The 90,685-nt window shown below is 64.2% G+C and carries 93 protein-coding genes, 1 tRNA gene and 1 pseudogene (1 of these 95 only partly in view); 56 read left to right on the top strand and 39 right to left on the bottom strand.

Annotation, left to right across the window (positions count from 1 at the left end):
• Positions 1-210: hypothetical protein (locus ACTG4K_RS09885; protein WP_439114020.1), on the bottom strand; the 210-nt coding region annotated here is incomplete at its 3' end.
• 156 nt (positions 211-366) lie between these two features.
• Between ACTG4K_RS09885 and ACTG4K_RS09880 the strand changes: the two are divergent.
• The 9 genes and pseudogenes from ACTG4K_RS09880 to galE all read left to right on the top strand — a co-directional run.
• Positions 367-999: pseudogene (locus tag ACTG4K_RS09880) on the top strand (UDP binding domain-containing protein); the annotation flags it as partial.
• A gap of 192 nt (positions 1,000-1,191) precedes the next feature.
• Entirely contained in the window at positions 1,192-2,439 is a 1,248-nt protein-coding gene (locus ACTG4K_RS09875; protein ID WP_439114019.1) for a glycosyltransferase family 2 protein, read from the top strand.
• A gap of 20 nt (positions 2,440-2,459) precedes the next feature.
• The gene (locus tag ACTG4K_RS09870; protein WP_439114018.1) at positions 2,460-3,032 is read left to right on the top strand and encodes a class I SAM-dependent methyltransferase; all 573 of its coding nucleotides are present in this window, start codon (positions 2,460-2,462) and stop codon (positions 3,030-3,032) included.
• A gap of 27 nt (positions 3,033-3,059) precedes the next feature.
• A complete protein-coding gene (locus tag ACTG4K_RS09865) occupies positions 3,060-4,499 on the top strand; it encodes a glycosyltransferase (RefSeq protein ID WP_439114017.1) in 1,440 nt (479 codons plus the stop codon).
• The gene (locus ACTG4K_RS09860) at positions 4,493-6,745 is read left to right on the top strand and encodes a capsular polysaccharide biosynthesis protein (protein WP_439114016.1); all 2,253 of its coding nucleotides are present in this window, start codon (positions 4,493-4,495) and stop codon (positions 6,743-6,745) included. Before ACTG4K_RS09865 ends, ACTG4K_RS09860 begins: the two co-directional genes overlap by 7 nt.
• Positions 6,746-6,824: 79 nt before the next feature.
• On the top strand, positions 6,825-8,111 hold the full coding sequence (locus tag ACTG4K_RS09855) for a capsule biosynthesis protein (protein ID WP_439114015.1): 1,287 nt from the start codon (positions 6,825-6,827) through the stop codon (positions 8,109-8,111).
• Positions 8,112-8,270: 159 nt separating this feature from the next.
• Positions 8,271-8,453, top strand: coding sequence for a hypothetical protein (locus ACTG4K_RS09850; protein WP_439114014.1), 183 nt, complete (start codon positions 8,271-8,273; stop codon positions 8,451-8,453).
• Between the two features lie 35 nt (positions 8,454-8,488).
• Positions 8,489-9,166: a hypothetical protein gene (locus ACTG4K_RS09845; protein WP_439114013.1), complete on the top strand. Its 678-nt coding sequence runs from the start codon at positions 8,489-8,491 to the stop codon at positions 9,164-9,166.
• 190 nt (positions 9,167-9,356) lie between these two features.
• Positions 9,357-10,391: a UDP-glucose 4-epimerase GalE gene (gene galE, locus ACTG4K_RS09840; protein ID WP_439114012.1), complete on the top strand. Its 1,035-nt coding sequence runs from the start codon at positions 9,357-9,359 to the stop codon at positions 10,389-10,391.
• 163 nt (positions 10,392-10,554) lie between these two features.
• On the opposite strand, the gene ACTG4K_RS09835 is transcribed toward galE, so the two are convergent.
• Together ACTG4K_RS09835 and xdhC are read right to left on the bottom strand one after the other, a co-directional pair.
• A complete protein-coding gene (locus ACTG4K_RS09835; RefSeq protein WP_439114011.1) occupies positions 10,555-11,751 on the bottom strand; it encodes a urate hydroxylase PuuD in 1,197 nt (398 codons plus the stop codon).
• Positions 11,752-11,947: 196 nt separating this feature from the next.
• Positions 11,948-12,772 carry a xanthine dehydrogenase accessory protein XdhC gene (xdhC, locus tag ACTG4K_RS09830; RefSeq protein ID WP_439114010.1) on the bottom strand — a complete coding sequence of 275 codons (825 nt, stop codon included), beginning with the start codon at positions 12,770-12,772 and terminating at the stop codon, positions 11,948-11,950.
• 206 nt (positions 12,773-12,978) lie between these two features.
• On the opposite strand from xdhC, the gene ACTG4K_RS09825 reads away from it, so the two are divergent.
• The gene (locus ACTG4K_RS09825) at positions 12,979-13,542 is read left to right on the top strand and encodes a hypothetical protein (protein WP_439114039.1); all 564 of its coding nucleotides are present in this window, start codon (positions 12,979-12,981) and stop codon (positions 13,540-13,542) included.
• 243 nt (positions 13,543-13,785) lie between these two features.
• Here the strand turns inward: ACTG4K_RS09825 and uraH are convergent, their stop codons facing one another.
• Entirely contained in the window at positions 13,786-14,139 is a 354-nt protein-coding gene (gene uraH / locus ACTG4K_RS09820; protein WP_439114009.1) for a hydroxyisourate hydrolase, read from the bottom strand.
• Between the two features lie 71 nt (positions 14,140-14,210).
• Here uraH and ACTG4K_RS09815 point away from each other — a divergent pair, with 71 nt between their 5' ends.
• The 12 genes from ACTG4K_RS09815 to ACTG4K_RS09760 all read left to right on the top strand — a co-directional run bounded on the left by ACTG4K_RS09815 (position 14,211) and on the right by ACTG4K_RS09760 (position 29,555).
• Entirely contained in the window at positions 14,211-14,900 is a 690-nt protein-coding gene (locus tag ACTG4K_RS09815; protein ID WP_439114008.1) for a GntR family transcriptional regulator, read from the top strand.
• Positions 14,901-15,032: 132 nt separating this feature from the next.
• Positions 15,033-15,983: an allantoinase PuuE gene (gene puuE / locus ACTG4K_RS09810; protein WP_439114007.1), complete on the top strand. Its 951-nt coding sequence runs from the start codon at positions 15,033-15,035 to the stop codon at positions 15,981-15,983.
• Positions 15,984-16,013: 30 nt separating this feature from the next.
• On the top strand, positions 16,014-17,792 hold the full coding sequence (gene uraD, locus ACTG4K_RS09805; protein ID WP_439114006.1) for a 2-oxo-4-hydroxy-4-carboxy-5-ureidoimidazoline decarboxylase: 1,779 nt from the start codon (positions 16,014-16,016) through the stop codon (positions 17,790-17,792).
• Between the two features lie 66 nt (positions 17,793-17,858).
• A complete protein-coding gene (locus ACTG4K_RS09800; protein ID WP_439114005.1) occupies positions 17,859-19,109 on the top strand; it encodes a M20 family metallopeptidase in 1,251 nt (416 codons plus the stop codon).
• Between the two features lie 102 nt (positions 19,110-19,211).
• On the top strand, positions 19,212-21,497 hold the full coding sequence (locus ACTG4K_RS09795; RefSeq protein WP_439114004.1) for an NADP-dependent malic enzyme: 2,286 nt from the start codon (positions 19,212-19,214) through the stop codon (positions 21,495-21,497).
• Positions 21,498-21,726: 229 nt separating this feature from the next.
• Entirely contained in the window at positions 21,727-23,208 is a 1,482-nt protein-coding gene (locus tag ACTG4K_RS09790) for a nucleobase:cation symporter-2 family protein (protein WP_439114003.1), read from the top strand.
• Positions 23,209-23,552: 344 nt separating this feature from the next.
• Positions 23,553-24,584, top strand: coding sequence for an ABC transporter substrate-binding protein (locus ACTG4K_RS09785; protein WP_439114002.1), 1,032 nt, complete (start codon positions 23,553-23,555; stop codon positions 24,582-24,584).
• A gap of 77 nt (positions 24,585-24,661) precedes the next feature.
• On the top strand, positions 24,662-25,507 hold the full coding sequence (locus tag ACTG4K_RS09780; RefSeq protein ID WP_439114001.1) for an ABC transporter ATP-binding protein: 846 nt from the start codon (positions 24,662-24,664) through the stop codon (positions 25,505-25,507).
• A gap of 12 nt (positions 25,508-25,519) precedes the next feature.
• On the top strand, positions 25,520-26,284 hold the full coding sequence (locus tag ACTG4K_RS09775; RefSeq protein WP_439114000.1) for an ABC transporter permease: 765 nt from the start codon (positions 25,520-25,522) through the stop codon (positions 26,282-26,284).
• Between the two features lie 118 nt (positions 26,285-26,402).
• Positions 26,403-26,879 (top strand): nucleoside deaminase, encoded by a 477-nt coding sequence (locus tag ACTG4K_RS09770; RefSeq protein WP_439113999.1) that lies wholly within the window; start codon positions 26,403-26,405, stop codon positions 26,877-26,879.
• A 7-nt stretch (positions 26,880-26,886) separates the two neighbouring features.
• Entirely contained in the window at positions 26,887-27,717 is an 831-nt protein-coding gene (locus tag ACTG4K_RS09765) for an urease accessory protein UreD (protein ID WP_439113998.1), read from the top strand.
• A gap of 137 nt (positions 27,718-27,854) precedes the next feature.
• Positions 27,855-29,555 carry a response regulator gene (locus ACTG4K_RS09760; protein ID WP_439113997.1) on the top strand — a complete coding sequence of 567 codons (1,701 nt, stop codon included), beginning with the start codon at positions 27,855-27,857 and terminating at the stop codon, positions 29,553-29,555.
• Positions 29,556-29,577: 22 nt separating this feature from the next.
• On the opposite strand, the gene urtE is transcribed toward ACTG4K_RS09760, so the two are convergent.
• From urtE to ACTG4K_RS09725, 7 genes are all read right to left on the bottom strand, one after another.
• Positions 29,578-30,276, bottom strand: a complete 699-nt coding sequence (gene urtE / locus ACTG4K_RS09755) for an urea ABC transporter ATP-binding subunit UrtE (RefSeq protein WP_439113996.1) — start codon at positions 30,274-30,276, stop codon at positions 29,578-29,580.
• A gap of 618 nt (positions 30,277-30,894) precedes the next feature.
• The gene (urtD, locus tag ACTG4K_RS09750) at positions 30,895-31,770 is read right to left on the bottom strand and encodes an urea ABC transporter ATP-binding protein UrtD (RefSeq protein WP_439113995.1); all 876 of its coding nucleotides are present in this window, start codon (positions 31,768-31,770) and stop codon (positions 30,895-30,897) included.
• Positions 31,767-32,888, bottom strand: coding sequence for an urea ABC transporter permease subunit UrtC (gene urtC / locus ACTG4K_RS09745; protein WP_439113994.1), 1,122 nt, complete (start codon positions 32,886-32,888; stop codon positions 31,767-31,769). The genes urtD and urtC overlap by 4 nt, the downstream gene beginning before the upstream one ends.
• Before the next feature lie 5 nt (positions 32,889-32,893).
• Positions 32,894-34,501: an urea ABC transporter permease subunit UrtB gene (gene urtB / locus ACTG4K_RS09740; protein ID WP_439113993.1), complete on the bottom strand. Its 1,608-nt coding sequence runs from the start codon at positions 34,499-34,501 to the stop codon at positions 32,894-32,896.
• A gap of 91 nt (positions 34,502-34,592) precedes the next feature.
• Complete coding sequence (urtA, locus tag ACTG4K_RS09735; RefSeq protein ID WP_439114038.1) at positions 34,593-35,855, bottom strand: urea ABC transporter substrate-binding protein; 1,263 nt, start codon at positions 35,853-35,855, stop codon at positions 34,593-34,595.
• A 300-nt stretch (positions 35,856-36,155) separates the two neighbouring features.
• The gene (locus ACTG4K_RS09730) at positions 36,156-37,172 is read right to left on the bottom strand and encodes a response regulator (RefSeq protein ID WP_439113992.1); all 1,017 of its coding nucleotides are present in this window, start codon (positions 37,170-37,172) and stop codon (positions 36,156-36,158) included.
• Positions 37,169-40,717, bottom strand: a complete 3,549-nt coding sequence (locus ACTG4K_RS09725; RefSeq protein WP_439113991.1) for a hybrid sensor histidine kinase/response regulator — start codon at positions 40,715-40,717, stop codon at positions 37,169-37,171. The genes ACTG4K_RS09730 and ACTG4K_RS09725 overlap by 4 nt, the downstream gene beginning before the upstream one ends.
• 146 nt (positions 40,718-40,863) lie before the next feature.
• Between ACTG4K_RS09725 and ACTG4K_RS09720 the strand changes: the two genes are divergently transcribed.
• The 11 genes from ACTG4K_RS09720 to ACTG4K_RS09670 all read left to right on the top strand — a co-directional run bounded on the left by ACTG4K_RS09720 (position 40,864) and on the right by ACTG4K_RS09670 (position 47,557).
• Positions 40,864-41,730 (top strand): SHOCT domain-containing protein, encoded by an 867-nt coding sequence (locus ACTG4K_RS09720; RefSeq protein WP_439113990.1) that lies wholly within the window; start codon positions 40,864-40,866, stop codon positions 41,728-41,730.
• Between the two features lie 74 nt (positions 41,731-41,804).
• Positions 41,805-42,107, top strand: coding sequence for an urease subunit gamma (locus ACTG4K_RS09715; RefSeq protein ID WP_439113989.1), 303 nt, complete (start codon positions 41,805-41,807; stop codon positions 42,105-42,107).
• Between the two features lie 146 nt (positions 42,108-42,253).
• A complete protein-coding gene (locus ACTG4K_RS09710) occupies positions 42,254-42,427 on the top strand; it encodes a hypothetical protein (RefSeq protein ID WP_439113988.1) in 174 nt (57 codons plus the stop codon).
• Positions 42,424-42,729, top strand: a complete 306-nt coding sequence (locus ACTG4K_RS09705; RefSeq protein WP_439113987.1) for an urease subunit beta — start codon at positions 42,424-42,426, stop codon at positions 42,727-42,729. Before ACTG4K_RS09710 ends, ACTG4K_RS09705 begins: the two co-directional genes overlap by 4 nt.
• Positions 42,729-44,447: an urease subunit alpha gene (gene ureC, locus ACTG4K_RS09700; protein WP_439113986.1), complete on the top strand. Its 1,719-nt coding sequence runs from the start codon at positions 42,729-42,731 to the stop codon at positions 44,445-44,447. Before ACTG4K_RS09705 ends, ureC begins: the two co-directional genes overlap by 1 nt.
• 21 nt (positions 44,448-44,468) lie before the next feature.
• Positions 44,469-45,050: an urease accessory protein UreE gene (gene ureE, locus ACTG4K_RS09695; RefSeq protein WP_439113985.1), complete on the top strand. Its 582-nt coding sequence runs from the start codon at positions 44,469-44,471 to the stop codon at positions 45,048-45,050.
• Positions 45,037-45,753: an urease accessory protein UreF gene (locus ACTG4K_RS09690; protein ID WP_439113984.1), complete on the top strand. Its 717-nt coding sequence runs from the start codon at positions 45,037-45,039 to the stop codon at positions 45,751-45,753. Before ureE ends, ACTG4K_RS09690 begins: the two co-directional genes overlap by 14 nt.
• Before the next feature lie 19 nt (positions 45,754-45,772).
• Positions 45,773-46,453 (top strand): urease accessory protein UreG, encoded by a 681-nt coding sequence (gene ureG, locus ACTG4K_RS09685; protein ID WP_439113983.1) that lies wholly within the window; start codon positions 45,773-45,775, stop codon positions 46,451-46,453.
• A gap of 49 nt (positions 46,454-46,502) precedes the next feature.
• A tRNA-Ser gene (locus tag ACTG4K_RS09680) sits at positions 46,503-46,590 on the top strand.
• Between the two features lie 94 nt (positions 46,591-46,684).
• A complete protein-coding gene (locus tag ACTG4K_RS09675; RefSeq protein WP_439113982.1) occupies positions 46,685-47,164 on the top strand; it encodes a hypothetical protein in 480 nt (159 codons plus the stop codon).
• 51 nt (positions 47,165-47,215) lie between these two features.
• Positions 47,216-47,557, top strand: a complete 342-nt coding sequence (locus ACTG4K_RS09670) for a single-stranded DNA-binding protein (RefSeq protein WP_439113981.1) — start codon at positions 47,216-47,218, stop codon at positions 47,555-47,557.
• 333 nt (positions 47,558-47,890) lie between these two features.
• On the opposite strand, the gene ACTG4K_RS09665 is transcribed toward ACTG4K_RS09670, so the two are convergent.
• Both ACTG4K_RS09665 and ACTG4K_RS09660 read right to left on the bottom strand, forming a co-directional pair.
• The gene (locus tag ACTG4K_RS09665) at positions 47,891-48,421 is read right to left on the bottom strand and encodes a flavodoxin family protein (RefSeq protein WP_439113980.1); all 531 of its coding nucleotides are present in this window, start codon (positions 48,419-48,421) and stop codon (positions 47,891-47,893) included.
• Between the two features lie 63 nt (positions 48,422-48,484).
• Positions 48,485-48,733 (bottom strand): lipoyl domain-containing protein, encoded by a 249-nt coding sequence (locus ACTG4K_RS09660; RefSeq protein ID WP_439113979.1) that lies wholly within the window; start codon positions 48,731-48,733, stop codon positions 48,485-48,487.
• A gap of 224 nt (positions 48,734-48,957) precedes the next feature.
• Between ACTG4K_RS09660 and ACTG4K_RS09655 the strand changes: the two genes are divergently transcribed.
• The 6 genes from ACTG4K_RS09655 to ACTG4K_RS09630 all read left to right on the top strand — a co-directional run bounded on the left by ACTG4K_RS09655 (position 48,958) and on the right by ACTG4K_RS09630 (position 54,988).
• On the top strand, positions 48,958-49,326 hold the full coding sequence (locus ACTG4K_RS09655; RefSeq protein ID WP_439113978.1) for a glutaredoxin: 369 nt from the start codon (positions 48,958-48,960) through the stop codon (positions 49,324-49,326).
• Positions 49,323-49,691, top strand: a complete 369-nt coding sequence (locus ACTG4K_RS09650; RefSeq protein ID WP_439113977.1) for a hypothetical protein — start codon at positions 49,323-49,325, stop codon at positions 49,689-49,691. Before ACTG4K_RS09655 ends, ACTG4K_RS09650 begins: the two co-directional genes overlap by 4 nt.
• Positions 49,692-49,972: 281 nt before the next feature.
• A complete protein-coding gene (locus tag ACTG4K_RS09645; RefSeq protein ID WP_439113976.1) occupies positions 49,973-51,142 on the top strand; it encodes a hypothetical protein in 1,170 nt (389 codons plus the stop codon).
• Entirely contained in the window at positions 51,139-51,519 is a 381-nt protein-coding gene (locus ACTG4K_RS09640; RefSeq protein ID WP_439113975.1) for a response regulator, read from the top strand. The genes ACTG4K_RS09645 and ACTG4K_RS09640 overlap by 4 nt, the downstream gene beginning before the upstream one ends.
• A gap of 71 nt (positions 51,520-51,590) precedes the next feature.
• On the top strand, positions 51,591-52,403 hold the full coding sequence (locus ACTG4K_RS09635) for a phosphate/phosphite/phosphonate ABC transporter substrate-binding protein (protein ID WP_439113974.1): 813 nt from the start codon (positions 51,591-51,593) through the stop codon (positions 52,401-52,403).
• Positions 52,404-52,471: 68 nt separating this feature from the next.
• Positions 52,472-54,988 carry a PAS domain S-box protein gene (locus tag ACTG4K_RS09630; protein ID WP_439113973.1) on the top strand — a complete coding sequence of 839 codons (2,517 nt, stop codon included), beginning with the start codon at positions 52,472-52,474 and terminating at the stop codon, positions 54,986-54,988.
• A gap of 43 nt (positions 54,989-55,031) precedes the next feature.
• On the opposite strand, the gene hemW is transcribed toward ACTG4K_RS09630, so the two are convergent.
• The 5 genes from hemW to ACTG4K_RS09605 all read right to left on the bottom strand — a co-directional run bounded on the left by hemW (position 55,032) and on the right by ACTG4K_RS09605 (position 59,730).
• Positions 55,032-56,288 carry a radical SAM family heme chaperone HemW gene (gene hemW, locus ACTG4K_RS09625; RefSeq protein ID WP_439114037.1) on the bottom strand — a complete coding sequence of 419 codons (1,257 nt, stop codon included), beginning with the start codon at positions 56,286-56,288 and terminating at the stop codon, positions 55,032-55,034.
• 20 nt (positions 56,289-56,308) lie between these two features.
• Positions 56,309-56,929, bottom strand: coding sequence for an RdgB/HAM1 family non-canonical purine NTP pyrophosphatase (gene rdgB / locus ACTG4K_RS09620; protein WP_439113972.1), 621 nt, complete (start codon positions 56,927-56,929; stop codon positions 56,309-56,311).
• A gap of 22 nt (positions 56,930-56,951) precedes the next feature.
• A complete protein-coding gene (gene rph, locus ACTG4K_RS09615; protein ID WP_439113971.1) occupies positions 56,952-57,683 on the bottom strand; it encodes a ribonuclease PH in 732 nt (243 codons plus the stop codon).
• Positions 57,684-57,829: 146 nt separating this feature from the next.
• Positions 57,830-58,729, bottom strand: a complete 900-nt coding sequence (locus ACTG4K_RS09610; protein WP_439113970.1) for a PP2C family protein-serine/threonine phosphatase — start codon at positions 58,727-58,729, stop codon at positions 57,830-57,832.
• On the bottom strand, positions 58,726-59,730 hold the full coding sequence (locus ACTG4K_RS09605; RefSeq protein ID WP_439113969.1) for a serine/threonine protein kinase: 1,005 nt from the start codon (positions 59,728-59,730) through the stop codon (positions 58,726-58,728). The genes ACTG4K_RS09610 and ACTG4K_RS09605 overlap by 4 nt, the downstream gene beginning before the upstream one ends.
• A 61-nt stretch (positions 59,731-59,791) precedes the next feature.
• Here ACTG4K_RS09605 and ACTG4K_RS09600 point away from each other — a divergent pair, with 61 nt between their 5' ends.
• The 4 genes from ACTG4K_RS09600 (at position 59,792) to ACTG4K_RS09585 (ending at position 64,060) form a co-directional block, all read left to right on the top strand.
• On the top strand, positions 59,792-60,748 hold the full coding sequence (locus tag ACTG4K_RS09600) for a YicC family protein (protein ID WP_439113968.1): 957 nt from the start codon (positions 59,792-59,794) through the stop codon (positions 60,746-60,748).
• 63 nt (positions 60,749-60,811) lie between these two features.
• Positions 60,812-61,432 carry a guanylate kinase gene (gene gmk / locus ACTG4K_RS09595; protein WP_304835173.1) on the top strand — a complete coding sequence of 207 codons (621 nt, stop codon included), beginning with the start codon at positions 60,812-60,814 and terminating at the stop codon, positions 61,430-61,432.
• Between the two features lie 29 nt (positions 61,433-61,461).
• Entirely contained in the window at positions 61,462-61,665 is a 204-nt protein-coding gene (gene rpoZ, locus ACTG4K_RS09590; protein WP_069047262.1) for a DNA-directed RNA polymerase subunit omega, read from the top strand.
• Between the two features lie 145 nt (positions 61,666-61,810).
• Positions 61,811-64,060 carry a RelA/SpoT family protein gene (locus tag ACTG4K_RS09585; protein ID WP_439113967.1) on the top strand — a complete coding sequence of 750 codons (2,250 nt, stop codon included), beginning with the start codon at positions 61,811-61,813 and terminating at the stop codon, positions 64,058-64,060.
• Between the two features lie 13 nt (positions 64,061-64,073).
• Here ACTG4K_RS09585 and greB read toward each other — a convergent pair whose 3' ends face one another.
• From greB to rpsP, 5 genes are all read right to left on the bottom strand, one after another.
• Positions 64,074-64,637 (bottom strand): transcription elongation factor GreB, encoded by a 564-nt coding sequence (gene greB, locus ACTG4K_RS09580; protein ID WP_439113966.1) that lies wholly within the window; start codon positions 64,635-64,637, stop codon positions 64,074-64,076.
• 164 nt (positions 64,638-64,801) lie between these two features.
• Positions 64,802-65,158 carry a 50S ribosomal protein L19 gene (rplS, locus tag ACTG4K_RS09575; RefSeq protein ID WP_439113965.1) on the bottom strand — a complete coding sequence of 119 codons (357 nt, stop codon included), beginning with the start codon at positions 65,156-65,158 and terminating at the stop codon, positions 64,802-64,804.
• 145 nt (positions 65,159-65,303) lie between these two features.
• Positions 65,304-66,092, bottom strand: coding sequence for a tRNA (guanosine(37)-N1)-methyltransferase TrmD (gene trmD / locus ACTG4K_RS09570; protein WP_439113964.1), 789 nt, complete (start codon positions 66,090-66,092; stop codon positions 65,304-65,306).
• A 136-nt stretch (positions 66,093-66,228) separates the two neighbouring features.
• Entirely contained in the window at positions 66,229-66,828 is a 600-nt protein-coding gene (rimM, locus tag ACTG4K_RS09565; protein WP_439113963.1) for a ribosome maturation factor RimM, read from the bottom strand.
• Positions 66,829-66,847: 19 nt separating this feature from the next.
• Complete coding sequence (rpsP, locus tag ACTG4K_RS09560) at positions 66,848-67,114, bottom strand: 30S ribosomal protein S16 (protein WP_439113962.1); 267 nt, start codon at positions 67,112-67,114, stop codon at positions 66,848-66,850.
• 225 nt (positions 67,115-67,339) lie between these two features.
• Here rpsP and ACTG4K_RS09555 point away from each other — a divergent pair, with 225 nt between their 5' ends.
• Together ACTG4K_RS09555 and ACTG4K_RS09550 are read left to right on the top strand one after the other, a co-directional pair.
• Positions 67,340-67,870 carry a GNAT family N-acetyltransferase gene (locus ACTG4K_RS09555; protein WP_439113961.1) on the top strand — a complete coding sequence of 177 codons (531 nt, stop codon included), beginning with the start codon at positions 67,340-67,342 and terminating at the stop codon, positions 67,868-67,870.
• A complete protein-coding gene (locus tag ACTG4K_RS09550) occupies positions 67,867-68,325 on the top strand; it encodes an NINE protein (protein ID WP_439113960.1) in 459 nt (152 codons plus the stop codon). Before ACTG4K_RS09555 ends, ACTG4K_RS09550 begins: the two co-directional genes overlap by 4 nt.
• A 42-nt stretch (positions 68,326-68,367) precedes the next feature.
• Here ACTG4K_RS09550 and ACTG4K_RS09545 read toward each other — a convergent pair whose 3' ends face one another.
• The 6 genes from ACTG4K_RS09545 to ACTG4K_RS09520 all read right to left on the bottom strand — a co-directional run bounded on the left by ACTG4K_RS09545 (position 68,368) and on the right by ACTG4K_RS09520 (position 72,680).
• Positions 68,368-69,366 (bottom strand): AEC family transporter, encoded by a 999-nt coding sequence (locus ACTG4K_RS09545; RefSeq protein WP_439113959.1) that lies wholly within the window; start codon positions 69,364-69,366, stop codon positions 68,368-68,370.
• A gap of 34 nt (positions 69,367-69,400) precedes the next feature.
• Positions 69,401-69,970 carry a DUF3299 domain-containing protein gene (locus ACTG4K_RS09540; RefSeq protein WP_439113958.1) on the bottom strand — a complete coding sequence of 190 codons (570 nt, stop codon included), beginning with the start codon at positions 69,968-69,970 and terminating at the stop codon, positions 69,401-69,403.
• 76 nt (positions 69,971-70,046) lie between these two features.
• Positions 70,047-70,289, bottom strand: a complete 243-nt coding sequence (locus ACTG4K_RS09535; protein WP_439113957.1) for a hypothetical protein — start codon at positions 70,287-70,289, stop codon at positions 70,047-70,049.
• 14 nt (positions 70,290-70,303) lie between these two features.
• A complete protein-coding gene (locus ACTG4K_RS09530; RefSeq protein ID WP_439113956.1) occupies positions 70,304-71,515 on the bottom strand; it encodes an FtsX-like permease family protein in 1,212 nt (403 codons plus the stop codon).
• Complete coding sequence (locus tag ACTG4K_RS09525) at positions 71,512-72,171, bottom strand: ABC transporter ATP-binding protein (protein ID WP_439114036.1); 660 nt, start codon at positions 72,169-72,171, stop codon at positions 71,512-71,514. Before ACTG4K_RS09525 ends, ACTG4K_RS09530 begins: the two co-directional genes overlap by 4 nt.
• The gene (locus ACTG4K_RS09520; protein ID WP_439113955.1) at positions 72,168-72,680 is read right to left on the bottom strand and encodes a Fur family transcriptional regulator; all 513 of its coding nucleotides are present in this window, start codon (positions 72,678-72,680) and stop codon (positions 72,168-72,170) included. The genes ACTG4K_RS09525 and ACTG4K_RS09520 overlap by 4 nt, the downstream gene beginning before the upstream one ends.
• A gap of 86 nt (positions 72,681-72,766) precedes the next feature.
• Between ACTG4K_RS09520 and ACTG4K_RS09515 the strand changes: the two genes are divergently transcribed.
• From ACTG4K_RS09515 to ACTG4K_RS09495, 5 genes are all read left to right on the top strand, one after another.
• Complete coding sequence (locus ACTG4K_RS09515) at positions 72,767-72,937, top strand: hypothetical protein (protein WP_439113954.1); 171 nt, start codon at positions 72,767-72,769, stop codon at positions 72,935-72,937.
• A gap of 10 nt (positions 72,938-72,947) precedes the next feature.
• Positions 72,948-73,811 carry a zinc ABC transporter ATP-binding protein AztA gene (aztA, locus tag ACTG4K_RS09510; RefSeq protein ID WP_439113953.1) on the top strand — a complete coding sequence of 288 codons (864 nt, stop codon included), beginning with the start codon at positions 72,948-72,950 and terminating at the stop codon, positions 73,809-73,811.
• Complete coding sequence (locus ACTG4K_RS09505) at positions 73,808-74,716, top strand: metal ABC transporter permease (protein WP_439113952.1); 909 nt, start codon at positions 73,808-73,810, stop codon at positions 74,714-74,716. The genes aztA and ACTG4K_RS09505 overlap by 4 nt, the downstream gene beginning before the upstream one ends.
• A gap of 69 nt (positions 74,717-74,785) precedes the next feature.
• Entirely contained in the window at positions 74,786-75,727 is a 942-nt protein-coding gene (locus tag ACTG4K_RS09500; RefSeq protein ID WP_439113951.1) for a metal ABC transporter substrate-binding protein, read from the top strand.
• A gap of 113 nt (positions 75,728-75,840) precedes the next feature.
• Positions 75,841-76,215 carry a DUF1636 family protein gene (locus tag ACTG4K_RS09495; RefSeq protein ID WP_439113950.1) on the top strand — a complete coding sequence of 125 codons (375 nt, stop codon included), beginning with the start codon at positions 75,841-75,843 and terminating at the stop codon, positions 76,213-76,215.
• A 25-nt stretch (positions 76,216-76,240) separates the two neighbouring features.
• Here ACTG4K_RS09495 and msrA read toward each other — a convergent pair whose 3' ends face one another.
• Positions 76,241-76,777, bottom strand: a complete 537-nt coding sequence (msrA, locus tag ACTG4K_RS09490; RefSeq protein ID WP_439113949.1) for a peptide-methionine (S)-S-oxide reductase MsrA — start codon at positions 76,775-76,777, stop codon at positions 76,241-76,243.
• A gap of 125 nt (positions 76,778-76,902) precedes the next feature.
• Between msrA and ACTG4K_RS09485 the strand changes: the two genes are divergently transcribed.
• Entirely contained in the window at positions 76,903-77,172 is a 270-nt protein-coding gene (locus ACTG4K_RS09485; protein WP_439113948.1) for a hypothetical protein, read from the top strand.
• Complete coding sequence (locus ACTG4K_RS09480; protein ID WP_439113947.1) at positions 77,169-77,675, top strand: TA system VapC family ribonuclease toxin; 507 nt, start codon at positions 77,169-77,171, stop codon at positions 77,673-77,675. Before ACTG4K_RS09485 ends, ACTG4K_RS09480 begins: the two co-directional genes overlap by 4 nt.
• 119 nt (positions 77,676-77,794) lie before the next feature.
• Here ACTG4K_RS09480 and ACTG4K_RS09475 read toward each other — a convergent pair whose 3' ends face one another.
• Positions 77,795-78,694, bottom strand: a complete 900-nt coding sequence (locus ACTG4K_RS09475) for a LysR family transcriptional regulator (RefSeq protein WP_439113946.1) — start codon at positions 78,692-78,694, stop codon at positions 77,795-77,797.
• A gap of 106 nt (positions 78,695-78,800) precedes the next feature.
• On the opposite strand from ACTG4K_RS09475, the gene ACTG4K_RS09470 reads away from it, so the two are divergent.
• Complete coding sequence (locus ACTG4K_RS09470; protein WP_439113945.1) at positions 78,801-79,988, top strand: acyl-CoA dehydrogenase; 1,188 nt, start codon at positions 78,801-78,803, stop codon at positions 79,986-79,988.
• A gap of 400 nt (positions 79,989-80,388) precedes the next feature.
• Here the strand turns inward: ACTG4K_RS09470 and fahA are convergent, their stop codons facing one another.
• Genes fahA through ACTG4K_RS09455 form a run of 3 tightly spaced genes read right to left on the bottom strand, consistent with a single transcriptional unit; the run spans position 80,389 to position 83,637 of the window.
• Positions 80,389-81,705, bottom strand: a complete 1,317-nt coding sequence (fahA, locus tag ACTG4K_RS09465) for a fumarylacetoacetase (protein ID WP_439113944.1) — start codon at positions 81,703-81,705, stop codon at positions 80,389-80,391.
• Between the two features lie 22 nt (positions 81,706-81,727).
• A complete protein-coding gene (locus tag ACTG4K_RS09460) occupies positions 81,728-81,931 on the bottom strand; it encodes a DUF2783 domain-containing protein (RefSeq protein ID WP_439113943.1) in 204 nt (67 codons plus the stop codon).
• A 14-nt stretch (positions 81,932-81,945) separates the two neighbouring features.
• The gene (locus tag ACTG4K_RS09455; RefSeq protein ID WP_439113942.1) at positions 81,946-83,637 is read right to left on the bottom strand and encodes an FAD-dependent monooxygenase; all 1,692 of its coding nucleotides are present in this window, start codon (positions 83,635-83,637) and stop codon (positions 81,946-81,948) included.
• Positions 83,638-83,828: 191 nt separating this feature from the next.
• Here ACTG4K_RS09455 and ACTG4K_RS09450 point away from each other — a divergent pair, with 191 nt between their 5' ends.
• The 3 genes from ACTG4K_RS09450 (at position 83,829) to ACTG4K_RS09440 (ending at position 86,147) form a co-directional block, all read left to right on the top strand.
• Complete coding sequence (locus ACTG4K_RS09450) at positions 83,829-84,314, top strand: MarR family winged helix-turn-helix transcriptional regulator (protein WP_439113941.1); 486 nt, start codon at positions 83,829-83,831, stop codon at positions 84,312-84,314.
• A 73-nt stretch (positions 84,315-84,387) separates the two neighbouring features.
• Complete coding sequence (locus ACTG4K_RS09445) at positions 84,388-85,383, top strand: ABC transporter ATP-binding protein (protein ID WP_439113940.1); 996 nt, start codon at positions 84,388-84,390, stop codon at positions 85,381-85,383.
• Entirely contained in the window at positions 85,380-86,147 is a 768-nt protein-coding gene (locus tag ACTG4K_RS09440) for an ABC transporter permease (RefSeq protein WP_439113939.1), read from the top strand. The genes ACTG4K_RS09445 and ACTG4K_RS09440 overlap by 4 nt, the downstream gene beginning before the upstream one ends.
• A gap of 31 nt (positions 86,148-86,178) precedes the next feature.
• Here the strand turns inward: ACTG4K_RS09440 and ACTG4K_RS09435 are convergent, their stop codons facing one another.
• From ACTG4K_RS09435 to gcl, 5 genes are all read right to left on the bottom strand, one after another.
• Positions 86,179-86,796: an SOUL family heme-binding protein gene (locus ACTG4K_RS09435; RefSeq protein ID WP_439113938.1), complete on the bottom strand. Its 618-nt coding sequence runs from the start codon at positions 86,794-86,796 to the stop codon at positions 86,179-86,181.
• Positions 86,797-86,918: 122 nt separating this feature from the next.
• Positions 86,919-88,241 carry a glycerate kinase type-2 family protein gene (locus tag ACTG4K_RS09430; protein ID WP_439113937.1) on the bottom strand — a complete coding sequence of 441 codons (1,323 nt, stop codon included), beginning with the start codon at positions 88,239-88,241 and terminating at the stop codon, positions 86,919-86,921.
• A 106-nt stretch (positions 88,242-88,347) separates the two neighbouring features.
• A complete protein-coding gene (glxR, locus tag ACTG4K_RS09425; protein ID WP_439113936.1) occupies positions 88,348-89,253 on the bottom strand; it encodes a 2-hydroxy-3-oxopropionate reductase in 906 nt (301 codons plus the stop codon).
• 24 nt (positions 89,254-89,277) lie between these two features.
• Positions 89,278-90,075 carry a hydroxypyruvate isomerase gene (gene hyi / locus ACTG4K_RS09420; RefSeq protein ID WP_439113935.1) on the bottom strand — a complete coding sequence of 266 codons (798 nt, stop codon included), beginning with the start codon at positions 90,073-90,075 and terminating at the stop codon, positions 89,278-89,280.
• Positions 90,076-90,218: 143 nt separating this feature from the next.
• Positions 90,219-90,685 carry the end of a glyoxylate carboligase gene (gcl, locus tag ACTG4K_RS09415; protein ID WP_439113934.1) on the bottom strand. Its footprint extends 1,324 nt past the window's final position, so the window shows 467 of its 1,791 coding nt (coding positions 1,325-1,791); the start codon falls outside the window, past its right edge; it ends in the stop codon at positions 90,219-90,221.

The following is a 90,685-nucleotide window of genomic DNA, read 5'->3' as shown; positions in this document are numbered from 1 at the left end:
CATGACGGAGGGGCGGGTGTGGTTTCCGGGGAAGGTGTGGGTGCGGATGGATTGCCGCACTTCGCTCGCCATGACGGAGGGGCGGGTGTGGTTTCCGGGGAAGGTGTGGGTGCGGATGGGTTGCCGCGCTTCGCTCGCCATGACGGAGGGGCGGGTGTGGTTTCCGGGGAAGGTGTGGGTGCGGATGGATTGCCGCGCTTCGCTCGCCATGACGGGGGGGCGGGTGCGGTTTCTGGGGAAGGTGTGGGAGCGGATGGATTGCCGCGCTTCGCTCGCCATGACGGGAGTGAGGCCAATGACGGCGGCAGCAACGAAACGGCTGCAGCGGCTGTGGTGTTTGCCAACATGCTGCGCAGCGCTTCGCTAAAGCCAGACGTGCAGGTGCTGCTGACGCACAACACGGAGGCCGAAGCCATCAAACTGTTTGCCAACACGTTTTTGGCCATGCGGGTGGCTTATTTCAACGAGCTGGACACCTACGCCGCTGTGCATGGGCTAGACACGCGGCAGATTATTGACGGTGTGTGCCTGGACCCTCGGGTGGGCAACCACTACAACAACCCGAGCTTTGGCTACGGCGGCTATTGCCTGCCCAAAGACACCAAGCAGATGCTGGCCAACTACGCCGATGTGCCGCAAAACCTGATGCGCGCCATTGTGGAAGCGAACGCAACGCGCAAAGACTTTGTGGCCGACGAGGTGTTGCGCCGCAACCCGAAGGTGGTGGGCATTTACCGGCTGATCATGAAGGCGGGCAGCGACAACTTTCGGGCCAGTTCGGTGCAGGGCATCATGAAGCGCCTGAAGGCCAAGGGGGTTGACGTGATCGTGTACGAGCCGGTGTTGAAAGAGCCGGCGTTTTTTAGGTCGCGGGTGGTGAACGACCTGGCGGCTTTCAAGGCGCAGGCGAGCGTGATTGTGGCCAACCGGCTGACGGACGACCTGGCCGATGTGGTGGACAAGGTGTACACCCGGGATTTGTTTGGCGGCGACGCCTGACGGGGCTTGTGGCTTGGGCCGGGTGGGGTTTGGGGGGGGTGAAGGATGATGGGTGTTGGGCCTCCAGCTGGTGCCCGCCGCTCACCCCTTGCCTCAACGGACGGCCCTCACCCCAGCCCTCTCCCGCTTGCGGGAGAGGGGGTAAGAGATACGCAGATAAGCAGTCGGTTTGTTTTTTTTTGAGTTTTCAGCATGAACGCACCCAGCATTTTCAGCATTGCCAACCAGTATTTTGTGAGCCAGGCCTATGAAAAGGCCTATGTGCTTTACGACATGCTGGCCAAGCTGTACCCGGCGTTTGAGCCTTACAAAACCAACCGCGAGGTGATAAAGCCGCTGCTGGCGGGCAACAAGATTGCCGTGCCGCGCAAGCTGGTTTACCGCGCGTTGCACGCGGCCCACTTTTTGGCGGCAGACGGGCACCAGGCGCAGGCGGTGTGGAGCCTGGGGGTGGCGCAAGAAAGCCCTGAAGCGTTGATGGGCCAGGCCAATGCCACGGCCCAAAAAGCGTCGGCCGAATGGCTGCAGGCGGTGAACGGGTATTTGGCGGGCCACGGGGTGGCGCAGCTGGCGGTGGCCCCGCCGCCAGAAGCACACGGCGAAACCCATGGCCTGGTGTTGCACCAGCTGCAGCCGGCCAGCCCGGCGCCGGGCGCAGCGTGCCCGGCGGGCTCGGGGCCGCTGGTCACGGTCATGATGTCTTGCTACAACGCTGAAAAAACGCTGGCTTATGCGGTGCGTTCGGTGCTGGCGCAAACGCATGGCAACTTTGAGCTGTACATCGTGAACGACAACAGCACCGACGGCTCGGCCGCGCTGGCCGAACAGCTGGCGGCGCTGGACCCGCGCATAAAAACCCTGCACAACGCGAGCAACCAGGGCACTTATGTTTCACGCAACACGGTGTTTGCGCAGTGCAAGGGGCGCTATTTCACCACCCTGGACGCCGACGACCTGGCCCTGCCCGACCGCCTGGCCCGCCAGGTGGCGGCACTGGAAGCCAACCCGGCATGGGTGGGCACGCTGGGCAACTGGGTGCGCATGACGCCAAGTGGCGACTTTGTGTTTAAAAACTGGACGGCTTCTTACCTGCACGAAGCGGTGGCCACGCTGATGCTGCGGCGTGAAGTGGTTTTGGAGACGATTGGCTACTGGGACAGCGTGCGCTATGCCGCAGACACGGAGTTTCACCACCGGCTGATGAAGCACTTTGGGGCCGAGGCTGTACACAAAATGGAACAGCCGCTGTGTTTTGCGCTGTACCACCCAGACAGCCTGACCATGAACAAGCAAACGGGGATTTCAGAAGAAACGGGTTTGTCTGAGTCGCGCCGGGCTTACCGCGAAGCCTGGAAGCACTGGCACAAAGTGAACAAGAAAACACGGATGGAGTTTCCAGCGCGCTACCGCCCGTTTGACGCACCGCTGGAAATGCAATAACCCAACCAAATACCCATTTCATGAGCAACAACGCCTATTGGCTCAAGCGCCAAAACAGCATTTACATCTTCAGCATCAAGCAAATCGTGCGGGTGCTGGGTGAGCACGCCAAGTCCATCGTGGACGTGGGTTCCAACGGTTGCCCTTACCTCGACTGGTTTGACTGGATTCCCGAGCGCTGTTCGCTGGACTTGCGCAAGCCCTACGAAGCCAAGGGCGTAACGTCCATCAAGGCCGACTTTTTAAAGCACAACTTTGAGAAAAAGTTTGACGTGTTGACCTGCTTGCAGGTGGTGGAACACGTGCCCGATGCAGGCGCGTTTTGCAAGAAGCTGCTGCAAACAGCCAACGTGTTGATTGTTTCGGTGCCCTACCAATGGAAGGCGGGGCAAACCAAGGGGCACATTCACGACCCGATCAACCTGGAAAAGATGAACGGATGGTTTGGCCGCGAGCCCAATTACCACATCATCATTCAAGAGGTGGAGTCGTCTGCAAGGCGGCTGGTGTGCGTGTACGACCCGCGCTCGACGCTGAAATGGCGCAGCGTGAAGGGCTTTGAAGCCGCTGCGCTGGCAAACGCTTCGGCATAAGGGGGCTGGGGCAGCGTGCGAGGCAGTTTGGGTTTTTACAGGTATTTGGCGCAGTCGCGGTTTGCAGAGGCGCTGGCCCAGCTGCACCCTGAAGCATGGCCGCGCACCGGCTGGCAGCAGGCCGCTTGCTACCGCCTGGGCATGTATGCCACGGTGGCGCAAAGTGCCTGGGACGGCAAGCACTTGCAGGGCGGCATGGGGGTGGCGGTTTCGCTGGCGGGGTGTGGGCGGCACGACGAGGCCACCGACGTGGTGCGCCGCCTGCTGCTGCGCCACGGGCCGGGGCATTACCAAACGGTGCTGGCTGACGCGCTGGCGCCTTTTATGCCGGCCCTGGCGCTGCCGCTGGTGAACCACGGGCACGCGCCGCAGGCGCTGCGCGCCGCGCTGCTGCTGCGCACGGGCGCCAAAGACGAGGCCGCCCACCGCATTGAAGCCGCGCTGGCGGCCCACCAAGAGCGCCCCAGCCCCGAGCTGCATTTGCTGGCCACCAACGCGCTAGAGGGTTCGCCAGCGCAAGAGCTGGCGCGCATGAACGCTTTTTTGGCGCGCTTTTCACTGCCGGCGCTGGCGCTGCGCAACCCCGACCTTCCACCCGGCACCACCAACCTGGTGGCGGCCGAGGCGCCAGCGGTGGCAGACGGACCGCTGGTGAGCGTGGTGATGACGGCTTACAACACGGCTGGGCGCATAGGCGCGGCGCTGGCGGGGCTGCTGGCGCAAAGCTGGCGCAACCTGGAGGTGGTGGTGGTGGACGACTGCAGCACCGACGGCACGGCCGACGTGGTACGCGCGCTGGCCGAGCAGGACCCGCGGGTGAAATACCTGCGCCTGGCGTGCAATGCGGGCACCTATGTGGCCAAGACGGTGGGGCTGCACCGGGCGGCGGGTGGGTTTGTCACATGCCACGACTCGGACGACTGGTCGCACCCGCTGCGCATTGAACGGCAAATGCGCCCGCTGCTGGAAAACCGGCGCCTGGTGGCCAGCACCTCGCAGTGGGTGCGCATTGAAGACGACGGCACGTATTACGCGCGGCCGGTACACCCGCTTTCGCGGCTCAACCCGGCTTCGCCGCTGTTTCGGCGCCAAGAGGTGCTGGCCCGCGCGGGCCTGTGGGACGCGGTGCGCACCGGGGCCGACAGCGAGTTTCACAGCCGGCTGCGGCTGGTGTTTGGGCGGCAGGCGGTTTACCGGCTGGCGCAGCCGCTGGCCTTTGGCGCGCACCGCGCCGACTCGCTGATGAACGCCGCCGACACGGGCTACAGCGTGGCGGGCCTTTCGCCGCAGCGGCTGGCTTACTGGGAAGGCTGGACGCGCTGGCACATTGGCGAACTGCACGCAGGCCGCAAACCCATGATGCCAGCCATGGGCGCGCAAAGCGGCCACGCAGCCGAAGGCTTGCCCGGCACGCGGGTGCCGCAAGAAGCGGTGCGGGCTTGCCTTGAAGCGGCGGGCCTGTGCTGAAAGCCCAGCCCACGGGCGGGGTCACCGAGCTGCTTTGCACGTCAGACGCGGTGCATGGTCTGCATGGCCTGGGCGCCATGCTGCAGGCGCGGGTGCTGCGGGCAAGCCGGCTGGCCGCTTGGGTGCGGCAGCCCACCCGCGCAGGCCAGGCGGTGGTGGCCTGGGGCCGCAAACCCAGCGCCACCCACGCCGAAGCGATAGCCACCCGCCAAGGCTTGCCGCTGCTGCGCCTTGAAGACGGCTTTTTGCGGTCGTTTGGCACCGGGCAGCACTTCGCCCCGCTTTCGCTGGTGGTGGACAAAGTGGGCATTTACTACGACAGCACCCGGCCCAGCGCGCTAGAGGCTTTGCTGGCGTCTGGTGTGGATGTGTTGGACGGCTTGGCAGACGACGTGGCTCGGGCCAAGGCGCTGCTGCTGGCGCACAGGCTGAGCAAGTACAACCATGCGCAGCACTGGGTGGGGGAGCTGGCTGAGTGGCTGGGTGAAGAGCCCCCATCCCTGCCTTCCCCCAAAGGGGGAAGGAGTGAAGCCGGGGAGCGTGGTGTGCAGCGTGTGCTGGTGGTTGACCAGACGGCTGGCGACCTGAGCGTGGCGCTGGGCGGAGCCAACGCAGACACGTTTGCCGCCATGCTGGCAGCGGCCCGCGCTGAAAACCCGCAGGCCACGGTGTATGTGAAGACCCACCCGGAGGTGACTTCGGGGCGCAAGGGCGGTTACCTGACGGCTGTGCAAGATACCGATGCTGGCGGTGAGGCCCATGGGCCGCGCACGGTGGTGCTGCGCCAGGCCATCAACCCGCTGAGCCTTATTAAGCAGATGGACCGGGTGTATGTGGTCACCTCCACCATGGGGTTTGAAGCCTTGCTGGCAGGCAAACGGGTCACCTGTTTTGGCTTGCCGTGGTACGCCGGCTGGGGCGCCACCGACGACCGACAAAGCTGCCCCCGGCGCAACCGGCTGCGCACGGTGGACGAGCTGTTTGCTGCGGCCTACTTTCACTACACCCGCTACCTGAACCCGGCCACACACGAGCGCGGGAACATTTTTGATGTGATGGACTGGCTGGTGCGGCAGCGGAACATGGCAGGGCTGGCCAGTGGACAGCAAAACACCCACACGCCAAAGAGCGAAGCAGCGCCGAAACCCACGGGGCGGGTGGTGTGTGTGGGTTTTGCGTTGTGGCGGCGCTACAACCTGGCGCCGCTGCTGTCGCTGTTTCCTGAGCGGGTGCATTTTGTGCGGCATGCGCGGGCGGCTGCCCGACTGGGCTTGGGCGCTGGCGACGCGCTGGTGTGCTGGGGTGGCTTGGCGCCTGCGGGTGTGCAGGCGCTGGCGCAACACACCGGCGCGCAGTTGCTGCGCATGGAAGACGGCTTTGTGCGGGGCGTGGGGCTGGGCTCGGACCTGATACGGCCGCTCTCGCTGGTGCTGGACGGCCGGGGCATTTACTTCAACCCGTCGCAGCCTTCAGACCTGGAACACCTGCTGAGCACGGCGCAGTTCACCCCCGACGAGCTGGCCCGGGCGCAGCGGGTGCGTGAAACGGTGGTGGCCCACGGCATCACCAAATACAACCTGGAGCCCCGGGAGCCTGTGGCTTGGCACACGCAGGGGCGCCAGGTGGTGCTGGTGCCCGGGCAGGTGGAAGACGATGCGTCTGTTCGGCTGGGCTGCACGGGGGTGAAAACCAACCTGGGTTTGCTGCAGGCCGCGCGCAGAGCCTGCCCTGAAGCTTTCATTGTGTACAAGCCGCACCCGGACGTGGTGAGTGGCAACCGGCGGGGTACGCTGGCCCTGGCTGCTGCACGGGCGTGGGCGGACCATGTGGAGACCGGGCACTCGGTGGTGAGCTGCATTGAGGCTTGCGACGAGCTGCACACCATGACGTCGCTGGCGGGGTTTGACGCTTTGCTGCGCGGCAAGCGGGTGGTGGTGTATGGCCAGCCGTTTTACGCGGGCTGGGGGCTGACGCAAGACGTGGCTGGCGCACCGGCGCTTTTAAACAGACGCAGGCAAGCCCTGAGCCTGGACGAGCTGGTGGCCGGGGCGCTGCTGCGCTACCCGCTGTACTGGGACTGGGCATTGCGCGGCTACACCACCTGCGAGGCGGTGTTGCACCAAGTGGTCAAAACGCGCACAGCGCTGGAGCGCAGCGGGGAACTGCAGCTTTTACGCAACGGATGGCTGCGCCGGCAGTGTCGAAAACTGGGTGTGCTGGCCAGGGCGGTGTGGAACAGCCTGTGACACTTATTTTTCACACTTGTGGGGGTCGGCCTGTTGATCAGTTCCTATTGATGCAGCGCAACAGGCAAAATTGCGTTTCATGATTTCGATGGGTTTTCAGTCTTTCAAGGGTAAACGGGTCTTGCTGCTGCAAGGCCCGGTTGGGCCGTTTTTTGCCCATCTGGCCGCCGACTTGACCGAAGCCGGGGCCACGGTTCACAAGGTGAACTTTCACGCGGGTGATGTGTTTTTTTACCCGCGCAACGCCATCGCGTTCAACCGGCCCATGGCCGAATGGCCCCAGTTTTTTGCCGACCTGCTGGACCAGCTGCACATTGACACGGTGCTGCTGTTTGGCGACTGCCGCACCATTCACTCACAGGCACACGCGGTGGCTTTCAGCCGCGGGCTCGAGGTGGGTGTGTTTGAAGAGGGTTACTTGCGACCAAGGCACATCACGCTGGAACGGCATGGGGTCAACGGCCATTCGGAGCTGCCGCGCTCGCCGCTGTATTACCTGAACCAGCCCGAAACGCCCGATGTGCCCGAACAAGACGTGGGCAACACGTTTTGGCCCATGGTGTGGTGGGGGTTTTGGTATTTTCTGGCCGGTGCGCTGGGCCGGCCCTGGTTTGCGCACTACCAGCACCACCGCAAGCTGACCTGGCTGGAGGCCTGGCCGTGGGTGCTTTCGGCCGGGCGCAAGCGCTGGTACCAGTGGCAAGAACGCAAGGCCTTGCCCGAGCTGCTCAGCCGCTGGAGCGGGCGGTTTTTCATTGTGCCGCTGCAGGTGCACAACGACGCGCAGATCAAGGTGCACTCCAAATTTGACGGCGTGCCCGATTTCATTGAACAAACGATGCGGTCGTTTGCAGCGCATGCGCCGCAAGACACGGCGCTGGTCATCAAGCACCACCCGCTGGACCGGGGCTACACCCATTACCAAAGCGCGATTGCGCAGTGGGCCACCGCGCTGGGCTTGCAGGGCCGCTGCTGGTATGTGCACGACCAGCACCTGCCCACCCTGCTCAACCATGCGCGGGGCGTGGTGGTGATCAACAGCACGGTGGGCTTGCAGGCGCTGCGCCACGGCACGCCCACCAAGGCGGTGGGCGAGGCGGTCTACAACATGCAGGGCTTGTGCTTTCAAGGCACGCTGGACGATTTTTGGGTGGTGGCCCCAACCAAAAAGCCCAATGCGGCTTTGCTGCGGCGCTTTGTGCGGTATTTGAAAAACGTGAACCAGATCAACGGCAGCTTTTACCGCCAGCTGCCCGGCACCGGCTTCAAGAGCGGTGTGGCCTGGCCGGTGCGCGAGCGCTTCAGCGTGCCTGCAGAGCTGGGTGAATCGGTGCCGGTGGCGCTTGAGGTGAAGGCCAAGGCCTGAAGAGCCCTTTCTGCAACATTTCACGGCGGGTTGAGATGGCAGGGTTAACCGTGTCGCAAGCCTCTGTCTTGTTACATCAGGGGTTCAACATGACGATCACCGCCAAACTCTTGATTAGCGGGCGCAGCCAGGCCATGCAGGCTGCCTGCGAAGCTCGGTTTGCAAGCCCAAGAATTGCGCATTAAGCAAATTGGGCATGCGCTCTGGCTTCAACCGCAAACCGTGCCTGGCGCCAACATGGGCGAATGGCTGCAAGACTTTTGCGCCAGTACCGTACCCCTGCCACCCGACTTTTTGGCAGACCAGCAAGATGCACCGCCGCAAGACCGGGACTGGAGCTGAGCACAACCCATGCGACGCACACTGAACACCAAACTGTGCAGCTGTATCTTGCGCCGCCAGACGAAAACCGGCGGGGTGGCGACATTGACCTGCTGATAGAAACCCAGTTGAGCGATCCGGCCCGTATTGCAGCAGGACACACGCGCGTTTTTTGTCACTCGTGTACGAGCGTAGACACGGAAATTGTGCAGATTGACCGGGTCTTTCACACGGGCGCAGACCCCATGGAGCGCATGGCCGCCCGCGCACTCTTTGCAGGCGATGTGGTTCCAGGCGCGCCGCATGTCTTGGTGGACAACGTCACCAACTTGGGGGGTACTCTGGCAAAATTGTCCCATTACAGACAGGTGTACGGCGGTGTGGTCAAAGGTGTGGTGGTGCTCGTGAACGCGGGCCGCAACCCGGCCTTGGTACCCGAACAGCGCTACATCCGGTTGATCAAGGAGAGATTCCATGACGAGTTCACAGAGGTCTTCGGCATTGACGCCGGCGCGCTCACAGCCAACGAAGCCAAGTACCTGGCTGACTTCAAATCAATTGACGCCATCAGGAATAGACTTGCTAAGGCAAAGCAAGAAATCGATCGCCGACTTCGTGCAAAGGGAATTGCCCCGGCGGTTGAAGCAACACCACCTGGGACACCCGGAGCAACCTCCAGCGATAGCGTAGGCCCGGCTGAGCCGGGCAATACGTTTGGTCAACGCCCTCTTTAACCGCACCGTTGCTGTAGAGCCCGGTGCGGTTTTCTTATAAGGCGCGGGCATCCTCTGGCAGAAAAGTAACGCCAGGCGGGTGGTCGGCACCTAAAGATCCAGCCCTGAGAAGTCTTCATTTCCGTTCGCCCTGAGCCTGTCGAAGGGCACGCTCCTAGCCACCCAAAAAGCCCAACCCCAAACAATCTCCATGAAAATTTTGCTTACCGGCGGTGCCGGCTACATTGGCAGCCACACGTTTGTGGCGCTGCGCGCGGCGGGGTTTGAGCCCGTCATTTTGGACAACTTTGCCAACAGCCACCCTGCGGTGCTGGAGCGGCTGGAGCGCATTACCGGCCAGCCGGTGCTGCTGGAGCGCGGCGACGTGCTGGACACGCCTTGGGTAGAAGCGGTGCTGCGCCGCCATCAGCCACTGGGCGTGGTGCACTTTGCGGGTGACAAGGCGGTGGGCGAAAGCGTGGCGCAGCCGCTGAAGTACTTTCACAACAACATAGGCGGCGCGGTGAGCTTGCTGCGCGCCATGGCGGCGGTGCACGCCGACGGCACAGCGCCGGCCGCGCCCACGCTGGTTTTTTCAAGCAGCGCCACGGTGTATGGCGACCCGGCTTCGGTGCCCATTACGGAAGACTTTCCGCGCAGCCACACCAACCCGTATGGCCACAGCAAGCTGGTGATTGAAGACATGCTGACGGCGCTGCGCACGGCCAGCCCGGTGTGGCGGGTGGGGGTGTTGCGCTATTTCAACCCGGTGGGCGCACACCCCAGCGGGCTCATCGGCGAAGACCCGGCCGGCATACCCAACAACCTCATGCCCTATGTGGCGCAGGTGGCGGTGGGCCAGCGGCCGAGCCTGAACGTGTACGGCAACGATTACGCCACGCCCGACGGCACCGGGGTGCGCGACTACATCCATGTGCAAGACCTGGCCGCTGGCCATGTGGCGGCGCTGCAGGCGCTGCTGGGCCAGGGCCAAAGCTTCACGGTGAACCTGGGCACGGGCCGGGGCAACAGCGTGCTGGAGGTGGTGAAGGCGTTTGAAGCCGCCAGCGGGCGCCCGGTGCCCTATGCGTTTGCCCCGCGCCGCGCGGGCGACGTGGCGCAGTGCTATGCAAACGCGACACTGGCCAAGCAGCTGCTGGGCTGGGAAGCACGCCACACGCTGGCCGAGATGTGTGCAGACGCCTGGCGCTGGCAGAGCGGCAACCCGAACGGCTACCGGGGGTGAGCGGGGGGTTGTGACTTCTGGATTGGGGGCGTGTAGTTCTGGCCCTGTGAAGCTTGAAAGCCCCCTCCCCCCGACCCTCGGCCGCTAAAGGCTGAGGAAGTGGGAGAAGAGGCAAACGGCGCCTGGTCAATGGGCCATGCCCCTAGGGCTCCCCGGGTGGGGTTCAATCCACCTTCGCGCCGCCCTTGAACCACTGCGCAAACAGGGCGCGCTCTTCCTCGGTGAGGCCGGTGGCGTTGTTCATGGGCATGAGCTTGGTGACCACGACTTGTTGGTACACGGTCTGGGCGTGTTGTTTCACGGCCTCGGGGGAGTCGAGCCGCACGTTTTTGGACGCAAGCGCCTCGCCGTGGCACATGACGCAGCGCTGTTCAATGATGGGCTTGAGCTGGGCGTAGCTCACGGTGTCGGGCACGGCCACGGCTTGCACGGGGGCGGGCCGCAGCCACACGATGAGCGCCAGCAACACGAACACACCCACCGCCGCATAAGGCCAGGGGTGGCTGTTGCGGCCGAGCTTGAAGCCGTGGCGCAGCACAAAAAACTGGCGAATGGCGGCGCCGGCGAACATCATGCCAATGAGGATGGCCCAGTTGTGTTCGTGGCTGTAGGTGAAGCTGTAGTGGTTGCTCAGCATGGAGAACAGCACGGGCAGCGTGAAGTAGGTGTTGTGCACGCTGCGCTGTTTGCCGCGCTTGCCGTGAATGGGGTCCACCGGGCGGCCGGCCTTGATGTCGGCCACCACGGTGCGCTGGCCGGGGATGATCCAGAAGAACACGTTGGCGCTCATGGCGGTGGCGATCATGGCGCCCACAATGAGGAAGGCGGCGCGCCCGGCAAACATTTGTGTGGCAGCGTAGGCGGCTATGCACACCAGCACCAGCACCAGTGCGCCCACCTTGGCGTCACCGTTTTTGCTTTGGCCCAGGGTGCGGCAAATGGCGTCGTACAAGAGCCAGAACACCACCAAAAAGGCGAGCGCGGCAGCAATGGCGCCGGCAGGGCTCCAGGCCATGACGTTGGGGTCGATCAAATAGACGCTGGGGCTCCAGAGGTAGGAGATGAAGAACAGCGCAAAGCCGGAGAGCCAGGTGGAATAGCTTTCCCAGTAAAACCAGTGCAGGTGACCGGGCAGCTTGGGCGGGGCGCCCGCGAATTTGACGGGGTGGTAGAAGCCGCCGCCGTGTACGGCCCAAAGCTCGCCGCTGACACCGTCTTTTTTGAGTTGTTCGTCTTCAGGCGGCGTGAGGCTGCTGTCGAGGAAGACGAAGTAGAACGAAGAGCCGATCCAGGCGATGGCGACGATGACGTGCAACCAGCGCAGCAGCAGGTTGGCCCAATCCAGCAGATATGTTTCCATGGCACCTCAACACAACGGGAAGCCCGTCAGGGTTTGCGACTCACCACCGCGGGCGCTCTGAGTCGGCTGAGGGCCGCGATTGAGTGTGTGGCAACACACCCGCTCCGCTGCGACCAGTATGGCCAAAGTGTATACAATTTCTGCAAACACTTGACACCGGGCAAACCCGAATAGGCCTGCGCTGGCACCCCACCGCTCAAACGGGCCCTGCGGCGGTGTGAAGCAACAACTGCGCCACCACAGACGCGGCGATGACGGCGGGCGCTTTGTCGGTGATGCCGGGCAAGCCAATGGGGCATGTGACGTGGGCCAGCTCTGCTTGGGTAAAGCCGCGCGCCTGCAAGCGGTGGCCAAAAGTGGCCCATTTGGTGCGGCTGCCAATGAGGCCCACAAACGGCAGGTCGCCGCGCTCGCGCTGGCGCTGCAGGCAGGCGGCCACCACGTCCAGGTCTTCGGCGTGCGAAAAGCTCATGACCAGCACCCGCGAGCCGGGCGCCAGGTGGCGCACGGCGGCGTGCACGGGGTCGGAATGCTCGGTGCTCACCTGGGGCGGTGTGTCAGGGGCAAACACGTCGTCGCGGCTGTCGACCCAGTGCACGGCAAACGGCAGCGGTGCCAGTGCCTTCACGATGGCATGCCCCACGTGCCCGCCACCAAACAGGGCCAGCGCAGCGAGGCGCGGTTGCAGCTGTTCACGTAGCCGGTCCGCATCCGCAGCGCCAACGGGTTCAAACCGCAGTTCGAGCGCGCCACCGCAGCACTGGCCAAGCCGGGGGCCCAGCACGGTGCGCTGCGTCCAGGGCACGCGGGCGCTGGACGCTTCAGCCAGGTGCTTGCGGGCTTGGCGCAGCGCGTCCCATTCAAGATGACCACCGCCGATGGTGCCAACGGTTGCGTGGGCAAACACGGCCATCCACGCGCCCTCTTCGCGCGGCACCGAGCCCTGGGTGTGCTGCACCATCACCAGCACCGCAGGCTCGCGGTGCAGCTGGGCCAGAAACGCGTTCAAGGAGTGCGCCATGGGACGGATGGAGGGGTTGGGTGTGGCAAAGACGCCAAGAAATGTGTGTAAAAACGTAAACGCGGTAAGAGCGACCAGTATCGGGGCGGCTTTGCGAATGGGGTTTCAGGAATCACAATACACTCGATTCGGTTATCGATATGGCCGCCCCAAAGCATCTGACCTGGGGCCTTTGCAGCGCAACAAAGGGACACCCCATGAGAGACATGCCCCCCGCTCCTCAACCGGCTTTGGCCAGCGCACCCCACATTCAGACCCCACCCCGCAGCCAGCGCTGGGCTTGGCTGGGCGTTGCAACGGCGGCCCTGTTGGCGGCTTGCGCCACGCCGCTGCCACCCGCACCAGCGCCCGCGCCACCTCCCCCGCCGGCACCCGCGCCCGCACCACCGCCGCCCGCAGCGGTGGTGCCCGCCCCCTCGCTGATTTCGCACGCCTCTACGGCCCGCGACTACCGCCAGGACGGCGCGAAGCACATCTACAAGCACAACGGCCACCGCATCCACAAGGGCCAGTTGCCACCACTGATGCACGCGGTGGGCGTGTTGCAGGTGGACCTGGACGGCCGGGGCAACGTGCGCAAACTCAACTGGATGCGCGCGCCCTCGCACGCACCCGACGTGATGCGCGAGATTGAGCGCACGGTGCATGCAGCGGCGCCGTTTCCAGCGCCGGTGCGCCTGGGCGCGGTGACCTACACCGACGTGTGGCTGTGGGACAAGAGCGGCAATTTCCAGCTGGACACCCTCACCGAGGGCCAACGCCTGCGCTGAACGCTCCAGCCACCCCATGCAAAAAGCCCGCTGACAAGCGGGCTTTTTCGTATGGACCAGCGCCCTCTGTGCCCTATTTCTCGACCGCTTGTGGGCGGGTTGGGGTGAGGTTTGGGGTGAGGGTTCTTCCAACGCCGATCCGGTGCAACGGGCCCCACCCAGGATGCGGTGGAACCGGCTTTGCCGGGCCACTTGCATCGCCCCTCAGGGGTGACGCGAAGCGGCGCGGGGAAAACAAAAAGCTCAGCTGCCCCGGTAAGTGGAATAGCTCCACGGACTGACCAGCAAGGGCACATGGTAGTGCTCGTGGGTGTGGGCCACACCAAAGTCGAGTGCCACGCGATTCAAAAAGTTGGGTTCGGGTAGGGTTACGCCGCGGCTGGCGAAATAGCCTTTCACGTCAAACACCAGGCGGTAGGTGCCGGCTTTCAAGCTGGCGTTGTCGTACAGCGGACCGTCTGGGTTGCGGCCGTCGCTGTTGAGTGTGAAGCGCTTCACCAGCGTGGCCGCATCGCCTTCGGTGGTGTAGAGCTCAACCGCCATGCCCGCCGCAGGGCAGCCGTGCATGGTGTCCAGAACGTGTGTACTCAATCCCATGGGGTTCTTTCAAAAGTGGATAGTCGACCGAAAGTGTATACACTTTTTGTTTTTCTGGATATGATGAATCCATGGAAACCTCAAACAATGCGCCCAGCACCACGTCCAGCACGCACCACATTGTTGAGTCGCTGACCCGCGCCATCGTGGAACACCGGTTGCACCCAGGCACCAAACTGGCCGAGCAGAAACTGGCCGACCATTTTGGTGTGTCGCGCACGCTGGTGCGACAGGCGCTGTTTCAGCTGTCGCAAAACCGGTTGATCCGCCTGGAGCCGGCACGGGGCGCTTTTGTGGCGGCGCCGTCGGTAGAAGAGGCCAAGCAGGTGTTTGCGGTGCGCCGCATGCTGGAAGCCGAAATGACGCGGGCTTTTGTGCTGGTGGTAACGCCCAGCAAGATCAAGGCGCTGCGCGAGCATGTGGCGCAAGAAAAGCTGGCCGTGACCAACCAGGACGTGCCCGGGCGCACCGAGCTGCTGGGCGACTTTCATGTGCGCATGGCCGAGCTGATGGGCAACCAGGTGCTGGCGGAGTTGCTGCGAGAGCTGATCTCGCGCTGCGCCCTCATCACGCTCATGTACCAGAGCGCGCACGCGGCCGAGCATTCCAACGAAGAGCACGCCGACATTGTGAAGGCGCTGGCCGCCAAGGACGAGGCGCTGGCCGTGCGGCTGATGAACGAGCACCTGATGCATGTGGAAGAAAACCTGACCTTTGACCGCAAGGTGCCCACCAACGACATTTCCATGGCCTTGTCATAGAAAACCCCCATCGCTTGCTCGCTTCGCGTAGCCGCTGCGCCCCTCAAGGGGCAACACCCGCGGCCTGGAAAAGCCAGTTCCGCGGTGTTCCCGGTCAACACCCCTCCTCGTCCGTCACCTGTTGTATTGCCCATGACCATTTACGACGCTACCGCCCCCTACCCCCGCGACCTGATGGGCTACGGCCGCGACGCACCGCATGCGCGCTGGCCGGGAGGTGCCCGCGTGGCGGTGCAGTTTGTGCTGAACTACGAAGAAGGCGGCGAAAACTCGGTGTTGCATGGCGACGCGGGTTCGGAGCAGTTTTTGTCCGAGATGTTCAACCCGCCGGCCTTTGCTGACCGCCACATCAGCATGGAAGGCATTTACGAATACGGCTCACGGGCGGGGGTATGGCGTATCTTGCGCGAGTTTGAAAAGCGCGGCCTGCCGCTCACGGTGTTTGGCGTGGCCAGCGCGCTGGAAAAGCATGCCGACGTGACGGCCGCCTTTCGAGCGCTGGGCTTTGACATCGCCTGCCACGGCCTGAAGTGGATCCATTACCAAAACATCGACGAGGCCACCGAGCGCGCCCACATGGCCGAGGCCATGGCCATCATTGAGCGCCTGACGGGTGAGCGTGCCCTGGGCTGGTACACCGGGCGCGACAGCCCCAACACGCGCCGCCTGGTGGCCGACTTTGGCGGCTTTGAATACGACAGCGACTACTACGGCGACGACCTGCCGTTCTGGATGAAAGTGCGCAAGACCGATGGCAGCGACGCACACCAGCTGATCGTGCCCTACACGCTGGACTGCAACGACATGCGCTTTGCGCTGCCCCAGGGCTATTCGCACGCCGGCCCGTTCTTTCAGTACCTGAAAGACACGTTTGACGCGCTGTACGCCGAGGGCGACCCGAACGGGCTGGACCGCCCCAAGATGATGAGTGTGGGCATGCACTGCCGCCTGCTGGGGCGCCCGGGCCGCATCACCGCGCTGCAGCGTTTTCTGGACCACATACAGGCACACGACCAGGTGTGGGTGGCGCGCCGCCTGGACATTGCGCGGCATTGGACAGCCACCCACCCGGTCAGTCTCTGAATTTACCCACCTTCAAACCGAACACGCGCCATGCCCATCACCCTGGACCAAATCAATACCGCTGCACCGGCCGACGCCGCGCACATGCTGGACGGCCTGTACGAGCATTCGCCCTGGATTGCCGAACAGGCGCTGCTGCAGCGGCCTTTCGCCTCGCCCGCCGCGCTGAAACACGCCATGGTGCGGGTGCTGAACGCAGCGGGCACCGAGCCACAGCTGGCGCTCATTCGCGCCCACCCGGAGCTGGCGGGCAAGGCCATGGTGAGCAACACGCTGACGGCCGAGTCCACCAACGAGCAGACCAAGGCGGGCCTGACGAACTGCACGCCCGAAGAATTTGCACACATCCAGCAGCTCAACGCCGACTACAACGCCCGCTTCGGCTTCCCGTTCATCCTGGCGGTGCGCGGGCCGCGCGGCACGGGCTTGAGCAAGCGCGACATCATCAGCACCTTTGAACGCCGCCTGCACAACCCGGTGGACTTTGAGCGCGCCGAGTGCCTGCGCAACATCCACCGCATTGCCGAGATTCGGTTGAACGACAAGCTGGGCCTGGAGCCCGCGCTGGGCAACCAGGTGTGGGACTGGCACGAAGACCTGGCGCGCCACAGCGACCCAGGGTTTGCAGAAAACGGCCAGTTGACCGTGACCTACCTGACCGACGCGCACCGCGCCTGCGCCGCCGAGCTGCAGCGCGGCATGGTGGCTTGCGGGTTTGACGAGGTGCACATTGACGCGGTGGGCAATGTGGTGGGCCGCTACCACGGCACAGCACCCGATGCACCCGCCCTGCTCACGGGCAGCCACTTTGACACCGTGCGCAACGGCGGCAAATACGATGGACGGCTGGGCATTTTTGTACCCATGGCCTGCGTGCAACAGCTGCACCGGGCTGGGCGGCGCCTGCCGTTTGCCATCGAAGTGGTGGGTTTTGCCGAAGAGGAAGGCCAGCGCTACAAAGCCACGTTCCTGGGATCGGGCGCGCTCACCGGGCACTTCAACCCCGCCTGGCTCGACCAGCAAGATGCCGACGGCACCACCATGCGCGCCGCCATGCAACACGCCGGCCTGCCGGGCACGCTGGAAGCCATTGGCGCACTGCAGCGCGACCCGGCCCGATACCTCGGCTTTGTTGAAGTGCACATTGAACAGGGCCCGGTGCTCAACGAGCTGGACCTGCCGCTGGGGGTGGTGACCTCCATCAACGCCAGCGTGCGCTACCAGTGCGAGGTGGTGGGCATGGCCTGCCACGCCGGCACCACCCCCATGGACCGCCGCCGCGACGCCGCCTGCGCCGTGGCCGAGTTGGCCCTGTACGCCGAGCAACGCGCCGGAACCGATGGCGACTCGGTGGCCACGGTGGGCATGTTGCAGGTGCCCGGTGGCTCCATCAACGTGGTGCCTGGCCGTTGCCTGTTTTCGCTGGACCTGCGTGCGCCCAGCAACGCGCAACGCGACGCACTGGAGCGCGATATCCTGGCGCAACTGGACGCCATTTGCGAGCGCCGAGGCGTGCGCCACAGCCGCGAGGAAACCATGCGCGCTGCCGCCGCACCCAGCGCCCCGGCCTGGCAAGTCCGCTGGGAAGCCGCCGTGAGCGCGCTGGGCGTACCGCTGCACCGCATGCCCAGCGGTGCCGGCCACGACGCCATGAAACTGCACGAGGTGATGCCGCAAGCCATGCTGTTTGTGCGCGGCCTCAACAGCGGCATCAGCCACAACCCGCTGGAAGCCACCACCAGCGAGGACATGGAACTGTGCGTGCGGGCTTTCTCGCACCTGCTGGAACAACTCGCCGCCGGCCACTGAGCCTCTTTTCACCGTTCGGGCCGAGCCTGGCAAAACCCCTTCCAACCACCACCCACCCGCCACACCATGACCACCACCTACGAACAACTCGACCAATGGATTGACGCGCACTTTGACGAAGAAGTGGCGTTTTTGCAGGAACTGGTGCGCGTGCCCACCGACACGCCGCCCGGCAACAACGCACCGCACGCCGAGCGCACGGCCGAGCTGTTGGGCGCCATGGGCCTGACCGCCGAGAAGCACGCCGTGCCCGAGGCCGACGTGAAAGCCGCCGGGCTGGAAACCATCACCAACCTGATCGTGCGCCGCCCCTACGGCCCCGGCAAAACCATTGCCTTGAACGCGCACGGCGACGTGGTGCCGCCCGGTGAGGGCTGGACCCACGACCCCTACGGCGGCGAGATCGTGGACGGCAAGATCTACGGCCGCGCCACAGCGGTGAGCAAGTGCGACATTGCCAACTTCACCTTCGCCATTCGGGCGCTCGAATCGCTGGGGGCGCCACTCCAAGGCGGGGTCGAACTGCACGTGACTTACGACGAGGAGTACGGCGGCGAAGTGGGCCCCGACTGGCTGCTGAAAAAGGGCCTGACCAAGCCCGACCTGATGATCGCGGCCGGCTTCAGCTACCAGGTGGTGGTGGCGCACAACGGCTGCCTGCAACTGGAAGTGACGGTGCACGGCGACATGGCCCACGCGGCCATTCCCGACAGCGGCACCGACGCGCTGCAGGGCGCGGTGCACATCTTGAACGCGCTGTATGCGCTCAATGCCGACTACCTGAAGGTGACATCCAATGTCGAAGGCATCACCCACCCCTACCTCAACGTGGGCCAGATCAGCGGTGGCACCAACACCAACGTGATCCCCGGCAAAGTGGTGCTCAAGGTGGACCGCCGCATGATCCCGGAGGAAGACCCAGCCGAAGTGGAAGCCAGCCTGCGCCAAACCATTGCAGAGGCCGCCGCCAGCTTCCGTCCACCCCGTGGTGGCAGCGCCATCAACGTGGAGGTCAAACGCATCTTGCTGGCCCGCGCCCTGAAGCCGCTGCCCGGCAACAAGCCGCTGGTCGAGGCGATCCAGAAGCACGGCCACGCGGTGTTTGGCGAAACCATTCCGGCCGTGGGCACACCGCTGTACACCGATGTGCGCATTTACGGCGAACACGGCATTCCCGGCGTGATCTACGGCGCCGGCCCGCGCACGGTGCGCGAGTCCAACGCCAAACGCGCCGACGAAAACCTGGACCTGCAAGACCTGCGGCGGGCGACCAAGGTGGTGGCGCGCACGCTGTTGGACTTGCTGAACCCCGCCTGATCGGCAGACGCAAAGCCCACGCGCTGCCACTGCCGGATGGGCCTGTGCAAGGCTCGGCGGCGTTGGTGCCGTGTCAAAATGAATTCCCCAAGGAGACACAACATGACACCCGCCGAACAAGCTTTGCGCGATGCCGCGCTTGACTACCACCGCTCGCCCAACAAGGGCAAGATTTCTGTCAACCCGACCAAGCCGCTGTCCAACCAGCGCGACCTGTCGCTGGCCTATTCGCCGGGGGTGGCTTACCCCTGCCTGGCCATTGAAAAAGACCCGACGCTGGCAGCCGAATACACCAGCCGGGGCAACCTGGTGGGCGTGATCACCAACGGCACAGCGGTGCTGGGGCTGGGCGACATTGGCCCGCTGGCGAGCAAGCCGGTGATGGAGGGCAAGGGCTGCCTGTTCAAGAAGTTTGCGGGCATTGACGTGTTCGACATTGAGCTCGACGAGCGCGACCCGGACAAGCTGGTGGAGATCATTGCCGCGCTGGAACCCACGCTGGGCGGGATCAACCTGGAAGACATCAAGGCGCCCGAGTGCTTCTACATTGAGAAGAAGCTGCGTGAGCGCATGGGTATTCCGGTGTTCCACGACGACCAGCACGGCACCGCCATCATTTCAGCGGCGGCCCTGCTGAACGGCCTGGAGTTGGTGAACAAGCCGATTAGCGAGGTGAAGCTGGCCGTGTCGGGCGCAGGCGCCGCAGCCCTGGCTTGCCTGGATGTGATGGTGGGCCTGGGCATGGCACCGGCCAACATTTTTGTGTGCGATTCCAAGGGCGTGATTTACGAGGGCCGCCCCGGTGGTTACGACGAGTCCAAAGCCCGCTACGCCCAGCAAACCGACAAGCGCACGCTGGCCGACGCGGTGAACGGTGCCGACGTGTTCCTGGGCTGCTCGGCCCCTGGCGTGATGACGGCGGAGATGGTGAAAACCATGGCGCCCAAGCCCATTATTTTGGCGCTGGCCAACCCCGAGCCCGAGATTCGGCCCGAGCTGGCCAAGGCGGTGCGGCCCGACTGCATCATTGCCACTGGCCGCAGCGACTACCCGAACCAGGTCAACAATGTGCTGTGCTTTCCGTACATCTTCCGGGGTGCCCTGGACTGCGGCGCCACCAAGATCACGGAAGAAATGAAGCTGGCCTGCGTGCGCCAGATTGCCGACCTGGCCAAGAGCGAAACCAGCGACGAGGTGGCCAGCGCCTACGCCGGGCAAGACCTGGTGTTTGGCCCGGACTATTTGATTCCCAAGCCGTTTGACTCGCGCCTGATTCTGCGCATTGCACCCGCCGTGGCGCAGGCTGCAGCCGACTCGGGCGTGGCCACGCGCCCCATCACCGACATGGATGCGTACAAGCAAACGCTGTCGCGTTTTGTGTACCAGACCGGCATCTTGATGCAGCCGATCTTCAACGCCGCCAAGGCCGTGCCGCCCGCCAGCAAACGCGTAGCGTATGCCGACGGTGAGGACGAGCGCGCGCTGCGTGCGGCACAAATGGCGATCGACGAGCAGGTGGCCCGCCCGATCTTGATCGGCCGCCCGTCGGTGATTGCCGCGCGCATTGAAAAGGCTGGCCTGCGCATGCGCCTGGGGGTGGACGTGGAAAACGTGAACCCCGAAGACGACCCACGCTTTCGCCAGTATTGGGAGCACTACCACAAGCTCATGGGCCGCAACGGCGCCACGCCCGAGGTGGCCAAGGCCGCTGTACGCCGCTCCAACACCATCATCGGCTCGCTCATGGTGTCGCTGGGCGAGGCCGACGCGCTCATCTGCGGCCTGGTGGGCAGCTACATGACGCACCTGGAGCGCATCGACAGCATCTTGGGCAAGAAGGCGGGTGTGAACAACTACGCCGCCGTGAACGCACTCATGACCGACCGCGGCGCCCTGTTCATCGCCGACACCTATGTGAACGAAGACCCCAGCGCCGAGCAGCTGGCCGAAATTGCCTGGATGGCCGCGCAGGAAGTGCAGCGCTTCGGGCTGCCGCCCAAGGTGGCGTTTTTGTCGCACTCCAGCTACGGGTCGAGCAAGCGCGCGTCGGCCAAAAAAATGCGCTCTGCCCGCGACATGTTTGCCGCCCAGCACCCGGAAATTGAATGCGACGGCGAACTGCATGGCGACGCTGCGCTGGAGGAAGAGATTCGCAGCAGCTACCTGGCCGAAACCACGCTCAGCGGCTCGGCCAACCTGCTGATCTGCCCCAACCTGGACTCGGCCAATATTTTGTACAACGTGCTCAAGACCACCACCAGCGGCGGCGTGACGGTAGGCCCGGTGCTGATGGGCGCGGCCGCCACCGCCTACATCCTCACACCTGCGGCCACGGTGCGCCGCGTGCTGAACATGACGGCACTGGCCGCTGCGAACGCGCTGCGTTGAGTCGCTTCAGACTCGCACCACAAGGGACGCTGCGGCGTCCCTTTTTTTCGCCTTTTTGCTACCCGCACCGGCCAACAAAATCGGGCCGTTGCCGGGTTTCTCCCTATGCGCACCGCATTCAATCGTACACATAATGTGTATACAGTTTTGCACACGAAGCTGCGGCAACCTGCGCGGCTACCGGCAAACACTGCCCATCCATTCGCTTCGTCGCTTGAGGAGATTTCCCATGACAACAACCGTTCATCCCGTGGACGAGGTTCTGCCAACAGGCAAGCTCACGGCCCTGGGCCTGCAGCATGTGCTGGTGATGTATGCGGGCGCCGTTGCGGTGCCGCTGATCGTGGGCCGCGCGCTCAAGCTCAGCCCCGAGCAGGTGGCCATGCTGATTTCGGCCGACCTGTTTTGCTGTGGCATCGTCACGCTGATCCAGTCGCTCGGCGCCACGCAGTGGTTCGGCATCAAGCTGCCCGTGATGATGGGCGTGACGTTTGCGTCCGTGGCCCCCATGGTGGCCATGGCCAACAACAACCCCGGCACACAAGGCGCGGGCCTCATCTTCGGCGCCATCATCGGTGCGGGGGTGATCTCGATACTCATTGCACCCATCGTCAGCCGCATGCTGCGGTTCTTCCCGCCGGTGGTCACCGGCACCATCATTGCGGTCATTGGTATCAGCCTCATGCGGGTGGGTATCAATTGGATCTTCGGCAACCCCTTCGGCCCCACCGCCCCCAGCATTCCCAGCCCAGAGCACCTGGCCTGGCTGGAAGCCGCCAAGCAGGCATCGGCCAGTGGCGCGGTGCCACCGGTGCCCCAGGGCATGAACATTGTGGGCACGGTGCCCAACCCCAAATACGCCCAGCTGTCGCACATCGGCATTGCCGCCATCGTGCTGGCGTCCATCCTGCTCATCGCCAAGTACGCCAAGGGCTTCATTGCCAACATCTCGGTGTTGCTGGGCATCATCGTGGGCGGCGTGGTGGCCACTGCGGCGGGTCTGATGAATTTCGACAAAGTGGCCAAGGCCGGCTGGTTTGACCTGGTGCTGCCGTTCGAGATCGCGGCCCCCATCTTTGACCCCATCCTGATCTTGACCATGACCCTGGTGATGATCGTGGTGATGATCGAGTCCACCGGCATGTTCCTCGCGCTGGGCGACCTGACCGGCAAAAAGATCGACCAGAAAATGTTGACCGCCGGCCTGCGCACCGATGGCCTGGGCACGCTGATCGGCGGAATCTTCAACACCTTCCCCTACACCAGCTTCTCGCAAAACGTGGGTCTGGTCGGGGTGACCGGCGTGAAGAGCCGCTTCGTCTGTGTGGCCGGCGGCGTGATCCTGATCGTGCTGGGCTTGCTGCCCAAGATGGCGGCGCTGGTCGAGTCGCTGCCCACGTTTGTGCTGGGCGGCGCGGGGCTGGTGATGTTTGGCATGGTGGCCGCCACCGGCATTCGCATCCTGGCCGGCGTGGACTACAAGGGCAACCGCAACAACCTGTTCATCGTGGCCATCTCCATCGGCATGGGCATGATTCCGCTGATTGCACCCAAATACCTGCAGTGGATGCCACACGCCATTCACCCGCTGATCGAGTCGGGCATCTTGCTGGCGTCCATCAGCGCCGTGCTGCTCAACCTGTATTTCAACGGCGGCAAGGGCGACGCATCGGCTGCGGTTGAAGCCGCCAAGCAAGCCGACGCACACTGAGCGGCCACCATCTGGCGCGACAAGCAGGCCCCGATGGGGCCTGTTTTTTTGCACCCCACCCCGCGTGGGCCTTTTTGTGCGTGGTGCATGCCTGCGCAGCGTGGTGCGCCGATTGCACCTTATTGGTGCATCCAACCAATCCAACGCACCATCTAGGGTTAGCCATGATGACGACCAGGGAGCGCCGAAGAACAATGTGTATACACATTCTGTGCTCAAACTGAAAGCGTGCACCGCAGCCAACACCGGCGCAAAGGAAAAGCTGGCACCGATATTGCTGTGTTTTTGTACCCTCGAAACCGCCACTCCGGCACACCCTCCCCACTCAGCCCACTGGAGACTCTATGAACAAGCGCCACTTCTTGCAAACCACCGCCGCCCTGGCCGCCGCCGCCGCTTTTGGTGGTGCCCACGCGCAAACCGCCTTGAAGTTTCAGCTCGACTGGCGTTTTGAGGGCCCAGCGGCCCTGTTCCTGCAGCCTGCGGCCAAGGGTTACTTCAAGGCTGCCGGGCTGGACGTGACCATTGACTCGGGCAACGGCTCGGGCGGCACGGTGACACGCGTGGCGTCAGGCACCTACGACCTGGGCTTTGCCGACATGGCCGCGCTGATGGAGTTTCACGCCAACAACCCGGACGCACCCAACAAGCCGGTGGCCGTGATGATGGTCTACAACAACACGCCCGCCGCTGTGCTGGCCTTGAAGAAGAGCGGCATCACCAAGCCGGCCGACCTGAGCGGCAAGAAGCTGGGCGCACCGGTGTTTGACGCGGGCCGCAAAGCGTTCCCCATTTTCCAGAAGTCGAACAACGTCAGCAACGTGGCCTGGACCTCCATGGACCCACCGCTGCGCGAAACCATGCTGGTGCGCGGCGACATCGACGCCATCACCGGCTTTTCGTTCACCTCGCTGCTGAACCTGGAAGCGCGTGGCATCAAGGCCGAAGACGTGGTGATCTTGCCCTACGCCGACTACGGCGTGAAGCTGTACGGCAACGCCATCATCGCCAGCCCCAAGCTGATCAAGGAAAACCCAGCCGCGGTGAAAGCTTTCCTGAGCGCCTTTGCCAAAGGCGCCAAAGAAGTGATGCTGAACCCGGTGGCGGGCATCGAAACGGTGAAGGCACGCGACGGCATCATCAACGTGGCCCTGGAAACCCGCCGCCTGCAGCTGGCCATTGACTCCGTGGTGGCCAGCCCCGACGCGCGCAAGGAAGGCTTCGGTCAAGTCAACCCCGGTCGCCTGTCGCTGATGGCCTCGCAGGTGTCTGACGCCTACGCCACCAAGACGCGTATCAACCCAGCCGCGATCTGGGACGGCTCCATGCTGCCGTCGGCGGCTGAGCTCAACGTGTTGCCGCCCGCAAAAAAATAACGCTGGGAACGCACATTTCTTCTGGCCTGGGCCAGCTGCCCTACGGTGGGAGCTGGCCTTTTTTCAGGACCTTTTCCATGCACGACACACCCACCACGCCAGACGCCAGCAACAAGCCTTTTGTCGACTTCGACCAGGTCTGGCTGGCCTACAACGACGAACTGCTGGCCAAAAACAACTTTGCGGTTGAAGACATCAACCTCAAGGTCAAACAGGGCGAGTTCATTGCCATCGTGGGGCCTTCGGGCTGCGGCAAGTCCACCTTCATGAAGCTCACCACCGGGCTGAAGATGCCGAGCATGGGCAAGATCACCATCGACGGCCAGCCGGTAACGGGTCCGCTGAAAATTTCGGGCATGGCTTTTCAGGCACCTTCGCTGCTGCCCTGGCGCACCACGCTGGACAACGTGTTGCTGCCGCTGGAAATCGTCGAACCCTTCCGCAGCCAGTTCAAAGACCGGCGCAAGGAATTTGAAGAGCGCGCCAAAAAGCTGCTCGCCAGCGTGGGGCTGGGCGGCATGGAAAAGAAGTTTCCCTGGGAACTCTCGGGCGGCATGCAGCAGCGCGCCAGCATTTGCCGCGCGCTGATCCACGAGCCCAAGATGCTGCTGCTGGACGAGCCGTTTGGCGCACTCGACGCGTTCACCCGCGAAGAGCTGTGGTGCACGCTGCGCGATCTGTGGGAAGCGCAGCGCTTCAATGTGATTCTGGTCACGCACGACTTGCGCGAAAGCGTGTTTCTGGCCGACACGGTGTATTGCATGAGCCGCAGCCCAGGGCGTTTTGTGGTGAAGCGCGAGATCGACATTCCGCGCACCCGCGACCTGGAAGTGACCTACACGCCGCATTTCACCGACATCGTCCATGAGCTCAGAGGACACATTGGAGCCATGCGAAAAGCCGGCGCAGCGATCAACCAGTAAGGCAGAGCAATCATGAACAAAAAACAAGTCGAGCGCTGGTCGCCCTTTCTGCTGTTGATAGCGATCGTCGTGATCTGGGAAATCATCACCCGCGGATTTGGTGTTTCGGAATTCATCTTCCCCAGCCCGTCACGCATCTGGGAACAGACGCTGGAGCACAAAACCACCATCCTGGGCCACGCCTGGCGCACCTACTGGGTGACGATGGCGGGCTTTGGCATTGCCATTGTGGTGGGCGTGCTGCTGGGCTTTCTCATTGGCAGTTCGCGCCTGGCCTACGCGGCGGTGTACCCGCTCATGACGGCGTTCAACGCGCTGCCCAAAGCCGCGTTTGTGCCCATCCTGGTGGTGTGGTTCGGCATTGGCGTGGGCCCGGCCATCTTGACGGCTTTTCTCATCAGCTTCTTCCCCATCATGGTGAACATTGCCACCGGCCTGGCCACGCTGGAGCCCGAGCTGGAAGACGTGTTGCGCGTGCTGGGCGCGAAGCGCTGGGACGTGCTGACCAAGGTCGGCCTGCCGCGTTCCATGCCCTACTTCTTCGGCTCGCTCAAGGTGGCCATCACGCTGGCGTTTGTGGGCACCACGGTGTCTGAAATGACCGCGTCCAACGAAGGCATTGGCTACCTGCTGATTTCGGCCGGCAGTTCCATGCAAATGGGCCTGGCCTTCAGCGGTTTGCTGGTTGTGGGCGCCATGGCCATGGCCATGTACGAGCTGTTCAGCCTGGTGGAAAAACACACCACGGGCTGGGCGCACCGCGGGAGTCAAAACTGAACCCCTGCGCGCCTGACGGCGCGTCCTCCTGAAAGGGGACGGCACTGGCGGCCCTGCCATGCCGGTGCCGCGGTGCCCCTGGTCTGTTCCCCCTCAAGTCACTGCGCCTGCTTGCCACATGAACCACGAACAAGTTTTACGCCATCTGCGGCGAGCCAACGAGGTGGCGGTGCGTGCTGCGAGCATGGGTCGGCACCCGTTCGGGGCTTTGCTGGTGGCGCCCGATGGCGAGACGGTGCTGGCTGAGCAGGGCAACATCAACACGGTGAACCACGCCGAGTCCACGCTGGCGCGCACAGCGGCCGACAACTGGCCCGGGGCCTACCTGGCGCGCTGCACGTTGGTCACCACGTTTGAACCGTGTGCCATGTGCACCGGCACGGTGTACTGGGCCAACATCGGGCGCATTGTGTATGGCGCCAGCGAAGCCGCCTTGCTGGCGCTCACGGGCAGCCACGACGAGAACCCCACGCTGTCGCTGCCGTGCCGTGAGGTGCTGGCGCGGGGGCAGAAAGCCATCGACGTGGTGGGACCGGTACTGGCGCTGGAAGCCGAGCTGATGGCGCCGCACCAAGGCTTTTGGGCTTCTCGCTGAGCACCCTATGCCCTGGCACGCCCAACTCCAACTCCACTACCGCCTCGAAGCCCAGCGCACCGTGCTGCACCACCAGCACAACGGCCCGCTGCGCATCCTGAAATGCCTGTACCCCGAGGGCGATGCCATTTGCCACAACGTCATCATTCACCCGCCGGGCGGGCTGGTGGGAGGCGATGTACTGGATGTCTCGTTGCGTGTTGAGGCCGGCGCCCACGCGCTGGTGAGCACCCCCGGCGCTACCCGGTTTTATGCCTCCGACAGCGCCGTGGCCACGCAGCAGGTACACCTTGCACTGGAGGCCGGCGCCCGCCTGGAATGGCTGCCGCTGGAAGCCATTGCCTACCCCGGCTGCCTGGCACAAAACACCGTGCAAGCCACCCTGGGCGCAGGGGCCGAGTGGCTGGGCTGGGACGTCACCGCGCTCGGCTTGCCCAGCGCGGGCCAGCCGTTTGATGCCGGCCGCTTCAGCCAACGCCTGGAGATTCTCGGCCTGTGGCTGGAACAAGCCCAGCTGGACGCCAGCGACACCCGCCTGCTCAATGCCCCTGTGGGCCTGAACGGCCAACGGTGCCTGGGCACCATGTGGCTGGCCTGCGGCACCGCCCTCACCCGCGAGCGCCGAGAACAGTTGCTGGACGTGGTGCGCAGCGTGCTCGCCACCGCACCGGCCCAGGTGCAGGCTGGCGCGACCTGCCCCAACCCCAACATGCTGGTGCTGCGCGCCTTGGCACCGCTGGTGGAACCGCTGATGGCGCTGTTCCAACAGGTTTGGGCCGAACTCCGGCCCGCCGCCTGGGGCCTCACCAGCACGCCGCCACGCATCTGGCGCGTTTGAGGCAGCGCCTCTGCGGCACTGGCACGAAATAGCCGGTGCTTTGTCCCGTTGTTTGCGGGTTTGGTGGGCACCCGGGGTGCGCAAAATGGATGGATCCACACGGAACCCAACCGACTCCGCCCTCCACCCGCACGCGCATGATCGACTCCACCACCGACCTCAGTGGCGCCCGCGCGTTGGTGATCGACGGCAGCCCACAGTCGCGCTCAACCCTGGTGGCCCAGTTGCGGCAGTTCGGCATGGGCACGGTGGCGCAGTGCCCCCGGCTGGCGGACGCCCGGCGCAAGCTGGAAATCGGCACCTTTGACGTGGTGCTTTGCGAACACTATTTCGAGCGCGAAATGATTTCGGGTCAGGACCTGCTGGACGACTTGCGGCGCAACCACCTGCTGCCGTTCTACACCGTGTTCATCCTCATTTCGTCCGAAGCCACCTACGGCATGGTGGCCGAGGCGGCCGAGTCGGCGCTGGATGCTTATGTGATCCGGCCCTTCAAGGCATCGGCGCTGGCAGAGCGCATTTTTTTGGCCCGCTTGCGCAAGCGCACCCTGCAAGACATCTTCACCGCCATCGACGCCCAAAACTACGAACGGGCCACCCAGCTGTGCCAGGAGCGCTTTGAGTCGCGCCAGCCCTACTGGCTGTATGCCGCGCGCATTGGCGCCGAATTGCTGCTGCGCGCCGGGCGCGTGGCCGAAGCCCAGACGCTCTACGAAGCGGTGGTGGAAGCCAGAACCCTGCCCTGGGCCAGGCTGGGCGTGGCCCGCACCCAGCTGGACGCCGGCTACCCCCTGCGCGCCGCCACCACGCTGGAAGCCCTGATACAGGCCGACCCTGGCTACGCCGACGCCTACGACCTGATGGGGCGCGCACAGTTTGAGCAAGGCCACTTTGACAACGCACTGGCCACCTTCACCATGGCCGCCAAGCTCACGCCGTCGTCCGTCAAGCGCTTGCTGCGTCAGGGCATGATGGCCTACTACGCAGGCGAGCGGGACAAGGGTATTGAGACACTGGACCGCGCGGCCCGCATCGGCCTGGACTCGAAGCTTTTTGACCCGCAAGCGCTGGTGCTGCTGGCCTTTGCCCGGCTGACCAACGACGACCAGCGCGGCCTGCTGCGTTGCGCCGAACAACTGACCCGGCTGCGCGACCGCGAGAGGGGCAGCGAGCGCTTGCAGCGCCTGCTGGATGTGGTGACAACCATCCAGCTGCTGCAGGAATACCAGACCGCCCGCGTGCTGGAAGACGTGCGGCGCATGGCCAAAACAATCAGCGAGCCCAGCTTCGACTTCGAAGCCGCCAGCAACCTGCTGGCGCTGATGACCGAGCTGGCCAACCGGTCCATACAACTCTACGAGGTGGACGCGGCGGTGGACACCATGGGTCTGCGCTTTTGCACCAGCAAGGCCCTGGCCGAGTTGCTGGCCTGCGCCGCCGTGGGCCGCACCGAGTTTGCCAACCGCATTCGCGCGGCCCACGCCCAGGTGCTCAAGCTGTCAGAGCAGGCCATGGCACACAGCCTAAAAGGCAACCCCCGCGAGACCATGGCGATGCTGCTGGACAGCGCACAGGCCACCCTGAACGGCAAGCTCATTGAGTCCGCCTTTCAGGTGCTGCAGCGCCACGGCGAGCGCATGGAAGACCAGCCCGCCCTGGCCGAGCAAGTGCAGGCCATGCGCGACCTGTACCGCACCACCGAAGTGAACGTGGGCCTGGGCGACCAGACGACCGGCGCCGCCTCATCCACCGGCGTGGCCCTGCCAGCCGGCTACAAGCCCCCGAAAACCGAGGGCTTGCTGTCGCGCCAGGGTGCGCCCGTCGACGCGCAGAACTGAGCTGCGCACGCGCGGCTGCGTTTCAAATAGCCACCAGCTGGCGCACGCCTTTGGCCTGCATTTCACGGCCAGGCCCGCTGGCCACCACTTCACCGCGCTCCATCACCACGTACTGGTCGGCCAGCGCTTCGGCAAAGTCGTAGTACTGCTCCACCAGCACGATGCCCATGTTGCCCCGGTCGGCCAGCATGCGGATGACCTTGCCAATGTCTTTGATGATGTTGGGCTGAATGCCTTCGGTGGGCTCGTCCAGGATCAGCAACTTGGGGCCAGCGGCCAGCGCGCGCGCGATAGCCAACTGCTGCTGCTGCCCACCCGACAGGTCGCCACCACGGCGGCCCAGCATCTGCTTGAGCACCGGGAACAGCTCAAACAATTCGGCCGGAATGGGGGTTCCGCCCTTCTTGTAGGCCAGGCCCATCTGCAGGTTTTCTTCCACGGTGAGGCGGCCGAAAATCTCGCGCCCCTGCGGCACAAAGCCCACGCCCATGCGGGCGCGTTCGTACGGTGTGGCCTTGTCGATGGCCACACCGTCGAGCGTGATGCTGCCGCTCTTGATGGGCACCAGACCCATGAGCGATTTGAGCAAGGTGGTTTTGCCCACGCCGTTGCGGCCCAGCACGACGGTGACCTTACCGAGTTCGGCCGTCAGGTTGACGTTGCGCAGGATGTGGCTGCCACCGTAGTACTGGTTGACGTCTTTGACTTCGAGGAGGCTCATGGTCTTCTCCGGCTAATGGGTTTGGCCGGGTCTAGGCCCGGCGGCCAACTCACTTTTCTTTGCTTCGCCAAAGAAAAGTAAGCAAAAGAAAAGCGAGCCGGATGCGCTGTCTCTCCGCTGCGCTGCGGGCACGCTGCGTTGCTCGGTCCGGGCGGGGTCGGGCTGAACTCGCTTCGCTCAGACAACGCCCGCCCTGTTCCGCCCAGTCCTGCGCTACTCGCCAGAGCATGACGGCGGGGGAAAGATGCGGGTGCATTGCCTTCGGTTGCAGGGCTGGCGTTGCCCTCACCCCTGGGATCTCCCAAAGGGAAAGGGAGAGAGGCACGCTCGCCGGAGGGGAAGCCCGTTCCCGTTCCCGCTCCCGCTCCCGCTCCCGCATCCATGCTGTGCCGTGTGGCCGGGCTGAGCAGCGCAGGGGCGAACGGATCAGGGCGGGCGTTGTCTGAGCCGAAGGCGAGTTCAGCCCGACCCCGCTCGGACCGAGCAGCGCAAGGCACCGCGCAGCGGCCCGGACTTCGGCTCGCCTTTTCTTTGCTTACTTTCTTTTGGCGAAGCAAAAGAAAGTGAGTCGGCCGCCGGGCCGAGACCCGGCCAAACCAAGCCGCCGGAGAAAAACAGTCAGCGACCAAGATAAACCTCAATCACCCGTTCATCCGCCTGCACCTCATCCAAGGTGCCCTCAGCCAACACAGCACCATCACACAACACCGTCACCTTCTCAGAAATAGCGCGAATGAAGCTCATGTCGTGCTCCACCACCATCAAAGAGTGTTTGCCTTTCAGCGACAAAAACAGCTCAGCGGTGCGCGCAGTCTCCTCATCCGTCATGCCTGCAACAGGCTCGTCCAGCAACAGCAGCTTGGGCTCTTGCATCAGCAACATGCCAATTTCCAGCCATTGCTTCTGGCCGTGGCTCAGCAGGCCAGCTTGTCGCCCGGCGCTGTCCAGCAGATGGATGGTTTGCAGCACCTCGCCCAGGCGGTCTTTTTCTTCACCGGTGAGCCTGAACACCATGCTGTGGCGCACGCGCTTGTCGGTGGCCAGCGCCAGTTCCAGGTTTTCAAACACGCTGAGTTGCTCGAACACCGTGGGTTTCTGGAACTTGCGGCCGATGCCTAACGCGGCAATTTCGGCTTCGCGGTAGCGCAGCAAATCAATGGTGCTGCCAAAAAACACCTGGCCTGAATCGGGCTTGGTCTTGCCGGTGATGATGTCCATCATCGTGGTCTTGCCGGCGCCGTTGGGGCCGATGATGCAGCGCAGTTCGCCGGGGGCAATGTCCAGGCTCAGGCCGTTGATGGCCTTGAAGCCATCAAAGCTCACATGCACGTCTTCCAGGTACAGGATGCGCCCGTGGGTGGTGTCCACGGCGCCGGGCGTGTGCACGCGGCCGTAACCGGCGCTGCGGCCCCCCGACTCGGTCTGTCCGGGTACCACCAACGCAGCGACTTTTTCGTAGCGCTGCGCGCCTTCTTCCATCAGGTCGGGCGTCATGCGCGCGCTCCCTTGAGTTTGCGAACCAGCCCCACCACACCCTGTGGCATGTAGAGCGTGACCACAATGAACAGCGCTCCCAAAAAATACAGCCAGTATTCGGGGAAGCTCACGGTGAGCCAGCTCTTGGCCCCGTTGACGATAAAGGCGCCGATGATGGGGCCGATGAGCGTGGCGCGCCCGCCCACAGCGGCCCAGATCGCAATTTCAATGCTGGCGGCAGTGCTCATTTCACCGGGGTTGATGATGCCCACCTGCGGCACATACAGCGCGCCGGCCACACCGCACATCACCGCCGAAATGGTCCAGATGGTGAGCTTGTAGGGCAGCGGGTTGTAGCCACAAAACATGACGCGGCTTTCAGCGTCGCGCACCGCCTGCAGCACCCGGCCGAACTTGCTGTTGACCAGCCAGCGCGCCCAGAGAAAGAAGCCCAGCAGCGTGAGCCCGGTCAGCACAAACAGCGTCATGCGCATGTTTTGCGTGGCCAGCGGCATGCCCAGGATGCGCTTGAAGTCGGTGAAGCCGTTGTTGCCACCCAGACCGGTTTCGTTGCGAAAGAACAGCAGCAGCGCAGCGAAGGTGAGCGCCTGCGTGATGATAGAAAAATACACGCCCTTGATGCGCGAGCGAAAGGCAAAGTAACCGAACACGAAGGCCACGATGCCTGGCACCAGCAGGATCAGCAGCAGCGTGGCGATGAAGCTGTCAGACAAGGCCCAATGCCACGGCAGTTCTTTCCAGTCCAGAAACACCATGAAGTCGGGCAACTCGCTTTTGTAGTTGCCGTCGGTGCCGATCTGGCGCATGAGGTACATGCCCATCACATAGCCGCCCAGCGCGAAAAACAGGCCGTGACCCAGGCTCAAGATGCCGGTGTAGCCCCAGATCAAATCCATGGCCAGCGCGCAGATGGCGTAACACATGATCTTGCCCAGCAGGCCAACCATGTAGTCGCTCAGGTGGAAGGCGCTGTCGGCTGGGACCAGCAGGTTGAGCGCGGGTGCGACGGCGCACACGACCAGCAGCGCGACCAATGCGCCGCTCCAGCCGGTGCGTGTGAGCAAGGGGCCGGCTTGCGGCAGGGCGACGGGTGAAGAAATGGCTTGTGTCGTCATGGTGTTCAGGCTTCCGCACCGCGGCCTTTCATCGCAAAAATCCCCTGCGGCCTTTTCTGGATGAAGACGATGATGAAAACCAGCACCGCAATTTTGGCCAGCACCGCGCCGGCCCAGCCTTCAAGGAACTTGTTGAGAATGCCCAGGCCCAGCGCGGCGTACACCGTGCCCGCGATCTGCCCCACGCCGCCGAGCACCACCACCATGAACGAATCCACGATGTAGCTCTGGCCGAGGTCGGGGCCGACGTTGCCGATCTGGCTCAGCGCGCAGCCCGCCAGGCCCGCAATGCCCGAACCCAGTGCGAACGCGTAGGTGTCGATGCGCGCGGTGTTCACGCCCATGCACGACGCAATGGGCCGGTTCTGGGTGACGCCGCGCACGAACAGACCCAGCCGGGTCTTGGTGATCATCAGCGTCACGCCCACCAGCACCAACACGGCAAAGCCGATGATGATGATGCGGTTCCAGGGCAGCGTGAGGTTGCCCATGAGCGTGATGCTGCCGCTCATCCAGCCCGGGTTTTCCACGCCCACGTTCTGCGCGCCAAACAGTGTGCGCACCCCTTGCATCAGCACCAGCGAAATGCCCCAGGTGGCCAGCAGCGTTTCCAGCGGGCGGCCATACAAAAAACGAATCACGGTGCGCTCCATGGCCGCGCCCACCAGCGCCGAGGTGATGAACGCGATCGGCATGGCCACCAGCAGGTACCAGTCAAACAGGCCGGGCAGCGACTCGCGAAAAAACGACTGCACCAGCCAGGTGGCGTAAGCGCCAATCATGATCAGCTCGCCGTGCGCCATGTTGATGACGCCCATGAGGCCGTAGGTGATGGCCAGCCCCAGCGCGGCCAGCAGCAAGATGCTGCCCAGGCTGATGCCGGTGAAGGCTTGCGCCAGCGCGTTGCTGACGGCCAGCGAGCGCTCCAGCGCAGCCAGCGAAGCCTTCAGCGCCGTCTTCACCGCCGGGCTATCTTCGGTTTCCAGACGCTGCACCAGCAGCGGGCGCACGATGGCCTGGCGCGCTTCTCCCAGCTTTTCTGCGGCGGCCAGGCGCTGCGCTTCGTCGTCGCTGGCCAGCCGCACGGCGGCCTGCGCCAGCTCCAGCATCTGGCGTGCCTGCGGGTCCAGCTCAGCGGCCAGCGCTTTGTCAATCAGCGGCAGCTGGGCCGCATCGGGTTCGTCGAACGCATTGCGCTGCAGGCTCTTGGCGGCCTCGCGCTGGCGCGCTGGCGGCGCACCAAACAGGTCCATGCCCGCGAGCGCCGTTTCCATGGCGCTGCGCAGGCGGTTGTTGATCATCACGTCTTCGGCGGTTTCCGGCAGGCTGACCAGCACTTCGCCGGTCACCGCGTCTACCGCGCCATCACCCTGCACGATGAGCACACGCTCGCCGTCTACACGCAGGTTTTCATCGGCCATGGCCTTGATAAGGGCCGTGGCTTTTTCGTCGGGCTCGGTGGCCAGGCGGTTCAGAGTGGCGATGCGGTCGCCGGTGTCGCCCGCCACCAGGGCGAGCGCATCGGCGGGCGCAAGGGCTTGAGCTGGCAGGCTGCACAGCAGCCACAGCGCGCACAGCGTTCGCATCAACCAGACATTCGGGGAGGCACGCATGGGGCCGTCTTTCAAAATAACCGGGGCATTCGGGTGAAGGTGCGGGCGCGGCCCCATGGCTGCGCCCGCACAAGTCAAACGCAGACAGACATCACTTCACCATGGGCACGTTTTTCTTGCCCTTGTTTTCCGCGATGTAGTCGCTCCACGGATCGGCCACCACAGGGCCGGGCGTCTTCCACACCACGTTGAACTGGCCGTCGGCCTTCACCTCGCCAATGAACACCGGCTTGTGCAGGTGGTGGTTTTCCTTGTCCATGGTGCTGGTGAAACCACCCGGCGCCTTGAAGGTCTGGCCGGCCATGGCGGCGATCACCTTGTCGGTGTCGGTGCTACCGGCTTTCTTGACTGCTTGCGCCCACATGTGGATGCCGATGTAGGTGGCTTCCATCGGGTCGTTGGTCAGCGGCTTGTCTTTGTGGCCGGGGATGTTCTTGGCCTTGGCGTAGTCGCTCCACTGCTTGATGAACGCCGCGTTGGTCGGGTTCTTGATGCTCATGAAGTAATTCCAGGCGGCCAGGTGGCCCACCAGCGGCTTGGTGTCCACACCGCGCAGCTCTTCTTCACCCACCGAGAAGGCCACCACCGGCACGTCTTTGGCGCTCAGGCCGGCGTTGCCCAGCTCTTTGTAGAACGGCACGTTGGAATCGCCGTTGATGGTGGAGACCACCGCCGCTTTCTTGCCAGCCGCTGCAAACTTCTTGATGTTGGCGATGATGGTCTGGTAGTCGGCATGGCCGAAGGGGGTGTATTCCTCCATGATGTCGGCGTCGGCCACACCCTTGCTCTTGAGGAAAGCACGCAAGATCTTGTTGGTGGTGCGGGGGTACACGTAGTCGGTGCCCAGCAGCACCCAGCGCTTGGCACTGCCGCCGTCTTTGCTCATCAGGTATTCCACAGCGGGAATGGCCTGCTGGTTGGGCGCAGCGCCGGTGTAAAACACGTTTTTGCTCAGCTCTTCGCCTTCGTACTGCACCGGGTAGAACAACAGGTTGTTTTTCTCTTCAAACACCGGCAGTACCGACTTGCGCGACACCGACGTCCAGCAGCCGAACACAGCGGCCACCTTGTCCTGGTCGATCAGCTGCTTGGCCTTTTCGGCAAACAGCGGCCAGTTCGACGCCGGGTCCACCACCACGGGCTCGATCTTCTTGCCCAGCACACCACCCTTGGCGTTGATCTCGTCGATGGCCATCAGGGCCACATCTTTGAGCACGGTTTCTGAAATGGCCATCGTGCCCGACAGGCTGTGCAGCACACCGACCTTGATGGTGCTTTGCGCGTGGGCCGGCAGGCCAAAAGCGCCCAGGGCGGCAGCCACAGACAGGGCTTTGAGGGTGAATCGACGTTGCATCATGGCGCTTCTCCAGGGGTTCTAAAAAACATCCAGTTGAGGGGGTGACTCTGGCCGCCGAACCCCGTTTCGGGCGGTTCACAGCGGACAACTGGATGCTAGGGAGAACCCTGATCGGCGTCTGTACGCCGGGTGGCGTATGCGGGGGCGTATGCCGCCGCCAAAGCACCAGGGGCTGACCAACGGCCAGCGCCTTTGGAAAGATGTCCTGGTCGCGGACCGGCTTGCTGATGAACAAAATCGCCCGCATCGTGCGGTGTGTCGCTCGCGCACGAGAAGGGTAAGCGTCCAGCCGTCCAGTCACCCCCGCGGCTGCAGCAGCGGCACCCGGTTGATGGCCATGGCAGCGGCGGCGGTACGGGTTTCCACACCGAGCTTGGCGTAAATGCGTTCCAGGTGCTTCTTCACGGTGGCGGGGCTGGAGCCCAGGATGTCGCCGATGTCGCGGTTGATCTTGCCTTTGGCCACCCAATACAACACCTCGGCTTCGCGGGCGGTGAGCGCAAAGGCTTGGGCCATGGCTTCGAGCACGCTGGCGTCGGAGGTTTCTTGCATGACGATGAGCCAGTCGCCGCCCTCGCCGGGGGTTTCGCTGGCTTCGCCGTCTTGGTCGCCCACTTGCTGGTGCAGGCGAAAGGTGAGGCGGCGCGGGCCGTTTTCCAGGGTCAGGCGGGGGGGTTCGCGCTGGGCTTGCGCTTCGCCCAGGTGGCGGCGCAGCCACTGCACCACGGCGGGCGGCGTCTGCGGGGCTTCGGTGCCGCAGTAGCGCTGCAGCAGGTCGCGCGCCAGTGGGGTTTGCCACATCAGGCGCCCGTCGCGTTCGCGCACGGTGATGGTGGCGTAGCCAAAGGCATCAAGCGCGTTGCGCGCCTGGCTGCGCTCCACCGCGCCCTGGCGCACATGGCGTGCGGTGCGCAGGTGCACGCCCATGCGGGCCATCACCTCGCGCGGCTTGATGGGCTTGGTCACGTAGTCGGCGCCGCCGGCGTCGAGCGCGGCCACGAGGTGCTCGGTCTCGGTCAGACCGGTCATGAAGATGATGGGGATGTGGGCCGTGGCGGGTTGGGCCTTGAGGCGGCGGGCCACCTCGAAGCCGTCCAGGCCGGGCATGACGGCGTCGAGCAACACCACGTCGGGCAGGGCCTGGGTGGCGCGGCGAATGGCGGCCTCGCCGTCGAGCGCCACCAGCACGGTGTAGCCGGCTTCGTCCAGCGCGTCGTGCAGCGGCGCCACGTTGTCGGGCACGTCGTCCACGATGAGGACCACCAGGGCGTCGCTCAGGGTGGTGGGGTGTTCGGTGCGCGGGCGGGGGTTCATGGTGCAGGCATCTGTTTGGCGGTGGCGCTGTGGTCCAGCAGGCGCTGTTCGATCACTTCAAAGCGAAACTCGCGCGCCAGGGTGCGCAGGCTTTGGGCGAAGTCGGCCTGTTCGGGGCGCTGGCGCGCCCAGTCGTCGAGCCAGGTGACGATGCCTTTGTAGTAGCCCAGGCGCACCAGCTCCAACAAAGGCGCCAGTTCGGTGGGCGTGCTGCTGGTAGGCGCCGGGGTCGCCACCGCAGCCGGTGAAGCGGGTTCGGCGCTGAGCCACTGCAGGGACAGTCGCTGACCGAGCCAGGCCAGCAGGTCTTCGCGCCGCACGGGTTTCACAAAAAAGTCTTGCGCCCGGTGACCCAGATCGTTGTCGAGCCCTTTGTCAAACGCATTGGCCGACACGATGGCCAGCGGCACACCACCCCAGCCCAGCGCGCGCAGGCGGCGCACGGTTTCCCAGCCGTCGATGCCGGGCATGGCGAGGTCCATAAAGATGGCGTGGGGTGCCGTTGGATCAGCGGGTTGCAGGCCGTCGAGCAGGCGCAAGGCGTCGAGCCCGCTGGTGGCAAGCATCACGTCAAAACCCAGCGGAGCCAGCCAGCGCTGCAGCAGTTCGCGGTCGGCCTCTTCGTTGTCCACCACCAGCAAGCGCAGCCGCTCGCCGGTGTAGCCGGTCACGGCCGGTGCATGGGCAGCGCGTTGCAGCGCCACACCATGCAGTTCGGGCAAAAACAGCCGCACCGTGAACACGGTACCCACGCCAGGCGTGCTGCGCACGGTCATCTCGCCGCCCATGAGGTCGGTGAGCATTTTGGCAATGGTCAGGCCCAGACCGGTGCCGGCGCTGGGTGCCACGGCAGCGGCTTCGCCCTGGGCCCGGGCAAAGGGCTCAAACACGCGCTCCAGGTCGGCGGCGGCCATGCCGGGGCCGGTGTCGTGCACATCAAACTGCGCCATTTCCCGCGCATGCACCACGCGCAGCCGCACCTGGCCCACGCGGGTGAATTTGACGGCATTGCCCAGCAGGTTGATGAGGATCTGGCGCAGGCGTTTTTCATCGGCGCGCACGGCGTCGGGCAAGCGGCTGCCGCTCTCAAACGTGAACTGCAAGCCTTTGGCTGCGGCCTGCAGTTCAAACATGCTGGCCACTTCGCGCAGGGTGTCGGCAAAGGCCATGGGTTTCACGTCAAGCGCGAGCTTGCCGGACTCGATGCGTGCGATGTCGAGCGTGCCTTCTATGAGCGAGAGCAGGTGCTCGCCGCCCCGGTGGATGACGCGGATAGCCTGCGCGCGGTGGGGCGCCATGCCCGTGTCTTCCTGCAACAGTTGGGCATAGCCCAGGATGCTGTTGAGCGGTGTGCGCAGCTCGTGGCTGATGGTGCTGATGTAGCGAGTCTTGGCCTGGTTGGCCTGTTCGGCGGCACGTCGGGCCTGCTGCAAGGCTTCGTCGGTCTTGCGGTGCGAGTCGATTTCTTGCATGAGCAAGCGGGTTTGCCGGTTGGACTCTTCTTGCGCCACTTCGCGGCTTTTGTGCGCCAGCACCAGCCACCAGGCCACGGTGCCGGCAATGAGCATGAGCACAGCGTACACATGCAAAAAACCAGAGCGCAAAGCGGCATCGAGCAAGCCCGCATCGGCCACGGCCTGCAGCCCCTGGCCCAGGCCCTGCGCCTGCTGCTGATACAGCAAGCCCAACACCGCAGCCAACACCGGCGCCATCACCAGCATGATGAGCAGGTAGTGGGCCAGGCCCGCTTCCAGGTAGGGCCACACCCGCTGCGGCAGCACCGTGCGCAAAGCGCCCTGCCACTGCACCGACAGCCGCGCATGGGGTTTGCAGAGGTCGCCACAGCGGGCATCCAGCGTGCAGCAGAGCGAACAAATGTGACCCTGGTAGGCAGGGCAGTGCGCCATGTCGGGCGCTTCGTATTCGCGCTCACAAATGACGCAGCGCTGGAGGGCGGCAGCGGCAGGGACCGTGGCAGCCGAAGCAAGGGCCGTGGGCGCAGCGCCAGCGCATCTCTGTCTTGCTCCCTCTGCCTCTGGGAGCGGGCAGGGGTGAGGGCAGGCGCCACAAGCCCCATCCGAACCCGAAGTCCGGGCCAAGTAATACCGCCCACCTGTGGCCCAAGCCAGCAGCGGCGAAGCCACCAGCGCCGTGACCATGGCAATCACCGCTGAAAAGGCCTGCGCGCCCGCGCCCATGAGGCCCATGTGGGCCACGATGGACAGCGCCGAGGCCAGCCCCATGGCACCCACGCCCACGGGGTTGATGTCGTACAAATAAGCGCGCTTGAACTCAATGCCCTTGGGGCTCCAGCCCATCGGTTTGTTGATCACGAGGTCGGCCACCACGGCCATGATCCAGGCGATGGCGATGTTGCTGTACAGGCCCAGCACCTCGCCCAAGGCACGGAACACGTTCATCTCCATCAGCATGAAGGCAATGAGCGTGTTGAACACCACCCACACCACGCGCCCGGGGTGGCTGTGGGTGAGACGCGAAAAGAAGTTGCTCCAGGCCAGCGAGCCGGCGTAGGCGTTGGTCACGTTGATCTTGAGCTGCGACACCACCACAAACAGCGCCGTGGCCGCCACCGCCCAGCCATAGTGAGGCAACACGTATTCGTAAGCCGCCAGGTACATCTGGTTGGGGTCCACCGCGCGCTCGGGCGGCACCATGTGGCTGATGGCCAGGTAGGCCAAGAGCGCACCGCCGAGCATTTTCAGCACACCCAGCACCACCCAGCCCGGCCCGCCGGCGAGCACACCGGCCCACCAGCGCAGCGGTTGGCCGGGTGCTTGTGCGGGCATGAAACGCAGGTAGTCGGCCTGCTCGCCCATTTGGGTGATGAGCGCAATGCCCACCGTGAGTGCTGCACCAAACAGGTGCCAATCAAACGCGGCGCCGGCACCCGATTCACCACCGTAGTGCATCACGTTGGCAAACGCACCAGGGTCGAGCATCCACACCGCCACAAAAGGCACCACCATCATCACCAGCCACAGCGGCTGTGTCCACATCTGGAAGCGGCTGATGACCGACACGCCGTGCGTGACCAGCGGAATCACCACCACGGCGCAAATCAGATAGCCCCAGGCGGGCGGTACGCCCAGCGCGAGTTCCAGCGCGTAAGCCATCACCGCCGCTTCCAGCGCAAAAAAGATGAAGGTAAACGAGGCGTAAATGAGCGATGTGATGGTGGAGCCGATGTAGCCAAAACCCGCACCGCGGGTGAGCAAGTCCATGTCTACCCCGTAGCGCGCGGCGTACACGCTGATGGGCAGGCCTGCCATGAAGATGATGAGCCCGGTGGCCAAAATGGCCCAGAACGCGTTGATGAAGCCGTATTGCACCAGCAAGGTGGCGCCCAGCGCTTCCAAAATGAGAAACGAGGCCGCACCGAACGCGGTGTTGGCCACGCGCCATTCGCTCCATTTGCGAAAGCGCTGCGGCGTATAGCGCAGCGCGTAGTCTTCCATGGTTTCGCTGCCCACCCAGTGGTTGTAGTCGCGGCGCACGCGGGTGATGCGCTGCGGTGCATCGCCCATGGGGTCTACTTTATGGAATTGAACGGGCTCGGGCTTCACCCGCCAACTTGTGCAGCATTCGTGCCACGGGGGATTGAACCTCTGCGAAACTTGCTCGCTGTGTTTCGAATCTTCACGCCCTACGCCCCAAGTCAGGACAACCCAGCATGCGCCAACTCTCCCCCTCGGGTCAGCAGACCCTCAACGACATCGCCCAACGCCACGGCTTCAGCTTCGACGCCATCCTGTCCATGCTGGAGTCTGTGGTCCACGGCAACGGCAGCATGGCCCAGTTCAACCACCCCGAATTCAGCGGATCGGGCCAGTGGATGCGCGGCGGCATGACGATGGTGTCGGACATGTTCAACAACCACCTGAAAGGCCGGGTGGACAACCTGTGCAGCGAACTCGCCAACCTGATCGCCAACCAGCCCGACTTGCTGCGCAGCGGCAGCTTTCAAAGCCAGCGCCAAGGCAGCGGCAACGACCCCTGGAACCAGCAGACCCAGACCACCATGGCAGGCGACGACCTGCACAGCCCGGGCGAAACCGCCTGGGGCCAGAACGGCCAGTCTGACAGCCTGTTCGTGCCGCCCGCCCCCGGCACCAGCGGCGACTGGTGGCCCGCCGACCTGCGCTGGCCCAACAGCACCGGCGCCCAAAACAACGTGCGCTACGCCTACTTTGCGCAGGCTCGGCGACTGGCCATTGAGGTGCACGGTTCCGTCACGGTATACGACACACTGGACCACCAGATTGGCGGCTTTTCCCAGCAACAGTCGGGCGGGGGAAGCCTGTCTTTTTCGAGCCAGTACGGCCTGCTGGATGTGGCCAGCCTGCCCGTGGTGACGCGCGATGGCATGGCCGCGCCAGCCCCTGCGCCGGGTCAAGGCGCCACGCCCTACCCGCCCACCGAGCCGGGTTCGCCCGACATTTTTGCCGCCATCGAGCGCCTGGCCGGCCTGCACGCCAAGGGAGTGTTGACCGACGCCGAATACAGCAGCAAAAAGGCCGAGTTGCTGGCCCGCCTGTGACGCCTTGGGCCTGATGGGGGGCGCAAGGGCACGGAATTTGCTGAGCACATGCACCCTTGAATACCCGACAAGCCATGGAACTCACCCCTCGCGAAAAAGACAAGCTGCTGATCTTCACCGCCGCCTTGCTGGCCGAGCGGCGCCGCGCCCGAGGCCTGAAGCTGAACTACCCTGAGTCTGTGGCGCTGATTTCAGCCGCTGTGATGGAAGGCGCCCGCGACGGCAAAACCGTGGCCCAGCTGATGAGCGAGGGCCGCACCGTGCTGACGCGCGACGACGTGATGGACGGCATTGCCGAGATGATTCCCGACATCCAGGTCGAAGCCACCTTCCCGGACGGCACCAAACTGGTGACCGTGCACCAGCCGATACCGTGACACCCCCCGCGCCGCAAGGCTTGACCCACCCCCGCCGCGCTGCGCGCGACCCCCTCAAGGGGGCGATGCGAGTGGCCCGGCAAAGCCGGTTTCACCGCATCCTGGGTTAACGCCCCCTTCTCCGATCCAATTTTTGGAACACCCGAATGAAATCCCGCTCACTGCTCGCTCTCGTGTCTTCCCTCGTTGCTCTCCCCGCCCTCGCCCACGACGGTCACGGCCTGTTCGGTTCGCACTGGCATGCCACCGATGCGCTGGGTTTTGTGGGGGTGGGCTTATTGATCGCGCTGGCCGTGTGGCTGTCGAAAGGCGGCAAATGAACCCGGGTGAACTGCTGGTGGAGCCGGGCGAGCACGCGCTCAACCCCGGGCGGCGCACGCTCACGCTGGTGGTGCAGAACACGGCCGACCGACCGATCCAGGTGGGCTCGCACTACCACTTTGCCGAGACCAATGGCGCGCTCGGCTTTGATCGCGCGGCGGCACAGGGCATGCGCCTGAACATCGCCAGCGGCACGGCCGTGCGCTTCGAGCCGGGGCAACAACGCACCGTGGAGCTGGTGGACTATGCGGGCGAGCGCGTGGTGATCGGCTTTCGCGGCCTGACCCAAGGAGCCGTGTGATGGCCCACATTTCTCGCAGCGCCTACGCCGACATGTACGGCCCCACCGTGGGCGACCGTGTGCGCCTGGCCGACACCGGCCTGATCGTCGAGGTGGAGCAAGACTTCACGCTACGCGCCGGTGGCTACGGCGAAGAAGCCAAGTTTGGCGGCGGCAAGACCATTCGCGACGGCATGGCACAAAGCCAGCGCACCCGCGAACAAGGCGCGGTGGACACGGTGCTGACCAACGCCCTCATCATCGACCACTGGGGCATCGTCAAGGCCGACATTGGCCTCAAGGGCGGGCACATCGTGGCCATCGGCAAGTCGGGCAACCCCGACACCATGCCGGGCGTGGACATCATCATTGGCCCCGGCACCGAAATCATCAGCTGCGAGGGCAGCATCGTCACCGCCGGTGGCATCGACAGCCACATCCACTTCATCTGCCCGCAGCAGGTGGACGAAGCCCTGGCATCCGGCATCACCACCATGCTCGGCGGCGGCACGGGACCTGCCACCGGCACCTTTGCCACCACCTGCACGCCGGGCCCCTGGCACATTGAACGCATGCTGCAAGCCGCCGACGGCCTGCCCATGAACCTGGGCTTTCTGGGCAAGGGCAACGCCAGCCGGCCCGAACCGCTGCGCGAGCAGATCAACGCCGGCGTGATCGGCCTGAAGCTGCACGAAGACTGGGGCACCACACCCAGCGCCATCAGCAACTGCCTAGACGTGGCCGAAGAAACCGACACCCAGGTGGCCATCCACAGCGACACGCTCAACGAGTCGGGCTTTGTGGAGGACACCATTGCCGCCACCAAAGGCCGCACGCTGTGCGCCTTCCACACCGAAGGCGCGGGCGGCGGCCACGCGCCCGACATTTTGCGGGTGGTGGGTGAGGCCAACTTCCTGCCGTCCAGCACCAACCCCACCATGCCCTACACGGTGAACACGCTCGACGAGCATGTGGACATGCTCATGGTGTGCCACCACCTGGACGCGTCCATCCCCGAAGATCTGGCCTTTGCCGAAAGCCGCATCCGCCGCGAAACCATTGCCGCCGAAGACATCCTGCACGACATGGGCGCCATCAGCATCATGAGCAGCGACAGCCAGGCCATGGGCCGGGTGGGCGAGGTGATTCTGCGCACCTGGCAGTCGGCGGACAAGATGAAAAGCCAGCGCGGTTCGTTGACAGAAGACAGCAGCCGCAACGACAACTTCCGCGTCAAGCGCTACATCGCCAAATACACCATCAACCCGGCCATTGCGCACGGCATGGCGCACACCATCGGCTCGCTGGAAGTGGGCAAATGGGCCGACCTGGTGGTGTGGAAGCCCGCGTTCTTTGGCGTCAAGCCTGCGCTGGTCTTGAAGGGCGGCAGCATCGCGCTGGCCGCCATGGGCGACCCCAACGCCTCCATACCGACCCCCCAGCCCGTGCACTACCGGCCCATGTTTGGCGCCCTGGGCGGCGCCTTGGCCAAGGGCAGCCTCACCTTTGTGTCGCAGGCCGGTTTGGCCGCCGGCATTGGCGCGCGCTTTGGCCTGCAAAAAAACCTGGTCGCCGTGAAAGGCTGCCGCAGCGTCACCAAGTCCAGCATGGTGCACAACAGCGCCCTGCCCCACATGGAGATTGACCCCCAGCGCTACACCGTGCGGGCCGACGGCGTGCTGCTCACCTGCGAGCCTGCCAGCAGGCTCTCGCTGGCCCAACGGTACTTTCTTTTTTAATTGATTTAGGCCCGTCTTTTCATGCTTCAAGCATCCAAACTCATTCCCCAAGGCGAAGGCCTGGCCCCCGTGTTGCTGCGCCGCGCTGCCCACCTGGAGCTGGACTGGGATGTGCGCCAGAAAAGCCGTTTTGACGCCACCGCCTCTGACGAGCGCCACGTGGGTGTGTTTTTGCCACGGGGCACCGTGGTGCGTGGGGGCGACGTGCTGGTGACGCAAGACGGCTCGCTGCTGCGCGTGGTGGCCGCCCCGCAAGCGGTGCTGAAAATCACCCCCTGCGCCAGCCACGGCAGCCCGTTTGACCTGACCCGCGCCGCCTACCACCTGGGCAACCGGCATGTGCCCATTGAACTCCAGCCCGACCACCTGAAGATCGAACCCGACCACGTGCTGGCCGATATGCTGCGCGCCATGCACCTCACGGTTGTGGAAGTGCGCGAACCCTTCGAGCCCGAGGGCGGCGCCTACACACACCACGCTGGCGGGCATGCGCACCACCACGGGCACGGGCACTTGGATGAGCACCCGCACGAGGCGGCCACTGCAGCCGCTCACGAACACGGCCACGGCCTCAGCCACCCCTGCGGCCATGCACACGGCTGAGCCCGCGGGCACAGCGCGCCCCGCCTCGGGCCTGCTGCACATTTTGTGGCTGGCCTCGCCCACGCTGCCTGTAGGCGGTTTTTCGTATTCCGAAGGCCTGGAGGCCGCCGTGGAAGCCGGCCTGGTAAGCCACGAAGCCAGCGCCGCGCAGTGGCTCATGGACCAACTGCACCTGGGCTTGGCCCGCACCGACCTGGCTGTGGTGGCCCAAGCCCTTCCCGCCTGGCAGCGGGGCGACCTAGCGCGCATCACCGAACTGAATCAGTGGGTGTTGCACACCCGCGAAACCCACGAATTCCGGTTGCAAACCGAACAAATGGGCCGCTCACTGTTGGAATGGGCGCGCAACCTGGGTGCGCTGGGCGACGGCGTTTTTGAGCAGTTGCAAAGCGCCGCCCTGAACCCGCCCACCTACCCCGTGGCCATGGCCTGCGCGGCCGCGCAGAGCCATGCCAACCAGCGCGACAGCCTGCTGGGCTACGCCTTTGGCTGGGCTGAAAACATGGTGCAGGCGGCCATCAAGTCGGTGCCGCTGGGCCAAAGCGCGGGCCAGCGCATGCTGGCGCGGCTGGCGCAAGAAATACCCGCAGCGGTCGACCACGCCATCGCCCTGCCCGACCACGCCCGCCAGGCATTCACGCCCATGCTGGCCATTTTGTCGGCCCGCCACGAGACCCAGTATTCGCGCCTGTTCCGTTCTTGACCTGCCCCACATACACCCGATGACCGCTCTGCACCACATTCCCCACCGCACCAAACACCTGCCCCCCCTGCGCGTGGGCATCGGCGGCCCGGTGGGCTCCGGAAAAACCACCCTGCTGGAGATGCTCTGCAAAGCCATGCGCGAGCGCTACGACCTGATCGCCATCACCAACGACATCTACACCAAAGAAGACCAGCGCCTTCTCACCGTGAGCGGCGCGCTCTCGGCCGACCGCATCATGGGCGTGGAAACTGGCGGCTGCCCGCACACCGCCATCCGCGAAGACTGCTCCATCAACCTCGAAGCCATTGACCGCATGTTGGGCGAACACCCCAACGCGGACATCGTGTTTGTGGAGAGCGGTGGCGACAACCTGGCCGCTACCTTCAGCCCCGAACTGAGCGACCTCACCATTTACGTGATCGACGTGGCCGCAGGCGAAAAGATCCCGCGCAAGGGCGGGCCCGGCATCACCAAGAGCGACCTGTTCGTCATCAACAAAACCGACCTGGCCCCCCACGTGGGCGCCGACCTGGAAGTGATGAAAGCCGACACCGCCCGCATGCGCCCGGACAGCGCGCGCCGCCCCTGGGTGATGACCAACCTGAAAACACAGGCCGGCGTGGCCGAGGTGGTGCGCTTCATTGAAACCCGGGGCATGCTGAGCGCCACAGCCCAGACAGAAGCCAGCGCGCTGTAACAGGGCCGGCTCCATCAGGCTAAAATACGTGCCTTGTGCAGCCGCATCCGGAGACTTGGGTGAGCGGTTTAAACCAGCAGTCTTGAAAACTGCCGACCCGCAAGGGTCCGTGAGTTCGAATCTCACAGTCTCCGCCACCTGCACAGGCAACCAGCGGCTTCCAAGCCGCTTTTTTGTTGCCGCTGCACCCAACACAGCTTGCGCTCAGCCAGCCCCATACGCTCAGCCTCCATGACCACCGACACCCCCGACGAGCCCATTCACGAAGCCCGCTTGTGGAGCGACGGCGCCTGGACGGCGCGCGTGATCAACAACGATGACGACGACGGCTGGGCCGTGGCGATGTACCTGGATGGCGAGGCTGAGCCGGCGCTGGTGGGGCCCTGGACCATGGGGCGCGACAAGAAAAACCCCAAACCGCTGGACACCGCCGCGTTCAACACGCTGGTGAAAACGGCCAAGGAGGTGATCCGCCGCTCTGAGCAGCAGCGCCACGCAGAGCTGAACAAGAACGTGACCGTGACGGTGAACGGCAGCCGTGTGCGGGTGGCGCTGGCCATCGTGCCCGACGAAGAAGGCGCCACCGCCAGCCTGACGGCGTTGGACGCGTTCGATGAAGCACTCGGCCACGTACCGGTGCCGCCCAGCTTCAAGCTGACGCTGGACAGCGCGCAAGCCTGGGTGGCTTCCGGCTACGAGCGGCCGCGCTGAAACGCCACAGCACGACCGTTGGCCCCAACCTACCCCACCGAAAGCACCGACATGATTGATGGTTTGATTGCAGGCCGCCTGATGGGCGACGCCTCGCGGCGCACAGACAAGATGGGGCGCGGGTACACCGTGGCCCGGGTGCTGGCGCGCAACAAGGCGGACGAGGAGTTCATCGTCAATGTGATCGCGTTTGGCGATGCCGCCTGCGCAGCGCTGCTGGCGCTGGCCGATGGCGATGCGCTGAGCCTGACGGGCTCACTCACGCCCAAGGTGTGGACAGACAAACAGGGCATTACCCGCCCCAGCCTGGACTTGGTGGCCACGCAGGTGCTGACGGCCTTTGACGTGAGCCGCAAGCAAGCAGCCCTGGGCGCGGGCGACCAACTCGACTGAGCCCATGGACACCGCGCGCAGGGCGACACCACCGTTCATCTGGCGCCGTTGACATGGTGGTTTTTTGCCAACGCAGCACCGCCATTGAGCACGCTCAATGGCCACCCTCCCGGCAGCCGCATCATGAAAACAAGCGGTGGCAATGGAATGTGAGTCCCGTCGCCAACGGTCAGTTGGGGATTCCCCGCGAGGGGGGTTACCGTGGTGTTCCTGACACCGTGGGGGGATGAAGGCACCCTCAGACCGGCATGGCCCTCACAGGCCATGCCGGGGGCCTTCACCGGGACCCGTCATCCATCGCGGTTGACGGGCTTTTTTTTGATTTGGTGGCTTTCAGCCGAGCGGCGTGGCGGTGTCTGGACTGCGATCGGGGCCGTCCTGCAGCAGCGTCCAGCGCTTGAGCTCACCCACAAAGCGGGTCACCGCCAGGGCATGCTGGCGCCGTTCCACCTGCTGCTGTGTCAGGGCAAGCCGCGCTACCAGCGGGTGGCCCCACAGCAGTTCCATGTGGTCCATCACCCGGTTGTGACCCGAACCGCCGTAGGTACAAAAAACGGCCAACTGTTCGCAGCTGCGTCCATACCGGCGCAAAAAACTGCGCACCGGGCTGGACATGTTCCAGAACCATACCGGTGTGCCCACGATGACGAGGTCGTAGTCCTGCGGGCGGCATGGGTCCAACTCAATCGGTGGCTGGGCACCGAGCAGCGCCTCCAGCGCGCTGCGCACATACCCGGAGATGCCGGTGCGCAGGGTGGGCTCGTGAATACACGCCAGATCGGCCCGGCAGCGCCGCGCAATCTGCTGCGCCAGGAAGGCCGTGTGTCCACTGCGGGAAAAATAAACCACCAAGATGCGCTTCATGAAATGCCTCCTTGCCCCACCACACCACACCAATACACCACCCCAGCCAGCGCCTTAAGCCTGTCAAAGCGGCACCAGGTACGCCAGCACGGCACTGTGCCCAATGGGCTCGCCCTGGCCCACCAAGATCTGCTCCATCACGCCCGCGTGCGGGGCGGTAATGTCCAGCGTCTGGTGCAGCAAGCGAGCCTGCGCCAGCAGCTGCCCGGCGCTCACCTGCTCGCCCTCAGACACCACCCAGCGGTGCAGCCAGGCCTGGTCACCGGCCTCTACCGACTCCCACAGCCGGGGGTCCAACACCACTGCGTGCATAACCACTCCTGTAGATGCAGCGCCAGCGCACCGCCTTGAAACACCACATTCCCATCGCTTGTTGGCCATTGTGTCTGCGCCACCGGTGTTGCAAGGCGCCGTGCGGCATGCCCCGTTGAGCCTGCTCAAGCCATGCCCATGAAACCCCGGGCCGTGCGCCGCCGCAGCCCCACCCAGGGTTTTCGCTCAGGCACTACAGTTCAATATTCACCCTTGGAGACCCCATGACCCGCCCTGTGCTCGACGAGACCCACCTGCACCCCGCCATCCGCCAGTACGTGGCGGGCCTGCACAGCGATGTGATCCAACAGGTCCAGACCGCCATCAACACCTATCCGGTGGTGGTGGTTGGCATGCGCGCCAACCCCTTTGTCGGCAAGGCCCGCAAAGCCCTGACAGCGGCCGGGGTGGCGCACGAATACCTGGCGTTCGGCGGCTACGCCTCGCAATGGCGGCGGCGCAACGCCCTGAAAATGTGGACTGGCTGGCCCACATTTCCCATGGTGTTTGTGAGCGGCATGCTCTTGGGCGGGGCCCAAGAGCTGCAACAGCGCATCGCCTCTGGCGAACTCAAAGGCCTGCTGGCGCCATGAACCGCGCCGCCAACAAGCCACCCCAAGCCGAGCTTTGGCGCTGCGACGTGGGCAGCGCCAACGTGGCGGTGGTTGACATTCCGGGCGCCCTGGAACGGCGCCGCACCTTTGACATTGACGTGACCCTGGTGGTGCGGGTGCCCGCCGAGGCTGCCGAGCCATGGCACGCGCTGCGCGTGGAACTCGACGGAAAACAACAATGGCAACGCCGTATTGCCAGCCACAGCCCAGGCCACACCGACGGCCTGGACTACCACTGCCGCGTCCAGCTGGAAACCGGGCGCTCGCTGCGCATCCGCGCCGCAGCGGCGGCGGGCGGGTCCAGCGTGCAGCAACTCTGCATTGAGGCGCGGGAAGATCTGTAAGTTGCCCGGTCACTGCGTTCGGTCCCCCGCACCCAGTGCCTGCAAAGCGACCGGCCGCTCGGCAGACAGTTTTTTTGCGCATTTAATATTTTTATTGTTTAAAAGCAAAAAACAGCCTGGATTGGCCGCTTAAAAATGGCCACAAGAGCGCTTTTGAACGCATTTTCAGAGCCTGACGATCAGATTCCATCATCCAGGCATCTAAAGCTCGCGGACCAACTGCCGATACACGTTGCACATAGGACGACCGGGTGTTTCCCCGGTCGGTATTGGTTTGCAACATGCAGAAAGCTTCACCTCCCGCGAGCAACCCTTTGCTGGTCCTGCTGGACCTGATCAACAGCCCCCTGCTGCTGTTCAGCGACGACGGCCACGTGGTCTTTGCCAACCAGACAGCCAAACAGCTGGAGAGCCGACCCGCATTGGTGCTGGGCAGCGACCCCAACGTGCGCGAACTGGTCAAGGCCATCGCCCAGGGGAAAATCGTCACCCACCACGAGCTGCGCGTGGAGGCGCTGTCTGACAACGGGGTTGCCCAGCTGCTGTGCCGCTGCGCCCCCAAACCCATCGCCGGCCTGGTGGCCATGGCCGTGACCGCCGAAGCACCGAAACCTGAAGCCGCCCCTGACGGGCGCGCTGCGGTGGCGCCCGTGGCCGATCAGCGCCTGTCTCTGCAACAAATCATGGAGCTGCTGCGCAGCGAGCTGCTGCCACCCGTGCAAGATGTGCTGGCGCACACCCGAACCGCCCCCATTCCTGAGCCCCTGCTGGGCCTGAAAGACAGCCTGCTTGGCCTGAGCGAGCGCCTCGACCGCCTGGTGGATCTGGTGGATGTGTTCGGTGAAGACGTGCTCATTGGCGACGAACGCATGATGATGGTGGACGTGGTGCGCAGCACCTGCCTGGAACTTTCGCCCCTGATCCGCAGCCAGGCGGTGTCCATTGTGCTCAGCGGCGACAAGGACGACTTACCCCCCATTTACGGCAGCGCGCGCCTGATTCGCCGCGCCCTGCTCGAATGCATCCACAACGCGGTGCTGCATGCCCGGTCTGCCATCTCGCCGGCCCAGCAGGTGGGTGTTGAAATCGGTTTTCGCTCATCGGGGCAGCACCTGTTGGTCAGCATCGTCAACATCGGGGCTTTGTCGGCTAGCGCACTCAACCGGCACGCAGCGTCCCTCTTCAAACCTGCCGTGCTTGACAACGGCAAGCCCGACACCGCGCCGCCGGTGATGCGCATTGGCCTACCGCTGGCCCAGCGCATCCTGCAACTGCATGGCGGACGCTTGCGCGTCGAACAGGAATCTGACCAGGAACTCAACGTGATGCTCGAACTCCCCACCGGCGCACCCCGCCGAAGCACCCACCACCTCGATATGTTGCAAGCCCAGATCTACGCGGAAGACCTCTCCAAACTCTTGGCCCGAGGCCGCAACCGGAGCGCTGCATGACCGCCCGCATTCTCATCGTCGATGACCAGCCGGACATCCGAAAACTCATACGCCTCACCCTGCAACACCTGGACGATGCCGAGGTTTTTGAAGCCGAAAACGGCAGCGAAGGCTGGCGCATGGCGCAAGACATCAAACCCGGCGTGATGCTGCTCGACGTGATGATGCCGGGGGAGCTGGACGGCTACCAGGTCTGCGACAAAGTCAAAAAACACCCCGAACTCAAAATCACCACCAAGGTGGTGCTGCTCACCGCCCGGGCCCAGAAAGAAGACTTGGAGCAAGGCAGCCAAGTGGGCTGCGACGCCTACCTGACCAAGGCCTTCAGCCCCCTGAAACTGCTGGACCTGGTGGACAGCATGCTAGGACGCAGCTGATGGCCCGTGGGGCCGTCAGCGTCCGGCCGTGGGGGCGCGCATGCGCTTTGTGCCTGGCCGGGCTCCCCCTGGTGCTGACCGCACAAACCACCACGGCGCCGCCAACGCTCACCATGGGCGTGGTGCCGGTGTTTTCAACGGCCGAAATCCACAATCGCGCCCAACCTTTTGCAGCCTCCCTGGCCAAGGCCTGCGGCCAGCCGGTGCAATTGGCCTTGTCCCGCTCTGCGGCGGAATTTGAAGCCCAGCTCAAGCGGGGTGCATTCGACATCGTCTTTTTGAATGCCCACCACATGGTGGTGGCGCACAGGGCCCAGGGCTATCTGCCGCTGGTGCGCGAAGGCAAGCAGCCCTTCAAGGGCGTCCTGGTCGTGCGCGATGACAGCCCGATACGCAGCGTGGCCGATCTGCACGGCAAGCGGGTCGCGTTCCCATCACCCAACGCCCTCGCCGCTTCGCTCTACATGCGCGCGCTGCTGGAGCGCGAGCACAAAATTTGGGTCAAGGTGCAATACGCCAAAACGCACAGCAACAGCTACCGCCAGGTCATCGTCGGTGAAGTCGACGCCGCAAGTGGCGCCAACGACACGCTGGACATCGAACCCCGCCACATTGCTGAACGCTTGCGCGTCATTGTCGAAACGCCCCAGATTGCGCCGGACCCACTGGCAGCGCACCCCCGGGTGCCCACGGCCGTGCGCCACTGCATCCAGCAAACACTGCTGAAAGCACCACCCAACAGCCCGTTGCAAGCCCAGTTGGACCAGGCGCTGATACCCAACCCGGTGACGGCTTCCTATGCCCGCGATTACCAGCCGCTGGAAGATCTGGCGCTTGAGAGCTACGTGGTCCACGAACCCCTTACCGAAAGAAACCCGCTGTGACAACACTGTGGCGCAACACTCTGCAGTGGCCCGGGCGGTTTTTTTCCCAGCGCTCGCTGAAAACCCAAATGCTCTGGCTGGTGATGGGTGTCACTCTCGTGGCCGGCTCATTGATGGGGGCCGTTTCTTACCAGCGCAGCCTGCACAAAACCGCATTGGAAAGCCGTGAATGGGCCATGGCCATTGCTCAGCTGGTGGCGCACTCCAGCGCAACACCGCTGCTGGACCGCGACTTCGCCGCGCTGGAAAGCGTGCTGCATGAAATCGCCACCCTGCCAGGGGTACAGGCCATTCACTTGGTTCGCCCCGGTGGGCAGGTGGCCCTGCGCGTGATGAGCCAGCCTGCGGGCGAGCCCGTGGCTCTGTTCCCCAGCGGCCAGGACGAGCCACCTCCCGGCAGTCCATTCTCTGTTGAGGGAGGCCATGTTCATGCCTATGCCAGCCTGCTCACGCGTGGCCACCGCAGCGACGCGGGCCCGGTGGACTCCGGGGACTACCTGAACGAGGGCTGGGCGGAAGTGGTCTTCAGCTACGACGAGCGCTTGCTGCAGGCGCAGCAAAGCTGGTTCATCGGCGCCCTGGGTGCGCTGGCCCTGGTGGCCATGGGCCTGTGGTTTTTCCTGCTCTTTCTGCGCCACGCCATCAGACCCATCAGCAAACTGGCGCAGTTTTCTGCAGCCATGGCCTCGAATCCTGGCGAGCAGCTTCGCATGCGCTGGGGCAGCCACGAAGTGCGCGAGCTGGGTCGTGCGCTGAACTGGTCGTCACAGGAGCTGGCCACCCAGATGGCCAGCACCCAAAAGCGCCTTTCTCGCTTGCACGCCATCCTGGACACAGCCGCCGACGCCATCATCGGCGTCACGCCGGCCGGCATCATCGACAGCGTGAACCCTGCCGCCGAGCGCATGTTTGGGCGCGCGGCTGAAGACATCCGGGGCCAGCCGCTGGAGCGTTTCCTGATGGGCCTGAACACCGACGGTCTGCAACAAGCCATGGCCAACGGCATGCTGATCCACAGCACGCAAAGCCGCATCGGTCGCACCGAAATCAATGCCGTGCGACACGGCGGGACAGAGTTCCCGGTGGAGGTGTTGCTGGGGGAGATTCAAAACGACCCGGAAATCCGGTACACCTGCATCGTGCGCGACCTGAGCGACACCAAGCTGGCCGAGGAGTACCTCACTCTCTACAGCCGTGCCGTGGACTGCACCATCAACGGCATCATGATCAGCGATGCACGCCGCTACCCCCAACCGCTGGTGTACGTCAACCCGGCCTTCAAACGCATCACCGGCTACGCGCCGCACGAGGTCCTGGGGCGTTTCAGCAGCATTCTGGAAGGCCCCCTGACCGACAAGGACGACCTGGCCCTGCTGGCCAGCACGCTGCAGGAAGGCCGCGAGCTGAGCCTGACGTTGAAGAACTACCGCAAGGACGGCAGCCTGTTCCACAACAAACTGTCGGTGTCGCCGGTGCGCGACGCCAACGGCGACATCACCCATTACATCAATGTCATTGAAGACGTGAGCGGTCAGATCGAGGTCAAACAAAAGCTGATTGAACGCACCGCCCGGCTCAATGCCACGTTTGACCTCAGCCCCGACGGGTTTGCCGTGTTTGACGCCAAGGGTGAGCTGATCAACAGCAACCCGGCTTTTCGCGCCATGGTGGGTGACATACCCGCCTGGTGCTCGCTACAGCGGTTTGACGTGTGGTTCAAAAACCTGTGCGAAGACTTCGACAACTACCGTTCCATCACCGAAACCTGGAACGACCGCACCACCGACATCATCCAGCTGGCCCGCCCCACGTTCAAGGTGCTGGAGCGCGAGATCCGACGCAACCTGGGTGGCAGCGGCGAAACCATCTTGTACTTTCGCGACGTGACGCACCAGACCGAGGTGGACCGCATGAAAAGCGAGTTTCTGGCGACCGCAGCGCACGAACTGCGCACACCGCTGGCCAGTATTCTGGGCTTCACCGAACTGATGCTGCACCGAAAATTCACCGAAGAAAAGCAACGCGACCTGCTGGAAACGGTGCACCGCCAGGGCTCGCTGCTCTCCAACCTGATTCAGGAGTTGCTGGACCTTTCGCGCATTGAAGCGCGCCAGGGCAAAGACTTTCACATCGTGGCCACGCCAATGAGCAACATCATCAGCGAGTCCATTCGAAGCATCGCCAACGTGGACCTGGGCCGCACGGTCGACATCGGGCATATGCCTGAGCTGCAGGTGATGGCCGATGCCGAAAAGATCCAGCAAGCCCTGACCAACCTGCTGAGCAACGCCTTCAAGTACTCACCGGGCGGCGCCCAGGTGCGGGTCGATGTCAGCGAGGAAAACCGCAGCGACGCGCCCTTTGTGGCCATTCATGTGCGAGACAAGGGCATGGGCATGAGCCAGGAACAACTGGCCCGCGCGTTTGAGCGTTTTTACCGGGCCGATACCTCGGGCAACATTCCAGGCACCGGCCTGGGCCTGAACCTGGTGCGGGAAATTGCCGAAATTCATGGCGGCAGCGTGGAGCTGAACAGCCAGCTGGGACAAGGCACCGTGGCCACACTGCGGCTGCGCCTGGCCTGAGCAAGCCGCTCGCGCCCTTCAGAGGCACACCCTTTGCGAGCGCTCAGTCGGGCAAAAACAAGCTCTGCAAATCGCTCAAAAAGTCAAACCCGCGCTCGGTGGGCCACACGCGCTGCGCATCACGCTCCAGAAGGCCCTTCTGCACGGCGCTGCTCAAGCCCCGCTCAATCGCCGATAGCGGCAAGCCGGTCCGGTCCAGAAAATCTTGCAACTCGAAACCTGCCTTCAGCCGCAGGCTGTTGAGCATGAATTCAAAAGGCAGGTCGGCCCGCGCCACCTCTTCGGCGCTCACCACCGCATCGCCTGCCAGGGCGCGTTCCATGTAAAGGCGCGGCTCGCGCACCCGCACCGGGCGCACCACGCGGTGGGCAAAGCTCAGCTTGCTGTGAGCCCCTGCACCAATACCCAGGTAGTCACCAAACTGCCAGTAGTTCAGGTTGTGCCAGCACCGGTGGCCATCGCGGGCATAGGCTGAAATTTCGTAGCGTGCCAGCCCAGCTTCGGCCGTGAGCTCGGTGATGCGGTCGAGCATGGCGTAGGCATCGTCGTCGGGCGGCAGCGCAGGCGGGTACTTGGCAAAGTAGGTGTTGGGCTCCAGCGTAAGGTGGTAGATGGAGATGTGCGGTGGCTTGAACGCCAGGGCGGTGCGCATGTCGGCCTCGCAGTCGGCCAGCGTCTGCCCCGGCAGCGCGTACATGATGTCCAAGTTAAAGGTGTCAAACGCTTGCGCAGCCTCTTCCACCGCCGCCATGGCCTGCGCCCGGTCGTGCACCCGGCCCAGCGCCTTCAGGTGGGCGTCGTTGAAGCTTTGAACGCCAATGGAAAGGCGCGTGACCCCCGCCTGGCGAAACGCCCGAAAACGGTCTTTCTCAAAGGTGCCCGGGTTGGCTTCGAGCGTGATCTCGGCGTCGGCGTCCAGCCGCACGCGCGCTCGCACGTCGGCCAACAGCTGGTCCATGGCGGCAGGAGAAAACAAGCTGGGCGTACCGCCACCGATGAACACACTGTGTACCGAGCGGCCCCAGATCAGCGGCAACGAAGCCTCCAGATCGGCCCGCAAGGCGTCCAAGTACATCTGCTCGGGCAGCGCTTGCCCAGGCTCCGACGTGGCGCTCCATTCGTGCGAGTTGAAGTCGCAATAAGGGCACTTCTTCAGGCACCACGGCAGGTGTATGTAGAGCGAGAGCGGCGGCAGGCTGCGCAACTGCAGCGTGCCGGGGCGCATCCAGTGGCGGATGTCGTTCACCGGCGCCGCACGGGCGGGCGCTGCGGACGGCGCCAGGCCACCCGGCCACGACATGGGTACCCCGTTGCCCTGGCTCATGCGCGGGCCAGTGGTTCAGACAACCAGCGCTCACGCATCAGCGCCAGCATCTGTTGCGCGGCTTTGCCGCGGTGGCTGTTGGCATTTTTCACCTCGGTGGGCAGCTGGGCAAAGGTCTTGCCGAACTGGGGCAGGTACATCACCGGGTCGAAGCCAAACCCGTTGTCACCCACAGGTTGCTCGGTAATGAGGCCCGGCGCCCGGCCCACGGCCACCAGCGGCTCGGGATCGTCTGCGCTGCGCAGCGCCACCAGGGTGCTCACCAGCGCGGCACGGCGGTCGGTCTTTCCGACCATTTGCTCCAGCAAGGCGCGCACGTTGTTGTCGTCGCCCTTCGCGTAGCCAAACTGGGTGGCGTAGTAAGCGGTGTCCACCCCAGGCAGGCCACCAAAGGCTTCCACACACAGGCCCGCATCGTCGGCCAGCGCCGGCATGCCGCTCAGGCGCGCTGCATGGCGCGCTTTGGCCAGCGCGTTTTCAATAAAGGTGCAGTGCGGCTCGGGTGCCTCGGGTATGCCAAGGTCCGACTGGCACACCAACTCCACCCCCAGCGGGGCAAAAAGCGCCTGCAATTCAGCGAGCTTGCCCGCGTTGTTTGAAGCCAAAACCAGTTTCATGGACACAGGCAGCGACCCCACATCAAATCAAGCCGAGGGCTTGACGCTGAAGCGTCACCAACTCCCCCACACCCTTTTCGGCCAGCGCGAGCAAGGCGTCCATTTCGCGGCGGCTAAAAGCCACCCCTTCGGCCGTGCCCTGCACTTCCACGAAATGTCCAGCACCCGTCATCACCACGTTCATGTCGGTGTCACAGGCCGCGTCTTCCACGTATTCCAGATCGAGCAAAGGGACACCCTGCAAAATGCCCACCGAAATGGCGGCCACATGGTCTTTGATGGGCGAGGTGGCGATTTTGCCGTCAGCCAGCAAGCGCGACACGGCGTCGTGCGCGGCCACAAAGGCGCCGGTGATGCTGGCGGTGCGCGTGCCGCCGTCGGCCTGAAACACATCGCAATCGAGCGAAATGGTGCGCTCGCCCAATGCCTTCAGATCAAACACGGCGCGCATGGAGCGACCAATCAGACGCTGAATCTCTTGCGTGCGCCCGCTCTGCTTGCCCTTGGCGGCTTCGCGGTCGCTGCGGGTGTGGGTGGCGCGCGGCAGCATGCCGTACTCGGCAGTGACCCAGCCCTCGCCGCTGCCGCGTTTGTGCGGCGGCACCTTTTCTTCCACCGACGCGGTGCACAGCACCTTGGTTTCACCAAACTCAATCAGCACCGAGCCCTCGGCGTGGATGGTGAAACCGCGGGTGATCTTCACCGGGCGCAGGGCATTGGCGGCTCGCTGGCCGGGGCGTGTGGAAACAGTCATGAAAACCTCAGTAGCAGTTGCTTAAAAGTGGGTGGAACCGGCGCACAAAGGCGCGAAGCCCAGAGCGCGGCGGAAGTGGCTTCGCCGGGCCGCTCGCGTTACGCCCTGGGGAGTGACGCCGAAGGCGGCACAAGTGCCATAACCGCTCACGAATTTTTTTCGGCGGTGCGCCGTATCGCTTCGTTGATTTCAGCGATCGAACGCTCGATCGCCTCGTCGTCCATGTCTTCAATGGTCGGGTCTGGCACGCCCGACTGGATGGTGGAGGCAAAAACCCCATCTTCAATGTCCTCGGTGGACACCCGGGTGGTCTGAAATTCCTCGGCCGTCTCCCACTCCATGGCCAGTACGGTGACGTTGTCGCAACGGGGGCCGCCACGCTTCAAAGCCATCTCCACCAACTCAGGCACGGCCTGTTCCAACGGGCGCTTGGCCAGTTCGGACGCAATTTCATGGTCTTTCACCGTGCCCCACAAACCATCAGAACACAGCAGCACGCGGTCGCCCTGTTGCAGCTGCATCGGCCCCGACAGGTCAAACACCGGTTTGGCAGGCGATCCCAGGCAGGTAAACAAAATGTTGCGGTTGATGTGCTGGGTGGCACGGCCCAGATGGGCCTGCTGCTCCATGTAGGAATGGTCGCGCGTGCGGGTGAGCAGCTCGCCGTCACGCACGATGTACAGCCGCGAATCACCGCAATGCACCCAGTGCATATGGTTGCGCTCCATCACGGCGGCCACCAGCGTGGTGCGCGGTGTGTCGAGCATGCCTTTTTCGGAGGCGTAACGAATGATCTGGTGGTGCGCAGCCATCAGCGCACTGGACAAAAATTCGGGCACTTCCCGCACCGTGGGGTTGGCCGCCTTTTGGAAATAAGCAGAAAAGGTCTGCAGCGCGAGCTGGGCCGCCATGGCACCCTCCGGGTGACCACCCATGCCGTCGGCCAGCACAAACAGCCCCGACTCCCGCGTGTAGGCATAGCCCATGCGGTCTTCGTTGCGCTCACGACCGCCTTGGCGACTGATCTGGTAGACCGAAAATTTCATCGAAACTTGGTTCCGACACCCGTCTTGCGCGCCGACTTCTTGTTGTCTGACACGATGTTGTCAAACTGCAGGCGCATTTTTTCAGCCACGGTGAGCTTGGTGTAGCTGCGCTCGGTTTCGCGGCTAAGCTCTTTCTGCAGCGCAAACACCGACTGGGGGCGAGACAGCGGATCAAGGGACATGCACCATTCGACCACCTCGATCAGGTTGTCGGAATAGACGCCTCGCAAACGGGAGAGCGCAAGCGACAGGCGGTCTTTTTCCAAACGCTGGGGGGCGTCGTTGGGCGGATAGCCCTGCATGCTGGCGTAAATGCAGGCACCAATGGCGTAAATGTCGGTCCAGGGGCCCATACTGGAATCGCGCCGGTACATTTCGGGCGCTGCAAAGCCTGGCGTGTACATCGGACGGATGAAGTTGCCTTCTTTGCTTAACACCTCGCGGGCTGCGCCGAAGTCGATCAGCACCGAGCGGTTGTCGTCCGTGACAAAAATGTTGGCTGGCTTGATGTCCAGGTGCAGCATCTTGTGCTGGTGCACGATGCGCAGCCCCCGCAGCACTTCGTCGTAGAGCGACCGGATGGTCGACTCGCGAAACACCTTTTGCTTCTTGAGCTCGCGCGCCGTGATGATGAATTCCTGCAGGGACGCGCCCTCCAGGTAGTTCATGACCATGTAAACGGTTTCGTTTTCACGGAAGAAGTTCAGCACGCTCACGACGGAGGCGTGCGAGATCTGGGCCAAAGCCCGACCTTCTTCAAAAAAGCTTTTGAGGCCCAGCCGGTACAGAGAGAGTTTTTCGGGCTGCACCTGCGGCAGCAACTCGCCAGGGCCGCGGGTAGCGAGCGATGAGGGCAGGTATTCTTTCACTGCCACCTGCTGGCCTTCAGTGTCCACCGCCAGGTACACCACACCGAATCCACCGGCCGCCAATTTTCGAACGATACGGTAACCACCGATCACGGTATCGGGTGGCAGCGGGGCGGGTTTGACCTTTGACATAATTCGGATGGGTTCCGGAACGCCTCGTTTTGGCCCAAACAACTTGATGGGATATAGATCAATGGCAGTTTACAGCATGACCGGCTACGCCACGGCCCAAACAGGCGGGCCTTCTGCCGCGAATGCCACAGAGCCCACACGCGAGGCCAAGCCTGGCCTGGGCATCGAAATCCGCTCAGTCAACAGCCGCTTTCTCGACCTCACTTTCAAGCTCCCCGACGACCTGCGCGCATCGGAACCCGCTATCCGGGAACTGCTGACCTCCACCCTCAAGCGGGGCAAGGTCGAGGTGCGCGCCTGGGTCGAAGGCCGGGCCGACGCTGGGCCGCGCGCGCCCAGCGCTCAGGAACTGCAAAAGCTGGTGAGCCTGCAAGACAACATCCGCGCCTGGCTGACCACCGCCGCCCCCCTCTCGGTGGCCGAAGTGCTGCAACTGACATCGCGCCAACAAGGCAACACTGGGGAATTGCACGAAACCCTGTTGGGGCTGGCGCAAACCGGCTTGGATGGCCTGCTGGCCGCCCGCGAACGCGAGGGCAAACGCTTGGCTGAGATGCTGCTCGACCGCCTGAAACAACTGCGCCAGTTGGCCAAGGATGCACAGCCGCTCATCCCCCAGCTGGTTGCCCAGCAACGCCAGCGTTTCATTGACCGCTGGAACGAAGCGCTTGGCGCTTCTGCCAGCGCTGCGCCTGGCGCTGCAGCCACAGGCACGCTGGGCAACGCCATCACCAGCGACATGGCCAAAGACCGTGCATTGACCGAAGCCACCGCCTTCGCCATTCGCATTGATGTGGCCGAAGAGCTGACCCGACTGGACTCGCACCTGACCGAGATCGAGCGCCTGATCAAGAAAGGGGCCGATGTCGGCAAGCGGCTGGACTTCCTGATCCAGGAACTGCACCGCGAAGCGAACACCCTGGGGTCCAAGTCGTCCAACCTGGAACTCACACGCATTTCGGTGGACATGAAGGTGTTGATCGAACAGATGCGCGAGCAAGTCCAGAACATCGAATGAAGGCCTGACCCTTTCACGTGACCGCTGCGCGGCCCGTGACCCCAACACCAAGCACCCACCGTTATGGAATACCCAGGAAATCTTTTTGTTGTTGCGGCGCCCAGCGGGGCCGGCAAGTCCAGCCTGGTCAAGGCGTTGATGGAGCTGGACTCGCGCGTTGTGCCGTCCGTTTCACACACCACCCGTCCGCCACGCGGGCAGGAACTGCATGGCCGCGAATACTACTTCGTGTCCAAGGAAACCTTTGACCAGATGGTCATACAGGGCGCGTTTCTCGAATGGGCCATGGTGCACGGCAACCGCTATGGCACCTCGAAGCAGGCCATTGAGCAGCGCATGGCCCAGGGCGCTGACGTGGTGCTAGAAATTGACTTCCAGGGCGCCATTCAAGTCAAGCGCATCTTCCCGAACGCGGTGCTGGTGTTCATCTTGCCGCCCAGCTGGGAAGAACTGCGCTCGCGGCTGGAGCGGCGCGCCGAAGACAGCGCCGAGGTCATTGAACTGCGCCTGCAGAACGCGGCCACCGAAATGGGGCACGCACGGGAATTCGACTTCGTTATAATTAACGAGTTGTTCGAGCGGGCTTTGTTTGATCTCAAGGCCATCGTCCATGCCCAGCGGCTCAAGTTCGCCGCCCAACGTATCGCCCGCAGCGACACGTTTCGCGCGCTCAACATCCACTGACCCACCGCACATTTCCCGAAAGCCCGCCCATGGCACGCATCACCGTCGAAGATTGTCTGGAAAAAATTCCCAACCGCTTTCAGCTTGTGCTGGCCGCCACGTACCGCGCCCGTATGTTGAGCCAAGGGCATGCACCCAAGATCGAAAGCAAAAACAAACCTGGCGTGACCGCACTGCGCGAAATTGCCGAAGGCAAAGTCGGCCTGGAAATGCTCAAGAAAGTTCCGCTCTGAGCGCTGCCTTCAAATAGAAAAAAACACCGCAGGGCGGTGTTTTTTTTCGTCCATTTCACGGCGTTTTTTCAGGCGCACCTGCAGTGAGCTTCAGGCACCCGGCGCAGGGTCAGCAAACCCGGCCATCTCAGGCTAAAGTACAGGGATGATCACCGCGCCCGATTCAGAGCCCACCACAGCCCAAGCCCACCCAGCGGACAGCGCCGCTGCGGCCAGCTTTGCGGCCCTGCTCGGCAAACTGGATTACCTGGGCCCGGCAGACGTTGAGAGCATCCGCCAGGCCTACCGTTTTGCCGACGAAGCCCACCTGGGCCAGCTGCGTAAAAACGGCGATCCCTACATCACCCACCCCATTGCGGTGGCGGCTCAGTGCACCGAATGGAAGCTGGATGCTCAGGCCCTGATGGCGGCTTTGATGCACGACGCCATTGAAGATTGTGGTGTCACCAAACAGGACCTGGCCGAACGCTTCGGCGCACCGGTCGCCGACTTGGTCGATGGTCTGACCAAACTCGAAAAGCTGGAATTCGACACGCGAGAACAAAACCAGGCTGAGTCGTTTCGCAAAATGCTGCTGGCCATGGCCAAGGACGTGCGGGTCATTTTGATCAAGCTGGCCGACCGCACCCACAACATGCGCACCATGGGCGACATGCCGCGCAGCAAGTGGGAGCGCATCAGCAGTGAAACGCTGGAAATTTACGCCCCCATTGCCCACCGCCTAGGCTTGAACTTCACCTACCGCGAGCTGCAAGACCTGGCTTTCAGGTTCTTGCACCCCTGGCGCTACGAGGTGCTCTCCAAAGCGCTGAACAAGTCGCGCCACCGCCGCCGAGACCTGATTGCCCGCGTGCAGCTGGAGGTGGAAGCTGAGTTTGCCCGCCATGGCATGCCCGTGCGCATCATGGGCCGCGAAAAGACGCTGTATTCGGTCTACCGCAAGATGGACAACAAGCACCTGTCTTTCTCGCAGGTGACCGACATTTACGGCTTTCGCATCGTGGTGCCAGAGCTGACGGACTGCTACACCGGCATGGGCATCCTGCACCAGCTGTACAAGCCAGTACCAGGCAAGTTCCGCGACTATGTGGCGATTCCCAAGGTCAACGGCTACCAGTCGCTGCACACCACGCTGATCGGTCCTTTTGGCACCAACATCGAGTTCCAGTTGCGCACGCACGCCATGGACGTGGTGGCCGAATCGGGTGTGGCGGCGCACTGGCTCTACAAAGCCAGCGAGCCCAACAGCGATACCTCGCAGCGCCTGGGCACGCAGTGGCTGCAGTCGCTGCTGGACATCCAGCAGGAAACGCACGACGCCTCGGAATTCTGGGACCACATCAAAATCGACCTCTTCCCCGATGCGGTGTATGTGTTCACGCCCAAGAGCAAGATCATGGCGCTGCCGCGCGGCGCCACGGTGATGGACTTTGCCTACGCCATTCACAGCGGCGTGGGCAACCGCGCTGTGTCGGCCCGCATCAACGGCGAACAACGCCCACTGCGCACCGAACTGAACAACGGCGACGTGGTGGAGATCGTCACCGACGAGAAGTCCGAGCCCAATCCGGCCTGGCTATCGTTTGTCAGAACCGGGCGTGCACGCTCCAAGATCCGCCACCACCTCAAGACGGTGGCACAAGAAAAATCCAATGAACTCGGCGAGCGAATGCTTGGCCAGGCGCTGCGCTCTGAGGGCATTGCCACCCTGCCCAGCGAAGACGGCGAATACAAAGCCACCTGGGACAAGCTGCTGCGCTTCACAGGCAACAAAACACGCGACGAGTTGCTGGCCGACATCGGCATGGGCAAGCGCATTGCCAATATGGTGGGTAAAAAGCTGGCTGTGCTGCTGTCAGAAACGGGGCTCAAACCCGATGCCCTGCTGATCAGCACCGAACGCTACGCCACCGGGCAGGACGAATCGGCCTCCCAGGGCGTGGTCACGCTCGATGGCAGCGAAGGCCTGTCGGTGCAGTACGCGCCGTGCTGCAAACCCATCCCTGGTGACCGCATTGTGGGTTATCTGGGCCGCGGTGAAGGCCTGGTGGTGCACGCCGAAGAGTGCCCCACGGGCAAACGCCTGCTGGCGCGCGACAGTGAGCGGTTCCTGGAAGTTGAATGGGCCGACGAGACCCTGCGCTCATTTGAAACCTTGGTGGTGGTGACCGTGACCAACGGCAAAGGTGTGCTGGCTCGCGTGGCGTCAGCCATTGCATCGGCAGAGGCAGACATCACCCATGTGGACATGGGCGACGAACCCGCTCAGACCGCCACCGATATCCGCTTCACGATCGCCGTGCGCGACCGCGTGCACCTGGCCGATGTACTACGCAGCCTCAAGCGCACGCCCTCGGTGTTGAAAGCGCAGCGCTACCGGCCGGCCAAGGCTTGAAACGGTTTGCCATTCAGCTTGCTGGCTCTGGGGCCGGGTACCGTACCGCCAGCACTTCAAGCTCTTGCACGCCGCCCGGAACCGCCAGACGCACCACGTCACCCACGCGCGCCTTGGTCAATGCGCGCGCCACGGGTGACACCCAGCTGATCTCGCCCCGGGCAGTTTCGACCTCATCAACACCCAGGATGGTCACCGTGGTCTCCAGCCCGCTCTCGTCGGCATAAGCCACGGTAGCACCGAAAAAAACCTGATCACCGCCATGGTGCACAGAGGCATCGATCACCTCGGCAATTTCCAGTCGCTGGGTCAAAAAACGGATGCGCCGGTCAATTTCGCGCAAGCGCTTCTTGCCGTACAGGTAGTCGCCGTTTTCTGAGCGGTCCCCGTTACTGGCCGCCCAATGCACGATCTCCACCATCTTCGGACGTTCTTCGTCAATCAAGGTGAAGAGCTCGGCGCGCAGCCGGTCGTAACCGGTGCGGGTGATGTAGTTTTTCCCCGTAGACACGGGCGCAACCACTGGCAGGTCGTCTTCGTCGTCCTGATCGGATTCGCGGGTAAAAGCCTTGCTCATGGGTCGCTATTGGGTGGGATGTTGGGGCGCATCGAACGGCTTCACCAAGCACGCAGCGCAAGATGCTCGGGCAAGCAGCAGCGATGGTAATCAGGGTACGAAAAAAAAGCCGCTCCGAAGAGCGGCTTTTGGGGCAAACCCAAGGGCATCCAATGCCCGGGGCTTTATGCGCCCAGCTTTTCCTTGATACGTGCCGACTTGCCGCTGCGCTCGCGCAGGTAGTACAACTTGGCACGGCGCACGGCACCGCGGCGCTTCACTTCGATCTTGGCGATCAGCGGGCTGTAAAGCGGGAACGTACGCTCCACACCTTCACCGTTGGAGATCTTGCGCACGATGAAGCTGGAATTCAGGCCACGGTTGCGGCGGGCAACCACAACGCCTTCGTAAGCCTGCAAACGCTTGCGGGTGCCTTCGACCACGTTCACGCTGACGATCACGGTGTCGCCAGGTGCAAAGGTGGGGATGACTTTATTCAAACGAGCAATTTCTTCTTGCTCAAGGGTCTGGATGAGGTTCATGGTTTCCTGATTTCACGATCATGCCCGCGCTGCACTAAAGGCCACGAATCCGGCAGGGGCCCTGTCCAGCTGACACAAACAGGTTTGTGCGAGCTGCGGGCTGGCCCGGTCACGGCGGCCGGTCAGAGGATCGAAAAGCCTCGGATTATAGCCCGGAGGAATGGCAATGAACCGCTCGCAGGAACATTTCGTCGGCTGCAGACAGTGCACCAAGCTCCCGCGCTCTGTCCAACAGGTCCGGACGCAAGCGCTTGGAGAGCGCCAGACTTTGCTCGCGCCGGTACCGCGCAATGCGCTCGTGGTGGCCGCCGAGCAGTACCTCGGGCACGGTGACCGCTCCATTCGGGCCCTCCCACGTCTCCGGTCGGGTGTGGTGCGGGCTGTCGAGTAAACCATCAAGTGCGGGGTTGAAGCTGTCTTGCTGGTGGCTGCCCTGATCGCTTAACACGCCAGGCTGCAGGCGCGCCACGGCGTCCAGTAAGGCCATGGCGGCAATCTCACCGCCCGACAACACAAAGTCACCCAAGCTGATTTGCACATCAACGCAGGCATCAATAAAACGCTGGTCGATGCCCTCGTAGCGACCGCACACCAGCACCGCTCCGGCGCTGTGCGACCAGCCCTCCACGGCGGCGTGGTCGAGCCGATCACCCGTGGGGGAAAACAGCACCACGGGTGCCTGCGTTTCAGCGGGGTCAGCGCGCTCGGCACGCACCGCCTGCAGGCACTGCCAGAGCGGCTCGGCCATCATGACCATGCCAGGGCCACCGCCAAAAGGCCGATCGTCCACCCGGCGGTAATTGCCCTCGGCAAAGTCCCTGGGGTTCCACAGGCGCACCTCGACCAGGCCAGACTCAAACGCACGGCGGTTGATGCCGCAGGTCAAAAACGGGGCAAACAGCTCGGGAAACAGGGTGATGACGTCGAATCGCATAGCGGGTATTGTCATGCGCACGCAGCGCCGGGACACGCCGCGACAAAAAACAGCGCGATGGTTGCGAACGGGCGCAGACCGGCCATCGCCGCAACCGGTGCCAGGGCAGTACCGGCCCTGGCAACAGCGAGCAAGTTCAGTAATCCGGTTGCCAGTCCACCGTGATGCGGCGGGTGGACTGATCCACACGGTCCACATAGGCAGCGACGAACGGGATCATGCGTTCGGCGATGCGCTCGGCACCATCAACCGTTTCGGTGTATTCAAGCACCAGCACCGAGTTGGGGCCGGTGGTGAGCAGGTCGCGCACGATGCCCATGTGCACGCCCTCGCGGTTCACCACATGAAGACCGATGAGGTCCACCCAGTAGTACTCACCTTCCGGCGTGGCCGGAAAAGCACTCCGTGGCACATAAATACGCACACCTTTCAGGGCTTCGGCCGCATTGCGGTCATCAAGGCCCTCAATGTGGGCTACCACTCCGTCGGCATGGGTCTTGATCTCGGCAATCTGAACTGTGACACAGCCCGAAAACGCCGAAAAGCCGCGCGCGAAGCGGACTTCGGGAGGCTGTAAAAACCATTCGGTGGAGGCAAACAGCGCTTCAGTATCGGCGCTGTGCGGCAGGATGTGAAGCCAGCCTTTGAGGCCCCACGCCTCCTGGAACCGGCCGAGCTCAATGGCATCGACCGGCAGGGAAGACGCCTTGAAGGCGCCGGGCGTGGGATCGCTCACGGGAGTCGCAGACCTGGGATCAGGCAGCGGTAACGGCAGCGGCTTTGGCAGCGTGTTGCTTGACCAGGCGGGCCACGGTGTCCGATGGCTCGGCGCCAACGCCGGTCCAGTAGGTCAGGCGGTCCACGGCGATGCGCAGGGGCTCTTCACCACCACGGGCCAGGGGGTTGTAGAAACCGATACGCTCGATGAATCGGCCATCGCGGCGGTTGCGCTTGTCGGCAACCACGATGTTGTAGAAAGGACGGGCTTTGGAGCCGCCGCGGGAGAGTCGAATGACGACCATGATTTATCCTTCGGGTGGAGAGGCACCACAATCGGTACCTCACCGGGTTTTCATCGGCTGAACTTCATCCGATTTATCAACCCGTTTCATTGCAACGCTTGAGACACACGACTGACCACCCGGCCAGCGAAACGCCGCAAAACCCGCGATTATAGCCCCGTGCTGGCAGACAGGCCAGCACCCACTTCAACACAGGCCCATGGCCACCCAACCTTCCCGCTATTCATGCCCCTGATTCGCCCCAGCCAAGACGAAGACCTAGACGCCATCACCCGCATTTACGGTCACCACGTGCTGCACGGCACTGGCACCTTTGAGACCACTCCGCCCAGCGTGGCTGACATGACCACCCGCCGTGCCGACGTGCTGGCCAAAGGCCTGCCCTGGCTGGTGGTGGAAGACGGCGGCGAGGTGCTTGGTTTTGCCTACGGCAACTGGTTCAAGCCGCGCCCGGCCTACCGTTTTTCTGTAGAAGATTCGATTTACATGGCGCCAGGGGCCGCTGGCAAAGGCTTGGGCCGCGCCTTGCTGGCCGAACTGCTGGCGGCGCTGGAGCGCGCCGGTGTGCGCAAGGTGATGGCGGTGATTGGCGATTCGGCCAACGCCGGTTCGATTGGCGTGCACCGTGCGCTGGGCTTTGAGCCTGCGGGCGTCATCAACTCATGCGGCTGGAAGTTTGACCGCTGGCTCGACATTGTGCTGATGCAAAAGCCCCTGGGCCTGAGCGACAGCACGCCACCCAAGGACTTGGTATGACGCGCCGCGCCAAGAACAAGACCGTGGCGACGTGGCTGGCGGTGGTGTTGGGCAGCATGGGCGTACACCGCTTTTACCTTCGTGGCCTGGGCGACTGGATTGGCTGGCTGCACCCCATTGCCGCTGGCCTGGGCTGGTGGGGGATGAACCGGGTGCAAGCTTTGGGACAGGACGACAAACTGGCCTGGGTGCTCATTCCCTTCTTGGGCAGCAGCATCGCGGCGGGCTGCCTGGCGGGCATTGTGTACGCGCTGAGCGACCGCACCAAGTGGAACCGCTGGTTCAACCCTGGCACCGATGACGAGGCCAATGCCGGCGCCACCAACTGGCTGACCATTGGCGCGCTGGTGCTGGGCCTGCTGCTGGGTACGGTGTCCTTCATGGGTAGCCTGGCCTACGGCATCCAGCACTACTTCGAATACCAGATCGAAGAGGCGCGAAAAATCAGCCAATAACACGACACAGGCAGGCCAACCCGCAGCGCAATGGGGCGGCGATCAGTTCAAAAACGCCATCACCAGCATGACCAGGCTCAGCGTGAACAGCGCCAGCACGGTGGACAGCCCCATGCTGGTGGTGGTGAGTTCCTGGGCTACTTCGTAGCGTTGGGCAAACAGAAACACATTGGCCCCCATGGGCAAGGCGGCGGCCACCACCATCACGGTGAGCGGCAGGCCGGTGATGCCTGATGCCCAGGCGGACAGACCCACCAGCAGCGGCAGGGCGATATTTTTGGACGCCGTGATCCAGAAGGCCTGGCGCAGGTGGCCACCCAGTGGCGTGCGGGCCAACGTCACGCCCACCAGCACCAGCGCAATGGGACCAAATGCGCTGCCCAGCAGCTGCAGCGGTTTGTCCACCACGGCAGGTAAGGCCCAGCCGGTCTGTGCGAACAGCAGGCCGCTCAGAATGGGCAGCGGAATGGGGTGGATCAATGCCCCCTTGAACGCCGACCAGGCCGTTTGAAGCACATGGGGAGCGCGCTGCCCACCCGCCCGCGCCTCGCGGGCCACCGCCAGCTCCAGCACCACCGAGCCCACCGTCAGCAAGATCAGCGCGTGCACCGACACCAGGGTGAGCAGCGTCACCAGGCCCGCCTGGCCATAGGCGAGCTCCACCAGGGTGATGCCAATCATGACCATGTTGGAAAACACGCCGCCCAGCGCCATCACCACGCTGGTGCGGTTGAAGCCGCGCCAGGCGATGGACACGCCCAGCAAGGCCAGCGCCGCCGGGAAATAGGCGGCCACGGGCCGCAGGTCCAGCGTTTCAAAATGCACCGCGCTCATGGTGCGAAACAGCAGGGCCGGTATCAGCAGCAAAAAGACGAGGTTGGACAGGTCCTTGACGGCAGCTTCACGAATCCAATGCAGGCGCCCGGCAAGGTAGCCGAGAGCAATGAGCAAAAAAACCGGGGTAAGGGAGACAACGACAGGGTGGGTAGAGATGGTCACCCTCCGATGGTATCGCCGGCCCTGCGCAGGCGCTTTCGCCATGACGCTGCCGCACAGCGGCGGGGGGCGATTGCATTCACTTCACGCCCACGCCATCGGTAATGCGGTAGTACAGCCCGTAAGGGTCGTTTTGCAACACATGAAACTTCCCCTCGACCACCACCGCCCCCAGGCTGTATTTGACCGGGGTTTTGGTGCGCACCTCCACCATGCTTTCCGGGCCGCCGGGCGTGCAAAACGAGCATGTCAGCGGCACCGAAGCCAGCAAGAAGTGGCGCTGCTGCTCACCCGCTTCCAGCGGCATCATGAAGCCCTGCAGGCGCAAGGTTTTCTGGTTCAAGGCTGTCACCGCTTGGGGGTACACCGGCACGATGCGCCGGTTTTCAACGCGGGTGCTCACGTCGGTCAGCACCGACCAGGCCACCACGTCGGTGCGCCTGGGCAGCGGCGCAAATGGACTCAGCGGACTGTGCACACCAGCGCCCTGTCCGTGCGACACCCCGGCTGTGGCCGAAGCGGCAGGACCCGACTTGGACGGCGTTGGCGTGCCCAGCGGTGACGACAGCAGCTGGGCCTGCACGGGCGAAGCCACCAGCAGCACCAGCGCTGCAAGCCGCGCCGCGGGGCAACGAAAAAAATGTTTCATACCAGCGGATTCATGGGGTGGGCGGTGCAGGCGACGGATGCATTGAAAACACAGCCAGGGAACCGCAGAAGCGCGTTCAATGCGCGTGTTTCATGCCGCAATATTTCCCAATGGCCAGACCCTTGCAGGCTGTCTGAAGTTCCTTCATGCACACGTCTTCGCTCTTGGCCGACTCCAGGCATTTCGCTGCATTGTCATGGGCTGCGGCCATGGCGCGGTGGCGGGCGGCGTCATCCTTGCGCTCTTTGTCGGAATGCTGGGCAAGCGCCGTCGTGCTCAGCAGGGCTACCGCAGCAAAAAACATTGTGTATTTATTCATGGGTTTCATCGGTGTTACCTCGAATTCAACAGTTGCATCACATCAAGTCGGTAAGCGCTGAGCGCGGGCAAACCCGCCGCCAGCAGCGCAACGCCCAACGCCATCACAGGTACCCACACTTCGGTGTGCACCCATTGCCAGCCCGGGATGGCGAGCGACTGCTCGGCCATCAACACGCCACCCAGCAGCGCAGCCAGTCCGTGCGCGGCCAGCAGGCCCAACACGCAGGCCAACACAGCCAGCCACAAAGCTTCACACAGCAGCAGCGCGCCCACCTTCAGCGGTGACGCGCCGAGCATGCGCAGCATGGCCAGGTCGCCCTGGCGCTCACGTACCGCGCTCCACAGCGCAATGAAAACCGACAACGCCGCCACACTCAGCAGCACCGCGCCCAACCCCTGAAGCACGCGGGTACCGATGCCCAACATGCTGAGCAGGCGCGTGATCTCCACCGCCGGCGCCGCCGCCTGCATGGCGGTGCTGTCGTTGATGAAGCGCGGCAAGCTCACCGCGGCCAGCGGGGTGTTGTAGCTGATGAGGGCCAGCGTGACCTCGCGGTCAGCCGTCAGCGCGGCGCGGTCTTCGTCGTCCATATCGTCGGTGGCGTGCATGTCGTCGTGCACTTGCCACACCGACTCGGTCGCGGTCATTACCAGGCGGTCGAGCACGCAGCCGCATGGGGCCAGCACCCCGGTGACGGTGTAGGCCGCTTGCGCGTGTATGGCACCGCCCGCGCCCAGTCCGTGCGCGCCCTCAAAAACCTGGCCCATCTGCAGGCCGGTGCGCACCGCCACCTGCGCACCCAGCACCGCTTCCATGGGCGCATGCCACAGCGCGCCCTGTGCCAGCGTGGCACCGTAGTGGGCCGGGTAGTCGGCTGTGGTGCCCACGATGCGAAAGCCCGCCAGGTTGTCGCCCAGACTCAGCGCAATCAGCCGGGCCACCTGCGGGTGCTGTTGCAGTTGCTGCACATCGGCCAGCGGCACATTACCGGGCGGCACATCCAGGTGAAACACGCCCGCCAGAATGAGCTGCATAGGGCTGCCTTTGGCGCCCACTACCAAGTCTATGCCGGCCAGGTCGCGTTCAAAAGCGCGGTCCAACTGGTCGCGGGCAATAAGCACCAAGGCCACAGTTGCCAGGCCCAGCGCGAGCAACAGCAGATTGAGCACCGTAGCCAACGGCCGGGCCCACAGGTAGCGCCACGACAGCGTGAACACATTCATGCAATGGCCTTACATGCGTTGGCGCCAAACGCAAGCACCTGGGCCTGCGGCAGCGCCTGCAGCACCCGCGCATCGTGCGTGGCCACCACCAGCGTGGCGCCACAGGCCTGGGCGCTGCGCTGCAAACGCTGCAAGGCGGTGGCGCAGGCGGTGTCGTCCAGGCTGGCGGTGGGTTCGTCGGCCAGCACCACCCGCGGGCGCAGCAGCAGCGCGCGTGCCAAAGCCACGCGCTGGGCCTGCCCGGCTGACAGCTGGGCCGGTTTGCGGGTGGCCAGGTCGTCCACACCCAAGGTCGCCAAACCCTGCGCAATGGCGGCGCGGTCCACCGGCACACCGGCAGCGAAAAACGCCAGCGCCAGGTTGTCGGCCACCGTGAGGGCTTCGCTCAGGTGCAGCTTTTGCGGTAAAAAACCCACCGTGTGCGCCCGCCAGGCGTCGCGGGCGCTGCGGCTCATCTTGACCATGTCCTGACCAGCCACCCGCAGCCCACCTGAGGCGGGGGTGAGCAAGCCCGCCGCCAGCGCGAGCCAAGTGGACTTGCCACTGCCCGACGGCCCACGCAGCAGCAGTGTGCCGCCCTGCTCCACCGCGACATCGTGAAACCGCAGCACCTGTACACCGGCGTAGGCAAAAGCCACACTTTGCGCCTGAATCACGCCTGTGGCTCCGGGGTGGTGCATGGCGCATCCGGTATACAGCCGGCGCAGGTGCCATGAATGGAGAGGTCCACGCGCTGACCCTGGTGACCCAGGCTGGCCAGGGTGCGAAACAGATCGGAGGCCACGGCGCGGGTTGGTTCGCTGGCTTCGGTCAAACGAAACTGGCGGTGGCAAGCGTCGCACTCAAACCGGGGTACCACACCGTCTTGCAGCGGATCGGCCAGGCTGAAGCGCCAAGTGCGGGCGCCATCGTCGGCATGGCGCTGCAGCACGCCGCAGGCGGCCAGACGGTCCAACAGACGGTAGAGCGTGACGCGGTTGATGTCCAGCCCGCGCGCTGTCAACGATTGCTGGGCCTGGGCATGGGTGATGGCGCCTTGCGGGCTGGCCAGGAAAAGACCCAGCACCGCACGGGTGGCCAGCGTGCGGCGCAGGCCCGCCTGCTCCAACCGCGCCTGCATCTCGGCAGGCACCGTCACGGGTTCTTTCGGCGCACGTTCGGTCATGGCACAAGCCTCCATTAGTGCAACAAAGTTGCGTTATGATGCAATGTTATTGCAATTCAGTTGCAACATCTTACCCGCACACCGCCATGAACCGCCCTACCCAACCACCCCACCCGCGCCACCCTGCAAACACCCGACAGCGCGCAGGCGAGCATTCACTGCTGCTGCACTCGGCGCTGGCGCGCGGCGTGTGGGCGCTGGCGCTGTGCGGCGCCTTGGCCACTGTGCTGGTGTGGGCCACACGGCCCATGGCGTGAAAGTTCTGCCATGAACGCGAGCACGAACAAGCCCGCCGATCCACCGGCTATTGAGCTCGACAACCTCACGCTGGGCTACGAGCGGCACCCGGCTGTGCACCACCTGAGCCTGTCCATTGCGCCCGGCTCACTGGTGGCGCTGGTGGGGCCCAACGGTGCGGGCAAGTCCACCCTCATCAAGGCCCTGGCCGGCCAGTTACGGCCCATCAGCGGCCAGCTGCGCGGGCTGGCTGGGCGGCGCATCGCCTGGCTTCCACAACACACCGAGCTGGACCGCAGCTTCCCCATCCCCGTGCGCGACATGGTGGCCATGGGCCTGTGGCACCAGGTGGGTGCGCTGCGGCGATTCACCACCAGCCACCGCCAGCAATGCGACGACGCGCTGGCCGCTGTGGGCCTGACCGGTTTTGAAGCACGCAGCCTGGACACGCTCTCTGGCGGTCAGCTGCAGCGGGCGCTGTTTGCCCGACTGATCTTGCAAGACGCACCGGTGGTGCTGCTCGACGAGCCCTTTGCCGCCGTGGACAACCGCACCACCGACGACCTGCTGGCGCTGCTGCACCGCTGGCACGCCCAGGGCAAGACCGTGGTGGCCGTGCTGCACGACCTGGCCCAAGTGCGCACGCATTTCCCGCTCACGCTGTTGCTGGCCCGCGAGCGGGTGGCCTGGGGGCCCACCGCAGGCGTGTTGACCAGCGCCCATTGGGCGCGGGCACAGTGCATGCAAGAGCCGTTTGACGACGACGCGCCGCTGTGCGCAGTAGAGCCTACCGCCCTACACACGCTAGGACACACGCACACGCACACGCCAATGCACACCCATCCGCACGGCGAGAAAGCCCCAACGGCCCTTTGCGAGAGCGTCACACCATGAGCGCCGCCAGCCTGTGGCAAGCGCTCGACGCCTGGCTCGTAGCCAGCGCGTTGTGGGAACCGTTTGCCGAATTCGGCTTCATGCGCCGCGCGCTGGCCGGCTGCGTGGCCTTGTCGCTGAGCGCCGCGCCAGTGGGGGTTTTTCTTATGTTGCGCCGCATGAGCCTGACCGGCGACGCGATGGCCCACGCCATCTTGCCCGGTGCGGCCATTGGCTACTTGGCGGCCGGTTTGTCGCTTACCGCCATGACCATCGGCGGCATCGTGGCGGGCCTGACGGTGGCCGTGGGCTCGGGCCTGGTGGCGCGCAACACCGTGCTGCGCGAAGACGCCAGCCTGGCGGCTTTTTACTTGCTCTCACTGGCGCTGGGCGTGCTCATTGTTTCGGTGCGCGGCAACAGCGTGGACCTGCTGCATGTGCTGTTTGGCACCGTGCTGGCGCTGGACGACGCAGCGCTGGTGCTGCTGGGCGGCATCTCGGCGGTCACGCTGGTGTCGCTCGCCGTGCTCTACCGCCCGCTGGTGCTGGAGTGCCTGGACCCCGGGTTTCTGCGCAGCGTCAGCCGTTGGAGTCCGGTGGCGCACTACGGCTTTCTGGGCCTGCTCGTTATCAACCTCGTGGCCGGCTTTCATGCCCTGGGCACGCTGATGGCGGTGGGCATCATGGTGCTGCCGGCAGCGACCGCCCGCTTCTGGGTGCGCCGCATGGGCTCACTGCTGATCACCGCCACTGCGCTGGCGCTGCTGGCGTGCTTCACCGGGCTGCTGCTGTCGTACCACGCCGACTGGCCCACCAGCCCTGTGATCGTGCTCTGCCTGGGCGTGCTGTACATCGCCTCCCTGGTGCTGGCGCCCCACGGCCTGCTGCGCCACCAGCGACCTGCGGCCACCCACCTGCGCGGCTGACACGCAGGCACAGCCATGTCCCCATTTCTGTGTTTCGCCCCTTCCTGTTCGTTCATTGAAAGCCACGCCATGACCTTCCACCGCCCGTCAACCGCACGCCGCCACGCCGCCCGCGCCACCCTTGCGTTGGCGCTGAGCGCACTGAGCCCAGCCAGCTGGGCGCAAACCCCCATCCAGGTCGTGGCCAGCTTCAGCATATTGGGCGACTTGGTGCGCCAAGTGGGTGGGGATCGCGTAGCGGTCAACGTGCTGGTAGAGCCGGGCAGCGACGCCCATGTCTTCCAACCCACACCCACCCAAGCGCGCCAGGTAAGCCAGGCGCAGGTGGTTTTTTCCAACGGCCTGGGTTTTGAAGGCTGGATGAACCGCTTGCTCAAAACGGCCCATTACCGTGGCCAGCAGGTGGTGGTGAGCCAGGGCGTGAGGCCACTCAAAAGCGCCGAAAACGGCCACCACAAAGGACAAGATCACGGCCACGGCGCACCCGACCCGCACGCCTGGCAAAGCGTGCCCAACGTGATGATCTATCTGAGCAACATCGCCAAGGGCTTGTGCGCCGCCGACGCCGCCGGCTGCGACGGCTACCAGAAGAACGCTGCGGCCTACACCGCCCAGCTCAAAACGCTGGACACCGACATCACCGCCGCTTGGGCGACCCTACCCGCTGCGCAACGCAAGGTCATCACCTCGCACGATGCCTTCGGCTACTACGCCTGGGCCTATGGCGTGAAGTTCCTGGCGCCCCAGGGCGTGAGCACCGAGAGCGAAGCCTCGGCCAAGGGCGTAGCACAACTGGTGCGCCAGATTAAAAAAGAACAAATCAAGGCGCTGTTCGTCGAGAGCATTTCCGACCCGCGCCTGATTGAGCAGATAGCCCGAGAGACTGGCGCCAAAGCATCGGGCGCGCTCTATTCGGACTCGCTTTCGCCCGCGGGTGGCGAAGCAGCCAACTACCTCGACATGATGCGTTTCAACACCGCGGCGCTCACGCAGGCGGTGCGGGGGCTTTGAACCCTGCGCCTGCTGCGCTCTATACGCACCGGGCGCCGGGGTTTGGGCGGGGTGGTATCGTGCCGCCTCCCGCGCCAGGCTCCCCTGCACCTGAAGCTCTATCGATCCATTCAATGACGAACACCGAAATTCTGGTTTGCGTGCTGTGCCGACCCGCCGGCGCGCCACGCGAAGCCCCACGCGCCGGTCAGGCGCTGTTTGAAGCCGTGCAAGAAGCCACTCTGCGAGACGACCTGCCCTTTGCGGTGCGCCCGGTCGAATGCATGAATGGCTGTTCACGCTCATGCACCGTGGCGCTGCAGGCGCCAGGCAAGAGCATTTACTTATTTGGCGACCTGCCAGCCGACACCGAAACCACTCTACAGGTGCTGGCCTGCGCCCAGATGCACCACCTCAGCCCCGACGGCATCCTGCTGCGGGCTGAACGCCCCGAGCGCCTGCGCGAAAGCATTTTGGCGCGCCTTCCAGCCTGCTTGCCTGCGGCCTGACACGCCTGCGCAGATCGGTTGAACGTCAGCCGCGCGCCAGCCGCGCAAACGTTTTGCGAAACTTCGCCACCTTGGGTGCGGCCACCGCCATGCAATACCCCTGGTGCGGGTTGCGCTCGAAGAAGTCCTGGTGGTAGTCCTCGGCGGGCCAGTAGTCGGCCAGGGGCAGCAACTCGGTCACGATCGGCTGGCCAAACGCGTTGTCGCGGGCCAGCTCGTCCACCATGGCCTGCGCGGTATCGCGCTGCTCTGGCGTGGTGAAGTAAATGCCGCTGCGGTACTGCGTGCCCACGTCGTTGCCCTGGCGGTTGGGCGTGGTCGGGTCGTGGATCACAAAGAAAATTTCCAGAATCTCGCGCGTGCTGATCACCGCCGGGTCGTACACCAGTTTCACCACTTCGTTGCAGCCGGTGCGTCCGGTGCACACCGCTTCGTAGCTGGGCTGCGCAGCCTGGCCGTTGCTGTAGCCCGACTCCACATCGGTGATCCCCCGCACTTCTTTGTATACGCTTTCGGTGCACCAGAAGCAGCCGCCGCCGAGCACCAGAGTTTGGTTTGACATTCAAAAATCTCCTTTTGTCGAAGTATGCGGCTCATGGTGATTCCCTGGGGTTGACGGGGGTGGGTGTCCGGCCATAACATGAGCATCACGCATCACGCATCACGCATCCACTCCGAAAGACCACCATGCGCACCACACTCAGCATTGAAGACGATGTGCTGTACGCAGCCAAGAGCCTGGCTCGGCGCGAGGGCCGCACCCTGGGAGAAGTCATTTCCGATCTCGCCCGGCGGTCTTTGCAAGCGCCCGCCCTAGACGCCGCAGCGAGCGGGCGCTCGCACAATGCGCTGGACGAGCAGCTGGCGGCACTCGGGCTTACGCCATACCGCGCGCCAGGCGTTGCCGTGGTCACACAAGCCCAGGTGGACGACCTGCGTGAAGCGGAGGGCATTTGAGCACCCGCCGCCCACCCGAGGTGCGCGACGCATCGAGCGGCTACTTGCTGACCAAAGCCGAGATCGCCCCGCGCATCAGCCTGCTGGACGTGAACGTGCTAATTGCCCTGTGCGACGGCCGCCACGAACACCATGAGAGCGCCGCGCAGTGGTTTGTAAGCCACGCCGCGCAGGGCTGGGCCAGTTGCCCGCTGACGCAAAACGGCGCCATCCGCATCATGAGCACACCCGCCTACCCCGGCGCGCGGCCGGTTTCGCAGGTGTTGGCGCAAGTGAAGGCTTTGTGCGCCACCCCACACCACCGCTTCTGGCCCGACGCCGTCAGCCTCGTGCAGGAAGGCACCCTGAACCCCGCCCACCTGCTGGGCCACCGCCAACTCACCGACGCCTACCTGCTGGCTTTGGCGGTGCACCACAACGGCCAATTCATCACCCTGGATGGCGCGATTGCGCACAAGGCGGTGCACGGGGCACAAACGCACGACGTGGTTCGGCTGGTCTGACCAGCGAACGGCGCGCCTGCATCGCCCGTCAACGCACGGGTTTTCACGCAACCGTTCTGCCCCCCCGCGCGCAGCCGGCTTGGGCGTGCGCAGCGGCGGCCTCCGGGTTGAGTAGGTCTCTACGCTGTCAACGGAGCAGCCTTTTGCACCACCGCCAAGAAAGCACCGAGTGCGCCTTGGGCGGTGTGATCGCGCCCGGTACGCCACAGGCAATGCGTGTCGTAAGGTGCCAGCGGCTGGGCCAGCGGCACAAACACCACGCCGGGCAGCCCCGCTTGCTGCAAGGCCGCCGGCACCAGTCCCACGCCCAGCCCCTGCGCAATGACGGACACCACGCTCAGCCAGTGCCGCAGTTCAAACGCCAGAGAAGGCTCGAAACCCGCGTCGGCGCAGGCCGCCAAGATGCGGTCGTGGTAATCGGGCGAGACGGCACGCATCACAATGGCGAAGGCTTCGCCCTTGAGCTGATCGAGCGAAAGCACTTTCGCATTTGCCAGCGGGTGGCTTGAAGGCAGGCAGGCTGTAAAGGGTTGGCTGGACACCAAAATCTGCGAAAAACCCGCCGGCACGCGCGTGGTGTGCACAAAACCCAGGTCCAGACGGTCGTGCACCAGCTCCACCAGCTGTTCGCTGCTGCTCAGTTCGCGCAACGCCAGCCGCAGCTTGGGGTGCGCAGCCCCAAAGTCGCGCAGCACCTGCGGCAGGCCGCGGTAGAGCACCGTGCCGGCAAAGCCCATGTGCAACTGACCCGCCAGCCCTTGGCCCACATCGCGCGCTTCGCGAGTGGCCAGCGCCGCCTGCTCCAGCAGCGCCAGCGCCCGTGGCAAAAATGCCTGCCCGGCTGCGGTGAGTGCCACGCCGCGGCTGTTGCGCTCAAACAGACGCGCGCCCACCGAGGCTTCCAGCTGCTGAATGTTTAGCGACAGCGGCGGCTGCGTCATGGCCAGCCGCTGGGCTGCGCGGCCAAAATGCAGCTCCTCGGCCAACACGGTAAAACAGCGCAAGTGGCGAAATTCCATAAATATGCGTTATGTATTGATCTATCGTTAATCAATATTAGACAGCTATTCATGGGCCAACGACAATGCCGTCCAAACCCCACCCCGACCACCGGAGACACGCACCATGGCATCCAGCAAAAACACCTTCAACTGGGAAGACCCGTTTCACCTGAGCGCGCAGCTCACCGACGACGAGCGCCAGGTGCAAGAAGCCGCCCGCGCCTATTGCCAGGAAAAGCTGCTGCCCCGCGTGACCGAGGCCTTTCGCCACGAGACGACCGACGTGTCCATCTTCCGTGAGATGGGCGAACTCGGCCTGCTCGGCCCTACCATTCCTGAAGCCTACGGCGGCAGCGGCCTGAACTACGTGTGTTACGGCCTGGTGGCGCGCGAAGTGGAACGCGTGGACTCCGGCTACCGCAGCATGATGAGCGTGCAAAGCTCGCTGGTGATGGTGCCGATCAACGAATTTGGCAGCGAAACGCAGAAGCAGAAATACCTGCCCAAGCTGGCCACGGGTGAGTGGATCGGCTGCTTCGGCCTGACCGAACCCAACCACGGCAGCGACCCCGGCAGCATGGTCACCCGCGCCAAGGCCGTGCCCGGTGGCTACAGCCTGAGCGGCGCCAAGATGTGGATCACCAACAGCCCGATCGCCGACGTGTTCGTGGTCTGGGCCAAAGACGACGGCGGCCAGATCCGCGGCTTCATCCTGGAAAAAGGCTGGAAAGGCCTAAGCGCCCCCGCGATCCACAGCAAAGTCGGCCTGCGCGCCAGCATCACCGGCGAAATCGTCATGAACGAAGTCTTCGTGCCCGAAGAAAACGCCTTTCCCGACGTGCGCGGCTTGAAAGGCCCCTTCACCTGCCTCAACAGCGCGCGCTACGGCATCGCGTGGGGCGCGCTGGGCGCGGCGGAAGACTGCTACTTTCGCGCCCGCCAGTACGTAATGGACCGCCAGCAGTTCGGCCGCCCGCTCGCCGCCAACCAGCTGATCCAGAAAAAGCTGGCCGACATGCTGACCGAGATCAGCCTGGGCCTGCAAGGCTGCCTGCGCCTGGGCCGCATGAAGGACGAAGGCACCGCTGCGGTGGAAATCACCAGCATACTCAAGCGCAACAGCTGCGGCAAGGCGCTGGACATCGCCCGCCTGGCGCGCGACATGATGGGTGGCAACGGCATCAGCGACGAGTTCGGCGTGGCCCGCCACCTGGTGAACCTGGAAGTGGTGAACACCTATGAGGGCACGCACGATGTGCATGCGCTGATTCTGGGCCGCGCGATCACCGGGATTGCGGCGTTTTCGAACTGATTGGCCCCCACAGGAGCGACCCGGGGCGCTGGGGTTCGGAGGAGCCCCCAACAGGGCACATCGGGTGCGAAATCAGGCCCAGACTGGGTCGTCGGGCTTCTTGAACTCTCGTGCGCTATAGCGTGGTCTTCACCGGAATGATCCACAGGGACTCGGTGGGATGGGCATGCGAACGATGTGGTGAGGCGTTCGGTTTAACCGCCGAACGGCCCTTCGATGCGCCATGAGCATCGCCACCAAACACGACCCACCGGCCCTGCTCAAAAGCACGCCGCCGTGTCTGGCCGCTTTCCCCGCTGGGTGAAGGTATGCGGCTGACGCAGCCAAGCCATCTTGCGCAGTGCTCACGGTGTCTGCAACAAACGCCAACCCCGCCGCTGAACCGGCGCCGCACCGCGCCTCAGCTCGGCGCCGGCAGCACCGTGCCCACGCACTCGCCGAAGCCAATGCGCGCCGCACCGGCCTGCTCGCACCAGCCGCGAATCACCACAGCGTCGCCGTCTTGCAGCCAGGTGCGTGCCTCGCCGTTGGGCAGGGTCAGCGGGTGCTTGCCGCCGGTGGTCAGCTCAATGAGCGCGCCGGCCTGGTCCAGCGTGGGGCCTGACAGCGTGCCGCTGCCGAACAGGTCGCCGGGCTGCAGGTTGCAGCCGTTCACGGTGTGGTGGGTCACCATTTGGGCCACGGTCCAGTAGGCGTGGCGGTAGCTGGTGCGGCAAATGGTGGCGTCGGGCTGGCCGGCTTCGCGCATCTGCGGCGTTTGCAGGCCCACTTGCAATTGAATGTCGAACGCGCCCTGGCTGCGGTTGGCGGCGCTGTCCAGGTAAGGCAGCGGTTGCGGGTCGTCGGCCGGGCGGCTGAAGGCCACGCGGTAAGGGGCCAGGGCTTCGAGCGTGACCACCCAGGGCGAGACGGTGGTGGCGAAGTTTTTGGACAAAAACGGCCCCAGCGGCTGGTACTCCCAACCCTGGATGTCGCGCGCCGACCAATCGTTCAACAGGCACAGACCAAACACATGATCTTCGGCCTCGGCCATGGCCACGGGCTCGCCCAGCGCGTTGCCGCTGCCCACAAAAATGCCCAGCTCCAGTTCAATGTCGAGCCGCTGGCTGGGCACGACGCTGGGCACCGTGGCGCCCGGCGGCAAGGTTTGGCCCTTGGGGCGGTGAAACTGCTGGCCCGACACGCCGATGCTGGACGCGCGGCCGTGGTACCCAATGGGGACCCACTTGTAGTTAGGCAGCAACGGGTTGTCGGGCCGAAACTGTTTGCCGATGTTGGTGGCGTGGTGCACCGAGGTGTAGAAGTCGGTGTAGTCGCCAATGCGGGCGGGTACACCGTATTCGGCGCTGGCCTGCGGCACCAGGCAGCTTTGCAGGGCGGCCTGCTCGGGCGCGCCTTCGCGCAGCGCGCGCGAGAGCGCCAGGCGCAGTGCGCTCCAGGCGGGCGCGCCCAGTGCCATCAGGGCGTTGAGCTTGTCTTGTGCACCGGCTTGCACGGCCGTGGCCACCGTGCCGGTAAAAACGCCGGCCTGCGCTGCAGCGGCCAGGTCCAGAATCTGGTCGCCGATGGCGACACCGCAGCGAAAGGCCTCGCCGGAGCCCCGCCGGCGAAAGCTGGCAAAGGGCAGGTTTTGCAAGGGAAAGTCGGTGGCGGTGCTGTTGGCCGATGCGACCCAGCTGCGCAGCGCCGGGTTGTGGGTTTCGTTCAGTGTGGTCATGGGTTGGGCTTGCGTTGGCGCCTCACAGGTCTTGCAAAGCAGACTGCACATGTTGCTGGAAAAGCGCAGCGTCGGCCAGTGCGTTGGCGTTGAGCAAAGCGAGTTTGACGAGAAACAGGCTGGTTTTTTCAGCGCCGGCCTGGTCAATGGCGTGGGCCAGGGTGTCGTACACGGATTCCAGCCCTTCGATGGGCAGGGTGGGCGCGGCGGTGGTGTGGGCGTTCATGGCGGGGGTTCCTCTCACTGGGGCAGTGCGTTGTTCAGGGCGGCTTGCAGGCGGTTGGCGTCCAGCGTGAGCCAGCGGGCGCACACATGCTGGTCTGGGCGCAGCAGGTAAGCAGCGCCACTGGCGCGCACGCCGTAGCGCTGGCGAAAGTGGCCGTCGGCGTCGGCCAGGGTCTGGTCGGCCCCGGCCACCGGTGCGCTGGCCCCCACGGCGGTCACACGCAGCACCATGCCGCGCGCGCGGGCCTGCGCCACCACGGCTTGCAGCGGTGCGGGCACGGCGTCGGCCTCGGTGAAATACAGCAGGTCGAAACCGCCGCCCAGGTGGTCCAGCAGGTAATCGTTGGAGGCCAGGCAGATGTTGCGCGGCGGTGCGCCGTGGGCGGGGCCGTCGGTGAACAGGGCGTTGTCGTCGCCTGCGCTGTTGAGTTGGGACTGGGTGTACTCGTGCGGGCGCGAGGTGCGCCAGTGGTAGAGCGGGCGCACAAACGCGTGTTGCAGCGAGAGCGAAAGCACGGCGTTGCGCAGCAGCGCAAAGCCCCCGGCCGGCGGTGTCATGAAGCGCACGCTTTTGCCAGCTTCTTCAATGATTTCACGGGCCGCACCCACGCGCTCGGCGCTGTGGTTGGCCAGCAGCTGCGGGCCAGCCAGCCCCTTCACCACATAGGCCAGGTGCCAGCCCAGCGACTGCGCGTCTTGAAACGCGGTGTTGGCCCCGCGCACACCAAAAATGGGCAAGAGGTGGGCCGCGTCGCCGGTGAAGATGACACTGCCATGCACATAGTCGGGCAGCGTGAGCGTGCGGGCCGAATACACCGAACACCAGTCCATGTCCCAGGGCACGCCGGCGTGGCCGATCATTTTCAGCTGCGCGTCAATGCGTGCCTTGAGCGACTCGGGCCTGAGCGCGTCTTCCGGCGTTTCGCCCGCGGGCAGCTGGTAGTCCACCCGCCAGATGCCGTTGGGCTCGCGGTGCATGAGGATGGTGTTGCCGGGGTTCCACTCAGGGTCAAAAAACGCCAACCGCTCGGTGGGCAAGGGCAGGTCGATCTTGATGTCGGCAATGACGAAGAAACCTTCGTACGAAGCGCCTTCCATCTGCAGGTTCATGGCCGTGCGAATGGGGGAACGCCCCCCGTCGGCGGCCACCAGCCAATCGGCTTCCAGCGTGTATTCGCCTTCCGGCGTGTCAACCCGCACCTCGGCGTAGCCGTTTTGCTGCACCACCTCGGTCACTTTGTTGCCCCAACGGAAGTCGATCAGCGGGTGGGCCGCGCAGGCGTCATGCAGGTATTCCTCCATGTACTGCTGCTGCACGTTGATGATGGGGAAAAAGCGGTCGTCGGCGTCGTGCGGCGCCTCCATGCGAAACACGCGCTGGCCCCGGTAGTACGAATTGCCAAAGCGCCAGGGCAAGCCGCCTTCGGTCATGCGGCCGGCCACGCCCACCTGCTGCAAAATTTCCATGGACCGGCGGGTGAAACAAATGGCGCGACTGCCCTGCGAAAACTGCAGCTCGGGCGTCAGCACCACGCTGCGCACCCCGTGGCGCGCCAACTCCAGCGCCGTCACCATGCCGGCTGGGCCCGAGCCGGCAATGGCCACCGGGTGGCGACTTTGCGGCAGGTGCGCCGAAGGCAGCCAGGGCTGAAACACCTGGTAGGTGTAGTAAATGGACGGGCGTGGCTCGGTGGTGGGCTGGTGCATGAGGGGGCTCCTGAAGGGCATCGCACACAGGGCATGCTGTGTGTCTGAAGCCGGATTCTAGGCCGACTTAGTTGCGTACACAACTATTATTCACACTGGTAAAAACACCTATAAAACCGCTTTTAGTTGCATAAACAATCAATTAAACTGAGCCCGACAAACACCCACCGAACCGACACGCAACGCCCACCATGCGCCCCACCCACCCTGAAACCCCGCCCAAGCTGGAGCGGTATTTCACCTACCGCCTGAACACCCTGAGCAAGCTCAACGACCTGGCCAGCCACAGTCTCTACCTCACGCAGGGCGGGCTGTCGCTGTCCGAGTCGCGGGCGCTGGCGTCCATTGGCTCGTTCCCCCAGATCACGGTGAACCAACTGGCCTTTGAGGCCAACCTGGACAAAGGCCAGGCCAGCCGGGCGGCCCAGTCGCTGGTGGACAAAGGGCTGGTCATCAAGACCCACAACCTGGTGGACGGCCGCAGCGTCATTCTGGCGCTGGCACCCAAAGGCAAACCGGTCTGGCGCAAGCTGATGGCCCTGATGGAGCAACGCAACCAGGCGCTCACCGGCTGCCTCACACCCGAAGAACAGGCGCAGCTGCTCAACATGTTTGAACGCATGCTGGCGCGAGCCCAGGCCGAACATGCAGGCCAGGCCACCCACGAAACGCCCTGAACGAAACGGCTGCGCTCCGGGCGCACAAGGCCCGCGCACCATGGGGTTGGGGCTGCGGGCGGACAATGCAGGCATGTTTTCATCTCACGTACCCTCTCCCACACCCCAACCGCCCGACGCGATCGTCCGCGTGCGCGGCGTCAGCAAAACCTACGCCGGTGGCTTTCAGGCGCTCAAGCACGTTGATCTGGACATTCGCCGCGGTGAAATTTTTGCCTTGCTCGGCCCCAACGGCGCCGGCAAAACCACGCTCATCAGTGTCATCTGCGGCATGACCAACGCCACACACGGCACGGTGGAAGCCGACGGCTTTGACACCGTGCACGACTACCGGGCCGCCCGCAGCATCATTGGCCTGGTGCCGCAAGAGCTGCACACCGATTCGTTTGAAACCGTGTGGGCCACGGTGAACTTCAGCCGGGGCCTGTTTGGCAAGGCACCCAACCCGGCCTACATCGAAAAGGTGCTGAAAGACCTGTCGCTCTGGGACAAAAAAGACAGCAAGATTTTGGCGCTATCGGGCGGCATGAAGCGCCGCGTGCTGATTGCGAAAGCGCTGTCGCACGAGCCCAAAATCTTGTTTCTGGACGAACCCAGCGCGGGCGTGGACGTGGAACTGCGCCACGACATGTGGCGCATGGTGCGCGCGCTGCGCGAAGCAGGCACCACCATCATCCTCACCACCCACTACATTGAAGAAGCCGAAGACATGGCCGACCGGATTGGCGTGATTCGCAAGGGCGAACTGATTGTGGTGGAGGAAAAGGCCACGCTCATGCGCCAGCTGGGCCAAAAGCAGCTGGCGCTCACCCTGCAGCAACCTCTGGTAGCCATGCCTGCGGCGCTGGCGCGCTGGCCGCTGGCGCTGAGCAGCGACGGCCTCACGCTGACCTACAGCTTTGACGTGCAGAAGGACGACACCGGCATTGCCGAACTGCTGGCCGCGCTGGGTGCCGCGGGCATCCACTTCAAAGACCTGCGCTCCAGCGAAAGTTCGCTGGAAGAAATTTTCGTCAGCCTGGTCAACGCGCCACACACTGCTTCTGATTCATCCAAGGTGGCCGCATGAGTTTCAACATCCACGGCGTGCGCGCCATTTACCGGTTTGAAATGAACCGCGCCCTGCGCACCTGGGCGCAAAGCATCATGGCGCCGGTGCTCACCACCTCGCTGTATTTCATCGTGTTCGGCACGGCCATTGGCTCGCGCATGGGCGACATTGGCGGGGTGAGCTACGGCGCCTACATCATCCCCGGCCTGCTCATGCTTTCGCTGCTGTCCGAAAGCATTTCGAACGCCGCTTTCGGTATCTACATGCCCAAGTGGTCGGGCACTATTTACGAACTGCTCAGCGCGCCGGTGAACTGGGTTGAAGTGCTGCTGGGCTATGTGGGCGCGGCCGCCAGCAAAAGCCTGCTGCTGGGCACGCTGATTCTGCTCACGGCCCGCGTGTTCGTGCCCTACACCGTGGCGCACCCGGTGTGGCTGGTGCTGCTGCTGGTGCTCACCGCCATCACCTTCTGCCTGTTCGGTTTCATCATTGGCCTGTGGGCCGACAATTTTCAGAAACTGCAAATCGTGCCGTTGCTGGTCATCACCCCGCTCACCTTTCTGGGCGGTGCGTTCTACAGCATCAACATGCTGCCGCCGGTGTGGCAGACCGTGTCGCTGTTCAACCCGGTGGTCTACCTCATCAGCGGCTTGCGCTGGGCCTTCTACGGACAGGCCGACGTGCACATTGCCGTCAGCACCGGCATGACGCTGGGCTTCATGCTCGCCTGCCTGGGCGTGGTGTGGTGGGTGTTCAAAACGGGCTGGCGCATTCGGCGGTAACGGGGACAGGCCCAAGGGCTGCCGCCCAGACTCAGCGCAGCGCCAGCCAGATCTCGTTGCGCCGCATGAACCACGGCGTGAACGGGGCGTTGTAGCGCGCCAGTACCGGCTCGCCCTGAGTGGTAACGCCCTCTTTTTCCAGCGTGGCGCGCAACAGCGCCAAGTGCTCGTTGGTGTTGGCTTGCGACCAAGTGCCCGAATAGCGAATGGCTGCCCACTGCCGGGCCGGCACTTGGCGCAGCTGCACGCGCGGGTCCAGCGGCTCGGGGGCGGTTTCCAGCGTCACGTCCTTGGGCAATACAAACTGCACCAGCTGGCCACCACCGGGCGCATTGGCCTGGGTCACGGGCGCGGTCATGGCCATCTTCACCGGTGCAGCGGTCTGCGTCACGGGCGCGGTCATCTCCAACTTTTTTTCGCCCTTGTTCTTGCCAAAAATGTAGCCCGCCAAAATGGGAAAGGCCGCGCCGCCTGCATCGTCCCCGGTGCCCTCTATCACCACCTCGGCCACCACATAGGGCGCGTACTGGCGCAGCTCCACGTTGCCGAAGGCACGCACCACGTCGTAGGCAGGTTCTTCGACGGCCTGGCTGGTGAGTGGCACGGCGGCGAGTGTGAGCCACAGCAAAGGGCGCAGCAAGAGCGACATGGGATTTCGGTGGTGCAGCTGGTGTTTCATGACCACAGGTTAAGGTCTATGGCGCCTCGGTTTGCAAGCGTTGGTGAATGCCCCCATTCCCGAAGATCACCCAACGCTGGGACACACCACCTTCACACCACCAGCACCGCCCGAAAGTCGTTCACATTGGTGTGCGTCGGCCCGGTCATCACCAGGTCGCCCAGTGGCTCAAAGTAGCCGTAGGCGTCGTTGCGGTCCAGGTGGTCTTTCACATTCAAACCCAGCGCCGCCGCGCGGGCCAGGGTGTCTGGGGTGACGAGGGCGCCGGCGTTGTCTTCCATGCCGTCGATGCCGTCGGTGTCGGCGGCCAGCGCCCACACGCCGGGCTGGCCGGCCAGGGCCTGGGCCAGGCCCATGCAAAATTCGCCCGCCCGCCCGCCGCGGCCTTTGGGTTGGCCTTCGGCGCGGGGGCGCACGGTCACGGTGGTTTCACCGCCACTCAAAATGACGCAGGGTTTGGCCAGGCTGCTGCGGCCGAGCGCCGTGGAGCGCGCCAGCGCGGCGTGCACCTTGCCCACCTCGCGAGACTCGCCTTCGATTTCGTCGCTGAGCACATAGACGTTCAAGCCCAGGGCGCGGGCGGCGTCGGCAGCGGCGTCCAGGCTTTGCTGGGGTGTGGCGATCAAGTGGGTTTCGCACCGGGCCAGGCGCGGGTCGCCAGGCTTGGGGGTTTCCAGCGTGCCGCTTTCCAGCTGGGCGCGCACGGCGGGTGGCACCTCAATGCCGTAGCGTCGCAATATGTCCAGCGCATCGGCGCAGGTGGACGCGTCGGCCACGGTGGGGCCACTGGCGATGACGCTCACATCGTCACCGGGCACGTCGCTGATGGTGAGCGTGACCACGCGGGCCGGCGCACACGCGGCGGCCAGGCGACCGCCCTTGATGGCCGATAGGTGCTTGCGCACGGTGTTCATTTCACCAATGTGGGCACCGCTGTCCAGCAGCTGGCGGTTGATGCGCTGTTTGTCTTCGAGCGTGAGGCCGTCGCACGGCAGGGTGAGCAACGACGAGCCGCCGCCCGAAATGAGGCACAGCACCAGGTCGTCGGCGGTGAGGCCTTGGGTGAGCTGCAAAATGCGCTGGGCAGCCTGCAGGCCAGCGGCGTCGGGCACGGGGTGGGCAGCTTCCACCACCTCGATGCGCTGCGGCAGGCCCCGAGGCCGTGGCGGCGTGTGGTGATAGCGCGTGACCACCAGACCCGAAAGCGGCGCATCGGCCGGCCACAGCGCTTCCACCGCCTGCGCCATGGCGCCACCGGCCTTGCCAGCGCCGAGCACCAAGGTGCGGCCTTTGGGTGGCTTGGGCAGGTAGGCGGCGGTGTTGTGCAGCGGCAAGGCACGCTGCACCGCCACGTCAAACAGGTGGCGCAGGAGGACGCGGGGGTTGTCGATGAGGGGCGGCTTGGTGGAGGTCATGCAAACAGTCTAGCGATACGTCAACCTGAAGCGGCTTTGTTCCAGAACACCGCGGAACCGGCTTGGCCGGGCCGCTGGTGTTGCACCCAGACGGGGGTGATGGTCGTCAGACCGGCGCGGGGGCGATTTCATGCCCCGCCATCATTTCCAAGCTGCGGCACAGCGCCGAATGGTCCAGCCCGGCCATGCCATGAGCGGCGCAGCTTTGCATCAGCTGCGCGGCGCTGGCGGTGTTGGGTAAGCTCACGCCCAGTTCTTTCGCCCCTTGCAGCGCCAAGTTCAGGTCTTTCTGGTGCAGCTCAATGCGAAAGCCGGGGTTGAAGGTGCGCTTGACCATGCGCTCGCCATGCACCTCCAGAATGCGGCTGGCAGCAAACCCGCCCATCAGCGCCTGGCGCACCTTGGCCGGGTCGGCGCCGGCTTTGCTGGCAAACAGCAGCGCCTCGGCCACGGCCTCGATGTTGAGCGCCACGATGATCTGGTTAGCGACCTTGGTGGTCTGGCCGTCGCCGTTGCCACCCACGAGCGTGATGTTTTTGCCCATGGCTTCAAACAGGGGCTTCACGCGCTCGAAGGCCGCTTGCGGCCCACCCACCATGATCGTCAGGCTGCCCGCTTGGGCGCCCACTTCACCGCCGCTGACCGGCGCGTCAAGGTAGTCGCAGCCCAGTGCGTTGATTTTTTGCGCAAACTGTTTGGTGGCCATGGGGCTGATGGAGCTCATGTCCACCACGGTTTTGCCGGCCGACAAACCCTTGGCCACGCCGGTTTCGCCAAACAGCACGTCGTCCACATGCGGGGTGTCGGGCACCATGGTGATGATGATGTCGGCGCGCTTGGCCACTTCGGTGGCGTTGGTGCAAATGGTGGCGCCTTGTTCGGCAAATGCCGCGGGCACCTGGCTGCGGCTGCTCACAAAGAGCTGGTGCCCGGCGTTGATGAGGTTCAGCGCCATGGGCGCGCCCATGATGCCCAGGCCGATGAAGCCCACTTTGAGTCCGCTTTTGGTCATGTGTCTATCTCCGTGTTGTGTTGTTCAAAGCGTCTGGCCGTGCGCGGCAACCCAGGCCAGGCCTCTGTCGGTCCCGCCGGGCGTGCTGTCCTTCGGCTTGTATTCGCAGCCGATCCAGCCGGTGTAGCCCAGCGCATCGATGTGGTCGAACAGGTTCTTGTGGTGAATCTCGCCGGTGCCGGGCTCGTGTCGGCCGGGTGTGTCGGCCAGCTGCATGTGTGCCATGCGCGGCAGCAGGTCTTTGATGGTGTTGCACAGCTCACCTTCCATGCGTTGTGCGTGGTAGATGTCGTACTGAAGAAACACGTTGTCGGCACCGACCTCGTCCATCAACGCGATGGCCTGACGCGGTCGGTTGACGAAATAGCCCGGCATGTCGAAGGTGTTGATGGGCTCAATCAGCAGCGGCAGGCCCAGCTTCTTCGCCTCGGCCGCCGCAAAGCGCACATTGGCCACCCAGGTGGCGCGGGCCTGCGCCTCGCTCACGCCCAACGGCATGAGCCCGGCCATGCAGTGCCAGCGCTGCACGCCGATCACGGGTGCGTAAGCTGCGGCTTTCGCCACACCGGCCCGGAACTCGTCTTCACGGCCGGGGATGCAGGCGATACCCCGCTCGCCCGCTGCCCAGTCGCCAGGAGGCAGGTTGTGCAGCACCAGTTCCAGCCGGTGCTGCTTCAGCAGCAACGCGATCTGATCGGCCGGGAAGTCGTAAGGGAACAGGAATTCCACAGCTTTGAAACCAGCCTTGGCAGCGGCTTCAAAACGGTCAAGGAAAGACAGCTCATTCCAGAGCATGGAGAGGTTGGCGGCGAAGCGAGGCATGTTGTCTTCTTTCAGTTAACGGTCAAACCAGAGCGTGGTCAGCAGCGGGTGAAGCGATCCGGCCCAGAGACACCGCGGAACCGGCTTTACCGGGCCGCCAGTGTCGCCCCCTTGAGGGGGTCGCGCGGAGCGCGGCGGGGGTGTCATTCCAGCAACCCGGCAGCGATCAGGCCTTCACGGCCTTCCGGGTGCAGGCATTCAATGTCTTCAAATTCGTTGATGGCGTTGATTTCGATACCCATGGCGATGTTGGTCACTTTCTCCAAAATCACCTCGACCACCACCGGCACACTGTACTTGCGCGCCATGGCCTGCGCCTCGCGCAGCGCGGCCTGGATCTTGGCCGGATCGGTCACCCGCAGCGCCTTGCAGCCCAGGCCTTCAACCACCGCCTGGTGGTCCACGCCGTAGCCCTTGAGTGTGGGGTCGTCCACGTTCTGGTTTTCGAACGCGAGCTGCACGCAATAGTCCATTTCAAAACCGCGCTGGCTCTGCCGGATCAGGCCGAGGTAGCTGTTGTTCACCAGCACCTGCACATAAGGAATGCGGAACTGCGCGCCCACCGCCAGCTCCTCCACCAGGAACTGGAAATCGTAGTCACCCGAGAGCC

This window comes from Hydrogenophaga sp., from assembly GCF_965657535.1.
Classification (GTDB): domain Bacteria; phylum Pseudomonadota; class Gammaproteobacteria; order Burkholderiales; family Burkholderiaceae_C; genus Hydrogenophaga.
This window is presented reverse-complemented; position numbering and strand designations above follow the sequence as displayed.

Bases quoted from the DNA above. Each gene is read 5' to 3' on its own strand.
- ACTG4K_RS09500 (WP_439113951.1), top strand. From the start codon at position 74,786: ATGACCTTCCACCGCCCGTCAACCGCACGCCGCCACGCCGCCCGCGCC.
- ACTG4K_RS09705 (WP_439113987.1), top strand. From the start codon at position 42,424: ATGAACCCGGGTGAACTGCTGGTGGAGCCGGGCGAGCACGCGCTCAAC.
- glxR (WP_439113936.1), bottom strand. From the start codon at position 89,253: ATGACCAAAAGCGGACTCAAAGTGGGCTTCATCGGCCTGGGCATCATG.
- urtD (WP_439113995.1), bottom strand. From the start codon at position 31,770: ATGACGCCCGACCTGATGGAAGAAGGCGCGCAGCGCTACGAAAAAGTC.
- uraH (WP_439114009.1), bottom strand. From the start codon at position 14,139: ATGGGATTGAGTACACACGTTCTGGACACCATGCACGGCTGCCCTGCG.
- ACTG4K_RS09870 (WP_439114018.1), top strand. From the start codon at position 2,460: ATGAGCAACAACGCCTATTGGCTCAAGCGCCAAAACAGCATTTACATC.
- ACTG4K_RS09770 (WP_439113999.1), top strand. From the start codon at position 26,403: ATGAACCACGAACAAGTTTTACGCCATCTGCGGCGAGCCAACGAGGTG.
- ACTG4K_RS09520 (WP_439113955.1), bottom strand. From the start codon at position 72,680: ATGACCGAACGTGCGCCGAAAGAACCCGTGACGGTGCCTGCCGAGATG.
- ACTG4K_RS09540 (WP_439113958.1), bottom strand. From the start codon at position 69,970: ATGAAACATTTTTTTCGTTGCCCCGCGGCGCGGCTTGCAGCGCTGGTG.
- rph (WP_439113971.1), bottom strand. From the start codon at position 57,683: ATGACTGTTTCCACACGCCCCGGCCAGCGAGCCGCCAATGCCCTGCGC.
- ACTG4K_RS09435 (WP_439113938.1), bottom strand. From the start codon at position 86,796: ATGTCGCTCTTGCTGCGCCCTTTGCTGTGGCTCACACTCGCCGCCGTG.
- uraD (WP_439114006.1), top strand. From the start codon at position 16,014: ATGCCCATCACCCTGGACCAAATCAATACCGCTGCACCGGCCGACGCC.
- greB (WP_439113966.1), bottom strand. From the start codon at position 64,637: ATGAGCAAGGCTTTTACCCGCGAATCCGATCAGGACGACGAAGACGAC.
- ACTG4K_RS09505 (WP_439113952.1), top strand. From the start codon at position 73,808: ATGAGCGCCGCCAGCCTGTGGCAAGCGCTCGACGCCTGGCTCGTAGCC.
- urtA (WP_439114038.1), bottom strand. From the start codon at position 35,855: ATGCAACGTCGATTCACCCTCAAAGCCCTGTCTGTGGCTGCCGCCCTG.
- rpoZ (WP_069047262.1), top strand. From the start codon at position 61,462: ATGGCACGCATCACCGTCGAAGATTGTCTGGAAAAAATTCCCAACCGC.
- ACTG4K_RS09555 (WP_439113961.1), top strand. From the start codon at position 67,340: ATGCCCCTGATTCGCCCCAGCCAAGACGAAGACCTAGACGCCATCACC.
- ACTG4K_RS09825 (WP_439114039.1), top strand. From the start codon at position 12,979: ATGCCCCCCGCTCCTCAACCGGCTTTGGCCAGCGCACCCCACATTCAG.
- ACTG4K_RS09715 (WP_439113989.1), top strand. From the start codon at position 41,805: ATGGAACTCACCCCTCGCGAAAAAGACAAGCTGCTGATCTTCACCGCC.
- ACTG4K_RS09430 (WP_439113937.1), bottom strand. From the start codon at position 88,241: ATGACCTCCACCAAGCCGCCCCTCATCGACAACCCCCGCGTCCTCCTG.
- ACTG4K_RS09690 (WP_439113984.1), top strand. From the start codon at position 45,037: ATGCACACGGCTGAGCCCGCGGGCACAGCGCGCCCCGCCTCGGGCCTG.
- ureG (WP_439113983.1), top strand. From the start codon at position 45,773: ATGACCGCTCTGCACCACATTCCCCACCGCACCAAACACCTGCCCCCC.
- rplS (WP_439113965.1), bottom strand. From the start codon at position 65,158: ATGAACCTCATCCAGACCCTTGAGCAAGAAGAAATTGCTCGTTTGAAT.
- ACTG4K_RS09775 (WP_439114000.1), top strand. From the start codon at position 25,520: ATGAACAAAAAACAAGTCGAGCGCTGGTCGCCCTTTCTGCTGTTGATA.
- ACTG4K_RS09835 (WP_439114011.1), bottom strand. From the start codon at position 11,751: ATGGAAACATATCTGCTGGATTGGGCCAACCTGCTGCTGCGCTGGTTG.
- msrA (WP_439113949.1), bottom strand. From the start codon at position 76,777: ATGTCAAACCAAACTCTGGTGCTCGGCGGCGGCTGCTTCTGGTGCACC.
- ACTG4K_RS09795 (WP_439114004.1), top strand. From the start codon at position 19,212: ATGACACCCGCCGAACAAGCTTTGCGCGATGCCGCGCTTGACTACCAC.
- ACTG4K_RS09630 (WP_439113973.1), top strand. From the start codon at position 52,472: ATGCTCTGGCTGGTGATGGGTGTCACTCTCGTGGCCGGCTCATTGATG.
- ACTG4K_RS09515 (WP_439113954.1), top strand. From the start codon at position 72,767: ATGAACCGCCCTACCCAACCACCCCACCCGCGCCACCCTGCAAACACC.
- ACTG4K_RS09600 (WP_439113968.1), top strand. From the start codon at position 59,792: ATGGCAGTTTACAGCATGACCGGCTACGCCACGGCCCAAACAGGCGGG.
- ACTG4K_RS09650 (WP_439113977.1), top strand. From the start codon at position 49,323: ATGAACCGCGCCGCCAACAAGCCACCCCAAGCCGAGCTTTGGCGCTGC.
- ACTG4K_RS09855 (WP_439114015.1), top strand. From the start codon at position 6,825: ATGATTTCGATGGGTTTTCAGTCTTTCAAGGGTAAACGGGTCTTGCTG.
- ACTG4K_RS09585 (WP_439113967.1), top strand. From the start codon at position 61,811: ATGATCACCGCGCCCGATTCAGAGCCCACCACAGCCCAAGCCCACCCA.
- ACTG4K_RS09790 (WP_439114003.1), top strand. From the start codon at position 21,727: ATGACAACAACCGTTCATCCCGTGGACGAGGTTCTGCCAACAGGCAAG.
- puuE (WP_439114007.1), top strand. From the start codon at position 15,033: ATGACCATTTACGACGCTACCGCCCCCTACCCCCGCGACCTGATGGGC.
- urtC (WP_439113994.1), bottom strand. From the start codon at position 32,888: ATGACGACACAAGCCATTTCTTCACCCGTCGCCCTGCCGCAAGCCGGC.
- xdhC (WP_439114010.1), bottom strand. From the start codon at position 12,772: ATGGCGCACTCCTTGAACGCGTTTCTGGCCCAGCTGCACCGCGAGCCT.
- ACTG4K_RS09730 (WP_439113992.1), bottom strand. From the start codon at position 37,172: ATGAACCCCCGCCCGCGCACCGAACACCCCACCACCCTGAGCGACGCC.
- ACTG4K_RS09720 (WP_439113990.1), top strand. From the start codon at position 40,864: ATGCGCCAACTCTCCCCCTCGGGTCAGCAGACCCTCAACGACATCGCC.
- ureE (WP_439113985.1), top strand. From the start codon at position 44,469: ATGCTTCAAGCATCCAAACTCATTCCCCAAGGCGAAGGCCTGGCCCCC.
- ACTG4K_RS09470 (WP_439113945.1), top strand. From the start codon at position 78,801: ATGGCATCCAGCAAAAACACCTTCAACTGGGAAGACCCGTTTCACCTG.
- ACTG4K_RS09660 (WP_439113979.1), bottom strand. From the start codon at position 48,733: ATGCACGCAGTGGTGTTGGACCCCCGGCTGTGGGAGTCGGTAGAGGCC.
- gmk (WP_304835173.1), top strand. From the start codon at position 60,812: ATGGAATACCCAGGAAATCTTTTTGTTGTTGCGGCGCCCAGCGGGGCC.
- ACTG4K_RS09605 (WP_439113969.1), bottom strand. From the start codon at position 59,730: ATGTCAAAGGTCAAACCCGCCCCGCTGCCACCCGATACCGTGATCGGT.
- ACTG4K_RS09645 (WP_439113976.1), top strand. From the start codon at position 49,973: ATGCAGAAAGCTTCACCTCCCGCGAGCAACCCTTTGCTGGTCCTGCTG.
- ACTG4K_RS09535 (WP_439113957.1), bottom strand. From the start codon at position 70,289: ATGAATAAATACACAATGTTTTTTGCTGCGGTAGCCCTGCTGAGCACG.
- aztA (WP_439113953.1), top strand. From the start codon at position 72,948: ATGAACGCGAGCACGAACAAGCCCGCCGATCCACCGGCTATTGAGCTC.
- urtE (WP_439113996.1), bottom strand. From the start codon at position 30,276: ATGAGCCTCCTCGAAGTCAAAGACGTCAACCAGTACTACGGTGGCAGC.
- trmD (WP_439113964.1), bottom strand. From the start codon at position 66,092: ATGCGATTCGACGTCATCACCCTGTTTCCCGAGCTGTTTGCCCCGTTT.
- ACTG4K_RS09710 (WP_439113988.1), top strand. From the start codon at position 42,254: ATGAAATCCCGCTCACTGCTCGCTCTCGTGTCTTCCCTCGTTGCTCTC.
- ACTG4K_RS09640 (WP_439113975.1), top strand. From the start codon at position 51,139: ATGACCGCCCGCATTCTCATCGTCGATGACCAGCCGGACATCCGAAAA.
- ACTG4K_RS09875 (WP_439114019.1), top strand. From the start codon at position 1,192: ATGAACGCACCCAGCATTTTCAGCATTGCCAACCAGTATTTTGTGAGC.
- fahA (WP_439113944.1), bottom strand. From the start codon at position 81,705: ATGACCACACTGAACGAAACCCACAACCCGGCGCTGCGCAGCTGGGTC.
- rpsP (WP_439113962.1), bottom strand. From the start codon at position 67,114: ATGGTCGTCATTCGACTCTCCCGCGGCGGCTCCAAAGCCCGTCCTTTC.
- urtB (WP_439113993.1), bottom strand. From the start codon at position 34,501: ATGCGTGCCTCCCCGAATGTCTGGTTGATGCGAACGCTGTGCGCGCTG.
- ACTG4K_RS09655 (WP_439113978.1), top strand. From the start codon at position 48,958: ATGACCCGCCCTGTGCTCGACGAGACCCACCTGCACCCCGCCATCCGC.
- ureC (WP_439113986.1), top strand. From the start codon at position 42,729: ATGGCCCACATTTCTCGCAGCGCCTACGCCGACATGTACGGCCCCACC.
- ACTG4K_RS09815 (WP_439114008.1), top strand. From the start codon at position 14,211: ATGGAAACCTCAAACAATGCGCCCAGCACCACGTCCAGCACGCACCAC.
- ACTG4K_RS09765 (WP_439113998.1), top strand. From the start codon at position 26,887: ATGCCCTGGCACGCCCAACTCCAACTCCACTACCGCCTCGAAGCCCAG.
- ACTG4K_RS09455 (WP_439113942.1), bottom strand. From the start codon at position 83,637: ATGCACCAGCCCACCACCGAGCCACGCCCGTCCATTTACTACACCTAC.
- rdgB (WP_439113972.1), bottom strand. From the start codon at position 56,929: ATGAAACTGGTTTTGGCTTCAAACAACGCGGGCAAGCTCGCTGAATTG.
- ACTG4K_RS09475 (WP_439113946.1), bottom strand. From the start codon at position 78,694: ATGGAATTTCGCCACTTGCGCTGTTTTACCGTGTTGGCCGAGGAGCTG.
- ACTG4K_RS09760 (WP_439113997.1), top strand. From the start codon at position 27,855: ATGATCGACTCCACCACCGACCTCAGTGGCGCCCGCGCGTTGGTGATC.
- ACTG4K_RS09785 (WP_439114002.1), top strand. From the start codon at position 23,553: ATGAACAAGCGCCACTTCTTGCAAACCACCGCCGCCCTGGCCGCCGCC.
- ACTG4K_RS09725 (WP_439113991.1), bottom strand. From the start codon at position 40,717: ATGGGCGATGCACCGCAGCGCATCACCCGCGTGCGCCGCGACTACAAC.
- ACTG4K_RS09445 (WP_439113940.1), top strand. From the start codon at position 84,388: ATGTTTTCATCTCACGTACCCTCTCCCACACCCCAACCGCCCGACGCG.
- galE (WP_439114012.1), top strand. From the start codon at position 9,357: ATGAAAATTTTGCTTACCGGCGGTGCCGGCTACATTGGCAGCCACACG.
- ACTG4K_RS09670 (WP_439113981.1), top strand. From the start codon at position 47,216: ATGATTGATGGTTTGATTGCAGGCCGCCTGATGGGCGACGCCTCGCGG.
- ACTG4K_RS09545 (WP_439113959.1), bottom strand. From the start codon at position 69,366: ATGGCGAAAGCGCCTGCGCAGGGCCGGCGATACCATCGGAGGGTGACC.
- ACTG4K_RS09460 (WP_439113943.1), bottom strand. From the start codon at position 81,931: ATGAACGCCCACACCACCGCCGCGCCCACCCTGCCCATCGAAGGGCTG.
- ACTG4K_RS09675 (WP_439113982.1), top strand. From the start codon at position 46,685: ATGACCACCGACACCCCCGACGAGCCCATTCACGAAGCCCGCTTGTGG.
- ACTG4K_RS09800 (WP_439114005.1), top strand. From the start codon at position 17,859: ATGACCACCACCTACGAACAACTCGACCAATGGATTGACGCGCACTTT.
- ACTG4K_RS09450 (WP_439113941.1), top strand. From the start codon at position 83,829: ATGCGCCCCACCCACCCTGAAACCCCGCCCAAGCTGGAGCGGTATTTC.
- hyi (WP_439113935.1), bottom strand. From the start codon at position 90,075: ATGCCTCGCTTCGCCGCCAACCTCTCCATGCTCTGGAATGAGCTGTCT.
- ACTG4K_RS09665 (WP_439113980.1), bottom strand. From the start codon at position 48,421: ATGAAGCGCATCTTGGTGGTTTATTTTTCCCGCAGTGGACACACGGCC.
- ACTG4K_RS09485 (WP_439113948.1), top strand. From the start codon at position 76,903: ATGCGCACCACACTCAGCATTGAAGACGATGTGCTGTACGCAGCCAAG.
- ACTG4K_RS09610 (WP_439113970.1), bottom strand. From the start codon at position 58,729: ATGAAATTTTCGGTCTACCAGATCAGTCGCCAAGGCGGTCGTGAGCGC.
- ACTG4K_RS09550 (WP_439113960.1), top strand. From the start codon at position 67,867: ATGACGCGCCGCGCCAAGAACAAGACCGTGGCGACGTGGCTGGCGGTG.
- ACTG4K_RS09495 (WP_439113950.1), top strand. From the start codon at position 75,841: ATGACGAACACCGAAATTCTGGTTTGCGTGCTGTGCCGACCCGCCGGC.
- ACTG4K_RS09440 (WP_439113939.1), top strand. From the start codon at position 85,380: ATGAGTTTCAACATCCACGGCGTGCGCGCCATTTACCGGTTTGAAATG.
- ACTG4K_RS09780 (WP_439114001.1), top strand. From the start codon at position 24,662: ATGCACGACACACCCACCACGCCAGACGCCAGCAACAAGCCTTTTGTC.
- ACTG4K_RS09530 (WP_439113956.1), bottom strand. From the start codon at position 71,515: ATGAATGTGTTCACGCTGTCGTGGCGCTACCTGTGGGCCCGGCCGTTG.
- hemW (WP_439114037.1), bottom strand. From the start codon at position 56,288: ATGTCGTGGCCGGGTGGCCTGGCGCCGTCCGCAGCGCCCGCCCGTGCG.